Source organism: Mesorhizobium sp. BE184 (assembly GCF_031457045.1).
Lineage (GTDB): Bacteria > Pseudomonadota > Alphaproteobacteria > Rhizobiales > Rhizobiaceae > Mesorhizobium.
The window spans coordinates 1,575,761-1,661,335 of record NZ_JAVDVU010000001.1 but is presented as its reverse complement, the minus strand read 5'-3'; the positions used below and the strand labels follow the sequence as shown (position 1 = coordinate 1,661,335).

Genomic DNA, 85,575 nt, shown 5'->3' with positions numbered 1-85,575 from the left:
GCAGAACGAATGGACCAATCCGAATTAAAATTGGGGGGTCAAATTTGGATGCCGGTTACCCCAAAAACGGGGTCAAAATTGCACGCCGAAACACAGAATACGGCTCGCTCAGTGAGCAGGAGCCCAGCCTGGAGGAACAGGCCGCCGCTGCCGCGCTGGAGCAGGCCGCCAAGCCCGAGCCGAAGCAGATCGCCAACGATGCTGTAGCTCGCTGGAACCGGGGACTCCCGCCCCGGACACAAGAGGAGGTGGAGGCGCTCTACGCCTACTATCGTGGCGAGACGCGCGACGCCGCGCCTCGCACACTGTATGTGCGCCGGGACGTGGTGAACGCTGCCGAGATCGCCGCTTGGGCTAGAAAACAGGGCATTCCCGATCTGGTCGACGATCTGCACGTAACCATCGTCTACAGCCGTGCGCCGCTGGACTGGATCAAGGCTGGCAATGCAAGCGAATGGGGCAATGAGAACGGCGGCAAGCTCACCATTCCGCCGGGCGGGCCGCGCGTCGTCGAGCCGCTGGGCAATATGACCGCCGTTCTGATGTTCGCCTCGTCACAGCTTTGCTGGCGGCACGAGGAGATCGTCAAGGCAGGGGCCAGCCACGATTTCGAGGACTACCAGCCTCATATTTCGCTCACCAAGGCGGCGATCGATCTGGGGAGCATCGAGCCGTACCGCGGCAAGATCGTGCTAGGTGCCGAGATTTTCGAGGAAGTTATGCCGTAGCTGGCAGGACATAGATGCGGTGAACGCCATCTGTCGTTGACAGTTGAAAGCCCAACATTTTGAACCACTTCGGAGTGCGAGGGTCTTCAGAAAAGCTGTTGGATGTGATTTCAAGGCCGCCGCGCTCGCTCTGGAACTGTCTGACGTATCTCCGGAGAAACCTGACGTAACGAACGTCGAAATACTCCTCGACGGCGACAAACGAGGTGTCCATCACCCCATCACTGTCGTCCCAACCCAACACGGCGAGAGCCCGCTCACCTTCCCTAAACGCGACAACTTGCTGACGATTCAGCAGACCGAGGAAATACTTTCTCGCTTCGGCAACTGACGATCCCGCATTGCGATACTCGACTTTCATCCGCTTTGCCGGTCGTTCAAATAGCTTTGTCAGGTCGTACCGACTGGCCTGTTTAGCTTCCATGGCGGTCTCCAATCCAAGGCACACGATAATGCAATTTACCGACGCTGTAACCGTCGCGGGGAAGCCGCGCCGGACCGCCGACGGCTACCTGGTCGCCGAGGCGCGCGCCGTGCGCACCGGCATCCAGCTTTACGCCGGGTCCGAGGTCGGCAAGCCGGAAATGCCGGTGGTGCGCGTCTATCGCGGTGCGGATCAGGTGTTCGCGCAGGACAGCCTGCAGTCTTTCAGCCATGCCCCGATCACCATCGATCATCCCGATGTGGCGGTCGATGCGTCGAACTGGTCGACGCTCGCGGTCGGCGAAGTCAGCACGGCCGCCAAGAAGGACGGCGAGTGGGTCATGCTTCCGCTGATCCTGAAGGATGCCAGGGCCATCAATGCGGTTGAGAGCGGCAAGCGGGAACTGTCGGCAGGCTATGAGTGCTCGCTGGACTGGACCCCTGGCAAGACCGCAGACGGCCAGCCCTTCGATGCCCAGCAGCTCGGCATCAAGATCAATCACCTCGCCCTCGTCGACAAGGCCCGGGCAGGTTCCAAGGCTCGCATCGGTGACGATGTCGGGAAGTGGGGCGCGAGCCCTGTCACACTCCAGACAGCAGATGAAAGGATACCAGAAATGGATCTGCGCAAAGTGCTGGTCGATGGGCTCCAGGTCGAAACGACCGATGCTGGCGCCACGGCCATTTCCAAGCTGCTCGGCGATCTTGCATCGTCCGCAGCGAAGCTCACCGACGCCGAGACCAAGCATCAGGCCGCTCTCGCTGCCAAGGATGCCGACCTCGCCAAGAAGGACGCCGAGATCGACGGCCTCAAGGCCAAGGCCTTGTCCGATGCCGACCTCGACAAGAAGGTCACGGCCCGCGCCGATCTGATCGGCAAGGCCAAGGCAGTCGCCAAGGACATCAAGACCGATGGCCTCAGCGATGCCGCGATCCGCAAGGCCGCCGTCACTGCGGCCCTCGGCGATGCCGCTGTGGCCGACAAGGCCGACGCCTATATCGACGCCCGCTTCGACATCCTCGTCGAGGACGCGGCGAAGAAGGCCGGCGGCGCTGATCCGTTCCGCACCATCGTGCAGGGCGGTCTCCAGACCAACGACGCGACCAGTCAGGCTGATCAGGCCTGGACCCAGAGCGTCACCGACCTCAACGCCTGGCGCAAGGAGGCCTAAGCCATGCCGATGACCTTTTCCCAGTCCATTGCCGCCTATGCTCTTGGCCGTCGCGCCAACATGGAGGAATGGAACGCGATCACCCGGACGAACTCCGGCGCGACCGCGATCCCGTTCGGCGTTCCTGTTGTCCCTGGCTCTGGCGCGCATACCTGCGTCATCCTGACGGCGACGGCGCAGAACATCCTCGGCATCTCCGAGGCCAGCCAGGTGCAGGCGCATGTCGGCGACAACCACGCCCAGTATGAGAACGTCCCGATCTGCACCATGGGCGTGATCGGGGTGCTGCTCGGCGCCGACGTCACCGAAGGCGCTCAGGCGCGCTTCAACCTCTCCAACGGCACATGGACCAGCGCGGCGCAGTCCGCAACGGTCGCAACCATCCCCGGCGCCCAGTTCGCCGAGGCCGGTTCGAGCGGATCGATCGGCGTCGTCCGTTACGTCCGCCCTGTGCCGTCCCTCTCGGTCGCCTCGTAAGGAGCCCCGCACAATGAACAACCTTCTCAACGACGCGCAGGCTCTGGCGTTCATCCAGGCGCAGGCGTTCAAGGTCAACCAGCAGGTATACGAGGCCCGGTTCCCGGACTGGGACTTCGGCCGGCTGGTCTTCGTCGACACCACCGGGCCGACGTGGTCGCCGGGTGTCCTGACCTACACGTCCGACCTGACCGGCGCAGCCAAGTGGCAGTCCGGTTATTCGAAGGATATTCCCCTGGCCGACGTTGGCCAGGCCATGCAGACGAGCACGTTCCATCTGGCGGCCATCGGCTACCAGTACAACATCGAGGAGGTGAACACGGCCTATCAGGTCGGCGCACCGCTCTCGGCCCGCCGTGCTCGCGCTGCCAAGCTCGCCTACACCAAGTTCATGTGGGACCTGACCATCCAGGGCTCCACTGAAAAGGGCAAGGCCGGCCTGATCAACAATGCCGGCGTCACTCCGGTTGCGGCGACCAATGACGGCACCGGTTCGGCCCGCCACTGGATCGCCAATGACGGCACGGTCACCAAGACGGCCACGCAGATCCTGCGCGACGTGAACCAGGCGCTCACCGCCATCAATGTGGCGACGAACACCCTGGAATACGCCGACACGATCCTGCTGCCGATGGAGGCCTTCAACCTGATCGCATCGACGCCGTTCAACTCGCTCGGCAACGACACGATCCTGTCCTGGCTGCTGAAGACCAACGTCTACACGCTGAGCACGGGCCGGCAGCTGACCATCCGCGCCGTTCCGTTCCTGCGCACCGCTTCGACGCAGACCGTCGTCGGCGGCGGCCGCATGGTCGCGTACAAGAACGACCAGAACTACGTGAAGCTCGACCTTCCGATGCCTCACCAGTTCCTGCCGGTCTATCAGGACGGCCCGCTCAACTGGCAGGTTCCCGGCATCTTCCGCACCGGCGGCCTCGACTACCAGACGCTGGCCACGTTCTACTACCTCGACGGCATCCTGCCGGCTCCGTAATCGGCCCCCAAGGGCAAACCCCGCCCGGCACTTTGTCGGGCGGGACATCTATTCAATCGGAGCAAGACCCCATGGCTCACCGCCTTAAGAACCTGTCCAGCATCCCCTACGATGTCTCGACGCTGAAAGGGCCTGCGATCCTGCCTGCGAACGGCGAGATCACGGTCGAGTTGAGCGCGTTCGAGGTCGAGGTCATGCACCACTCTCCGGACATCGAGATTACGGTTGTCGAGCCAGCCAACAAGCAGGCAAAGGGCAAATAAGCCATGGCCGGCTATGGCGACGATCAGGGCCTGACGGACTGGCTGGCAGCCAACGGCTACAGCCTACCCGATGGCGCCCCCGCTGCTGCCGTGCTCCGCCAGCGCGGCTCCGTCTACATTGACGGTACTTATGGCTATCGGTTTCCCGGTTCGCCCACCGGGGGACTGGATCAGGACCGGGCATGGCCGCGCACAGGGGCGACGATTTACGGCTCTACGCTGGCCGATACCCTCGTTCCCCAGCGTGTAATCGACGCCAGCTACATGGCCGCCTACATCGAGGCGACGAAGCCCGGGTCGCTGGCAATCGTCACTGATCCGGCCAAGCGCGTGAAGCGGCAAAAGGTCGAAGGCATCGAGCGCGAGTTCTTCGAACCGGGCGGCGGCAGTGTGTTCGCCCCGGATAGTCCGGTTTCGACCATCATTGAGGGGCTGCTCGCCCCGTTGATCGGGCCAGCGTTCCTTGAGCCCGCAATCGCGGTGGTGTGATGGGCTTCTACGACGAGATGGCGGACATGGTGCAGGAAGTCCTTGCGCCAGAGGAGGACGACGGCCTTGGGCAGGGCGTTGTATCGCTCAAGCGCGTCACCACGACGCCGGGGGCCGAGGAATGGGACCCGCCGATCGAGACGGTGACCACCTATCCGCTGTCAGCCGCAGTCAAGCGCCTTCACCAGCGCTACGAGAACGGCGTGCTGATCGTTGAGACCGGCGACATGGTGACGTTCGCCGTCCCGGTCGTGAAGCCAGCGCTCACGGACAAGATCGTCATCGACGGGGTCGAGCGTGTAATTTCAAACCTGACGCCAGTACCTCCGGCCGGAACGGTCGTGGCCTGGAAGGTGTGGTGCGCGAGTTAACCGCCGGGGCGGCTATCTGCGGAGCGGCCACCGCAGCGCGAGCCATCGGCAGCCGTGTCAGAGTCGTGTTGGCAATTGCCGGCGAATGAAAGTGAACTACCGAGCGTTGCAGCCAAAAGAATTAGCGCAAACAAAGCTTTCATTATTTCCTCCCAAGCCAATTGCGGGACACTGACAGAGATTCAACTTGGAGTCGAGTCATGCTTAGACGGCTCAGTTCTCGAGAACGCTTCGGCATCCTTGTCCAGCAGTTCGAACCAATACTTCGCATTGCATTCCTCGACGCGATCGACGACATCACGTCGAACATCGTCCTGCGGCGTGTTGTAGAGCGCCTGGAGCGCTTCGACATCAACGGCGCCATCAAGGCGATGCATCTGGACGAAGCCGCGTTCCGGCCGCTGGATGAGGCCATAAGAGCCGCTTTCAACGGCGGCGGTGTCGCTGCGGTCGAAGGCATGCCCACGCTGCGTGACCCATTCGGCCACACCATCGTTGTCCGGTGGGACATGCGCAACCTGGCCGCCGAGGAATGGCTTCGGCTGCACTCGTCGACGCTGATCACCGGCATCGTGCAGGATCAGGAGACGGCCATCAGGACGGCTCTGGAAGCGGGCCTCGCCCGAGGCGACAACCCGACCCGTACGGCGCTCGATGTCGTTGGCAGGGTCAACCGCGTCACAGGAACGCGTGAGGGTGGCGTCATCGGTCTGACGGCACAACAGGCCGGCTACGTCGATAACGCGCGTCGGGAGCTATCCTCTGGCGATCCTGCGGCCATGCGGAACTATCTCGACCGTGGCCGGCGCGACAAGCGGTTCGACAGGACCGTTGCGAAGGCGATCAGGGAAGGAAAGCCGCTGCCGGCGGACATGGTAGCCAGGATCACATCACGCTACGCCGACGGCCTGCTCAAGCTCCGAGCCGACACGATCTCGCTGCATGAGACATTCGCGGCCCTTGGCGAATCGAGAGACATCGCGTTTCGCGATCAGATCACGAAGGGCAATGTCCGGGCCGACACCGTGACGAAGACGTGGAGGCATACGGCGCAGGAACGGCCCCGACTCCAGCACGTCGCTATGGCAGGACAGGTGGTCAGGTTCGATCAGCCTTTCATGGCGCCGGATGGAACTGCGATACCGTATCCGCATGCACCGGGCGTGCCGGCGCGGCATACGCTGGGTTGCAAGTGTTTCTGCGAATACAAGATCGATTTCGCCGCAACGCTGGTGCAGTGATGGCATCGTTCGCCGCAACCGTGGGCAACTGGTGCCAGAAGGTGCCAAACGCGCTTGAGGTCGTGTTCAAGGAAGCGGCGCAGGAACTGGTCAGCCAGCTCGGCCAGCTCGCGCCCGTCGACACAGGCTTCCTCCGCGCCTCGCTCATGGCCTCGACTACCGCGATGCCGCAGCTGACCCGCGCCAATCCGGGCGTATCGGTGCCGGCAGACCTTGGCGACATCGTTCTGGTCATCAACGGTGCCGACCTCGGCGATACGATCTATCTCGGCTACACGGCGAATTACGCGGCTTTTGTGGCGTACGGGGCGCAAGGGCGAGCGCCTAGACCATGGGTAACGCTTGCCGCCCAACGGTGGCCGATGATTGTTGATGAAGTCGCCGCCCGAGTAAAACAGCGATTGGGCTTGTAAGTACCTGAAAGGGAAGTAGAATGTGCGGGCAGATTTGGTGCTGGTAACACCGCGTCGGCCCTAACCAAAGCCCGAACGTAGGAGGTTCGAGTGGCTGACAAATCCGTATGCAAGATCGAAGGTTGTGGCAAGGGTGGCAGGATCACTCGCGGCCTGTGCAGTTCTCACTATCATCGTCTCTGTCGGCATGGTGATCCGTTGGCAGGCCGGACGCCGAAAGGCGACGTGCTCGCTTGGATCGAGGCTGTAGCACTCCCTTATCAAGGTGAGGATTGCCTTCCTTGGCCCTTCTTTCGGCGGGAAGACGGGCGGGCCGGCATCAACATGGGAATTGGGGAGAGTTCGCTCGCCCATCACCACATATGCGAGATGGCTAACGGGCCTGCGCTGTCGCCAGATCATATTGCCTGCCATCGTTGCGGCAACGGTCACGAAGCGTGCGTCAATCCGGGGCATCTGTATTGGGGCACGAACGCCGACAATAGTGCGGACATGGTGGTTCACGGTCGGTCCACGCGAGGCGAAAAGCAGCCAACGTCCAGGCTGACCGAGGATGATGTCCGGGCCATTCGCAAGCTGGCGGGGAGCATGGTCCAGCGCGAAATCGCCGAGAAGTTCGGCGTCCACATCATGACAGTCAACGATATCCTGCACCGCCGGCACTGGGCATGGCTCGAATAGGAACTGCGGATGCCATCTATCGAAACATCGATCTGGCTGGCCCTCAAAGCCCGCGTGCAGGCTCTTGTGCTGTCGCCTGTGCTGCCGGTTGCGTGGCCGAATGAGAGCTTCACCAAACCGACAGGCGGGTATCTGAGGGTCGCGCACGTTCCGAATCTGAACCGCCGCCTGTTTCTGGCCGGATCAGATCCCCATCAACGCCTCGGGCTTCTGCAGGTTGACGTGTTCGCCAAGAAAAACCAGCCCGTAGCTGTGGCGGTTGAGATCGCTGGTCAGGTGGCAGCCTGGTTCCCGGCCGATCTTCACATGCCCTACGGCGATGTGCTGGTCCGCGTAACCGCCGCGCCAACCGTCGCCCAGCCCATGGATGACGATACGCATTTGCTGGTGCCGGTCACCGTGCCGGTGGAGTGCTTCGCCTAACCGCCCTTCGGCAAGGCATCCCAAAACCTGAAAGGAGATAGGCCATGCCTATCAAAGTCTCGCCTGTGGCGGGGTGCCTGTTCTATATCGGCTCGGCCCCTGTCGACCTTCCCGATACCGATGTGACCGAAGCATCGTTCGCGTCCGTGACATGGGTTCCCGTCGGCAACTATCAGACCATGGGCAATTCCGGCGATGGCGCCGAGAACATCGCCACGAATCTGATCAATCGCCGCCGCACCATCAATCTGAAGGGCACGCGGCAGGCTCCGACCCGTTCGGATAACTTTGCCCTCAATCTCAGCGATCCCGGCCAGCTCGCCATGATCGCGGCGGAGCAGTCCGACTACAACTACCCGTTCCGCATCGATCTCAACGACGCCCCGGTGCCGAAGTCTTCGGCGGCCACAGTCACCATTGCCGCGCCCGGTGTCGTGTCATGGACGGCTCACGGCCTGCTCGCCGGCACCCCGGTGAAGTTCTCGACCACTGGCGCCTTGCCGACCGGCATCACCGCTGGCACGACATACTACGTTGCCGCAACTGGTCTCACCGCTAATTCCTTCTCTGTTGCGGCGACCCCCGGCGGCACGGCCATCACCACGTCCGGCACGCAGTCGGGCACACACACAGCGACCACGGTGCCGACCCCGTCGAAGCGCATGTTCATGGGCATGGTCACCTCTGCTGAGGAAGGCAATGGCGATGCCAATACGGTTCAGATGCTGAACTGCAGCATCATGCCGAACACGAATTATGCCCGCGTCGCGGCGCTGGGTTGAGGAGGGAAAGCATGAGCAAAGCACAACTTGGCGCGGGCAATGTCGATATCGAACTCGACGGCGAAACGGTCACGCTCCGGCCATCCCTCAAGGCGGCTCAGGGCATCTCCCGCATGAGCGGCGGCATCGTGGCCGCGGTCGAGGCGCTGACCAAGTTCGATCTCGACATGCTCACCGGCGTGATCGCGCTCGGTCTTGGTAAGGAGCCGAAGGACGTGGCGGAGGCTGTCTGGTCCACCGGCGCTTCCGCGTTGGCGCCGAAGGCCATCGAGTTCTGCACCATCATTGCCAATGGTGGCCGTCCGACGACCGGAGGATCGGGAGAGGCAAACCCTCCGAAGAACGGATAAGCCTCGTCGAGTTCTATGACGAGATGGCGATGATTGCCTTGGGTTGGATAGGCTGGACCGAGGAACAGGCGCTGCGCACCGACGTGAATGCCATCCAGATCGCCTACGAGGGCTGCTGTGACAAGTATCGCGCTGTCTTCGGGAGCGCAGAGCCGGCAGCCGACACGGTTGTCTCAAGCCAGCCTATGACCGCCGAACTGTTCGACGCGATGTTTTGAAGCGGTATCAGATGGCGACGTTCAGTATCGGTATTCCAGGAAGTACAGGCAAATGGTCAACTCGACTGATGATGTTAGCCTCCAGCGCTTCAGCCGGTGTCACGATGCGCGCTCGATCGAACAGCTTTCGCTGCTCGAACGTTTCAGCATTCCATTTGGTACGGCTACTGAAAATGCTCACATACTCGGCACGGCCTGTAATCATTGTGCCCGTCCGCTCGGCTATCTGAGCTTCATCAAGAGTCTCCTGACCGAAGGTCCATGAAAATCCATGGAACATAAAGCTCGACTCTGGGGAAGCTGTCCTCTTTGAGCCGCCAATAAAGATGACGTTTGCGATCGAATGTACCGAGCCGATATTGTGGGTATGGATTTGATACGGCAGGCTCTGCATGAGATTGTAGATTGCAAAGCCCTCGGTGAGATTTCCGCCAGTACTGCTCATCAATAAAGTAAGGTCTGTGACCCCATCATTGGCCAGCCCGCAAAGGACGTTTCTGAGAGATTGCGTCCATGGATGCGCAATCGGCCCAACGAAGCACAGCGCGGCACGTTTTCCGGTGCCATTCTGCGAATGAACTTCCGTCATGATCTTCCCCCTAACCCCACAATATCATCGCGCGGGCGAGGGGAGTTGTCGAGGCTACTTGAAGGGGTCGATGGGCTTCGGATCAGTTCGTCAGATTGAGCTTGCGACTGTCTGCCAAGCATTGCTCATAAAGCGCCTTCAGATTGTCAGTCGATGCGGACGGGACGCGCCGCTTGCAGTCCGCGATGACCGCTTCATCGGCAGCCTTCCTGGCAGCATCTCTCTCCATGGCCGCCGTCTCTGATGCAGCAGCCTTCGCAGCCTGCACTCGCATCGATTCTTGGTACTCGCCCCAAAAATAGTAGCCGCCCGCCGCAATGATCACGACGCAGGCGGCAGCAATCAACACCTTAAACGACGTTTCCAATGAATCTGCCTCCACCAAGGCCGGCGAAGCTATCTCACGTTCAACACAAAGGCAAAGAGCATGACGGTCGCCGAACTTGGAATTCGGGTCACATCTGACGCCGATCGAGCTACTCTCGAGCTTAACAGCCTGACCGCGGCGAGCGGTAAAGCAGAAGCTGCAGCGAAAGCGCTTTCCGGAAAGACGACCGAGGCCGCGAATGCTGCGAAGTCGTTGACGGCCAGCGCGCAAGCAGAAGCTGCGGCGCTGACACGCGCGGGGAATGCAGCGCGTCAGGCAGCCAACGCCAACGAGCAATTCACTCGGTCGCTACAGAATACGAAGTTCGCGACCGCAAACGTCGCTGCACAGCTCAATGACATCGGCGTACAGTTAGCCTCTGGCACCTCGCCCTTCTTGGTAGCAATCCAGCAGGGAACACAGTTGAACCAGGTGTTTGGGCAATCTGGTGCGCGAGGAGCCATCACGGCACTTGGGGGAGCCTTCCTGTCACTCCTAAACCCCGTGTCACTGGCGACAATTGCAATCATTGGAGCCGGTGGCGCGGCAATCCAATACTTCACGTCACTCATCTCTGACGGCGAAAAGTCGGCAGAGGAACTTAAGCGGCAGGCATCTCTCGTCAAAGACATCGCTGATCGTTGGGGCGAGGCGGTTCCAGCGATCAAGGCTTATGTCGATGAATTGAACCGGGCGCGTGACGCCGCCGATCTCATCGAAGGTGGTGAACTCGTCGCGGGCGCTCGCTACGATGCAATCCGGCAACAAGTTCAAGATCTGAACGTCTCGGTGGCCGATATGGTCACCACTTTGTCTGGCTTTGGCGACCAAGCTGTTGCGGATACCGCTCGGCTTCAGGATGCATTCGCCAATCTTCAGGCGAAGGTCGCGGATAACACCGCCACGGCAGAAGATGCCCGCGCGGTGCAGCAGGCCCTTAATGACGTAATGGCGAAGTACGGTCTTCCGGCTGCTGACAGTCTGGCCGGCGCGTTTGGGGGGCTGGCAGAGAAATTGATGGGTGTGAGCGCTGCTGCTCAGCAGGCGCGCGCAGATGTCGCCGCGCTTCTCGCTGCCCAGAAGCTTGGCCGGCTTGGAACAATCCCTCCAGTCTATTCTTCTGGTGGCAAATTCATCAATGAGGATGAACTTCAGACTGTCCGCGCGAACGCGACCAAATCGCAATTTTTGATCGAACAGGAAAGGGCGGCTCGGTCAGCCGGTCGAGCACTGCGAGAGGCGGCGGCAAATGCGATTGACCCTTGGGAGGACCTCCGCAAGGTCAGCGATGGCGTCAAGGAGGAAATGCGCAACCTCCAGCGTCAGGCCAAGATGACGGCCGATGCCTGGAATAGGTTCGGCGAAGGCGGTGTCGATATCCTGACAGGTCTCGCCACTGGCACCATGTCCTGGAAAGATGCCTTGCAGCAGGCCATTCCACTCGTTGAGCAACTGATCATGAACCTGATCAAAGCGCAGCAGATTGGCGGAGGATCGGGCGGCGGAGGCTGGTTGAGCTGGCTGTTCGGCGCCGGCGGCGGGCTGAACGTCTTCCCGGGCGGCGGCGGCGTCAACAGCACCGGCGGTCTCTACGCCAACGGTGGCGCTTTCGACCGCGGCAACGTCATCCCCTTCGCGCGCGGTGGCATTGTGTCCCGCCCGACGATGTTCCCGATGGCAAATGGCGCCGGCCTCATGGGTGAGGCGGGGCCGGAGGGTATCCTTCCGCTTCGTCGCAACAGTCAGGGCCAACTCGGCGTCATGGCGGGTGGTGGTGCCGCAAACCAGAACGTCGCATCACCCATGCAGTTCACCTATGCCCCGTCTTACAACGTCACTGGCACGACCGAAGACATCGACAGGCTGAGGCAGCAGATGGCCAAGGATCGCCATGAGTTCGAAGCCAAGACCGTTGCGGCGGTGCGCAAAGCCCAAAAGACACGGGCGCTGTAATGGCGCTCGCATCACCGCGTACCGATGTGCTGGCCGTCGGGTTCAGCGATCAGACATTCCGGCTTCAGGAGCGCCAGGAATTTAGCCGTACTGGGAACGGCCGCACTTACGGCAAGTCATTCGGCTCCGCGCTGTGGACGGCGACTTGGCAGACCGGCCCGATGCTCAACACCGATCTCCTCGACTACGAGGCTGTGCTCAACTCGCTGGATGGCGTGATCGGTACATTCTACGCTTATGATCTTCGCAGGCCCTATCCGCGTGCCTATCCGACTGGCGCCTTCACCGACAGCGGCCAGATCAATTCGCTTGGCACAAATGGCAAGTCGTTGTCGCTCAAGCTTTTGGCCGCCGGCTTCGTGCTGTCACGGGGAGACTATCTGGCTTTCGACTATGGGGCAGGGCCATCGCGGGCTCTCCATCAGGTAATGGAGACGGTCACGGCGAACGGTTCCGGTTTGACGTCCGAGTTCGAAGTCCGTCCCTATATCCGCCCCGGCGCGACGGTGAGCACTCCTGTTGTGCTCAAGAAGCCTCCCGCGCTCTTCTGCCTACAGCCGGACAGCATCCAACAATCGATTGTGGACGGCATGCACGGATCGATCTCCTTTAGCGCGATGCAGGTGATCTGACATGGCCCGTTCTGTCTCCGCCTCGACCCTCGCCCTGCTGCAACAGCGCGCGCTTGTCGCCCGCGATTTCCTCTGGATTGTCGCCCGCGATCGCGACACTGGTGCTCCGGTCACGGATGGCATGTGGTCCGATGTTGGCACCATCACGGCATCCGTGATCGATCCAGACACCGGCATGGAAAGCAGCCGGACTTGGCAGGGATCGGGGACCCTGGTCGCCATCAGCGATATTCCGCTCGTCTCCAACCTGACGGTGCAGAACGTCACCATCCAGCTCAGCCAGGTCGATGATCGCGTTGCCGAGCTGGTTCGGCTGTACGACTGCAAGCAGGCGCGCGTCGAAATCTACCGCGGCCTGTTCGATCCCGAGACCCGGTTGATGACGGCGCCGGCCGTGTGTCGGTTCGTCGGCTTTGTCGATCAGATCGAGATTTCGACACCGAAGGAGGGTGACGAAGGAGCGGTGACGATGACCTGCGCCAGCCATACGCAGGAAATGACGCGGGCCAATCCTGATACTCGCTCCGACGCCAGTCAGCGCAAGCGCAACCCCGTCGATACGTTCTATGCCGATACGGCGACGGTCTCGGATTGGGAAGTCTTCTGGGGCAGCCAGAAGGGCAAGATGCCTACACAGCCGAAGAAGAAGAAATTCCTCGGCATCTTTTGATGATCATCCGCAACGCCGACGACCGCGACCGCTTCAAAGTGGTGGCGCTGCTGCGCGAAAGCCACGCCGCTGCCGGCTTCACCTTCCCGTTTCAAGCGGCCGTCGCCGAGCGATTGTTCAAGCAACATCTCGGTGACGCAAACGCCTGTTGCCTCGTGCTCGGCGACTTGCCGTCAGGCCTCCTGATGGCCCGCACCTTCGACCATCCCTTCGGCGCTGGTCGCTGGGCCAAGGAAACCGTCTGGTACGTCGCACCGGGATCGCGCGGACGCGGAACCCTGGCCATGCTCGACGCCTATGAGACATGGGCGCGTGAACAGGGCTGCGTCACGATCGGCATGGCATCGCTCGCCACGAACGATGTGAGCAGGATCTACGAGAGGCGCGGCTATGCCGCTGCCGAAACACATTTCGTCAAGGCGCTGTAGCGCCAATCACCGGGACAAGTCATGGCCATTTTCACCGCGATTGCCGGGGCGTTCTCGGCGATCTCGACCTTTATCGGCAGTTTGGGAGCGATCCGATCGTTCCTGCTGAAGACGGCAGTGAGCATCGGGCTCAACCTGCTCGCCCAGGCCGTTGCCGGTAAGCCAAAAGACCCGTCCTTTGCCATCAACGGTAAAATCCAGGGCGGCGGCGATGTCCCTCGCTCTTTTATCATCGGCCGCTATGCGACAGCCGGTTCGCTTGTCTGGGTCAACTCCTGGGGAAAGGACAACGATACTGAAAATGCCTTTCTGAGCTACGTCATTGCCCTCAGCGACCTTCCGGTCTCGAAAGTCGATGAGCTTTGGGTCAACGGCGAGAAGGTATCGCTGCGCATGGCGGACTACGTCCAGTCAGCCGGGGACAACAATCTTCTCGGCCTGTTGGCGCTGGCGCAGTTCAATCTCGACGCCGGCCTCAATCCCGACGATGCCGAACCACCTGCGGATGTCGTCATTCCTCCGGGATTTCCGTCCGAGCTGCAAGGCTTGCTCGGCCAATACGTGCTGCCGGCAAGCACTCCGGAGATTGCCAGCGATCTTGCCAACCGGATCACGCTTCTGGGTGGCATTCCGATCTTCGGTAACACCTCGACGAGCGATTGGGGTTTTGCAGTTCCTGAATACAAAAAGGACAACCACGACCATCTGTGGGTGAAGTTCTACGATGGCACCCAGACGGCGGCCGATCCCTTTCTGGTCAACACTGCGAGCAACAATACACGGCAATGGGACGCCAACCGCATCGGTGCCGGCGTCGCCTATGCCATCATCACCGTGCGCAACAAGAAGAACATGTTCTCCGGCTTTCCGGAGTTCAAGTTCGTCGTATCGGGAACGAAATTCTACGACCCGTCGAAGGACAGTTCGGTCGGCGGCTCCGGTCCGCAGCGCTATGACACGCCGGCGACCTGGGGCGGTGATGGCGATCTTCTGCCGGCGGTGCAAGCCTACAACCTCATGCGGGGCATCAACTTCGGCGGGCAATGGTTCTATGGCGTCCAGAACATGTCAGGGGCTCGGCTACCGGTCGCCAACTGGATCACCCAGATCGAGAAGTGCCGGGCGCCGATCTCCAGCGCCGGCGGCACCGAGCCGACCTATCGCTGTTCCGGCGAAATCCAGATCGACGCGCCGCTGGCCAATGCACTGGAAGCCATCAACACCACCTGCCAGGGCCGGATAGCCGAAGTCGGCGGCGTCTATTCGATGTTTCTTGGCGCGCCCGATGCGCCCGAGTTCTCATTCACCGACGACGATATCCTGTCCACCGAGGAGCAGAGCTTCACGCCGTTCTTCGGTCTGGCTGACACCATCAACGGCATCTCGGCCACCTATCCGTCCCCGAAAGAAAACTGGAACGTCACCACCGCGCCACCGATCTACCGCACCGATCTTGAGGTGCTGGCCGGCAATCGTCGGCTCATGGCCGATGTCGAACTGAACTTCGTTCCGTATCCGGAGCAGGTCCAGCGGCTGATGACTTCGGCGCTGCTCGAAGGGCAACGGGCGCGGCGTCACACGCTGTCGCTTCCGCCGGCGTTTTGGCCTTATGCGGTGCCGGGCGTTATCTGCTCGTGGACATCGGCCCGCAACGGCTATGTGACGAAGCTGTTCCGTATTGATGGATCAATCGACAAGAGCAATCTCGATGTCATCATCGACATCACCGAGGTCGATCCCGCCGACTTCGATTGGGACAGCGGCACACAGTACCAGCAGCCTTCGGATGGCGTGGTCGGCCGGATCGTCCCGCCGCCGCAGGCGATCGTCGACTGGTTCGCCGGTCCTGATGTGGTCACCGACAACACAGGTGGCGCTCGACGGCCCGCAATCCGCCTGACATGGGACAACTCCGAGGGCCGCATTCAGGATGTGGATGGCATCGAGTTCGAGGTCCGATTGGCTTCGACGTTGGAGACCGTCTACGGCGGCCGTACCGACCAGCCCGAAGCGGGATCGTTGCTGATCTCGCAGGGACTGCTCTCTCTGACCGACTACGGCGTGCGTGGCCGCTACATCCCAAGCGTCGATGCCCATTGGGATGCGCTGTGGTCGAACTGGTTGCCGGTGACGACCTTTGACATCCGGCTTGGCGGCTTCGATCTCTACCCGATCGATCTGAGCCAGCTTCAGCAGGGTCTGTACGATCGCATTCGTTCCCTGCAGTTCGAGACAGAGGACATACGCGCCCGGCTGGAGCAGATCGCCGTTGCCGGCGCGGATATCGCGACGCGCGCCGCGGTTCAGGACTCGGTTGTCGTTACCGGCCAGCGCGCCAATGCCAGGGCGTTCACTGCCCTAGATGCGGCGGTCGAAGAGCTTGGCGATCAGGTCGAGGCCACGGCGACCGCTGTCACGGGCGTTCAGGCAGGGCTCACCGCGCTTGACGGCGAGGTCGATGCGCAGGGCGGCGCGATTGGCGTTCTGCAGACCACCGTCACGCAGCACGGCGATGACATTCAGGCGAACAGCGACGCGATCACGCAGGTCAGCAGCGACCTGAGTGATCAGGCATCGGGCATCGCAGCAAACGCATCCGCCATCTCAGGCCTGACGACGCAGGTCAGCACCATCGACGGCGAGGTCGAGGCTCTCTCCGAGAGTGTCGATCTGGTCGATGCCAAGGTGGGAGATGTGTCGGCCGACGGCCTGTGGAAGATGACGGCGCAGGCCGGCACCGGAGACGTTGGAGCTGAACTGATCGCGGCGGTCCGCGCCAGCAGCGGAGACGCCTTCGTGACATCGGCCACCATGTGGCAGGTCGGCTTCGTCGGCGGCGACCCCGGCGAGCCGTTCTCTCGCTTCGTCGTCAACGCCGACCAGTTCTTCGTCATGAACGGGCTGGACATCGCCGCCCTGTTCTCGGAGGGCACAACCTACATCAACAATGCCCGCATCCGCGACCTGACTGCCGAGAACATCACCGCGTCGAAGCTCAACGCCGACGAGGTTCTACAGGGCGGATCGCTGCTGACCTCTATCATGGCGTTCAGCGCTGTGACCGACTACGACAGTGATGTTCTTCCTCCGACCGTCTACAGCGGTGTTGCATTCTGGGACGGGGCTGCGAACGGATCGACGCCCGGAACATGGCACACCGTCGCGTCCATAACCTGCACGAACGTCAATCCTAATCCTGTCTTCCTCAACTTCGAATTAGGCTTCGACAATAGTTCTGTCGTGAGTGGAAATATGTCACTTGCTCGCCGCGACAGTCGCGGCCTGACAATACTGTGGAGCCTGCCGTTCTTCGACAGCAACAACGATCCCATAGACCCCGCGCGAAGCGGCAGTCAGTTCTATCTCGACGCAGACGTTCTGCAGGAGACGTACACCTACGAGGTCGTCACTCGTGGGCGTCTGCCTGTTGTAGGCGTACCTTCCGCAACTCTGGATGCGAGGCTGTCCGGCCTCTGGTGGAAGCGGTAACTCAAGGAACCCCTCATGCCCAATAACTACACGACCGGCACGGTCTCCGTGTCGAATGGCAGCGCCGTGGTCGCAGGAACTGGCACCGGCTGGGCCGTGGCGCTGGTCGCTGGCGGCATGTTCTCCTGCGGAGGCATCGCGGTGCCGATTGCATCGGTCGAAAGCGACACGTCGATGACGCTGGCCTATCCATGGCCCGCCCCGAACGGCGCTGGCCTCGCCTATGCCATTGCCCGCGAAACTTCCGAGGCGGTGCGCGCGGCTTGGACCAATGACCGTCTCGCTCAAATCCTCAACAAGCTTTCCCTTTCAGCCATCCATCCGGACGGGGCGGGAACGTTGGCCGAGCGCAACGCGCTGAACCCTGTTCCGGCGACGGGCTATCTGTGGCTGCGGGTCGAACCCGGCCAGCCGCTCGAAATCTACAAGAAATCGGCGTCAGGCTGGGATGGACCGTTTGCTTTGTCGGGCGCCAGCGGGAGTGCCGGATCACCGGGCACCCCCGGGATCTCGGCCGGCCTGCCGTACACGTTCTCCTCCTCCGTCACGATTGGCGATCCCGGAGTCGGGAAGATCAGGTTCAACAGTGCGACGCCGTCCGCTGTCACAGCCATCATGCTCGACGATCAGTCATCCACTGCTGGATTTCCGTTTGTCGCTGGCTTCGTCAACAGCTGGGCCAGAGGTATCCTCACCGTTGTGAAGGTGGGTTCTCCCCAGGTCTTTGCCATCTACGACACCATAGGAGTCATCGACGCGGCAGGCTTCACTCAGTTGGATGTCACTCACCAGGCATCGGCCGGAGCATTCCTGGAGGGCGACCCTGTCCAGGCGCAGTGGTCAATGGTGGACGCCGCCGCCCTCGCGACAAAAGCCGCTGTCGCCAACGTGCAGGTATTCAACTCCAACGGTACATGGACCAAGCCTGCGGGTGCGAAGACCGTGGACGTCATCGTCTGGGGTGCCGGCGGCGGCGGTGGTGGCGGACCAAAGGTCGCTGCTGCGACGCCAAGTTCTGGCGGGGCCGGTGGTGGTGGCGGCAGTCGAGGTTTCGAGACCTATCTCGCCTCCGCCCTACCTGCCACTGTTGCGTGTTCGATTGGCGCTGGCGGCGCTGGTGGTGCTGGTGCGACTGTTCTTGGCGACGGCGGCAATGGTGCTGCCGGCGGCAACACATTCTTCGGCCCAAGTGTCTCATCCTATGTTGCCGCCTACAGCGGTGGCGGCGGGGGTGGCGGCGGCTCCGGACGTGGCTCGGGCGGCGGCGGTGGCGCTGGGCGAACGCAGCCTGGTGGCTCGGCCTCCGGCTCGACGGCTGGCACCCCCGGCATCGCAGGCGGCATCGCCGGCTCGACAGTAGGTACAGCTGCACCGCAAATCAACGACAATGGCGGCGCTGGTGGTGGCGCTGGCGCATCGAACGGAAGCATCGGCAATGGTGGTTCGGCTGTTGCCGGCAATGGTGGTGGTGCGGGCGGTGGCTTCAACACAGCGAACGCGGGCGTGGCTGGCGGTGCGTCCATCGCCGGGTATTCGACCGGCTTCCAGAACAACACGAACACGGGCGGCGCTGCCAATGGTGGGAACGGCGGCGCGGGCGGTGGTGGTGGTTCATATGCGGCTGGCAACGGCGGTAATGGCGGCGCTGGCACCTATCCTGGTCAGGGCGGCGGCGGCGGTGGTGCATCGCAGGCGGGAATTGGCGGCAACGGCGGTAACGGCAATTCCGGCCTGATCATAGTCATCACTTACTTCTGAGGAACAACCATGCGCTATGCAATCGTGACGGCCGGCATCGTCGACAACATCGTTGAATGGGACGGCGGCGACGGCTGGTCGCCGCCGGAAGGATCGGAAGCGGTCGAGGCGGTCGGTCCAGTGTCCATCGGCTGGACGTATGACGGCGAGGCGTTCACGCCGGCGGCCGCGCCGGTCTTGCCTGCGCCGGACAGCGTGTCGGCCCGACAGTTCAAGCTGCAACTCCTCTCGGCCGGCCTGCTCGCCAGCGTGGAAGCCTGGATCGGCTCGCAAGGGCAGGCCGTCCAGATCGCCTACGACAACAGCGGCTTCTTCGTTCGCAGCGAACCGATGATGCAATCAGGGTTCGCCGCGCTCGGCTTCACCGATCAACAGATCGATGACTTCTTCCGGGCGGCGGTTGCTCTCTGATCCCAACCAATTAGCGGGAATTCACTACCCCTCCGGCAATTAGCGTTTCGCCGTCTCCATCATCAGGGAAATGCAGGCATCCGTTGTGCAAGCTAAACCCGGCCATCGCCTGTACACCATTCACACTCAAACCATTAGCGGAGATACCCAAGACCGTGTGCCGGCCTTTGATTACGCCTTTCTGAATGCTCGGGCCACGATCACTGAACGTCATCTCTACGACCGAGGTAAATTGCTCCGACCAGATCCGTAGTGTCCGTCCTTCATATCGATAATCCCAGACGCCGGTTGCTATAACCATCTCTCCGCGGACGATCTTCAGAACAATGCCGGCCCCCGGCTCGAAGAGCTCCATACTCAAGAGGAGAGCGCGACCTTCTTTTGAGAAAAACAACACCGGGCGGCCGCCAATCGATATCGCAACGCCAACTCCGTCAGTTTCGAATTCGTAGGTGAAGCCCATTTCGCCTAATAAGATCACACCCTCGCAACCTGAATAGCGCCCGGCAATCGCACCGCTGGTAAAACCTGCTCGTAAATTATGCGGAGAGGTCGAATATTCCTTAATCACAGCTTCCGTGATCTGTCCTCTCGTTACCTGGTCATGATGAGTTCCACATAGCAGAACTAGGTTTTCAACCTCATGGCGTCTGACAGATTCAAAGGGCTGAACATGATGATATTGGAAGATAGGACTTCCGCATATTATGCAGCCGAAACGACACTTCTGCCGAACGGCACGTTGAGTATCCTGCGGGATGTAGCGCTCTCCCATTCCGCCCCAATCACGAATTCTGTCGCCGCGTCTTAGGCAGCGAAGCAACCCTCAGAACAGCCACCAAATCGCCGCGCCGAGCGAAGCAACCACCAGCGACAGCAGGATGACGAGCGCAACCGTCGTTCGCCATGTCGCCGACGGCCCGCCGTAGTCGGGTGATTTATCATATCCGCCCATAGGGGCAGTTCAACACAAGGTGGTCGTTCGGTCTACACCCGGGACCTACGCCACCCTGCAGAGCGAGCTTCGGCTTCGGAACAGAACCAGCGTTCGCCGAACTCCGGGCGGATGATCGTGCGGCTGTAATATTCCTGTCCCGGCACATGATAGATGCGCTCGCCGCTCTCGATCGAGACATTGCCTTTGATATTGCAGTTCAACCGCAAGAGCTTTGCCGGCGATGGCGCAGCGTGGATTACGTCATCAGCGAAATAGCCAGCGCCACCGGCCGAAGCCAGCGCTAGCGCAATCAGAAGTCGCACTGACCTCAGCGATCTCATTCCGAGATCATAACCGGCACTGATCAACTGCCGGTTTCCGCAAACCCAACAATTTGACCGAAAGGAACTGCCATGTCGTCCATCGTGACGGCGGCCTTGCTGCGCAAGATCAGCAAGGGCACGCCGAATGCTGCCAACATGAACTCCGTCATCGTCGCTCTTAATCGGTTAGGGGATGCGGCCGGCCTCAACCTGCCGCACCGTGCCGCGCAGTTCCTGGCCCAGCTCATGCACGAGAGCGGCGCGTTCAAGTACGACCGCGAGCTTGCGTCGGGCGCTGCCTATGAGGGGCGGAAGGACCTCGGCAACACGAAGAAGGGCGACGGCGTCCGCTACAAGGGGCGTGGTCCGATCCAACTTACCGGCCGCAGGAATTACCGTGCCTTCACTGTATGGGCGCGCAAGCGGGATGCGTCGGCGCCGAACTTCGAAGCCATGCCGGAAGCGGTCAACACCGATCCGTGGGAGGGCGCTTCGGCGATCTGGTATTGGGATGTCGGCAACCCGACCGGCAGGTCGCTGAACGTCTATGCCGACCAGAACAACATCGAGATGATCACCCGCAAGGTGAATGGCGGGCTGAACGGCTATGATGACCGGCTAAACTATTACGACCGCTCGGCACTCGCGATGCTCGGCTATCCCGTCAACGCTTACAGGGCGTTCCAAACCGACGCCAAGAAAAAGGGCTGGTACGACGGCGAGATCGACAATGACCCCGGCCCGAAGACACGGGCCGCCCTGCATCTCGCCTTGGTGGCACTCACCAAGCCAGCGGAGCAGCCCAAGAAGGTTGCCGCGGCGCCTGTCGTCGAGACGAAGGAAGTCGAGGTCGAAAAAAAGGTGCCGGTGGAAGTGCCGGTGCCGGTCAAGACAAACGATCTCGACAAGCCCTGGTACAAAGACTTGCTCGGACAGAAGGAACTCGTCAGCACCGTTGCCATTCCGGGTGTCTCGGCTCTTGCCGGCGTCCCATGGCAGACGGTCGGAATCATCGGCGCGCTCTGCCTCATCGCTGCCTGCTCATACTATCTCATCCGTCGCCGTGATGCCGCCAAGCAGGAGGCCAATGTGCAGGCTGTCCATGCCGACGCCGCCGAAGTGAAGGCGGCGATGTGATGTTGGGCTGGCTCCTCGACCCCATTCCGACATGGGCGCTTGTCGTCGCCGGCATCGTCATCCTGCTCGCCGCATGGCGTCTGCTTGGCCTGCGCGGGTTGCTGGCGGCCCTCGGCGCGCTGGTGACGCTTGGTGCCTATAGGGCGGGCCGGACAGCGGGCGCCGGCGACGCACTCGCCAAGCAACAGAAAGCCAACGAAAAGGCGGTGAAGGACTATGAGCGGATCGATGCCGAAACTGATCGCATGTCTGATGATGATCTCGACGCTTCCAATGCTCCCTGGGTGCGCAAGCCCCGCCGGTGACGTCTGGTGCCTGACCAACAGCCCGGAGCGTCCGACGGTGGTCGAGTACGCTGCGAAGGATCGTGAGGCCAAGGAACGGATGCGGACGCACAACGCCTATGGGGCGCGTCATTGCGGATGGACGCCATGATCATCCTGCGCATTGCCAGCGGGATTTCGGACCACTTCCCGCAACGCGTGTCGGAATGGATCATGACGGCCGCCATCCTCGGCTGGTCGAGCGTACTGGCGGGCGACACGAACACCTTCGCCACATCGAAATCCTTCGTGGTGCTCGCCAGCTATTTCAGCGAGCCAAATTGGTCGCTGATCTGCTTCATCGTCGGCATGACCAGGCTGGCGGCTTTGGTTGTCAATGGCACCTTCCGGCAGTTCGCCTACTCGCCGCATCTGCGCGGCGCGGCATCGTTCATCGCGTGCGTGTTCTGGGGCCAGATAGCACTCGGCGTCTGTCTGGCATGGTGGGGCGGTGGTTCCGGGACAGGGGTGGTTGCCTACTGCACCTTCATGGCCATCGAAATGTGGAACCTCTTTCGGGCGTGGGCAGATGTCGGCGCGGCGCGCAAGGGACGGTGATGTTTGGCATTCCTATCGAACAATTCGTTCCCGTCGCCAGCTTCCTCGGCATGGCTCTCCTCGGGGCTCTCGCCGCCTTCGGCATGAAGTGGGGTCAGCGAACGCCAACATCCACCGAGAAGACCATCGAGATTGCCGGTGCGCTCGTCGATAATGGCGCGGTGCGCGAGCTGGCGGCGGCGCTTGTCGCCCATACCGCCATGTTGGCCGCCCAGCGTGTCGACTACGAGAAAGAGCGCCAGGCGCAATATCGCATGGCAGAAACCGCGACACTGTTCATGAAGACGATCGAGGGGCTGACGGACGAGATCGTCGAACTGCGCCGCACGGTCGGGGATGTCTCAAACCAGATCGCGCGAATGAAGTAAGTTGGCTCCGGCAGGACGGGCCTTCGATGCCGTCGGAACAAATTGTCTTGTATAAGGTTCATAGAGGCCGCAGCAATTCCAGCGGCGTGAATGTTGCACGAGCCCGTCCGGTGTCCCTCCGCCGGACGGGCTCTCTTATCTGTGGGAACGTTGCGGAGCCTTGTGCGTTCAATCGGCGGCGTTGATTTTGGCGCCGCAAATGGAGGGAACTATGGGTCTCGGCACAATCTTAATCATCCTGTTGGTGCTCGCTCTGCTTGGCGGCTTCAGCGGCCTCGGCGGCGGGCCATTCTATGGCACAGGATACTACGGTGGCGGTGGTCTTGGTCTGGTGCTGGTTATCGTAATTATTTTAGTGGTCTTGGGTCGCATCTGACCCGTTGAACCTCAATGAACAATTGATGTGTCCGCTCCGGTTCGCCGGGGCGGGCTTTTCTTCGTACTCGCTGTTGCATAATGTACTCAGCCGAAGGGGCTGCGTACCATGCCAGTATCCAAAATATTGAGCGAGGCCGGAGTATTTTCCGCATCCGAAGTTGCGCTGATTGCCCGCGTCTTCGACGCGCTCCACTTGCACAATAGCACCGATCTAGACCGCGAAGAGCATGCTTCCCGCATCATCGCCGACTATCAGTCTGGCATTACGGATGAAGCTGAACTTGTCAGGCGAGCGAAAGATCGCAGCGGCCGGTAAACTCTTGGAACAAGCGCTCTCCTCCAAGGTTCATCCCTATCAGAGGAGGAACATGACGGACGTAGTGCAGCGCCGGGACCCATATGCGGCGCTCATCAGCACGCTTGCCGTGGAGACGGGTGTCAGCGAAGCGGAAATTCGTTCGATCATTTCAGTGGTGGGCATGGACCGCGCGTCAATTATTCGCGAAGCCCGCATCATCAAGCGCAAATCTGATGGATGAAAGATCGCCGTTGGCGCCGGAACCGCGATCCTAATGCCTTCACAAACTGGAATGATTGCCGCGCGCGTGGCTCCGCTTACGCCGCCTTCGACTTGCCCTTGGCCTTCTTGTCAGGCGCATCGATACCTTCTTCCTTGAGGCTCTTCTTTAGCGTCTCGAACAGGTTGACGACATTCTGCTTGGGTGCCGCAGGTGCCTTGGTGGGCACCTTCTTGCCCTTGCGCTTGGCGTCGATCATCTCGGCCAGAGCTTCCTCGTATTTGTCTTCGAAATGCGACGGATCGAACTTGGTCAGCTTCTTGTCGATGAGCAGGCCAGCGATTTCCATCAGATCCTTGTCTTGTTTGCCGGTCGGGATGCCGTCGAACACCGATTTCTCGGCGACCATGGTGTTATTGTTGCGCAGCCAGGTCAGCAGCATGCCCTTGCCGTAGGGCTGGATGACAACCTCGTGGCCGTGCTGGTACATGACCACGCAGGACCTTGCGGCCATGCCGGTCTTTGCCATGGCGTCGCGCAGCACTGCAAAGGATTCCGCCGCGGCGCGATCGGCAGGGATCATGTAATAGGGCTTTTCCAGATAGCGGCTGTCGATCTCCTTGATCGGAACGAATTCGTCAACGTCGAGCGTATGGTCGGAGGTCAGCTTTAACGCCTTGATCTGCTCGGGCTCGATTTCGATAAAGTCGCCCTTGTCGGCTTCATATCCCTTGACCTGCTCCTCCGTCGGCACCTCGTCATTGGTCTCTTCATCGACATAGACGCTGCGGACCTTGTTGCCGGTCTTGCGGTTGAGGATGGAAAAGCGGATTTTTTCGGCTTCGCTGACGACGCCGATGATTTTAACCCCACAGGTGACCGACCCGATCCTGAGAAAGCCCTTCCAGGCTGCGCGCGGTGCTGAGGCCATGATCGTTGCTCCTTCTGAGCGAACGAACGGCCAATCACGAGAATCGTTCCGGATCGAAAACGCACTCGGCCTGCTCCGTATTTACGCGGAGCAGGCCGATATCGATGCGTTGATGCTGCCTTATTCGGTGTGTTCTGGCATGTCCTTGAGCTGGTCTTTCGTCCAGGTCGTCACGGCATGAACATCGCCGTCCTCGTCGCGCATGAAATCGAGCTCGCTGGCCGCAACGGCAACAGGCTTTGCGCCGATACCGAGGAAGCCGCCCACATCGATGACGACCTGGCTGCCATGAACATGGTCAACCGAGCCGACTTTTTCGTCGTCCGGCCCGTAGATGGTCGCGCCTTCGAGGAGGTCTGGAGTCAGCTCAGCCGGCGTAAGGCGTACATGGTTGGTGTGGTCCATCGTGATCTCCTCTTGGGTTGGATATGCCCAACCCACGGACTTGCGGTCTGTTCCGAGGAAAACGTCACGAACGCAAAAAGTGATCGCTCCGTACTGTCACAATGGGTTCGAAAACAGCTCGACCGGCTGGATGAAGTGCGGCGCATCGTTGCGCTGCTTGTTCTTCACCGATGCATTCACGTCACGGCTAACTTGGTGGAACTGGAGATCGTTGTCGATGTCGTGGGCGAGGATGTCGGGCAAGTCCGCCACCGGCGTCTGGGGGGTCAGCCAGGCGTCATAGTAGGCCGGGTCAAGTATGACCGGCTGGCGATCGTGCAACTGCTTCATGGTGGCGCCGGCCGGCTCTGTGATGATCGTGCAACTGGTGACATCAAGCTTATCATTGTGCGCCCACAGGCCGGCGAATGAGAACGGCGCGTGGCCGGGCTGGAAGATATGCCAGGGATCACGGCCCTTGTCGGCCGGGCTGATCGTCCATTCGTAGAAGCCGTCGGCGGGGATCAGGCAACGTTTCGACTTGAACGCATCCTTGAACGCGCCGGAGGTAGCGACGGTCTCGATGCGAGCGTTGAACATCGCCGCCTTCGGCATCTCCTTCGCCCACCACGGGACCAGCCACCATCGGCCTTCACGGAGCTTGTGATTTCCGTCATCGCCTGCCGTGATGAAATCAACGTTCTGCGTCGGTGCGATGTTGTAGCGGGCCTCGGTGTTGCGTCCAGCACCCTCGGCCGTCGCCATCAGCCGGTAAAGCCGGTGGATTTCAGACCAAGACAGATATCGGGTGAAGCGTCCGCACATGGCGCGATCCTACAGGCTGGCGCTGCCGACGCAATATCAGTGGTATCACTCACCTGCCTTCGCCATCGCGTAAGCGTTGCGCTTCTCGGCCCGGTCGAGCGACGAACCCTTGATCGCATCGAACCAGGCATCCTCGACGCGTTTGGCTGCACGGCGCGGCGAGCGCTCATGGCCGCTGCAGGGTCCGGCGCGTGAGATGTCGTAGCCGTCGGCGACCATGGACCACAACCATTGGCCTTGGCTCGGACCGGCGTCGTGGCGATAGATGCGACCGACCGCGCCTTTGTAGACCGACGAGAATGCCGAATAGTCAGCTTCGTTCTCCTCCCAGGTCTGCTGCCATTTCAGGGACAGATTGATCGTTTCTTCGACGAAAGCTTCGCCGGGCTCCGCATGTGCATGCGCTGCCATGACGTTCTCCAATGGATGTCTGTTGCCGTTGTGCCTGTAGTGAACGAAATGAGAACAAAAGAGTCAAGACGATCTTGACGAAATAGGAAAGCAGTCCTTTTTGTAGGGCATGCCAGAACCCTATTGGCCGAAGCGGAAAGGCCCGCCATACCGTTTATCCAACGCCGCGAAATCCAATCGCCTGGCGTCCATCCGCTGCACCTACTGCAAGCGGCAACGCTTCTATTTCATCGCCGATCTGATCACCGCCTTCGGTGACGTTGAGTGCGACGATCTGGTTCGGGTTGCCAAGCTCCGATGCCGTAGATGCGACGGCAAGGGCTCCCTTGACTTCCATGTCGGCGGTCCGCTCAGGGATGCCGACAAGGCGTGGCTACGAAAAATCGACTACGTGGAAGACATCCGGCGCATCCATTGGAAAGACGTGCAGGGCGTCTGACCCGCAACCGTTGCAGTTCTTGATGAGCACCAAATCGGAACGCTATCGCCCGCACCTTAAAGCGGCAAAGTCCCGCACCCAAAAATTTAAGGTGTTAAATCAGATAGTTAAAAGCGCCAATTTGGCGAATGGTGCGGTCGAGAGGACTCGAACCTCCACGGGTTGCCCCACAGCGACCTCAACGCTGCGCGTCTACCAATTCCGCCACGACCGCACGTGGTAGGGCCGAACAAGCCGGCTCGCGGCGTGTAGCAAATCGTTTCCGGCGAAACAAGTGCGCATTCGGCAATATTCGCCGGCCTTCGGAAAGATTGGGCGCGAACTGTCGGCGGGCCGTCTCCATAGAAAAAGCCGATTTGCAGGCGCAGTTGCGCAAGCGCCGGGGCAGGGCGCATTTCGTTTGATATTCCCGTACTTTGCGCGCTAGACCTGACAACGATCCTGGCGAGGATTCCGGCAGCGGGAGAAGCCGATGGAAAGCCCTGACGAACACAAGACAGAGCGTCCCGCCGCCGAGGGTGCGAATGCGGACATCTATGGCGAGGACGGCGTCATCCGCGCGTCCTATCTCGCCCATATCGGCGCGGCGATCGCCGATCGCGACACGCTGACGCTGAAGCAGGATGTCGGCGACCTCCATCAGTCGGAACTGGGCGACCTGCTGGAAGCGCTGCTGCCGGAGCAGCGGCGTGCGCTGGTCGGCCTGCTGGGATCGGACTTCGACTTTTCGTCGCTGACGGAGGTCGATGAAGCGATCCGCATGGACATCGTCGACAATCTGCCGAACGCGCAGATCGCGCAGGCGGTGCAGGAGCTGGATTCCGACGACGCGGTCTACATTCTGGAAGACCTCGACCAGGAAGACCAGGACGAAATCCTGTCGCAACTGCCGTTCACCGAACGGATCCGGCTGCGGCGTTCGCTCGATTATCTGGAAGAGACGGCCGGGCGGCGCATGCAGACGGAGTTTGTCGCCGTGCCGCCGTTCTGGACCATCGGGCAGACGATCGACTACATGCGCGATGACAAGAACCTTCCCGACCGGTTCAGCCAGATTTTCGTCATAGACCCGACCTTCAAGCTGCTCGGCGCCATCGATCTCGACCAGATTCTGCGCACCAGGCGCGCGGTGAAGGTCGAAGAGGTCATGCATGAGACGCGTCACGCCATTCCGGCGACGATGGACCAGGAAGAGGCGGCGCGCGAATTCGAGCAATACGACCTTCTGTCCGCCGCCGTGGTCGACGAGAACGAGCGGCTGGTCGGCGTGCTGACCATCGACGACGTGGTCGACGTGATCCAGCAGGAAGCCGAGGAGGATCTGCTGCGCATGGGCGGCGTCGGCGACGAAGAATTGTCGGATTCTGTGCTCTCGACCTCGCGTTCGCGGGTGCCGTGGCTGCTGGTCAACCTCGTGACGGCCTTTCTCGCGGCGTCGGTCATCGGTCTGTTCGACAACACCATCCAGCACATTGTCGCGCTGGCGGTGCTGATGCCGATCGTGGCCGGGATGGGCGGCAATGCCGGCTCGCAGACGATGACCGTGACGGTGCGGGCGCTGGCGACCAGGGATCTCGACATCTACAATTCCTGGCGGGTCATCCGGCGCGAAGTCGGCGTCGGCTTCATCAACGGCGCCATTTTCGCGGTGCTGATCGGCATAGTGGCAGGGCTGTGGTTCCAGGATTACAATCTGGGCGGCATCATCGCCGCGGCGATGATCATCAACATGTTCGCCGCCGCCCTTGCCGGCATCCTCATTCCCTTGACGCTCGACCGTTTCGATATCGATCCGGCGGTGGCCTCCGCCGTGTTCGTGACGACGGTGACCGATGTCGTCGGCTTCTTCGCATTCCTCGGCCTGGCGACCTGGTGGTTCGGCGTTTCGTGATTTTCGGGTGAGCCGAAATAAACGCCGGCAGTTAGCGCAAATGGACCGAATTGACTTTTACGTAAATGCCGTGTCAAAGCTTTGCGTTCGGTGAGAGCACGAATATTTCAACCGTGCGGGGAAACGATGCGCGAATATTACTCGATCACGGAACTCACGCGTGAGTTCGACATCTCGACGCGCACGCTGCGTTTCTACGAAGACGAAGGCCTGGTCCAGCCGGTGCGGCGCGGGCGCACGCGGCTGTTCCGTCCGTCGGACCGGCATCTCATCCGGCAAATCCTGCGCGGCAAGCGGATCGGTTTCTCGATCAACGAGATACGCGAAATCATCCAGATGTATCGGGAGCCGCCCGGCGAGGTCGGCCAGCTCAAGCTGATGATCAAGCGCATCGAGGAAAAGCGCGAAAATCTGCGGCAAAAGCGCCGCGATCTGGAAGAGACGCTGGCCGAACTCGACCAGGCGGAAGAATCCTGCGTGGAGCGGTTGGCGGAGCTTGGCGTCAACACCTGAGGACGTGCGGGGCTTGGCGTGGCGCTGCCTTAGCACCCTTCATTCGACCTCGCCTTCGCTCCGCTTGGCTCGGCCACCTTCTCCCATAAGGAAAGGAAGGGGCGGCGGGCGGAATGCTTCCGCCCTCAAATCCAGCGCCGAACCCGTTTGGCGTAATCGCGGTAGCGCTTGCCGAATTTCGCCGCCAGCAGCTTTTCTTCTTTTGCGATGGCCAGCCTGCCGGTGGTGAAAGCGGCGACAAAGGCCAACGCGATCATCCACAGATTGCCGGCGATCAGCCCGACGCCGATCAGCAGCAGCGTGTTGCCGAGATAGATCGGATTGCGGCTGACGGCAAAGGCCCCGCCCGTCACCAGATGCTCGGGCGCTGCGTTGGGATTGACGGGGGTTTTTGCTTTCATCAGGGTGCGTATGCCGCTGATCCACAGCGCTGCGACGGCGAAAAGCAGCAGCCAGCCGAAACCGAACAGGATCGAGCCGAGCAGATAGTCGCCGGAAAAATCGCGCAGCCATGGGGCCGGATAGAACATGCCGAGCAGGATGCCCGCCGCAAGGGCGATGAGATAGATCAGCGGTGGCCAGGGGATACGAGCCGGTCGCGGTTCGGCTGAAATCATTGCAACTTCTCCCCGATCTCGTCGCTGTCGGTGGTGGCTGTGCAGGTAGCCGCCAGGTCGCCGATATGCGTCTGGAACTCGGCCGTCTGGTCGCCGTTGAACAGGCGGTCCAGGCTGCCTTCGCCCTCGATCGCTTCCAGCATGCAGCCACAATAGCGGGCGCAGAATTGCGTGTCTCGTGTTTCCGCACAGGCGGCCTGGCACGATTTCTGGAAACCGACCTGCGGCGTGTCCTGATGCGGCGGCATGATCTGCGCGAACAGCCAGACGCAGGCGATCAGGACAGGCTGGTGGATGAGGTAGAAGGCGAGGCTGTGCTGGCCGGCCAATGCCAGCAGCCCGCTCACGCGATCACCGCCTTGGAAGCGCCTCAGCCAATCGAAGAAACCGAGGCCTGCCGCGACTTTGGCGGCGCCGAGGCCGATCAGCACGGCGCCGAACCACGGGAAAAGCGGTACGAAATCGTTCGACCGCGGCTTGACGGTCGAAAGCCCCGTCCACCAGAGCCAGGGATGATCGAAAGCGGGCGACCGCAGGTAGAGCGGGGCGACAATGACGGCGGCGGCCACCGCCAGTGTCAGCAAGCCGGGCAGCCGCACGAAAGCAAGGCCAAGCAGGCTGGCCAGCGCGATCTGGTGCAGGATACCGAAGAAGATGAAGCTGCCGGGCGTCGCGAACCACGTCACCGCCGAAATGGCGAGCGCGGCGACCGCCACCATGGCGAGACGCTTCCAGAAGCCCTGCCAGCGAATCTGTCGCCCATGCGCGAGGAACAGGCTGACGCCGACGAGGAACAGGAAGCTCGAGGCGATACAGCGCGCATAGATCTTCCAGCCGCCAAAGGCGGTCAGGCCTGGGTCGGCATAGCCGAAGAATTCGAGGTCCCAGGTGAAGTGGTAGCTCGCCATGGCAAGCAGCGCCAATCCGCGCGCCACGTCGATGGCGACGATGCGGCCGCCCTGGCTTCGATGCTGATCTGTATTTGCCACGCTCATAGGGTCCGGGAATCCATTCTGGACGATGACTAACACGAGTGGGGACGGTTCGCAGCGCTTCGTTTGCACTGCGCAGGGCCGCTTGCAGGGTGCAAATAGCGCCGGTCATTGGACCAGCGCTGGGAAGCGTTTGGTCGGCTTCGCTTTTCGATGGAAGCATGTCGGTTTCCTGCTACCGACTCGGGTGCCGGCAACGTCAATTTACCGGTAAGATTCTGGCGCGGAGACGTCATGTCCACCCATGTCCGCCACCCGATCTGGCTTCCGGCCGTTCGTCCGGCGGGCGCGCGCACCTTCGCGTCGCTCTATGCGCTGGAATCCTGCGCCCGCGCGCTGATTTCCAGCGTCATCCCGATCCAGGCCTACGACCTTCTGCACAGCGAACAGAAGGTGTCGATCCTCTACACCGTCGTCTCGCTGCTGGGCCTTTCGGCGACACTGTTCATGCCGACATTTATCCGCCGCTTCGCGCGCCGCTGGGTCTATACGGCCGGTGCCTGCCTGCTGGCGATCGGGTCGCTGTCGATGGCGGTGAATATCCTGCCAGGCCAGTTGTTCGGCATGCTGTGCCGCGTCATGGGTGCGAGCGCGCTGTCGATCACGCTCAACCTCTACATCATGGACCATATCCGCAAGACCGATCTGATGCAGGCCGAATCGCTGCGCATGGCGCTGTCGACCTTCGCCTGGACCTGCGGCCCGACGCTCGGCATCGTCCTCTATACCCACTACGGCATCTTCGCCGCGCATGGTGTCGTCGCCATCTTCTCGATGCTGCTTCTGGCGCTGTTCTGGTTCTACCGGATGAGCGACAACACCATGATCGCCGCCGGCAGGAGCCGGCCGGTCAACCCGCTTGCCAATATCGGCCGCTTCATCGCCCAGCCGAGGCTGCGGCTGGCCTGGGTCGTCGCGTTCGGGCGCTCGTGCTTCTGGACGACGTTCTTCGTCTACGGGCCGCTTTTGATGGTCGTCACCGGGCAGGGCAAGCTCGCCGGAGGCCTGCTGGTTTCGGCCGGCAACGCGCTTTTGTTCCTGGCGATCTTCTGGGGGCGGGCGGGCAAGCGTTTCGGCGCGCGGCGCATCATTTCGCTGTCTTTCCTGGGTATGGCGATCCTGTTGTACCTCGCCGGCGCGGTCGGCCAGGCCGCACCGCTCGTCACCGGCGCGTTGCTTCTGGGCGGCGCGGTGTTCACCGTCGCCATCGACGCCGTCGGCTCGACAGTGTTCCTGCGGGCGGTGCGTTCCTATGAACGGCCTCAGATGGCGGCCGTCTACCGGACCTATCTCGACTTTTCCGAACTGACGCCGCCGCTGGTCTATTCGGTGTTGCTGGCGTTTTTCGGCCTCGGCTCGGTGTTCGCCGCGCTCGGTTGCCTGATGCTGCTCTGCGCGGCGATTGCGTGGCGGCACCTGCCGAAATCCCTGTAGGCCGCATGAAGGCCGCCGTAATTTGGTTTGCCGCGCCGTGCGTTTCTCCGTATAGTCTGCGTGTCGTCGGTTTCCGCAAGGAACCGAGAGGGAATACGGTAAAGGCGCGAGCCCCAAGCCGTGGCTGCCCCCGCAACTGTGTGCGGTAGTCCTCTCCGAAAACCACTGGGGTCACACCCGGGAAGGCGGAGGAGGGCGCTGATCCGCAAGCCAGGAGACCTGCCGGCGACACGAAAATGGCTCAACAACCCCTCGGGTGGAGGGGGAAAGGACAATGAAATGACGACGGCTTCGGCTTCTCTCGGCGCATCGGTTTCGGCGCAATCCCGTTACATGCAGCTCGCTATGGCTGCCCTTCTCGGCGTGTTCATTCTCGGCTTTGTCGGCTTCTCGCATATCGAGGCCGTGCACAATGCCGCGCATGACAACCGCCACTCCATGGCTTTTCCCTGCCACTGACGGGAAACTGACATCATGACATTGTTTCGTAACGTCGTCTTCGTCGCGGCGATCGCCGGGCTTGTGGCCGGAATCGCGCTCGCCTGCATGCAGGCCTATGCAACCGTTCCGCTGATTCTCCAGGCGGAAGTCTATGAAACCGCCGGTGGCGGACACGACCACGGCGCCGCCAGCGCCGAGACTGCAGCGCCCGCTGCACCGGCCACGCAGCAAGCTGTGCCGGCTGAGGAAGAGGAGGGCTGGGCGCCAGCCGATGGGGCCGAACGCTTCCTCTACAACGTGCTGGCGAACGTCGTCACCGGCATCGGTTTCGCGCTCGTGCTGGTTGCCATATCGGAATTCGCAGGCGGCATCGCAAGCTGGCGTCAGGGCGTGTTCTGGGGTCTCGCCGGATTCGGCGTGTTCACGCTGGCGCCCGGTCTCGGCTTGCCGCCCGAACTTCCGGCGATGCCGGCGGCCGACCTCGACGCCCGCCAGGTCTGGTGGGTGGCGACGGCGGTCGCGACGGGCGCAGGCCTGTGGCTGATCGCGTTCCGCAAGTCGCTACCGCTGACCTTGCTTGCGGTGGCGCTGATCGTGGCGCCGCATATCGTCGGCGCGCCGCAGCCCGACAGTTTCGAATCGCCGATACCGGAAGGGCTGCACCACCAGTTCGTGGTCGCCGTGACGGTGACGAACCTGGTGTTCTGGCTGCTTTTGGGAGCGGTTGTCGGCGGTCTTCGCGGCTGGTTCTCCGGCGAGGCGGCGAGATTGCGCGACAGCTTTGCCTGACGGCACGAGCCTGACCTTCGTGCTTGGCGGTGCGCGCTCCGGCAAGAGCGCGCACGCCGAACAACTGGTGACGGCCTGCGCCGCGCCCTGGACCTACATTGCGACGGCGCAAGCCTATGACGGGGAGATGCGCGAACGCATCGCCATGCATCGCGCGCGGCGATGCGAGGGCTGGGAGACGGTGGATGCGCCGCTCGATCTCGTGGAAGCGATCAATGCGATTCCAGACGGCCGTCCTGTGCTGATCGACTGCCTGACCCTGTGGCTGACCAATCATATGCTGGCAGAACACGACCTCACAGCCGAATGCCGGCGGCTGACGGATGTGCTGTCGCGTCCGCGCGGGCCGTGGGCGGTGGTGTCGAACGAGGTCGGTCTGGGCATCGTGCCCGACAATGCGCTGGCACGGCGTTTTCGGGACGAGGCCGGCCGGCTGAACCAGCAGATCGCGGCCGTGGCCGGCACCGTCGTTATGATGGTGGCCGGGCTGCCGCTGAAGGTGAAATGACATGGCCAACGACGCCGATACCGAAAAGCACCGCGCCAAGATGGCCAAGCGCAAGGCGGTGCAGGACGCCGAGGTCGCATCGAAAACCATCGAGAAGGGACTGCTCATCGTCAACACCGGGCCAGGCAAGGGCAAGACCACCGCCGCGTTCGGGCTGGCGCTGCGGATGCTGGGCTATGGACGGCGCGTCGGCGTCGTGCAGTTCATCAAGGGCGCCTGGCATACCGGTGAGAAGGATGCCTTCGCCGCTTTCGGCGACCGGGTCGTGTGGCATACGATGGGCGAGGGGTTTACCTGGGAGACGCAGGATAAAGAGCGCGACGTGGCGGCTGCGCAGGCGGCATGGGCCAAGGCGCTGGACCTGATCGCCGATCCATCGATCAGTCTCGTGGTGCTCGACGAGCTCAACATTGCGTTGCGCTACGATTATCTCGATGTGGATGCGGTGGTTTCGGCGTTGAATGCGAGGCGCGAAGGCCTGCACGTGGTCGTCACTGGCCGCAATGCCAAGCCGGCGCTTGTCGAGGCGGCTGATCTGGTGACTGAGATGGGCGCGACCAAGCACCATTTCGCCGCCGGCGTGAAAGCGCAGCAGGGGATCGAGTTCTAGGCGCGATTTGGATGTTGGGGCGAGCCTCGAAGGACGCACTGGATCATAGAAGGACGGGTATCGAATAGAGCACCCCAAACAGCCCGATCAGCAGCGTATCCGCTACCCAATAGAGCCGCAGCGCGCGGCGGATATCGCTGCTCTTCACTTCGGCCCGCCCGCCTTCGCCCATATAGCTCCCCTCGACCAGTACGCCGCCATAGCTGCGCGGGCCGGCCAGTGCGAGGCCGAGGGCGCCGGCCATGGCGGCTTCCGGCCAGCCGGCATTGGGCGAGCGGTGATGCCGCGCGTCCCGCCACATGGCGCGCCAGGCGGCGGCCGGATCGGCATCCCGGACGAGAAAGGAAGCGGCGACGATCAGCAGGCCGGTCAGGCGCGAGGCGGGCAGGTTGACGAGGTCGTCAAAGCGCGCCGCCGCCCAGCCAAAAGCTTGATGGCGGGGCGTGCGATGGCCGATCATGGAATCCGCCGTGTTCGCCGCCTTGTAGCCAACCCCTCCGGCGAGGCCGCCGACGCCGAGCCAGAAGGCGGGCGCGACGATGCCGTCGGAGAAGTTCTCGGCGAGGCTTTCGATGGCGGCGCGACCGACGGCGGATTCATCGAGCTTTTCCGGATCGCGGCCGACGATCATCGACACGGCCTTGCGCCCCTCAGGCAGTCCGCCGCTGTCCAGCGCATCGGCGACGGCCTTGACGTGCTGGGCGAGGCTGCGCTGCGACAGCAGCGAACTGCCGAGCAGGGCGACGGCGATGAAGCCGAACGGAATTTTCAGGAGCAAGGCCTCGATGCCGTAGGCGATTGACGCCGGCAGGAGCACAATGACGAGGAGGGCGGCGATGCCCCAGATGCGGCGCGCCGGGTCGGTGTCGGTGGCGCGGTTGAGCGTGCGGTCGAGACAGGCTATCAGCCTGCCGAGCCATGTCACCGGATGGCCGATGGCATTGAACAGCGGCGCGGGATAGCCTGCGAGCCGTTCGGCGATCAGCGAGAGAAGGGCAATCAGGATCGACATGGATCTGGGCGACGGAGCGATGGACGGAGAGGCGATGGCGGCGGTCGACCACGGCGGAAGCCTGGGCCGGGCGCGGGCGCTTTTCCCGCACGCCCCCGAACCGTTCGTCGATCTCTCGACCGGGATCAATCCGCACTCCTATCCGCTTTTCGACCTGCCCGCCACAGCCTTGTCGCGGCTGCCTGAACCGGCCAGGCTCCGCACGTTGCTGGAGGCTGCGGCTGCCGCTTACGGAGCGCCATCGGCCGATCATGTCGTCGCGGCGCCCGGTACGCAGATATTGCTGCCGCGCATCGCCCGTCTGTTGAAGCCGGGCAGGGCGCTTGTGCTCGGGCCAACCTATGCCGAACATGCACGGGCGGCCGCACTGGCCGGACATGAAGTGTCCGAGGTCGGCGATCTGAATGCTTTGGCGCAGGCCGATCTGGCAATCGTGGTCAATCCGAACAATCCGGACGGGCGCATCGTTACGCGCGCGGATCTGCTGGCGCTGGCGCAAAAGCTGCGCGCCAAAGACGGGCTGCTGGTCGTGGACGAGGCCTTCATGGATGTCGGGCCGCGCGCCGAAAGCCTTGCCGGTGACGTTACGCGCGGCGGCATCGTCGTCCTGCGCTCCTTCGGCAAGTTCTTCGGGCTTGCCGGCGTCAGGCTGGGTTTTGCACTGGCGGACATGGCGACGGCAAAGCGGCTGGCGGCTGAGCTGGGACCGTGGGCGGTCTCGGGGCCGGCGCTGGAATATGGCATTTGTGCATTGCAGGACGCAGGCTGGCGGGACGAGATGCGCAGCCGGCTCGCGGCAGATGCGGCAAGGATTGATGCGCTGCTTGGCCGCTTCGGCGTACCCGTTGCCGGTGGCACGGCGCTGTTTCGCTACATCGAATTTTCGGGCGTGGCCGGCCTGTTCGCCGCGCTTGGCCGGCAGGGTATCCTGCTGCGGCACTTCGCCGAAAGGCCGCATGTGCTGCGCATCGGCCTGCCGGGCTGTCAGGACGATTGGCAGAGACTGGAATCGGCGCTTGCCGGATGGGCAGTGCGGCGCGACGATGGACCGCCGCAGGAGAGTGAACCATGATCTATGTCTGCCCGCTGTCGAGGGTCGAGGAGACCGTCAACAAGACCGGCGCCGAAAGGCTGCTGTCGCTGCTGGCGGCGGGAACCGAAATGACCCGCCCTGCGGCGATCATGGCCGGCAACCATCTGCATCTGGCGATGCACGACATCGCCGAGGCGCAGGAAGGCATGACGCTGCCGGGCGAGAAGCACGTGCGCGAACTGCTGGACTTCGCCCAGGACTGGAATCGCGCGCGGCCGCTGGTGGTGCATTGCTATGCCGGCATCAGCCGCTCTACGGCATCGGCCTTCATCATCGCGGCAGCACTTTCCCCGAAGCGGGACGAGCAGGAACTGGCGCTGGCGCTGCGGTCGCTTTCCCCCTCCGCGACGCCCAATCCCCGGCTGGTTGCGATCGCCGACGGACTGTTGGGACGGCGTGGCCGCATGGTTCGCGCCATCGAGGGGATCGGCCGCGGGGCAGACGCGTTCGAGGGCGTGCCGTTCGGGCTGAGGGTGGATGTTTGAGGGGCTTCCCTTCTCCCACAAGGGGAGAAGGGAGAAGCCGTCACGAAAGCCAATCCTCCAGCCGCGCCTTGCGGACGTCCTTGAGCAGAGCAATGAAACCGTCGGCCTGATGTTTGGCGGTCAGCCGTCCCTTTTCCGCCGTCGCGATCGAGGCGTCGCCGACCACGCCATGCGGGTTGAGGTCGGTGGCGATCCAGGCGAAGGCATGCGTGCCGGTGTGGCGCAGCAGGCCGAATTCCTGCTCCGCGCGGGCGACATTCGAAACGAAATTCCCAGCCTTCGACATGTCGACCAGGTCGGGACGGAAATGCAGCATCAGCGAGGTCTCGACATCGCCGCCGTGAATGCCGTGGCGATCCTCCAGATCGGTATACATGCCGGCGGGGCGGCCAAACCGCTGCCAGCTCGTCTTCACCGCCAGCATGTTGAAGGCGACGCGCAACTCACGCGTGACGATGCCCATGATCTCCTCATTGCCGCCATGCGAATTGACGAAGACGATCTTTCTCACCCCGGCGCGGGCGACGCTGGCGCCAAGCTCGGCCCAGCCCTGGATCGCAGCCAGCGGTGAAAGCGTCAGCGTGCCGGGGGCGTGGACGTGCTCGTTGGACTTGCCCACCGACTGGATCGGCAGGATGCGGATGTCGAGATCGGCGGGGATGAGCGGGATCACCGTTTCCAGCATGCCCAGCATGATCGTGGCGTCGGTCGACACCGGCAGATGCGGGCCATGCTGCTCGATCGCGGCGACCGGCAGCACGGCGATGGTCTTCTCGGGGTCGATGGCGGAATATTCGGTCGTGCGGTAGTCGCCCCACCAGACACGTCGGGTCGAATTTGTCATCGATCGTCTCCCGCCGCGATCACTTCGATCTCGACCTTGAATTCGGGCCGCGTGAAGCCGGAAACGATCATCAGCGTCGAGGCCGGGGCGGGGTCGGCGAACAGCCGGTCGCGCACATCCATATAGGGCCGCATATGGGCGCGGTCCGTGACATAGGCGTTGATGCGCACGATGTCCTTCAAGCCGAGGCCGGCCTCGCCGAGGATGGCGGCGATGTTGGCGAAGCAGAGTTCGGCCTGCTTGCCTGCGTCTTCCGGTACGGTGTCATCGGCGCCGATGCCGAGCTGGCCCGAGGTGAGGACGAGGCGCTTTCCCGCCGGAACCTCAACGCCGTGGCTGTAGCGCGCGAAGGGCGGCTTGATCGATTTCGGCTGAAGGAATTTGAACATGAGCGCTCCATTTCGACGGGCAAACTAGGCCGCCCTTTTCACCTCCACAAGACCGTGAGTGGAGAGCGCGCGGCTTTGTGGACAGCGGACAAAAAAATTAGCAGGATGCCTTCCATCGAGGCCAGCGTCATCCGATACTGCCGATGAAAACGCGGCGATACGGTCCGATGGCCGATGGCATATGTCTTGCTTCATCAAAATTGAAGTCGGACCGGCGGTGTGTCGGAACAAGAGGGGTGATTTCCATGTACGGTAAAGTGATGCTGCCGGCTGTGTTCGTTGCCATGGCCGTCGGGATGGCGACTGCGCAAGCCAACGAAAAGGTTATTTTCGGCACCAACTGGCTCGCCCAGGCGGAGCATGGCGGCTACTACCAGGCCGTGGTTGACGGCACCTATGCCGCCTGTGGCCTCGACGTGACCATCCAGCAGGGCGGCCCGCAGGTGGCGGGACGGCCGCTGCTGCTGGCCGGCAAGATCGATTTCTACATGGGCGGCAACATGCAGCAGGCGTTCGACGCGGTGGCGCAGGATATTCCGCTGCGCGTCGTCGCCGCCTCCTTCCAGAAAGAGCCGCAGGTGATGATGTCGCATCCCGGCGAAGGGCTCGACAAATGGGAGGACCTCAAGAACGCCGACCAGTACATCGTCGGCGACGAGGGCGCGCAGAGCTTCCTTCTGTGGATGGCGACGGAATACGGCTTCGACGTCTCCAAGCGCGTGCCCTACACCTTCAATGCCGCTCCCTTCATCGCCAACAAGAAGTCGATCCAGCAGGGTTACGTCACCTCGGAGCCGTTCGCGGTGCAGAAGGAGGGTGGCTTCATGCCGAACCAGTTCCTGCTCGCCGACTATGGCTACAGCACCTATTCGACGACGATCGAAGCGATGCAGGAAACGATCGACAAGCGTCCGGAGGTGGTGCAGTGCTTCGTCGATGGCTCGGCGAAGGGGTGGTACAACTATCTCTATGGCGACAACGCCGCCGCCAACGCCGCGATCAAGAAAGACAATCCCGACATCACCGACGAGCAGATCGCCTTCACGATCGCGCAGCTTAAGAAATTCGGCATCGTCGATTCCGGCGACACCGAAAAGCTCGGCATCGGCGCCATGACCGATGCGCGCATGCAGGATTTCTACGACAAGATGGTCAAGGCCAAGGTGATCCCGGCCGGCATCGACATCAAAAAATCCTACACGCTGAACTTCGTCAACAAGGGCGTCGGGCTCGACCTGAAGAAGTGAGCCAGTCCGAAGGCATGTCTGGCGATAGCGGTGTACCAGCGGCGGACGACAGGGCGCCGCTGCTTTTCCTGCGTGATGTGAGCAAGACGTTCTCCACCGGGACGGTAGCGCTGCGCGGCGTCGACATGACGATCCGCGACGGCGATTTCCTCAGCCTTCTGGGACCCTCCGGCTGCGGCAAGTCAACGGCGCTCAGGCTGATCGCCGGCCTCTCGACGCCGACTTCCGGCCAGATCGAATGGCCGGGTGCCTCCAGCCGCTCCGACATAGGCTTCGTCTTCCAGGAGCCGACGCTGATGCCTTGGGCGAGCGTGTTCGACAATGTCTGGTTGCCGCTGCGCTTGCGGGGCATCGCGCGCGCGCAGGCGCAGCCGGCGGTGATGGAAATGCTCGAGCGGGTGCACCTCGCCGGTTTCGCCGACGCGGTGCCGCGCGAACTTTCTGGCGGCATGAAGATGCGCGTTTCCATTGCCCGCGCCATGGTGACGAAGCCGCGCCTGCTGCTGATGGACGAGCCCTTCGCGGCGCTGGATGAAATTACCCGCTTCCAGCTCAATAACGATTTGCTGGACCTGTGGCAGGACCAGCGCTTTACCGTGGTGTTCGTGACGCACAGCGTTTTCGAAAGCGTGTTCCTGTCCAACCGGATCGTCACCATGGCGGCGCGACCGGGCAGGGTAGCCGATGAGATGGCGGTGAGTGCGCCCTATCCGCGCGACGAGGCGTTCCGCACTTCGGTGGATTATGCCGCGCTGTGCCGGCAGGCATCGACGGCGCTGGAAGCGGCCATGGGCACGAATGCGGAGCCGCGGCATGTCCATGCTTGAGCCGAGCCGTCCCGTGCTGGACCCGGAAGAAGCACGGCGGGTGCGCCAGCAGCGGCTGGAGCGCATCGGCCGCTGGGTGCTGCCGCTGGCGATCATGATCCTTGCCATCTGGCTGTGGGACCGCATCTGCGTCTGGAACGAAATCCCCAAATACATCCTGCCGCGGCCGGGGCTCGTGCTGCAAACCCTGCATGACGATGCCGGCCTGCTGTTTTCGTCGCTTCTCGTGACGCTGAAGATCACCTTTCTCAGCCTGGCGCTGGCGGTCGTCGGCGGTGTCGGGCTGGCGGTGCTGTTCGCGCAGTCGAAATGGGTGGAGATGTCGTTCTTTCCCTTCGCCATCGTGCTGCAGGTGACGCCGATCGTGGCGATCTTCCCGCTCATCAATATCTATGTCGACAACCAGACGACGAAGCTTCTGCTTTGCGCCTGGATCGTCGCATTCTTCCCGATCCTGTCCAACACGACGCTCGGCCTGAACTCGGTGGACCGCAATCTGCTCGACCTTTTCCGGCTGAACGGCGCCACGCGCTGGCAGCAATTGCGGCTGCTGCGCCTGCCTGCCGCCATGCCGTATTTTCTCGGCGGGCTGAAGATCGCCGGGGGATTGTCGCTGATTGGCGCGGTGGTGGCGGAATTCGTCGCCGGCGCCAGCGGGCAGTCGTCGGGGCTGGCGTCGCGCATCATCGAGGCGGGCTACCGGCTGAATGCGCCGCGGCTGTTCGCGGCGCTGATCCTGATCTCGCTCGCCGGCATCGTCATCTTCCTCGCGCTGTCGCTGGTGTCCAACCTCGTCCTGCGCCGCTGGCACGAAAGCGCGATGGTGCAGGAGCGGTGAAGGTGAGACTCGCAATAGCTCCCTCATCCGGCCCTTCGGGCCACCTTCGCCCCACCGGGGAGAAGAGTAAGGCGGCGATGGCAGCGTCCTCCGCTCCCCGGCGAGGAGAGGGTGGCGAGCACAGCGAGCCGGGTGAGGGGGGCGCCGGTTGAGCTGGTTTCCCACATCCGAATCCTACACGCTGAAAAATGCACGCCTGCACGCGTCGCTGACGGCCGGGCTGCGAGCCACCTATGACGCGGACGGCTTTGCGTTGGTGGATGTGACGGTGTTTGACGGGAAGATTGCGCGAATCGAAGCCGCGCGGCCGGCTGCCGCTGCCGAGGGCGCTATCGATCTGGCTGGCCGCATCGTGCTGCCTTGCTTCGTCGATTGCCACACGCATATCGACAAGGGGCACATCTGGGGCCGCAAACCCAACCCCGACGGGACGTTCGCAGGCGCGCTCATTGCCGCCGATGCCGACCGGTCGGCGCGGTGGAGCGCCGAAGACGTGGCGCGGCGGATGGATTTCTCGCTGCGGGCTGCCTATGCGCATGGCACCAGGGCTCTGCGCACGCACCTCGACAGCATCTCACCGCAGGATGAGATTTCCTGGCCGGTGTTCGAGGCAATGCGGGAGAAATGGCGCGGGCGCATTGAATTGCAGGCCGCGTGCCTCACCGGCATAGAGGCAGTGAGGGACAAGGCCCGGTTCGAGAAGCTGGCCGGACGGGTGGCCAAGGCTGGCGGCGTTCTGGGCGCGGTCGCCTATATGGTGCCGGACCTCGAAAAATTGCTGGATCAGATGTTCACCCTGGCGAACCGGCATGGGCTCGATCTCGATTTCCATGCCGATGAGACGGGCGATGCATCGTCGGTTTCGCTGAAGAAGATCGCCGAGGCGGCGCTGTGGAGCGGCTTCGAGGGCAAGGTGCTCGTCGGCCACTGCTGTTCGCTGGCGCGCCAGCCCGATCTCGAGGTGCTCGATACGCTGGACAAGGTGGCCAAGGCCGGCATCGGCATCGTGTCGCTGCCGCTATGCAATCTCTATCTGCAGGACCGGCGCGTGGACGGCACGACGCCACGCTGGCGCGGGGTGACGTTGCTGCATGAGATGAAGGCGAGGGATATTCCAGTCGCCGTTGCCTCCGACAACACGCGCGATCCATTCTATGCCTATGGCGATCTCGACATGCTGGAGGTCTACCGCATGGCGACCCGCATCCTGCATCTCGACCATCCCGTCGGCGACTGGCCGAGGGCGGTGACAGCGACGCCGGCCGAGATCATGGGTCTCAAGGGTATTGGCACGCTTACGTCCGGCGGTCCTGCCGATTTCATCGTGTTCCGGGGGCGCAGCTGGACCGAAGTCCTGTCACGGCCCGAGGCCGACAGGATCGTGGTGCGCGACGGCCGCGCCATCGAACGCATCTTGCCGGACTATGCCGAACTCGACGATCTGATGGTGTGACGATGGATGTTGCGGCGCTCAAGCGCGATCTGGAAGGGCTGAAGATCGAGGACAACGAAAAGCTGGTCCTGCAGAAGAGCCGCGACTTCTACTGGTACAGCCCGGTTCTCAAGCAGCAGCTCGACGGCGTGACGGCCGATCTGGTGGTGACGCCGAAGGACGAGGCCGAACTGATCCGTACGCTTGCCACCTGCCACAAGCATGGCGTCGCGGTGACGCCGCGCGGCGCCGGCACCGGCAATTACGGGCAGGCGATGCCGCTGTCGGGTGGCGTGGTGCTCAATCTGGCCGAGATGAACGCCATCGGCGGGATATCGACCGGCCGCGTCGTCTGCGGGCCGGGTGCGATCCTTGCCGACATCGACCGGGCCACACGCACACATTCGATGCAGGAACTGCGGATGCATCCGTCGACCTACAACACTGCTTCCATCGGCGGCTTCATCGCCGGCGGCTCGGGCGGCGTCGGGTCGATCAATTTCGGCGGGCTGCGTGACTTCGGCAACATCTTGCGGCTGCGGGTCGCCACCATGGAAGCCGAACCGCGCGTGCTGGAGCTGACCGGCGAGGACCTGCACAAGGTCACGCATGCCTATGGCACCAACGGCATCATCACCGAGGTGGAGATGCCGCTGGCCGCCTCATATGACTGGGTGGATGTGATTGTCGGCTTCGACAGCTTCATGGGCGCAGCCGGCTACGGCAATGCGCTCGCCTGCCAGGACGGCATCCTGACCAAGCTGATCACGCCCATCGCCGCGCCGGTGCCGCAGCTTTACTTCAAGCGCCATCAAAAGTTCCTGGCGGAAGGCCAGAGCGTCTGCCTGGTGATGGTGGCGCCGCACTCGCTGGACGCCTTCCACGCCTTCACGCGCAGGGCGGGCGGCGCCGTCTTGTACGATGCGGCGGCGGCTTCGGAGGAAGACAGGAAAGGACTGCCGCCGACCTACGAACTGGCATGGAACCACACGACATTGCGGGCGCTGCGCATCGATCCGTCGATCACCTATCTGCAATCGCTCTACCCGTTCCCCAACCAGCTGGCGTTGGTGGAAAAGATGGACGGCATGTTCCCCGGCGAGGTTTTTTCGCACCTCGAATTTGTCCGGCTCGACGGCAACATCACCTGCTTCGGCCTGCCGCTGGTGAAATTCACCAGCGAGGCGCGGCTGGACGAGATCGTCCGCATCTTCGAGGACAATGGCTGCCCGATCTTCAATCCGCACCGCTACACGCTGGAGGAAGGCGGCATGAAGCAGACCGACGCGGTGCAACTCGCCTTCAAGCGGGAGGCCGACCCGCAAGGGCTGCTCAATCCCGGCAAGATGATTGCCTGGGACAATCCAGACTACGATTACCGCAGCGGCCGGACTTTCCTGTTCAAGGGGCTGGAGCAGGCCGGATGAAGGTCCTCGTCATCTACTGCCATCCGGTGGAGGACTCATTTTGCGCCGCGCTGCGCGATGTGGCGGTGGAGGCGATCGAGGCCAAGGGCTGCGAGGCAAGGGTCATCGATCTCTATGCCGAGAATTTCGATCCGGTAATGCGGGCCGAGGAACGGCGCAGGTATAACGAGCAGGCGCCCGGCGATCCGGCGCTGCGGCCGCATATCGAACTGGTGCAATGGGCCGAGGCGCTGGTCTTCATCTACCCGACCTGGTGGTACGGTCTGCCGGCGATGCTGAAGGGCTGGCTCGACCGGGTGTGGGCAAAGGATGTCGCCTTCACCTTCAACGGCACGCGCCAGTCGATCGAGCCGCTGATGGGGCAGGTCGAGAAGATCGCCATCGTCACCACCTGCGGCGCGCCCTGGTGGTGGAGTATCATCGTCGGTCAGCCGGGGCGAAAGACCATCCTGCGCGGCATCCGGGCGCTGTGCGGCTGGCGCTGCAAGACGCTCTATCTGGCGCACTACATGATGGATTCGGCGACGCCGGAAAGCCGCGCGGCCTTTCTCAAGAAGGTGCGGCGGCGGCTGGAGCGCTTTTGAGTGAAGCCTACGGGCCAAGCGAACGTATTTGTGCGGCGGACAAAACAAAACGACAAGTAAAAGCATTTCGCCGGCAAGATTTGCTTGCGGTTGCCTCGGCATTGAGGCAAAGGCTGGCCAAGCTGGTGAATAGGGGACGCCGGCTGCACTCCGCGCAAAGGGAATGCGATGCTGGCGACCGAACATGACACCCCTGGGCCCGACGATGTTTCCGCGGTGGACGCCGCGATCGTTTCGCGCCGGTCGGTTCGCTCCTTTCTGCCGACGCCGGTGGATGACGCGACGATTCGAGAAATCCTGGAAGTGGCGGCGCGCGCGCCTTCGGGCACCAACATGCAGCCATGGCGGGTCTATGTGACCAAGGGCGCGGTGAAGGACCGTATCGCCGACGCTATCCTGAATTCCGGCATCCGCGCCGAAAAGGTGGCATGGGACGAGTACAAGTATTATCCGGACCAGTTTTTCGAGCCCTATCTCAGCCGCCGCCGCGCCAATGGCTTCGGCCTCTATGGCGTGCTCGGCATCGGCCGCCGCGACGTCGACAAGATGCGCGCCCAGCACGACCGCAACTTCATCTTCTTCGATGCGCCCGTGGGCATGATCTTCACCATCGACCGCCGCCTGAACCAGGGGTCTTGGATCGACTACGGCATGTTCCTGCAGAATATCATGATCGCGGCGCGGGCGAGGGGCCTGGACACCTGCCCGCAGGCGGCATTCGCGCCCTATCACCGCCAGATCAGGCCGGTGCTGAACATCAGCGACGAGGAAGTCGTCGTCTGCGGCATGGCGCTTGGCTACGAGGATACGTCCAAACCCGAAGCCACCTTCAGGACCGACCGCGCGCCGGTGGACGAATGGGTGACGTTCGCGGAATGAGGCAGTAGGCAGTAGGCAGTAGGCAGACCTTGTCCTTGCGCTCTCTTCTGTGTTGACAGATGCAACTTCGATTGCCGATTGCCGATTGCCGATTGCCGATTGCCGATTGCCGATTGCCGATTGCCGATCCTTTTACTGCACCTCGTAACCTACCTCCGCGCTGGCGTGGCATAGCGCCTTCCAGAACGACCGCGCGAAGGAGCGAAAGACGCAGATATCGAACCGGTCGGCGCCGGTGCGCTGGATCTGGGCGAAGATGTCGTGATGCGACGTCGAGCGCCCGGCGCCGAGCGGAAAGGCCGGCAGCGCGAAATCGATGGCGAAGAACTTCGCCAGCACCCATTCCGCTTTCGGCCCCTCGATGCGGATAATGGTGCGGCCGTGCGAAAGGTCTGTCACCGCACCCATCGCCGGTGGAATGGCATTCACCAGCGCGGCAACCAGGCCCTCGCTTTCAACCGTGACGATGAATTTTCCCGGCGCAATGCCGAAGGCATGCTGATCCGAGGCGACCACGCCGCCGCCCGGTCCATCGGGCATATTCAGGCCGGTCACCGCGCGGATGGCGGCGGCGGCATTCTGTTCCTCGCCCGGCCAGGCGGTGACCTGGACAATGGAGCCGGGGCGGATTTCGGACAGGGCAACCTCGACGCCATCCTCGAAACGGCCATGCGAGCCGGATCGGTAGACCGGCTCCAGCGGCGACAGGCGTTCAACTCCAATTCGGCTAGCCATGCATGCGCGTCCCTTCGGGATCGAAGAAGTGGTGGCTGACGATCTCGACCGGGCCGAAGCGTTTGCGCAGCGGATCCGAGACGAAGGCGCGCTTGCCGTGACGCGCCTTGCCGCCTTCCAGCAGGGCCAGCGCGATGTACTTGCCGAGCGACGGCGAATAGCAGCAGGCGGTGAGGTGGCCGATCGAGCCGTGCGGGTTCCCCTCGTCCAGTTCCTCGACAATGTGCGCGCCGCCGCTCAGTGGGCGATTGTCCAGGGCAACGATACCCACAAGCTGCAGACGGTCGCTGGCGATCAGGCCTTCGCGGTCCATCATCGCCGAGCCGATGAAAGGCTTCTTCTTCGACAGCATCCAGCCGAGATGGAGATCGCGCGCCGTGGTGCGGCCGTCGATCTCGGCGCCGGTGACATGGCCTTTTTCGATGCGCATCGTGCCGAGCGCCTCCAGTCCATAAGGCACGAGGCCATACGGCTTGCCGGCCTGCATCAGCGCTTCCCAGACATGCGTTCCCCAGTCGGCGCCACAATAGACCTCGAAGGCCATTTCGCCGGAGAAGGACAGGCGGCAGATCATCACCGGCACGCCGTCGATCTCGCCATGGACGATGCCCATGAAGGGCAGGGCGGTATCGTCGACCGGGGTGCCGGTGACGACGCTTTGCAGGATTTTTCGCGCGTTCGGCCCACCGATGGCCGCGCCCGCCCACTGGTCGGTTACCGAGGTGACGGCCACCTTCAGGTCCGGCCAGATCACATCGAGAAAATACTCCAGATGCTGCATCACCTTGCCGGCGTTGGCGGTGGTGGTGGTCATGAGGAAATCGCGCTCGCCGAGCCGCCAGGTGGTGCCGTCGTCGAAAGCGATGCCGTCCTCGCGCAGCATCAGGCCGTAGCGCGCCTTGCCGACGGGCAGGGTGGAGAACATGTTGGTGTAGACGCGGTCGAGGAATTCCGCCGCGTCCGGACCCTGCACGGCGATCTTGCCCAGCGTCGAGACATCGACGATGCCGGCGCTGCCGCGCGTTGCCCTTGTCTCGCGCACATACGCCTGCTCGATGGTCTCGCCGGGGTCGCCGTAGATTTGCGGGCGGTGCCAAAGCCCGGCCGAATACATGGTCGCGCCATGTTCGACATGCCAGTCATGCATCGGTGTCAGCCGCTCAGGCCTGAGGTCGCCGAAGCGTTCGGCAGCCAGCGAGCCCAGCGAGACGCCGGCAAAAGGCGGGCGGAAGCGGGTGGTGCCGACCTCGGGGATCGATTTGCCGAGCGCCGCCGCCATGATGGCGAGGCCGGGCACGTTCGACGTCTTGCCCTGGTCGGTCGCCATGCCGAGCGTGGTGTAGCGCTTGAGGTGCTCGACCGAGACAAAGCCCTCGCGGTGGGCGAGGCGCACGTCATCAGCGGTCACGTCGTGCTGGAAGTCGACGAAGCTCTTGCCATCGGCGCGGATTTCCAGAACCGGCGCGGGTTTCGGGTCTCCCGCAACCGTCACCACCGCCGGTGGCTCGAAGCGCTGGCCGCCGCCGCCGGACACGGCCATGCCGGCGGCGACACCCTGCGCGATCGATTCAGCGGTCGAAAATGCGCCGTTGAAGGCGCCGGCGCCGGTCCATTTCTGCGTCGGTTGCGGCGGCAGGAATGCCTGCAATCCGTCATCCCATTCCGGTCTGGCACCCGCCTGGCTGGCCAGATGGATCGCGGGTGACCAGCCACCCGAAACGAGCAGGCCGTCGGCGTGGATGTTGCGCGCTTCGCCGGACGCTGTGCCGGTCGCAGCCTGGAAAGGCTGGACGGTGACGCCGGACAACGCCTTGCCGCCCTCGGTGGCGACGACCGCATGGCCAGTCAGCAGTTCCGCTTCGAGCTCGTTGGCGATGGCGCGCATGTCAGCGGAAACGTCCGCCCGCACATCGACGATGAGGACTGTGCGTGCGCCGGCGGTCTTCAGCGCCAGCGCCGCGCCGTAAGCGGTGTCGTTGTTGGTAAAGACGGCGACCTTGTCGCCGGGCAGCACGCCGAATTCATTGGCGTAGCGTTTGGCGGCGCTCGCCAGCATAACGCCCGGCCTGTCATTGCCTGGAAACACCAGCGGCCGTTCCAGCGCGCCGGTGGCGAGCACCACCGAGCCGGCGCGGATCGTCCACTGCCGGTGGCGCGGCTCGTCGGTGGCGAACCGTTCCTTGTGATCGCCGACGCGTTCGAGCGCGACGAGCGAATTGCCGTCGTAGTAGCCCCATACGGTGGTGCGCGGCAGCAGCCGGACGCTGTCGAATTCCTGCAGATCGCGAATGGCCTCGGCCGCCCAGTCGGCCGCCGGCACTCCGCCGATCGTCTCAACGGACCAGTTGGCCGAGCCGCCCAGAACGGGGTCAAGTTCGGCCAGGATGACGCGCTTGCCGGCCTCGGCGGCAGTCCTTGCCGCCATCAGCCCGGCAGGGCCGGAGCCGACGACGAGCACGTCGCAGAACGCGTTCATGTTCTCGTAGCGCGCGGTGTCCGGCGCCTTTCCTGCGCGGCCGAGCCCGGCTGCGCGGCGGATGAAATGCTCGCAGAACATCCAGAAGCGCGTGCCTTGCAGCGGGCCGATCACGGGACCCATGAAGGTCTTGTAGTAGAAGCCGGCCGAGATCAGCTTGCCGGCAAGCTGGTTGAGCGCGCCGATATCCCAGCTCAGCGACGGAAAGCGGTTCTGGCTTTCGGCGACCAGCCCGTCATGGATTTCGACCATGGTCGCGGGAACGTTCGGCTCCCGGACATCGCCGCGCAACACGGTGACGAGCGCGTTCGGCTCATCGACGCCGGCGGTCAGCACACCGCGCGGACGATGGTATTTGAACGAGCGTCCGAACAGCGAAACGCCGCTCGCCAGCAGGGCCGATGCCAGCGTGTCGCCGGGATGGCCGGTATAGGACGCGCCGTCGAAGGTGAAGCGAATGGTGCGGAAGCGGTCGATGCGCCCGCCGGTCTCGGTGCGGCGGGAAGTCATGGCCGGGCTCCGCGCCGGCCTGCCGGCTTGACGGGGCTCGGTTTCGTCGCGGGGCGAACCGGCTGGACAGCGGAAATTTCATGCGTCAGCGTGTTGCGCACAACCTGGATGTGGGTGCGGCAGCCGCCGGAATGCTGCCAGATCTCGTTGTGGTCGCCGGCAGGGTTCAGCCGGTCGTAGACATAGTCGTTCCAGGCATCGAGGTCCTGTGAATTGGGCGCGGGGCGCTGACGGTTGCCATCGCCCTGATAGGTGAATTCGGACACGTCGCGCGCGCCGCAATAGGGGCAGGTGATCAGCATCTTGTCATCTTTTGTTTGACCATGATCTTGTCCGAAACCGGTCTCCACTTTTCGGGGTCATGGTCTAATGCAACCGCGGGGTTGCCCCCTGGCCTTTTTCGTCGATCAGCATGCCGCGGTGGAAGCGGTCGAGCGTGAAGGCGGCGTTGAGTTCGTGCGGTTCGTCGCGGGCGATGGTGTGGGCGAAGCAGAAGCCGGAGGCCGGCGTCGCCTTGAAGCCGCCGTAGCACCAGCCGCAATTCAGGTACATGCCGGGCAGGGGGCCGGTTGTGATGATGGGCGAACCGTCCATCGACATGTCGCAGACGCCGCCCCAGGAGCGCAGCAGCCGCACGCCGGCGAGGCTCGGGAAAAGCGCCAGCATCTCGGCCATGACTTCCTGCACGATCGGCAGGTTGCCGCGCTGCGCGTAGCTGTTGTAGCCGTCGATGTCGCCGCCATAGACCAGCCCGCCCTTGTCGGACTGGGAGACGTAGAAGTGGCCCATGCCGAAGGTGACGACGGTATCCAGCACCGGCTTCAGCGATTCCGTCACGAAGGCCTGCAGAACATGGCTTTCGATCGGCAGCCGGTCGATGCCCGCAAGCTGCATGACGCGGCCGGTGGAGCCGGCCACCGCCACCGCGACCTTCTTCGCGCGTATCTCGCCGCGCGAGGTCGTGACGCCGGTTATACGGTCGCCATCGCGCAGGAATCCGGTCACTTCGCAGTTCTCGACGATATCGACGCCCCGCCTGTCCGCGCCACGCGCATAGCCCCAGGCGACCGCATCGTGCCGGGCGGTGCCGGCGCGCGGCTGCATCAGCCCACCATGGATGGGAAAGCGTGCGGCCTTGGACGTATCCATGACCGGGATCAGCCGGGAAATCTCAGCCACCGACAGCAGTTCGGCATCGACGCCCTGATGGCGCATGGAATTGCCGCGTCGGGCATAGTCGTCCAACTGCGCCGGCGAATGGGCGAGGTTGAGGACGCCGCGCTGCGAGAACATCACATTGTAGTTTAGGTCGTGGGACAGGTTCTCCCACAGTTTCATCGAATGCTCGTAGAAGCGCGTATTGGGTGGCAGGAGATAGTTCGAGCGTACCGCCGTGGTGTTGCGGCCGACATTGCCGGAGCCGAGATAGCCCTTCTCCAGCACCGCGACATTGGTGACGCCATGCTCCTTGGCAAGATAGTAGGCGGTGGAAAGCCCGTGTCCGCCGCCGCCGATGACGATGACGTCATAGGCGGCCTTGGGCTCCGGCTTGCGCCATGCCGGTTTCCAGTCCTTGTTGCCCGTCAGCGCGTTCTTGAGCAGCGCGAGGGCCGAATATTCCGCCATGCCGATGATTTTCCGTTGCGTGCCGAAGCAGACTATAGAGCAGGCCGCACCGTCAAAGCCAATATTGCGCCACCGCCTTTCGAAAGGCCGACCTCATATTCGGTTGCGTGACGCGGCTTGCCCGGCCGGACGAGCCTCTCTATCAATGGCGCAATTTTTCGGCATCCAGTCTGCTCGCGAGTCGCCCGTTTATGTTTCTGCGATGGATTCGCATTCTAATCGTTCTTCTACTGGCAGCGGCACCTTTGGTGGTTGCCGGGCCGGGCACCGGCGTGGCGCAGGGCGTCCAGCAGCAGGCGCCGACCGGGCTTGTCGCGGACCAGCAGGCCGTCCTGCAGGCGCTGACCAAGAAAACCGACGGTTTCGAGACGCAGATTCGGGACAAGGCGGAGGATGACGGCGCGCTTGTCGAGATCCGTCTTCAACTCGAAGACTTGTCGCGCCAGGCGCTCAAGAGCGCGCTTGCTTTCCGTCCGCGGCTTTCGGAAATCAACGGCCGGCTCGAGCAACTGGGCAATCCGCCGCCTGAGGACGAGGCGGCAGAGGCGGACATCGTCACCGATGAACGGAACGCGCTTAAATCCGAAAAGGCGCAGATCAACGTCGTTCTCGCCAATGCGGAAAGCCTGTCGCTGCGAATCAACGGGCTGATCGAAAAGATCGGCACATTGCGAAGCGAGCTGTTCCGCAATTTGCTGACGAAGCGCTATGTGCTGACCGACGCGCTGAGCGGCGAGGTGATCTCCGACGCCGGCAAGGAAGCGGACAGCTTCTTCAACGCCGTCTCTTCGTGGCTTTCATTTGCCCTGAAATTCAAGTTCCAGGCGATGCTGGTGGCGACGTTGCTGGCGCTGACGGCCGCGGCCGTACTGATGATCGGCGGGCGGCGGCTGTTCGGCCGGCTTTTCGTGGCCGATCCGAACGTGAGCGAGCCTTCCTATCTGGGGCGCCTTTCCGTGGCGTTCTGGTCGACGCTGCTGCCGACCGCGGCGCTTGCGGTGTTCTTCGTCGCAACTTTCTTCTTCTTCGATTACTACGGTGTGCTGCGCGGCGATATCGGCATTTTCCTGCGCACTTTCATGGCGGTGACCGCCATCATCTTCTGCGTCAACCGGCTGGCCAACGCGGCGCTTTCGCCCGGCCTGCCGAACTGGCGGCTGATACCGGTCGAATCCGCGCCGGCGCGCTGGCTGGTGCATCTGGCGACGGCGATGGCGGTGGTCATCGGCATCAACAATTTCCTGGCCGTCGTCAACGACCAGATGGGATCGCCGCTTTCGCTCACTATTGCCCGCAGCTTCATCGCGACAATCATCGTCGGCGTGCTGCTTATCCTGATGGGGTCGGTCCGCCCGTTTCGCTCGCATACAGGCGACTGGCGGCCGTGGCCGAGATGGCTTCGCTATTGCGCCTATGCGCTGGGGCTGTTCACCATCGGTGCGGCGCTGTTCGGCTATATCGGCTTGGCACTCTTCGTCTCCTTGCAGGTGGTGGTTACCGGCACGATCCTGGTCACCGCCTATATCGGCTTCCTGTCGGCGCGCGCCATCGGCGCGGAAGGCGGTTTCGGTTCCTCATCCGCCGGCGCCTGGCTGGGACAAAAGTCGAACCTTGACGAAACGACGCTGGATCAGTTCGGGCTGGCTGTCAGCATCGGCATCAACCTTCTGATCGTGCTGGTGTTCCTGCCGCTCATCCTGTTCATGTGGGGCTTCCAGTTCGGCGATATCCAGGCCTGGGGCTACAAGCTGGCGACCGGGCTGACGATCGGCTCGGTCACCATTTCGATCACCGGTATCTTGACCGGCATCGTCGTCTTCGTCATCGGCTATTTCGTCACGCGCTGGTTCCAGGGCTGGCTCGACGATTCCGTCATGGCGCGGGGCCGTGTCGATACCGGCGTGCGCAATTCCATCCGGCTGATCGTCGGCTATGCCGGCGTCGCCGTCGCCGGGCTGGTCGGCATCTCGGCCGCAGGCATCGATCTTTCGAACCTCGCACTGGTCGCCGGCGCGCTCTCCCTCGGCATCGGTTTCGGCCTGCAGAATGTCGTGTCCAATTTCGTTTCGGGCCTGATCCTTCTGGCCGAACGGCCATTCAAGGTCGGCGACTGGATCGTCGCCGGCGACGTCAGCGGCACCGTCAAGAAAATCAGCGTGCGCGCAACCGAGATCGAGACGTTCCAGCGCCAGTCGGTGATCCTGCCGAACTCGAACCTTATCAATGGGGCGGTCGGGAACTGGACGCATCGCAACAAGCTGGGACGCGTCGAGATCAAGGTCGGCGTGGCCTATGGCAGCGACATCAAGCGTGCGCACGAAGTGCTGCTGGAGATCGCGCGGGGTCATCCGCTGGTGCTTAAGAACCCCGAGCCGTTCGTGCAGTTCGTCAATTTCGGCACCGCGGCGCTGGAATTCGAGATTCGCGTCTTCCTCGCCGATATCCTGAACGGCAGCATCGTGCAGAACGACATCCGTTTCGCCATCATCGATGCGTTTGCCAAGGAAAACATCGAGATACCCTCGACACCGCGCGCGACGGTCGAGAAACATGCGCCCTGGCCGACCGACGACGACAAGATCGAAGCCGATTTCGCCGAAGAAACGCGCATCAAGGCAGAGGCGACAGAGGAATACGAGAAAAAGCGGCCGAAGCGGCCGCGCAAGCCGGACCCCAACTGACGCCGCTGTCCACCCCTGCCAAAACCAATTGCGGCATGAATGGGGCATTCAGTTGCGGTTCACATTGCTTCCTCTATAGACTGGTCGGCAAGAGCGGGAATGCCTTGCTCAGTGCAACAGAGGCGGTGGAAACACCGAGATCGCAATGTGGAAGTCCCTCATCGCTGCCGTCGCCTTTCTCGCAGCGGCTGGCTCCGCTTTCGGCGCCAGCGCCGTGAACCGGGATTCGGAAACGCGCACCCTGATCGTCACGGAAGGCGGTTCGAAAAGCGAACTCAACCTGGCAGGCGGGGAAACCGTGCAATTCTGCTCGGGCGGCTGCTTCGTGACGCTGCCCAATGGCGACCTTGAAGCCTTGACCGGCTCCGAAACGATCGAGATTTCCGGCGGCGTCGCCAAGATCAAGTAACCGGACAGTGAAGGCCGGGCCAGTCCCGGCCTTTTCCCTTTTCCTCGTCTTTTAGCGATTCAATTGACCGCAGCTTAACGATGACGCGGGAAATAGCCGGTCCGACGGCTGTTCAGACCCCTCGCTTTAACGTTCCGTAGCCTGTTCACAGCTATGTCCGATGTGCCGGAAACGGCGCTGGGGCAGAACTGGGGCAATCAGGGCAATGGATGCGCGCTCAGACAAGAACGCAGTACCTTTGGCCGTCGATCTCGACGGCACCCTGATCGCGACCGATCTTCTGTGGGAAGGCGTCTTCGCGCTGCTCAAGAAGAATCCGCTTTATCTTTTTCTGATTCCGTTTTGGCTTTCCGGCGGGCCGGCTCGCCTGAAGCAGGAAATCGCGGCGCGGGTCGACATCGATCCCGCCTCGCTGCCATACCGGCAGCCCTTGCTTGAGCGTTTGCGGGCCGAACATGCCGAAGGCCGCAAGATCGTGCTGGCCACCGGCACGCCGCGCAAATTCGCCGAGGCTATTGCCTTGCATCTCGGCATTTTCGACCGGGTGCTGGCGACGGACGGCAAGGAAAATCTGACTTCGGGCAAGAAGCGTGCATCGCTGGTCGCCGCCTATGGCGATGGCGGGTTCGACTATGCCGGCAACAGCAGGCACGATCTCAAGGTATTCGACGCGGCGCGGCGCGCCATCGTCGTCGCGCCGGACCGTTCGGCCGCCCGATGGCAGGCGAAGCACGGCGGCGACAGCATGCCAGGGCCCAAACCAACGCTGCGCACCGTTTTGAAGATGCTGCGTGTGCATCAGTGGCTGAAGAACACACTGATCGCGGTGCCTCTGGTTCTGTCGCACGAATATTTCAACGTCGCGCTGATCAAGGACTGCGCGCTCGCCTTCGTATCGTTTTCAGCGGTCGCGTCGGCCATCTATATCGTCAACGACTTCTTCGACCTGGCGCTCGACCGCCAGCATGCCACCAAGCGCAACCGCCCGTTCGCAAGCGGTATGCTGTCGATTCCGTTCGGCCTGGCCTCGATCGCCGTGCTGTTGGCGGTGGGTATCGGCACGGCGCTGTTCCTGCCGGTCGAATTCCTGATCGTGCTCGCCGGCTACATGGTGGCCACGACGGCCTATTCGCTGGCGGTCAAGCGGATGCTGCTGCTGGACGTGCTGACGCTGGCCGGCCTCTATACGATGCGCATCCTGGCGGGCACCGCTGCGACCGGCATCGACGTCTCGTTTTGGCTGCTGGCTTTTTCGGCCTTCTTCTTCCTGTCTCTGGCGCTGGTGAAGCGCTATGTCGAGTTGCGCTCGACCATGCTGTCGGCAGGCCAGCGCATCGCCGGGCGCGGCTACCGCACCGAAGACCAGGAGATCGTGGCACAGGCCGGCATGGCTTCGGCCTTTTCCTCGGCGCTGGTTCTGGCGCTCTACATCGACAGCAATGAAGTGCGCGAATTGTACAGCCATCCCTGGGTGGTCTGGCCGGTTGCGCCTATCGTGCTTTATCTGGCGATGCGCGTCTGGATCCTGGCGCGGCGCGATGAACTGCAGGACGATCCGGTTGTGTTCATCATGCGCGACTGGCGCAGCCAGATCGTCATCCTGATGGGCGCGCTGCTGCTCGTCGTGGGGGCGTGGCTGGCATGAGCGCTCCGTACCAGAGTTTCGGCATGGTCACGCCTCCCGCGTCGCGCTTCATGCCCGCGTCAGAGGCGATTGCGCAGCTGAAAGCCGGTGGCGTGCCTTCGGGCGCGCTGCTCGCCTATGGCAATGGCCGCTCCTATGGCGATTCGTGCCAGAACCATGGCGGCGCCGTCGTCGACATGCGCTCGCTCAACCGCCTGCTGAAGTTCGACCCCGAAACCGGACTGGTGGAAGCCGATGCCGGCGTCATGCTGTCCGACGTCATCGCCCACGCGGCGCCGTTCGGTTTCTTCCCGGCGGTCGTGCCGGGCACCCAGTTCGTCACGCTCGGCGGCGCGGTCGCCAATGACGTGCATGGCAAGAACCATCACCGGCGCGGCACGTTCGGCTGCCATGTCGAGGCGCTGACGCTGCTGCGTTCCGATGGCCGTTCCTACAAATGTTCGCCTTCCGACAATCCGCGCCTGTTCTGGGCGACCATCGGCGGCATGGGGCTGACCGGCCTGATCCTGTCGGTCTCGATGCGGCTGATGCGGGTGCCTTCGCTCGACATCATCGAGAAGGCCGTGCCTTTCGCCGGGCTCGACGGCTATTTCGACCTGGCGCCGGCGGCCGACGAAGCCAACGAGTATGCGGTTGCCTGGATCGACCAGCTCGCCGGTGGCCGCAAGGCCGGGCGCGGTATCCTGTTTACGGGCAATCATGCCGAACACGGCCAGCGCGTCGCCTCGCAGGGCGGAAGCCGGCTTTCCGTGCCGTTCCAGCCGCCGCTGACGGTCCTCAACCGGCCGTTCCTGAAAGTTTTCAATGCGGCATACCGCTGGCGCAAGGGCCGGGCGGAAAACCACCAGACGGGCTATCAGGGCTTCTTCTTCCCGCTCGACGGGGTGCGCGACTGGAACAGGCTCTACGGTCCCAAAGGCCTGTTCCAGCACCAGAGCGTGCTGCCCGAGGACGCCGCGCGCGAAACCGTGCGCGAATTGCTTGCCGCCGCCCGCAAGGCCGGGCAGGGATCGTTCCTGACCGTCCTGAAGCGGTTCGGCGCCATGCGCTCACCGGCGCTGCTGTCGTTCCCGCGCCCCGGCTATACGCTGACGCTGGACTTCCCCAATCGCGGCGCAGCGACGCTGCGGCTGCTGGCCGAACTCGACCGCATCACGGTGGACGCCGGCGGCGCGGTCAATCCCTACAAGGATGCGCGCATGAGCGCCGAGACGTTCGAGGCGTCGTTCCCGGAATGGCAGCGGCTGGAAACGATGCGCGACCCCGCCTTCCTGTCGGATTTCTGGATGCGGACGGCCTTGCAGCTGGCAGCGCGACGGGCTGTCCCGGCGCAGGCGGCGGAATAGGCAATGAATCAACAGATGAAGCGAAGACCATGAAATACATAGTGTTCATACTTTTTACGGTGATGACCAACGCGGCGGCGCAGCTCATGCTCAAGCAGGGCATGATGTCGCTCGGGCCGATCTCCTTCGAGGGCGTCAATCCCGTTCTGAAGCTGTTGCAAATCGTATTCAGCCCATGGGTGTTCCTCGGCCTCTGCACTTTCGTCATCTCGATGGCGTCGCATCTCTACGTGCTGTCGAAGGTCGAGCTCTCCTTCGCCTATCCGTTCCTCAGTCTTGCCTATGTGGCGGTGGCGTTGTTCGCCTATTTCGTCTTCCGCGAGGACATGAACGCCTGGCGCATCGCCGGTATCGCCGCGATCTGCCTCGGCACCGCGCTGATCGCCCAGGGCGGCAGCGGCCACGAGCAGGAAACGGCTTCCCTTTCGCCCGAAAAGATTAGCGAGATCGTTCGATGAGACACATCATTTTCGGCGGCGACGGATTTGTCGGCCGCCACCTTGCTCCGAAACTCGTCGCCGATGGCCAGGACGTTATCGTCGCCGACATCGTCAAAAGCGACCTGTCGCATTACCGGTCGGTGAAGCATGTCCATTGCGACGTGACGGATGCCGCCTCGGTCGCCGCCGTCGGGATCAAGGCCGACGACATGGTCTACAACCTGTCGGCCAAGATGCTGTCGCCGATCCAGGTTCGGGCCAAGCGGCACGATTTCTTCTTCCCGGTGAACTATCACGGCACGGTCAACATCATTGAGGCGATGGACAAGGCCGGCGCGCCGAAGCTGGTCCATTTCACCACCGATATGATCTATGGCCATACCGTCACCTATCCGATGACGGAGGAGCATCCTGTTTCGCCGCTCGGCGAATACGGCCTGTCGAAGTGGCGGACCGAGGAACTGGCGGCGGACTGGCGCCAGCGCGGCATGTCGATCTCACTGTTTCGGCCGCGCCTCATCATCGGTCCCGGACGGCTCGGCATCCTCGAGAAGCTGTTCAAGCTGATCGACTGGAACCTGCCGGTGCCGATGATCGGTTCGGGCAAGAACCCGTACCAGTTCATTTCCGTATTCGACTGCGCCGAAGCCTGCCGCGCGGCCTGGAAGGCCGGCGTGCCGAACGAGGCCTACAATCTGGGTTCGCTCAACCCGCCGCCGGTGCGCAAGCTGCTCGGCGACCTGATCAAGCACGCCGGATCGAAATCGATCCTGGTGCCGACGCCGGGCTGGGCGGTCAAGCGCACGCTCGATCTGCTCGACTGGATGAACATGCCGATCATGGATCCGGAGCAGTATCTCATCGCCGACGAGGAATGCGTGCTCGACGTTTCCAAGGCAAAGCGCCAGCTCGGCTGGGCGCCTCAATATCGCGACGAGGACATGCTGATCGCCGCCTACAAGGAATACCGCGCCAAGAAGGACGGCCACGCCGTCGCAACCAGCCATGTACCCGCCGAGTAAGGCTTGAGGAGAATAGAATGACTGTCATGACCAAGCCTGAACAGACCGCTGCCCGCGCCGTGATCGACGCACCGGCGCTGTCGCCCGCCACCGTCAAAAAGCCGGATCTGATCAGCGTCGAGCAGGCGAAGGCGCTCGATGTCGCGCGCATCACCGACCTGTTCAAGGACCACCTCAATCCCGGCCAGATCCACTTCATGAAGCTGCTCGGCTTCCACAAGGTGAAGATCGAGCGGGCGGAAGGCATGTTCTATATCGACCAGAACGGCCGCAAGATCCTCGACTTCTTCGGCGGCTTCGGCTCGCTGGCCTTCGGCCACAACCATCCGCGCATCCTCGACGCGCGCATCAAGTTCCAGGAGGAGAAGCGACAGGAGATCGCCATCGCCTTCATGTCGCAATATGCGGCGGCGCTGGCGCACAACATCGCCGCCTGTTCGCCCGGCGACCTCGATATGGTGTTCCTCGGCTCCTCCGGCTCCGAAGCGATGGAAGCGGCGGTGAAGGTCGCGGAACGCGCCGCCGGCCCGAAGCGGCCGAAAATCGTCTATGCGGAGAATTCCTTCCACGGCAAGACCAAGGGCGTTCTGGGCATCACCGATGGGCAGCTCTACCGCGCCGACTTCAAGATGGCGGACAACACCGTGCGCATTCCCTTCGGCGACATCGACGCCGTGGAGCGCCTGTTCAGGAACGACCCGGAGATTGGCGTCATCGTTCTGGAAACAATCCAGGGCGGCGGTGGCATCATCCAGGCGCCGGCGGAATACTGGCAGAAGCTGCGGGCGCTGTGCGACAAGCACGGCGTCCTCTGGGTGGCCGACGAAGTGCAGTGCGGCTACGGCCGTTCCGGCCGCTTCTATGCCTTCGAGCATTATGGCGTCGTGCCGGACGTGACGGCGCTGGCAAAGTCGCTGGGCGCCGGCAAGGCGGCAGTGGGCGCGATGATCGCCAAGCGCGACATCTACATGAAAGCCTACGGCACGCCGAAGACGGCGATGATCCACGCCATGGCGACATTCGGCGGCATGGGCGAGGCCTGCGTCACGGCGATCGAGGGCATCAATTTGCTCTACGACGAAGGCCTCATCGACAATTCGGCGGCGACCGGCGACTATCTACTGACCCGCCTGCAGGCGCTGAAGGACAAGCACCCCAAGATCATCAAGGACGTGCGCGGCAAGGGCCTGATGGTCGGGCTGGAATTCCATGACTTCTCGCAGACGCTGCCAATGGTGCTGCGTCCGATCGTGAGCGTCCTGGACGACAAGCTGAAGGGCTCGCTGTCGGGCTTCGTCGGCGCGCTTTTGCTGCGCGACTACGACGTGCTGGTGGCCTTCACCGAGTATAACCGCAACGTTATCCGGCTGGAGCCTCCGCTGATCTGCGGCCGCGAGCATGTCGACCGCTTTATCGAGGCGCTGGACAGCCTGCTTTCGCGCGGTATCGTTGCCATCGTCAAGGATTTCGTCAAGAGCCAGGTGCGCTGAGCTGGAGACGCGGCGGGTGTAAAAACCCGCCGAACCTGGAGACGAAAAAGCCGGGCAACTGCCCGGCTTTTTCTTTGTCGGTTGTCGGCTTATTGCGCGGCCGGGCCGAGTCCCAGCGCTGCTGCATATTTCGGATGCACGAAGGCATCGTAGCAATCGTCGAGCTTTATGCGAAGATGATCCGCCAGCGGCTTTTCATACAGTTTGTAGAGCTCGGCGTTCGATGTCGTCGGCGGGCAGGTGGGGTAGAGCACGATGTCGGTATCGGCGACGGCGCGGTCTTCCTGCGAGCCGGGCGGCGGCACTGCCCGCGTCGGGTCGGCGCCGATGGCGATGTGCCGGGGCGCCAGCCGGTCCATCAGATAAGGGAACGGGTTGACGAAGTTCAGCGACATCATCGTCTCGAAACGGACCCCTTTCGCCGCTTCCAGCGCGCGAATGGAGTCTACCGCGCGGCTGGTCGTCGCCAGATAGATGACCTGGAAATCAAAATCCGAATAGAAGATCGGGGTCGGCAGTTCGCCCGTGGCGACGAGATCGTCATAGAGGTGCCGGTGCTGCGGATAAAAGCGCAGCATCCGGTCGACGCGCTCCGCGACGGCCTCGCGCATGGAGACGTCGCCCAGCGTGCCGAGGTTCGAATGATCGAGCGCAACGTTTTTGACCGTGCCGATATAGGTTCGGGCGGCGCGCTCCAGGACCTTGACCATGGGCGGGAGCGCGATCGCCGCGGCGAGGGTGAAAACGGTGACGAACAGTTTCGGCCTGGGCAACAGGGCCGGCGTGTGGAGCAGGATGCCGAGGACGACGGGCCAGAAGAAGATGAAGGCCTGGCTGCCGGTGTTCTGGGTTTCGAACAGGATGCCTGAGGCGATCATGGCGATCAGCCAGAATGGCCCGCGGTTGATGGCGACGGCCAGTTCGCCGGCGTTGCGATTGCGCCAGCCGGAAGCAAACTGACGTGTCAGCGCTGCCCTGTCCGACCACATCAGCACCAGCGCCAGGATACCGGCCGGGGCGATGATGCCAAAGCCGTTCGATGCCGCCTGGAAGAAGCGTGGCCCGATGGTTTCGCTGTTGAGGCTGATGAGGATGGCGATGTCGATGATGTAGCGGCTCACCATGCCGGTCGGGATTTCCACCAGCGCCAGCATGGCCAGGAAGATGCCGGCCGAGACAAGCGCATGGCGCAGCGGCAGCCGGCCGGCCAGCAGCGCGAAGGCGGCGATCAGTCCGCCAGCGACGAAGCCGGTAATCTTGAGGAAGAACAGCGCCGCCATGGTGGCAATGACGATGGCGGTTAGAAGCTTGCGCTGCTGTACGAACACCAGCGCCGCGACCAGCACGTAGATGAGCTGCGAGGCGTGGCGATTGTAGATGCCAAATCCATCGGACCCGGGAAAGGGATAGAATTCCCGCGTGTTGAACGGCAGCAGCGCAAAGATCAGGAACGGCACCAGCAGGCCGAACGCCGTCAGCCGCGAGCGGCGATCGACGTCCCACAGGATCAGCGCCATCAAAGGCACCGTCACCGGCAGCAGCGACCAATGCGCGATCAGTGTCGGATGCGCGTTCGGGAACACCGCCAGAAAGCCGGAGAACAGATAGTAGCCGAGCGGGCCGACGGGTGTGAAGAAGTCGGTGACCGGAACCTGCCCGGAGGCGATCCGGTTGGCGGCATCGTAGTAGACGAACACGTCCCAGTACATGGAGCCGATGGGAAGGACGAGCGGTATCGCCGACAGGACCGCGACGACAAGCACGGCCAAGGCAAGCACCACCAGCGGCGAGGCGAAGCCCGCGCGCGCCAAGAACGAGGTCCGCATCCCGCTGCCATTCGCAGCCGTGTTCATGTCCCGCTCCGTTGCCCTTGCACATCCGGCCTGTTGCGTGCCGGTATTATCCAGCGGCCGGTAAACCCGGAAATTCTCCTAACAGATCGTTGAGACGAAAACGTTAATGGCGGCGGGTAACGTTTCATTAAGGTTGACGCGCAAGGCGGCCTTTCGCGCGGCAAGTCGCGCGCCGTTTCCGCCATGTCGCAAACAGGCCGAAAGCGCGATTGCCGCCCGGACTAATGTCCGGCAGGATCGGGCCAAGCGGTGCGCCGCTGGTGGACGCAAAAATCGCTTTGGGGTGAGGCATGGCAGAGTTTCCGAAACAGGCGAAGGTCGTCATCATCGGGCTCGGTGGCATTGTTGGCGCCTCGGTCGCCCACCATCTGATCGAGCGCGGCTGGGACGGCATCGTTGGCATCGACAAGTCGGGTATTCCAACCGATATCGGCTCGACGGCGCACGCTTCCGATTTTTGCTACACGACCAGCCACGATTTCCTCTCCTGCTGGACGACGCTCTATTCCATCGATTTCTACGACAAGATGGGCCACTACGCCCGTGTCGGCGGCCTCGAGGTGGCGCGCGTCGGCGATGATGACCGCATGGCCGAGATCAAGCGCAAGATCGCTTCAGCCAAGGCATTCGGCACACGCGCGCGGCTGATCGAACCGGCCGAGATCAAGGAAAAGTTCCCGCTGATCGAGGAGCATCTGGTGCAGGGCGGACTGTGGGACCCGGATGCCGGCCTCGTCATCCCGCGCTCGCAGACAGTGGCCGGCAAGCTGGTCGACCAGGGCGTCTCGGCTGGCAAGCTACAGGCCTTCGCCAACACCTCGGCGACATCGCTGGTGATCGAGCACGGCCGCATCAAGGGCGTGGTGACCGGCCGCGGCACGATCATGGCCGACCATGTCGTGGTCTGCACCGGCATCTGGGGCCGGCTGACGGCGGCGCTGGCCGGCGAGGATCTGCCGGTCATGCCGATCGACCACCCGCTGACCTTCTTCGGTCCGTACACCGAGTTTGCCGGCACGGGGAAGGAAATCGGCTGGCCGCTCATGCGCGACCAGGGCAACTCGGCCTATATGCGCGACACCGGCGACCCGAAGACAGCCGAAGGCGGCCAGATCGAATGGGGCTACTACGAGGAGACCAATCCGCGCCTTTGCCATCCGCGCGACCTGCTGGAGAAGGAGCAGGCGCGGCTTTCGCCGTCGCAGCGCGATCTCGACATGGAACAGATCATCGCGCCGCTGGAGCGCGCCATGGAATTGACGCCGATCCTCGGCGAGCTCGGCTACAATGAGAGCCATTCGTTCAACGGCCTCTTGCAGGTGACGACCGATGGCGGGCCTTCCATGGGCGAGAGCCAGAAGGTGAGGGGGCTCTGGTACGCCGTCGGCATCTGGGTCAAGGACGGCCCCGGCATGGGCAAGCTGATCGCCGACTGGATGACGGATGGGCGCACCGCGATCGACCATCACCAGATCGACTATGCGCGCTTCTATCCGCATCAGATGGAAGAACAGTTCATCTGGGACCGCTGCACCGAGACGGCGATGAAGGTCTACAATCCGGCGGTGCATCCGCGCGAGCCGTTCTCGAAGGGGCGGGGTGTCCGCCGTTCGCCGTTCTACGAACGTGAGAAGGCGCTTGGCGCCTATTTCATGGAACTGGGCGGCTGGGAACGCGCCCACGGTTATGCCGCCAACGAGCACCTGCTGGAGAAATACGGCGACCGCGTGCCGGTTCGCGAGAACGAATGGGACAACCGCCATTTCTGGCGCGTCTCCAATGCCGAGCATCTGGCGATGAGCGAGGACTGCGGCATCGTCAACCTGTCGCATTTCTCGATGTACGACATCGAGGGACCTGACCATGTGGCGCTGATGGAGTGGCTGTGCGCGGCCAGGATCGGCGGCGACGCCAATATCGGCAAGGGCATCTACACGCACTTCCTCGACGAGCAGGGCATGGTGCGGGCCGACTTCACCGCCATCCGCATGGCCGACCGCATCCGCATGATCGACGGCGCCGACGCCGGGCCGCGCGACTTTCACTATATGCGGCGGGTGGCCGAGGACAAAGGCTTCGACGTCACCATCGCCGACGTGACGGAGATATACGTCACCATCGGCATCTGGGGACCGAATGCGCGCACGACGCTGCAGAAGGTCGTCGAGGACCCCGATGGGCTGACGCTTGAGAATTTCCCTTTCGCTGCGATCAAGCCGTTGCGGATCGGCGGCAAGGATGTAACCGCCTTCCGCATCTCCTATGTCGGCGAGCAGGGCTGGGAACTGCACATGCGCTACGAGGACGGCTTGGCTGTCTGGGACGCGCTGCGCGCGACGGGCGTGATGGCCTTTGGCGTCGAGACCTACGCCAACACCCGCCGCATGGAAAAGAGCCTGCGGCTGCAGAACGCCGATTTGCTGACCGAGTACAATCTGTTGGAGGCCGATCTCGCGCGGCCGAAGGTCAAGGAAGCGGATTTTTGCGGCAAGGCGAAGCATCTGGAATACCGCGCCCGCGAGCATCAGCCGGCGGTGCTGTGTACGCTGGTCATGACAGACAATGTCGATTCCGCCGGCGTGGCCCGCTATCCTGTCGGCACCATGCCGGTGATGGACCGCGAGAAGGGCGAGACGCTGGTGGATGAACTCGGCCGCCGCTCGTTCACCACCTCGGTCGCCTACGGCCCGACGATCGGCAAAAACATCGCGCTCGCCTATCTGCCATGGGCGTATGCCCAAGAAGGCCGCAAGCTGCAGGTCGAATATTTCGGCGAGATTTTCCCGGTCGAAGTGGCCGCCGTCGGCTACAAGCCGCTCTACGATCCGGAGAATGCGAAGCCGCGGAGCTGAGGGCACAGCCACGAGGCGGTGCCACTCGCCAAATCGTGATGGGATGACTTCGCAGCCTCAGCCTTGACAGGCTTCCCCCGGCGGCAAATCAGCGTACTCTTCCGTCATGTCTCGTCTGCTTCGGTCAGGGCGGGTTCTTGTGGGCAGCGCTCTCGTTGCGCTGTCGTTCTTTGCTGCGGCTCCCCTCCAGGCTGCCGAACCCGTCGATGTCCAGCTTGTGCTCGCCGTCGACGTGTCTCTTTCCATGTCGCCGACCGAGCTTGAGATTCAGCGGCGCGGTTATGCCGCGGCGTTGACCCATGACACAGTTTTGCAGGCGATAGCCGATGGCGCCTACGGCAAGATCGCGGTGACGTATGTCGAATGGGCCGGCTCGGCGACGCAGCATGTCATCGTTCCGTGGACCGTGGTGGCCAACAAGGCCGATGCGGAGCGTGTCGTGCAGCAGCTCAGTTCCGGGCCGCCGAACAGCGCCCGGCGCACATCGATTTCCGGCGCTCTCGACTTTGGCGGCGATCTGTTCGCGGAAAGCAATTTCGAGGCCGTCAAGCGCGTCATCGACATTTCCGGCGACGGACCCAACAACCAGGGCGCGCCGGTCGACGTCGTCCGCGACGAACTGGTGAAGCAGGGCATCACCATAAATGGGCTGCCGCTGATGACGCGCGGCGGCTTCACCAGCATCTACGATGTCACCGATCTCGACCGCTACTATACCGACTGCGTCATTGGCGGCCCCGGCGCCTTCATGATCCCGGTCAACGACTGGACGCAGTTTCCCGAAGCCATACGCCGCAAGCTGGTGCTGGAACTGGCAGGTCCGGCATCGCCGCACTGGGCGCGGGAGGAAGCGGCGCATCCGCCGGTGCTGCTGGCGCAACAGAAGCCCGCGTCAGACTGTCTGGCCGGGGAAAAATTGTGGCGTAACCGGATCTGGATGTATGACGACACCGACAGGTAGACGTTGCTCGTACGAAATGCCGGATGCCGATCCTGCAATGGCACTGGCTGCCGCTGCTGTTCAGGCGGCGAGCAGATGCTTGCGGTCGACCCGCTCCTGCTGGGGCGAGCGGGCATAGAGCTCCCGGTAGCATTTGGAAAAATGCGACGCCGAGACGAAGCCGCAGGCGACCGCTACTTCCACCACTGGCATGGACGACTGGATCAATAGGTGGCGGGCGCGGTCCAGCCTTATTTCCAGATAGTAGCGGGCCGGCGAGCGACCCATCTCGGTGCGGAACAGCCGTTCGATCTGCCGGCGCGAAAGATCGACATGGTCGGCGATTTCGACCAGCGACAGCGGCTCGGACAGGTTCGATTCCATCAACTCGATGATGGTGAGGACCTTGGAGTTCTGGACGCCGAGCCGCGCGCGTAGCGGCAGCCGCTGGCGGTCGCTCTGGCTACGGACGCGGTCGGTCAGCACCTGTTCGCAGACGCGGTTGACCAGGCTTTCATCGAAATCGTCGCCGATCAGCTTGAGCATCATGTCGAGCGCGGCGGTGCCGCCGGCGCAGGTGTAGATGTTCTGATCGACCTCGAACAGGTCGGCGAAGACATTGGCCTTGGGAAAGGCTTCCTGGAAGCCGGGCAGGTTTTCCCAGTGGATGGCGCAGCGCTTGTTCGAAAGCAGCCCCGCGGCGGCGAGCACGTAGGCTCCCGTACATAGGCCGCCAATGGCGACGCCGCGGTTGTATTCCTCCCGCAGCCAGGCGAAGGCGGTCTTGTTCTGATATTTCTCGACGTCGATGCCGCTGCAGACGATGGCCATGGAGGGTCTGTCCGGCCCGGCCATCTTCCTGCGCTCATCCTCAAGGGAGGTGGTGACGGCGCACTCCACGCCGTTGGAGGCGCGCACCGGCCTGCCGTCCAGACTGGCGAGACGCCATGTATACGCATCGTAGCCGAGGATACGGTTCGCCAGCCGCAGCGGGTCGAGCGCCGCAGCAAAGGCTACCATGGTGAAATCGGGAATGAGAAAGAAGACAAACGATCGCTTGATCGGATGTTTGACGGCGTTCACGGGAAACCTCTCGCAGCCATGACGCGAACAGAATGTCGCTAACAGCAAAGGCATCAGGAAAAGCCTTTGCTGTCAATTGGCTAGGACGCTACACCGCAACAATATTTGCGACACGGGTCGCAAATGGGCAAGGGCGGATTCGTGCTGGTTTACACGGGTCTACAGAGCCGCGCGGTCCCATCGTGGAAGCGGTCGACCTCAATTGCGAGCAGAGAAGGGCTATAAGGCGAACGCGATCTAAGCGAGGACGCCAAGCCGGGCGGCCGTCATCGCGCCGGTCTGGCCGGGCATGGTGCGGGACAGGCGCTGACGCTCCAGCGCGGTGGTGAGGTTGGTTTCGCGGCGGGCGAAGAGACGGGCGAACAGCTTCATTTCAAACTCCATCGGGTTGCTCAGCGGGTCGCCTTCGCGTGGTGGAGTGGGGCAGCTCGTTGCGGCGCGGATATAGGCCTGTCCGCAGGGAAACCTGATCGCAAAAGCGAAGCGCTCGATATGAAAAGCGACATCGGATGGTGGAAAGGCTCAAAAACGAAAGAAGGCCTGCCTTTTTGAAGAGGCAGGCCTTCAAACCGGCGTACAGTCGATCATTTTGCGCCAGCCCAGGTGCCAGCTCCGTGGTCGCGGACGCGAACGTCCCTGACCGGCGGCCAGCCGATATCCTTTTGTACTTCCGCCGGTAGCGAACCGATTGCGCGTTCGGTCCGGTAGCGGGCGCGAGCGGCGCTGAAGTCGGAAACGATACGGCCGATGGTCGAAAGAATAAACATGACTTTCTCCTTCCTCGTTTGGCCCCAAGAGCCTCTGGGCCTTGATGACAGTGTTGACTATGCGCGCCGGTTGATGTTCAATCAAACGAAATGAAATGATGTTTTGTATCAGAAAAATTGAAAGGCACTGGCGATGAACGCCCCGCTCAATCACCCGTTGCCCTTGCTGGATCTCGACGTGCTGCGCACCTTCGTGGCGATTGCCGAAACCGGCAGTTTCACTGTTGCTTCGACATCGGTGTTCCGCACGCCCTCGGCGGTGTCGATGCAGATCAAGAAGCTGGAAGACATCCTTGGACGCGCCGTGTTCCTCCGCGACGCGCGCTCGGTGTCGCTGACGACCGACGGCGAGATGCTCCTCGGCTATGCGCGCCGGCTGCTGGCGATCAACCGCGAGGCGGTTTCGAAGTTCATCGTTCCCGACATTGTCGGCGTCGTCAGGCTGGGCTCGCCGGACGATTATGGCGAGCGCGTGCTGCCGCATGTGCTGAAGCGCTTTGCCCAGTCGCATCCTTCGATCGCGGTGGACGTGACCATCGACCAGTCGATCAATCTGCGCCGCCGCATGGACGACCGGACGCTGGACATCACGCTCCTGACCAATTCCACCGGCGCCGCCAACGGCGCCGAGACGCTGCTGACGGAGCCGATCGTCTGGGCCGGCTCCAAGGGCGGCTGCGCCCATATGCGCGAGCCGCTGCCGGTTTCGGTCTGGGAGGAGGGGTGCTCATGGCGCGCCGGCGCGCTCGATGCGCTCGGACGTCAGGGCCGCAACTTCCGCGTCGCCTATATGAGCGCGCACACGGCCGGCCAGCGCGCGGCGATCCTCTCCGATCTCGCCGTCGCGCCGCTGCCGAAGTCGTTCATCACCAACGACATGGTGGAACTCGGCCTGCCGGATGGGATGCCGACGATCGGCAACTACATCCTCGCCATGCTGGTGACGCCGGACGCCAGCGCGCCGGTGCAGGCGGTCGCGGACCATATCCGCGCGACCTTCGAGAGTTTCAAGGAAACGGGCAAGTTCTAGACGGATTCGTATGAGCAGAGCTGAAGTGTTGGCAGATTTGGTGGCTTTTTCAAAGCCGGCCGAAATTCTGGACTCTTTAGTTCGCAGCTTGCCGTGGGACGCGGAGCGGCCAGAGATAACGCTCACGGCCGATCATGTTCGCAACGTACTCAACCGCTTCTGCGCCGGAGAGCTTGTTTCGGCCGACGTCGGAATCTAGGCCGACTTGATCGAACTGCGTGAGGATATAGAGCCCCAAGCCGATCATGAAGAGGCGATACTTCACGCAATATTCGTGCTCGCAACGCCCTCGATAAATGGTGCCTTGGATGACGCGCTCGCGGTGGAGTTGATAGGATCGTTATCGGCTTGAAGGGAGCGGGCTGTTTTCAAGAAAGCCACGATGCTGTTCCTTGCTTGCCGCGCTTCCGGCATCCGGATCAGCGGCCAGACATGGAACATGCCCTCGCCATAGACGAGTTCCACCTCGACGCCGGCATCGCGCGCCTTGTCGACGAAGATCAGATTGTCGGGCGTCAGCATGTCGTGCGAACCCGTCAGCAGAAGCGTTCTCGGCAGCACCGAAAGATCGCCATAGATCGGACTGATGTGCCAGTCGGTCGGCTCCATCCCGGCGCTGTAGAGGCGGATCGCCTCCTGTCCGCCGGGAATGCCGAGCCATGGATCGGCAAGCTCGGCCTCAATGGTGGCGGGATTGGTTAGCGACACGTCGAGGCCGGGCGAGATCAGCACATGGCTGCCCGGCACGGGCAGGCCTTCCTCGGCCATCATCATGGTCAGCACGACGGCCATGTTGCCGCCGGCGGAATCGCCCATGAAGACGATATCCCGAGGGTCCGCTTCATTCAGCATGGAACGGTAGACGTCGCCGACCATGCCGAACATGTCGTGGAAGTCGTGCTCAGGCGCGATGGGATAAATCGGCACCGTGAAACCGTAGCCCAGCCGGTCCGCCAGATCGGCAATCAACGCCCAATGATAAGACGTGATTTCAAAGACATAGGCGCCGCCGTGCAGGTAGAGAATCCGCTTCGTCGAGCCGGCGCGTGGCGGAATTTCATAAACGGGGAAGCCGTGGACATCGCGGGTCTCGATGCCATGGCGTGCCATCATCCATACCGGCGGCTGGTGGCTCTGGCGCTTGCGCGCCTGGGCGATCCAGCGCTGCATGTTCTCGGGGGTGGCGAATGCCTTCTTGCGGCTGTGGCGCAGGACGAAGGCGACGATGCGGCTTTTCAGACTTGGCATGGGATGAAACGAGAAATTCCGACAGCGAGGCCTCCCTCACTGCGAAAGATCGTTCGTTAGCCGGATATGTCAATGTTGACGCAGCGTCACCGCGCGGCTTTGTGACCGGATTGCCGCAGGCAGGTCGTCAAGTCGACCGCTGCTCGATCAGGACGAGCTGAAAGGGTTTGAAGGCCGCGTGCTGCGGGGTCCAGACATCGCCGTCGCGGTTGAACCAGTTGCACAGATACATGCCCGAGGCCGCCGTATCGTTTACCGTCATGTTCGGGCCGCCAGACTTCAGACGAACGACATCGCCGGATTTGAATGTCTCGCTCATACCTTCCTCCCAAGGTTGAAACGGTCATGCTATCCAACGATGGAGGGGCGGACAAGCATTTGCGCAACCTCCGACATGGCGCGCGAAATCAGCCGCGTCCGCGCCGCGCCGCGCGTTCCTCGCGCGACCGGCGGCGGGGTCCGCCGTCGCCGCCGGGGTTCGGCTCCGACATCTGTCTTGGCGGCAGCTTGACCTGCTCGGACAGTTTCGGGAACGGGTCGACCTTGTTGGGTAGCGCCATGGCGTCGATGAACAATTGCTGGAAATGCGGCTCGAGCGCCGTCTCGATTTTCTCGATGCGGGCCACTTCCTTTTCGATCTCGCGGCGATGGTCGCGGTTGAGCAGCGCCATCAGCGCGCCGGTGCCGGCAGCATTGCCCACCGCCTTGACCTCGGCGAGGTCGCAATCCGGGATCAGGCCGAGCACCATGGCGTATTTCGGATCGATGAAGGAGCCGAAGGCGCCGGCGAAGCGGATCGTGTCGACAGTCTCGACGCCCTGCTTTTCCATCAAAAGCTTGACACCGGCATAAAGCGCCGCCTTGGCGAGCTGGATGGCCCGGATATCATTCTGGGTGACGGTGATGCGCGGCTCGCCCTCGCGCCCTTCGCGCAGGAGGTAGCTCCAGGTGCGGCCATTCTGGACGATGCGCGGCGAGCGCGCCGCGAGTGCGCCGTCAACAACCCCATCCTCGGAGATGATGCCGGCAAGGTACATCTCGGCCACCACTTCGATAATGGCCGAGCCGCAGATGCCGGTCACGCCTGTCGTCCAGGATTCATCCTCGAAGCCGGGCTCATCCGACCATTTGTCGACACCGATGATGCGGTATTTCGGCTCCAGCGTGTCCGGATCGATGCGCACGCGCTCGATGGCGCCCGGCGCGGCGCGCTGCCCGGAGGAAATCTCCGCGCCCTCGAAAGCCGGCCCGGTGGGCGAAGAAGCAGCCACGACCCGCTGGCGGTTGCCGAGCACGATCTCGGCATTGGTGCCGACATCTACCAGCAGCATCATGCGGTCCTGCCGATAGGGGCCTTCTGACAGGGTGGCGCCGGCGGCGTCGGCACCGACATGGCCAGCGATGCAGGGCAGCATGTAGAGCCGGGCGCCTTGCGCGACCTCGATCCCGATCTCGTGCGCCCAGAACTGCAGTGCGCCGGAAACGGCCAGCGCGAATGGCGCCTGGCCAAGTTCCGTCGGGTCGATGCCGAGGAACAGGTGGTGCATGATCGGGTTGCCGACGAACACGCAGTCGAAAATATCGTGTCGGTCGACGCCACCTTCGGCGCAGACCTTGCCGATCAGTGTGTTGACGGCCTCGCGCACCGCCTTGGTCATGGCTTCGCGCCCGTCCGGATTCATCATCACGTAGGAGACCCGGCTCATCAGATCCTCGCCGAAGCGGATCTGCGGGTTCGACGTGCCGGACGAGGCGATGACGCGGCCCGAGAGCAGCGACACCAGATGCATGGCGATGGTGGTGGAGCCGATGTCGCAGGCGATGCCGTAGGCTTCGTTCTTCAGGCCGGGATAGAGCGCGACGATAAAAGGCCGCGACGAATCCATGTCGCGGTGGATGGCGGCGGTGACGCCCCATTTGCCTTCGCTGACTTCCGGCTGGTCGGGGAGCGAGGTGCGCAGGATTTTCTGGACATTCGCAATAAGGTGCGGCGCGACCAGCAGGTCCTTCCAGCCCCATTCCTTTTCCAGCGCCAGTTTCAGGCGGTCGAGATCGCCGAGCGGCTTGTGCATGTCGGGCTGGTCGACCTCGACATAGCAGAGCTGCACGGCGGCGTTGCGCTCGATATGCCGGTCGGTGGCGGCCTTGCGCACGACCTGCGCGTTGATGACGGTGTCCTGCGGCACGTCGATGACGAGATCGCCCTGAATCGTTGCCGAGCAGGAGAGGCGGCGCCCCTCGGGCAGGCCGCGCACGCGCTCGTAGCGCTCTTCCTTGGGACCCTTGGGCGAGATGTGGTCGTTCGAGGAGGTGATCTTGTGCTTGGCGAAATTGCCTTCCTGCACCTCGATCTGGCAGCGGCCGCAGGTGGCGCGTCCGCCGCAGACCGACTCTACATAGACGCCGAGCGACCGCGCCGCATCCAGCACCGGCGTGCCAACCGGAAACCGCCCGCGCTTGCCGGACGGCATGAAAAGGACGAGGGGGTCGGCGGGGTTGGAATGGGCGTTCAATTCAGTGCGTCCTTCGAGGCTCGCTACGCTCGCACCTCAGGATGAGGGAGGTTTGAGCTATGCCGCTCTCGATTTTGTAATGCTGCACAACCTTGGATGAGCTGCAGCTACCATCCTCATCCTGAGGTGCGAGCAGAGCGAGCCTCGAAGGACGCACTACAGTCTTGCTACTGCATTGTCTGCAATTCAGTATCAAGCGGTGAGGATCATGGCGATGCATTTCGAAATGACGGTTTACATTCTTAGATGCGCGGACGGCTCCTACTATGTTGGGTCGACCAAACAGGAAGTTGAAGCCCGTATATGGGAACACAACAATCTGCCGCTCGACAGCTACACGGCACGTCGCCGCCCTGTCGAACTTGTATTCACGGAAAGCTATGAGCGCATCACGGACGCCATTTCCCGCGAGCGGCAAATCAAAGGATGGTCGCGGCGCAAGAAGGAAGCTCTTATTGCCTTGGCTTATGAGACCCTGCCGGAGCTTTCGCGCCGGAGTCATCTGATTTCTTGAGACTAAACGGTACGTCCTTCGAGGCTCGCACCTCAGGATGAGGGAAGCTGTGCCTGAACCTCCCTCATCCTGAGGTGCGAGCCCGCAGCAATCTGCCCAATATTGGTGCGATGTTTGGCGGGCGAGCCTCGAAGGACGCACCATAATTCACCCCCGGCCCATCCGTGCCTCGCGTCCGCCACGACGACGCCCGCCTGCCGCGCCTTCGCCCGGTGCGTTGACCGCCACCGGGGCAGGGGCATGCGCCTCGCCCGGCTTGTAGTCCTTGTAGGTCTTGATCCAGTTCATGCAGTCCTTGTCGGTGCCGTTCAGCACATTGGCGGCGCGCACGGCTTCCATCTCCTGCGGACGGACCGGGTTCATGATGGCGCTGGTCATGCCTGCGCCGATCACCATGGGGATGAAGCCGGCATTGATGCCGTGGCGGTGCGGCAGGCCGAAGGAGATGTTGGAGAGGCCGCAGGTGGTGTTGACCTTGAGTTCCTCGCGAAGGCGGCGCAGCAGCGCGAACACCTGGCGGCCGGCATCGCCCAGCGCGCCGATGGGCATGACCAGGGGATCGACCACCACGTCATGCGCCGGAATGCCGAAATCGGCGCAGCGCTCGACGATCTTTTTCGCCACCGCGAAGCGGACATCCGGGTCCATGGAGATGCCGGTCTCGTCGTTGGAGATGGCGACGACCGGCACGTTGTACTTCTTCACCAGCGGCAGGATTGCCTCAAGCTTTTCTTCCTCGCCGGTGACCGAATTGACCAGCGGGCGGCCCTTGGCGACTTTGAGCGCAGCCTCGATGGCGGCCGTGACGGAGGAGTCGATCGACAGCGGCAGGTCGACCAGGTTCTGGACGATCTCCAGCGTCTGCACCAGCAGCGCCGGTTCGGTTGCGTTGGGGTCGACGGCGGTGACGCCGGCGTTGACGTCGAGCATGGTGGCGCCCGCCGCGGCCTGCTCCAGCGCGTCCTTGATGACGGTCTCGAAATTACCGGCGACCATCTCGGCGGCCAGCTTCTTGCGGCCGGTCGGATTGATGCGCTCGCCGATGACGCAGAAGGGCTGGTCGAAGCCGATGACGATCTCGCGGCTGGCAGAGGCAACGATGGTGCGGGTCATGAAGGTCTCCGTCTAGGGATATAAAGATTTCTTTATATCGTTATCTGATCTGGATCAAGCCGTAGGGCCGTCAATGCGCTGTCTTCACCATGTCGACCTGGGTCTCGGTGATGTCGTCCTTCAGGATGCTTTCCAGCCGGTCCGCAACCATCCGGTCGTCGGCGCGGGCCTCGCGCTTCCACGGCTGGCGGCCCTTGAGGACGCCGGACTCATCGACGATCTCGGCGACATATTCCTCCTGCCGGTAGGCCATGACGTGGATGCCCGACACGCCGGGAATTTCCTTCACCTCGTCGATGATGTCGATGCAGAGCTGCTTGCCTTCCTTCTTCTGGTCCTGCGCGCCTTCCAGCCGCTTGATGATAGCGTCCGGGATGTGGATGCCCGGCACGTTGGAGCGAATCCATTTGGCCGTCTTGGCTGAAGCCAGCGGACCGACGCCGCACAGGACGAAGACCTTCTCGGTATAGCCGAGGTCGCGTACGCGCTGCATGTAGGTGCGGAACATCGGCACGTCGAAGCAGTACTGGCTCTGCACGAACTGCGCGCCGGCGGCGATCTTCTTGCCGAGGCGATGCGGGCGGAAATCATAGGGGGGGGCAAAGGGATTGATCGCCGCGCCGAGGAAAAGCTGCGGCGGGGTCGTCAGCTTGCGTCCGGACAGGAATTTTCCATTATCGCGCATGACGCGGATGGTCTCCAACAGCGACATGCAGTCTAGGTCGAAAACCGGTTTGGCGCCCGGCTGGTCGCCCGCCTGGACGCCGTCGCCGGTCAGGCACAGCATGTTGGCGACGCCCATGGCCGCGCCGCCCAGCACGTCGCCCTGGATGGCGATGCGGTTCCTGTCGCGGCAGGCGATCTGCATGATCGGTGCGTAGCCCATGCGGGTCAGCAGCGCGCAGATGCCGACCGATGACATGTGGCAGTTGGCGCCGGAAGCATCGACGGCGTTGATGGCGTCCACCCAGCCGTCGAAGATCTTAGCGCGGTTGTAGACGTCTTCAGGGTCGGCGCTGTCAGGTGGGTTGAGCTCGGTCGTCACCGCGAATTCGCCGCGGCGCAGTACGCGCTCCAGCCGGCCGCGCGAGGTGTGGCCGGGCAGGGGATCGAGCGGCAGGTGGATGCCCGCGGGGTTTTCGTCGGGTTGGGGTGCGCGAGGGGAGATCATACCGCACCCGCCTTGGCCGCTTCCTTCGCGGCAGCGGCCTGGGCGGTCACCCGCAGCCATGCGGAAGTTTCGCGCAGCGACTGGTCGACCGGCTTCTGTACATTCAGAATTGAATCACCGCGCTGCATGTTGCGCGAGCCTTCCCATGCCTTGACCCAGACGCACGGCATGTCGGGCTCGACTTCACAATTGCCGTTGGCGCGTACGCCGCCGCACGGTCCGTTGCGCAACTGCTTGGGACAGTTCATCGGGCAGGACATGCCCGTGGAGGAGAGAATGCACTGGCCGCACATCCGGCAGTCGAACATGAAGCCCTTGACGCGCTTCTCGATGAATTTGACCGGCCCTTCGACACGGCCATAGCCGATGCCCTTCCACAGGGGATGCAGCATCAGGAAGGCGTCGGCGAAGCGTGAATAGAACCATTCCAGCAGGCGCGAATGCCGAATTGACCATAACCGAACGGCAAAGGAACGCTGCACGCGCCGCTGCGGCGAGACGTCGGCGGGTTTATAGTCCGATTTCGGCGCCGTCTTCTTGACGACGCTGGCCTGGGTGACGCCCTCGGGCGCGGCCGGCGGCAGCGCCGCGTCCGTACCGGCCGGGCCTTTCGCCGTTGTGGATGCCGTTTCGGATTTCGGCCGGGTGCTATCCATTTTCCTTGCCGCCTGCCTTGGCAAGCGCGACCAGCCGCTCCTGCCCATATCGCGCGTCGAAATCGGCCGCCGCCTTGTCGGCCTCGGCTTCGAGGTCGTCGCCCACAGGAACCGGCTCGGCCTTGCGCCATTCCGCCAGATACGCATCGGTCTCGGCAGCGCCCGAGCGCATGGCCGCCATGTCGATCGCCTCGGTGAATCGCAGCGGCAACTCGCGCTTGGCGCTGGTCCGGCCTTTCCTGACGATGATCTGGGCGGGGATATCACGCCAGTAGACGACGATCAGATCGGCCATGAATGTTCAACTCCTGCTCGTTTGAAGCATTGCCGCAAGCAATGTGCGCCTGCTTCTCATGGCACGACGCGCGCGCATTCAAAAGCGACGCGGAAATGCGCCGCAAATTGACCGATCGACCGGAGACGGGAAAAGGAGGACGAGGGCCGCGGCCCTCAGCGCTTCAATTCCAGAATGTCGAGCTTGGATTCGTAGTACGGCGCCGGAAATTCGATGCGCCAGGCGTCGGCGCCGGTGCGGAAGGCGTAGCCGACCTGATCGGCCTCGGGGCCGCTGCCGTAGCGCTTTGCCGCGTCGCCGGCGATGAATCCGCTGCCGAGATAGATCGAGCGCTTCTCGCCATCGTCGTAGAAGCGGCCCTTGGTGCGTTGCGAGCCGGTCAGCTTCTCCAGCATCCAGCCGGAGCCGTCGTCGGTGACCTTGCACTTGAACCAGTCGTAGACGACCAGCGCGCCGATGCCGCCGGCCTTGATGGTGCGGCATTGCCAGTTGCCCGTCAGGTCCTTGTCGGAGAAGGCGACGAGCGGCCGGGCCAGAACCTCGTCGAGGATTTTGACTTCGGCGGCGCTGCCGGCCCTGGCTTCCTCAAGCGCCACCTTGCGCGTCTCGCCGTATTTTTCCAGCCGTGTCTTGTCGGCAGGTGTCATGATGTTCTGCACCTCGCCATCGGCAAGGGCCGGTCCGGCGACAAAAGCAGAAACGATAGCGAGAGCAAGGGCAGTCCGGCGCATGAGGTTCTCCGATTCCGTTTCGGAAGACTTTACAGGCTTTCAAGCCGAAATCACGGCACCGCGCTTGCAGGTGGCGCCGCGGCTTTTACGAGGCCTTGCGTGAGGTCGCCATATCCCGTGGCGCGGCGTTCGTAGACAAGGCCGAGCAGCTTTGCCGCCCGTTCGGCCACTTTATCCAGCTCGGGATCGTCTGTCTGAGCCAGATAGATCAGCTTCTCGTAATTGCCGAAATAGTCCGGGATCAGCTCCGGATGGCGGTCCAGCCCGAGCGGCTTCATGAAGAAGGCGTCGAACTGCCGGCACAGGAAATCGGTCATGTAGAAGGACATCATGTCGTCCTCAGCGACCTGGGCGTAGGCATTCATGCCCTGGTAAAAGGCGAAGCAGTGCGGGCCTTCCATACGTTCGACGCCGTGCTTCTCGCAGATGCGATCCAGCATGCCGCCGGTCCCGCAATCGGCGTAACCGACGAAGATGTTGCGATAACCTTCCGTCCTGGCGTCGGTGATCGCCTTGTCCATGGCCGGCGGAATGCGGTCGGGGTGGAAATGGAAGTCCGCCGGAAGGCAGGTAAGGTCGAGGTGATCGAGCGCGGCCTGTTCCTTCACAGCCAGCACTTCGCGCGCGATCATGCCGCAGGCGATGACCAGCAGACGGTCGCTCTTGTTCGCGTTGTCTTTTCGTGCCTCGACCATGGAACCAGTTCAGCCGGCTTTCGTTGGTCCCTTTCTAGTCATCAAGCGAGGGAGACCATCCATGAAACTGCTACGCATTGCCCCGATTGCAGCCGTCCTTTGCGCGCTGGCGCTGGCCGGTTGCGCCAACACCGTGCGCGGCGCTGGTCAGGATATCAAGAACACCGCCGATGCAGTGGACGACAGCGTAAGGTAGCCTGTCTTCCATAACTGGTGATATTAGGGCCGCGCCACAAGACGCGGCCTTTCCCTACTCAGGCGGATGCCCGCACATTGTGCTTGCGCTTGACCAGTTCCTTGGCCGTTTCCACCGCCACGGCCGCGTCGCGGCAATAGGCATCGGCGCCGACAGCCTTGCCGAATTCCTCGTTGAGCGGCGCGCCGCCGACCAGGACGATCAGATCGTCGCGGATGCCTTTTTCCTTGAGCGTGTCGATGACGACCTTCATGTAGGGCATGGTCGTGGTCAAAAGCGCCGACATGCCGACGATATCGGGCTGATGTTCCTCGATCGCGGCCAGATATTTCTCGACCGCATTGTTGATGCCGAGATCGATGACGTCGAAACCGGCGCCTTCCATCATCATGCCGACGAGGTTCTTGCCGATGTCGTGGATGTCGCCCTTCACGGTGCCGATCACCATCTTGCCCTGCTTCGGCGCACCGGTGGCGGCGAGAAGCGGGCGCAGGATGAACATGCCTGCCTTCATGGCGTTGGCGGACAGCAGCACCTCCGGCACGAACAGGATGCCGTCGCGGAAATCCTCGCCGACAATGCGCATCCCCTCGACCAGCGCTTCGGTCAGCACCTTGTAGGGCACCCAGCCGCGCTCGAGCAGGATGTTGGTGCCTTCCTCGATCTCCTCTTTCAGCCCGTCGTAGAGGTCGTCATGCATCTGCTGCACGAGTTCTTCGTCGGAAAGCTCGGACAGGATGATCTCGTCGTCGGACATGGTATCCAGCTCCAGATGGCCAGCGACTGCGGCCTGCTCGTATGTCGCTCCAATACGTATCGCGCGACGGGCGCCTCTCCATAGCCGATTTGCGACTTTGTGCAAAAGGAAAGCGACCGCAATCCGGCCCGGAGCTTACCGGTTTCCTTGTCGATTTTGCGACAGCGCTTGGCGCTGGCAAGCCGTTTCGAATAGGGTGCTTGGCTACGATCCGGCAAAAGCCGCTCACCGCGGCGCAAGTGGATTTCAGGAAGATACGTCATGAGCGAACACGCGGCAGTCGATCAGGAAGCGTCGAACGCGAGGCGGGGGCGCGGGGCCAGCGGCGGGGCGGCGGCGCGGCGTGCCGCGCGCACCGGCGGCGGGCCGGGAACGCAACTCACCTACATACGGCGCAAGATCAAGGCCTATGAGGTCCTCGACGAGGAGGGCCTGTCGATCATCGAGCGCAACACCGACACGGTTCTGGAAGAGATCGGCATCGAGTTTCGCGACGACGCGGAGGCGCTGGAGCTGTGGAAGCAGGCCGGCGCCGATGTCAAAGGCCAACGTGTGCATTTTCCCAAGGGACTTTGCCGTTCGCTGCTCAAGACCGCGCCGTCGCAATACATCCAGCACGCCCGCAACGGCGAGCGGTCCGTGCAGGTTGGCGGCAACGCCACCGTGTTCGCGCCGGTGTACGGCCCGCCCTTCGTGCGCGACCTCGACGGCAAGCGGCGCTACGCGACGATCGAGGATTTCCAGAACTTCGTGAAGCTGGCCTACATGGCGCCGTCACTCCACCATTCCGGCGGTACCGTTTGCGAGCCGGTCGATGTGCCGGTGAACAAGCGCCACCTCGACATGGTCTATGCGCACATCAAATATTCGGACAAGCCGTTCATGGGCTCGGTCACCGCGCCGGAACGCGCGGAAGACACGGTGGCGATGGCCAAGATCGTGTTCGGCGATGATTTCGTCGAAAACAACACGGTGCTGACGTCGCTCATCAACGCGAACTCGCCGATGGTGTTCGACGAGACCATGCTCGGCGCGCTAAAGGTCTATGCCCGTCACAACCAGGCCTGCATCGTCACGCCGTTCATTCTCGCCGGTGCGATGAGCCCGGTGACGGTGGCCGGCACGCTGACGCAGGTGCTGGCCGAGGTGCTGGCCGGCGCATCGTTCACGCAGTTGATCCGGCCCGGTGCGCCGGTGTTGTTCGGAACCTTCGCGTCATCCATATCGATGCAGTCGGGTGCGCCGACATTCGGCACGCCGGAGCCGTCGCTGGTTTCCTATGGCGCGGCGCAGCTCGCGCGGCGGCTCGGTCTGCCGTTCCGTACCGGCGGTTCGCTCTGCGCCTCCAAGGTGCCGGATGCGCAAGCCGCCTATGAAAGCGCCAACACGCTGAACTCGACCATCCTGGCCGGCACCAATTTCGTGCTGCACGCTGCCGGCTGGCTGGAGGGCGGCTTGGCCTCCTGCTATGAAAAATTCATGATGGATGTCGACCAGCTCGGCATGCAGCAGAAGTTCGCCGAGGGGGTCGATCTTTCCGAGAACGGCCAGGCGATGGACGCCATCCGGCAGGTTGGCCCGGGCAGCCATTATCTCGGCTGCGACCACACGCAGGCGAATTTCCAGACGGCGTTCTACCGCTCCAGCATCGCCGACAACAATTCCTACGAGCAGTGGCTGGCGGAAGGCGAAAAGACCGCGCCGCAGCGCGCCAACGACCTCGCCCGCCGCTGGCTGGAAAGCTACGAGGCGCCGGCGCTGGATGCCGGTATCGACGACGGGCTGAAGGATTTCATCGCCACCAAGAAGGAATCGATGCCCGACGCCTTCACTTGAAAGGAGCCCGAGTCAGGCGGGGCTAAAGTCGCCAAGCTGATCCACCGGGAAGTCTGGCGCAGCGCGTTTCGCGGCGACAACGGATGACGACGATCAACCACGCGCCGTGCGACGCCATCCGTGCTGAACTAGCTCGAAATGGCTTCATTCTGCGCGGCGGGTTTAACTTCGTTGCCGATGAGGCCGTTCCCGAGTGGCGGGACGGCAGGCCTGCCCGCTCGGTGCTGCTGGTCGGGCAGGCGGGCGCGGCGCCTTGGCCATACTTTCTCGCGTGGCGGCAGACGCAGCCAACGGACATCGCCGATCCGCTCGATACCTGGTCGCGGCAGGTGATCAGCAAGATCGCGGATCAGTTCGGCGCGCGCGCGGTCTCGCCCTCGGATCGACCCTATCTGCCATTCCAGCAATGGGCGATGCGGGCGGAAGGGCTGCGGCCGTCGCCGCTTGGTATCCTGATGCATCCGGAATACGGGCTTTGGCATGCCTATCGCGGGGCGCTGCTGTTCCAGGAGGAGATGGCGTTCGAAGCGGCTCCGAAACGGAATCATCTTTGCGACGCATGTATCGGAAAACCCTGCGTGAAATCCTGTCCGGTCGAGGCCTATTCCGCGGATGGCTTCGCTTACGAACGGTGCCTCGCGCATGTGCGCGGCGGGGCGGGCGGCGCCTGCCGGAGCCAAGGCTGCCTCGACCGCAACGCTTGTCCTTATGGCATCGAATATCGCTATCCTGCGTCCGTGCAGGCCTTCCACATGGCGGCTTTCGCCGGCTGAGCGTCAATTGGTGTTGTAGCGGTCGCCTTCGGGATTCGCTGGAGCGTCGGCGGTGCAGACCGTGGTGCCGTCGGTGGTCTTGCAACTCGAGGGCGCTGCCGGCATCGGCATGCCTGGAGCAACGGCGCTCGCCGCGGGCTGTGCCGGCTGCGACGGAAAAGGATACGCCGTGGCTGGAGGCGGGGCCGAAGTGACTGGCGCCGCCGCGTTGGCCGCCATCGGCATAGTGGTTATGGCCTGGGAGCTCGCCGCTCCGCCGGTCAGGCTCGGCGTGATTTCAGCCTGAGAAAGTCCGGACTGCTGGGTCGCTTCCGCCTTCTGATCGTCCTGCGAAACGCAGCCCGCCAGCACCAGTGCACCGGCAATCAGAAACATCCGGTAGGTCATCAACACTCTCTTAACCAATTTCGGGAGGTCGGCTTATGACATGGGCTTTCCCGGCCGGGCAACCGCGGCCGGGGTTGTCAACAGGCCCGTCACGCCGTTTTGATGTGCTTCGTTGTGGCCGCCGGCGCTATTTCCTATCACGGGCAGCGCAGTTCAAAGGATGCGGGAAGAAGCATGAAGCAGGATATCGAGATCAGGACGCCGGACGGCACCGCCAATGCGGCGATCTTCGGCGCAGGCGAAGGCTCAGGCAAGGCCGGCGTCATCCTCTACATGGACGCCTTCGGTCTGCGACCGGCGATGGACGAGATGGCCGAACGCCTCGAGCGCGAAGGCTATGTGGTTCTGGTGCCGGACCTGTTCTACCGCAACTGGCCCTACGGACCGTTCGACGCCGGCACGACCTTCTCGATCCCCGAACGCAAGAAGGCCTTGCTGGCGATCATGCGCGCCACCTCGTCGGATCAAGCCGATCAGGACGGCAAAGCCTTTCTCGACACACTGGCCAGCCATGGCGTCACCGGCCCGATCGGGGCGGTCGGCTATTGCATCGGTGGGGCGAGGGCGCTGACCGCCGCCGCGACCTATCCCGACCGGATCAAGGCGGCCGCCAGCTTCCACGCCGGCAATCTGGCCTCGGACAAGCCGGACAGCCCGCATCTGCGCGCCAGGGAGATGAAGGCGAAGGTCTATGTCGGCAGCGCCGCGGTCGACCACAGCTTTCCGCCGGACCAGGCAGGACGGCTGGCCGAAGCGCTGACGGCTGCCGAGGTCGACTACATCATGGAAAGCTACGTCGGCATGGGCCATGGCTGGGCCGTGCCGGACCATGCCGTGTTCGATGCAGAGGGAGCCGAACGCCACTGGAAGCGCCTGCTGGCGTTCTTCGCCGAGGCGCTGAAATAAGCGGCGTCCATGGCTCCGGGGTTGATCGGAGGGCAGGCTGAAGAAAAATCTTTCCATCGGGCCAAGGAATCGCCAATAGCCTTCGTCCAACGGGCAAATGATGGCGATGATGCTGGACAAGGATGGCGTTTCCGATAGCGATCTGGTCGGACTGGCCAGGACCGGCGATCGTGAAGCGTTCGGCATTCTGCTCGAACGACACTATGACTTCGTCTACCGCGTCGCCTATCGCTGGTGCGGCCGCAAGGCCGATGCCGAGGACATCGCCCAGGAAGTCTGCGTGCGGCTCGGCCGCGCCATCCGCGACTATCGCGGCGGCGGCGCATTCACGACGTGGCTTTACAGCATCACCCTGAACGCGGCGCGAGACATGATGCGCAAAGGCGCGCGCGACAGCGCCAAGACCAAGGCGTACGGCGTGCATGTGCTGACCGGCGGCGAGGCGAGCGACGAGCCGCAGGATCGTCTGGACGACCTCTGGGCGGCGGTGCGGCAACTGCCGGACAAGCAGCGCGACGCGGTGCTGCTCGTCTATGGCGAAGGCCTCGCCCATGCCGCCGTGGCCCAAGCGATGGCGATCTCGGAAACAACCGTGTCCTGGCACATCCATGAAGCGAAGAAACGGCTGAAGGTGCTGATGCGCGAACCTCTGGCCGGGGAAGAGTGACCATGGTCGACGAGAATGAACTGAACGACTTGGAACTGAACAGGCTGCGCCGCATTGCCGTCCCCGCTCCGGACGCCGACGCGAAGGCGCGCGCGCTGCAGGCGGCGATGGCCGCTTATGACGAGCCGAAAGAAAATCCGCAGGCCGCCCAAGGATCGATGGCCAAGCTTCGTCTCACCTCCCGAGCCACCCAACTCTGGAGGGAAATCATGCAGAAGAAGCTCATCGCGACGCCGGCCATCGCCAGCCTCATTGTCCTGCCGATCGCCGGCGTCACGGCGCTCTACCTGATGGATGGACAGACATTCAATCTCGGCGGTGACCGCAACGTCACCGAAACGCTGGCCGACAAGCCGGCGAAGGCGCCGGTCAGCGAAGCGGCCAAGGCGAAAAAAGCCGAGGCGGAAACCGAAAGCCGGGCGATGGAAATCGCCCCGGCATCGCCGCCCAAGCCGGACGCGATGGCGGGAGGGCAGGTGCAGCAGCAGGATGCGCTCGCACCCGGCGCGGCGGAGCCTGCGCCTGCGATCCAGAACGCTCCGGCCGGCGGCCATATGCGCGAAATGTTCACGACAAGGATGGCGGTGCAGCCGCTGCCGGCGCCTGCCGATGCCATCATGCCGCCGCGGCAGGAGAACCGTGACCGCATACAGGACTTCAAGACCAACCCGGTGCGTTCCGCGGCGGAAGATCCGGTCTCGACGTTCTCGATCGATGTCGACACCGCCTCCTATTCCTTTGTCCGCCGCTCGCTCAAGGAAGGCCTGCTGCCGCAGGCCGACACAGTGCGCGTCGAGGAGATGGTCAACTACTTCCCTTACGATTGGAAAGGCCCGGATTCGGCGGCGACGCCGTTCAACTCCACTGTCACCGTCATGCCGGCGCCCTGGAATGCCGCGCACAAGCTGATGCACGTCGCCATCAAGGGCTACGACGTGAAGCCCGCCGAGCAGCCCAAGGCCAATCTCGTCTTCCTGATCGACGTGTCCGGCTCGATGAACGAGCAGGACAAGCTGCCGCTGCTGCAGTCGGCGTTCCGGCTGCTGGTCAATAGGCTCGGCCCCGACGATACCGTCTCCATCGTCGCTTATGCGGGTGACGCCGGCACGGTGCTGGAGCCGACCAAGGCATCGGAAAAGGAAAAGATCCTGCGCGCCATCGATACGCTGAAGCCCGGCGGCTCGACGGCCGGCGAGGCAGGCATCCGCGAAGCCTACCGGCTGGCGGAGAAGTCCTTCGTCAAGGGCGGCGTAAACCGGGTGATGCTCGCCACCGACGGCGATTTCAATGTCGGCCAGAGCGACGACGACGAGTTGAAGCGGCTGATCGAGGAAGAGCGCAAGACCGGCGTCTTCCTGTCGGTGTTCGGTTTCGGGCGCGGCAATCTGAACGACCAGATGATGCAGACCATCGCCCAGAACGGCAACGGCACCGCCGCCTACATCGACACGCTGGCGGAAGCCGAGAAAGTGCTGGTGGAAGACGCGTCTTCGACGCTGTTCACCATCGCCGCCGACGTGAAAATCCAGGTCGAGTTCAACCCGGAGAAGGTCTCGGAATATCGCCTCGTCGGCTACGAGACCCGGGCGCTGAACCGCGAGGACTTCAACAACGACCGCGTCGATGCGGGAGAAATCGGTTCGGGCCATGCCGTCACCGCGATCTACGAGATCACGCCGAAGGGCGCGCCGCAGCAGATCGACGATCTGCGCTACGGCAAGCCTTCCACAGCCAGTGACGGCGCGGCAGGCGCGGGCGAGTATGCCTTCGTCAAGATCCGCTACAAGCTTCCCGGCGAAGACGCTTCCAAGCTGATAACGACGCCGGTGACGGCGGCCAACGAGGTGCCGTCCTTCGATGCCGCCGGCACGGACCAGCGTTTCTCCGTCGCGGTGGCCGCCTTTGGCCAAAAGCTGCGCAACGAGGACGCCACCGCCGGTTTCGGCTGGGACCGGATCAGCGAGATCGCCACGGCTGCGCGGGGCGCCGATCCGTTCGGATACAGGTCGGAGTTTCTCTCGCTGGTGCGTCTGGCCGCGGCGCTCGGCGACAAGCGTTAGCCCATCCGCTCTATCCTGTGGAAAAGGCCGGCAAGAGAAACCTTGCCGGCCTTTCCTTAAAGTTTTGCGGATTGGCAGCACGGCTTTGCAACCTGTCGGTGCTACAAACGGGTGGTCGGGACTTTTGAGGGATTAAAATTGCATATCGGCAGCAACATGGTTTGGGCGCCCGTCCGAACCGAAGAAGGATCGCGGGCAGCTCCGGCGGCCTCGCAATCTGGGACCAGCAGCGTGCGTCACGACGTCCGCACCGCGAAGAACGCGGCGCTGTCGGCACTCAACAACGAGCGTTTTCACGCGGCGCTGGAACTGCTCGCCAACAATCCGGCGGTTTCGGATACGGTTCTGCAATTGCAGTCCGACGGCGGCGCCAGCGCCGACCAAAAATCGGTGATTTCCGCTTATGGTGAAAACGGCGACTGATCCCGCTCTGGTGATCGGGAGCC

At 62.9% G+C, this 85,575-nt stretch carries 96 protein-coding genes, 1 tRNA gene, 1 pseudogene and 1 riboswitch; of the genes and pseudogenes, 61 read left to right on the top strand and 37 right to left on the bottom strand.

Annotated elements, in window-relative coordinates:
• Positions 1-728, top strand: a pseudogene (locus J2X35_RS08175) (hypothetical protein); the annotation flags it as partial.
• Here J2X35_RS08175 and J2X35_RS08170 read toward each other — a convergent pair.
• Positions 718-1,152, bottom strand: coding sequence for a hypothetical protein (locus J2X35_RS08170; RefSeq protein ID WP_310183650.1), 435 nt, complete (start codon positions 1,150-1,152; stop codon positions 718-720). The pseudogene J2X35_RS08175 and the gene J2X35_RS08170 overlap by 11 nt on opposite strands.
• Before the next feature lie 28 nt (positions 1,153-1,180).
• On the opposite strand from J2X35_RS08170, the gene J2X35_RS08165 reads away from it, so the two are divergent.
• From J2X35_RS08165 to J2X35_RS08105, 13 genes are all read left to right on the top strand, one after another.
• Positions 1,181-2,323, top strand: coding sequence for a DUF2213 domain-containing protein (locus J2X35_RS08165; RefSeq protein ID WP_310183647.1), 1,143 nt, complete (start codon positions 1,181-1,183; stop codon positions 2,321-2,323).
• A gap of 3 nt (positions 2,324-2,326) precedes the next feature.
• Positions 2,327-2,800, top strand: coding sequence for a hypothetical protein (locus J2X35_RS08160; protein WP_310183643.1), 474 nt, complete (start codon positions 2,327-2,329; stop codon positions 2,798-2,800).
• Between the two features lie 13 nt (positions 2,801-2,813).
• Positions 2,814-3,794, top strand: a complete 981-nt coding sequence (locus J2X35_RS08155; RefSeq protein WP_310183640.1) for a DUF2184 domain-containing protein — start codon at positions 2,814-2,816, stop codon at positions 3,792-3,794.
• A gap of 71 nt (positions 3,795-3,865) precedes the next feature.
• Positions 3,866-4,057, top strand: a complete 192-nt coding sequence (locus tag J2X35_RS08150; protein WP_310183638.1) for a hypothetical protein — start codon at positions 3,866-3,868, stop codon at positions 4,055-4,057.
• A gap of 3 nt (positions 4,058-4,060) precedes the next feature.
• On the top strand, positions 4,061-4,546 hold the full coding sequence (locus J2X35_RS08145; protein ID WP_310183636.1) for a DnaT-like ssDNA-binding protein: 486 nt from the start codon (positions 4,061-4,063) through the stop codon (positions 4,544-4,546).
• Positions 4,546-4,917 (top strand): hypothetical protein, encoded by a 372-nt coding sequence (locus tag J2X35_RS08140; RefSeq protein WP_310183634.1) that lies wholly within the window; start codon positions 4,546-4,548, stop codon positions 4,915-4,917. Before J2X35_RS08145 ends, J2X35_RS08140 begins: the two co-directional genes overlap by 1 nt.
• A 200-nt stretch (positions 4,918-5,117) precedes the next feature.
• The gene (locus J2X35_RS08135; protein ID WP_310183630.1) at positions 5,118-6,158 is read left to right on the top strand and encodes a head morphogenesis protein; all 1,041 of its coding nucleotides are present in this window, start codon (positions 5,118-5,120) and stop codon (positions 6,156-6,158) included.
• Positions 6,158-6,571 carry an HK97 gp10 family phage protein gene (locus tag J2X35_RS08130; protein WP_310183627.1) on the top strand — a complete coding sequence of 138 codons (414 nt, stop codon included), beginning with the start codon at positions 6,158-6,160 and terminating at the stop codon, positions 6,569-6,571. The genes J2X35_RS08135 and J2X35_RS08130 overlap by 1 nt, the downstream gene beginning before the upstream one ends.
• 90 nt (positions 6,572-6,661) lie before the next feature.
• The gene (locus J2X35_RS08125) at positions 6,662-7,252 is read left to right on the top strand and encodes an HNH endonuclease (protein WP_310183624.1); all 591 of its coding nucleotides are present in this window, start codon (positions 6,662-6,664) and stop codon (positions 7,250-7,252) included.
• A gap of 9 nt (positions 7,253-7,261) precedes the next feature.
• Complete coding sequence (locus tag J2X35_RS08120) at positions 7,262-7,675, top strand: DUF4128 domain-containing protein (RefSeq protein WP_310183621.1); 414 nt, start codon at positions 7,262-7,264, stop codon at positions 7,673-7,675.
• A gap of 44 nt (positions 7,676-7,719) precedes the next feature.
• Positions 7,720-8,457, top strand: a complete 738-nt coding sequence (locus J2X35_RS08115; RefSeq protein ID WP_310183618.1) for a hypothetical protein — start codon at positions 7,720-7,722, stop codon at positions 8,455-8,457.
• A gap of 11 nt (positions 8,458-8,468) precedes the next feature.
• Complete coding sequence (locus J2X35_RS08110) at positions 8,469-8,807, top strand: hypothetical protein (RefSeq protein WP_310183615.1); 339 nt, start codon at positions 8,469-8,471, stop codon at positions 8,805-8,807.
• Positions 8,808-8,830: 23 nt separating this feature from the next.
• Positions 8,831-9,025, top strand: coding sequence for a hypothetical protein (locus J2X35_RS08105; RefSeq protein ID WP_310183612.1), 195 nt, complete (start codon positions 8,831-8,833; stop codon positions 9,023-9,025).
• 7 nt (positions 9,026-9,032) lie between these two features.
• Here J2X35_RS08105 and J2X35_RS08100 read toward each other — a convergent pair whose 3' ends face one another.
• Positions 9,033-9,614, bottom strand: coding sequence for an ATP-dependent Clp protease proteolytic subunit (locus J2X35_RS08100; RefSeq protein ID WP_310183609.1), 582 nt, complete (start codon positions 9,612-9,614; stop codon positions 9,033-9,035).
• Positions 9,615-9,696: 82 nt separating this feature from the next.
• Positions 9,697-9,981 (bottom strand): hypothetical protein, encoded by a 285-nt coding sequence (locus J2X35_RS08095; RefSeq protein WP_310183606.1) that lies wholly within the window; start codon positions 9,979-9,981, stop codon positions 9,697-9,699.
• Between the two features lie 60 nt (positions 9,982-10,041).
• Here J2X35_RS08095 and J2X35_RS08090 point away from each other — a divergent pair, with 60 nt between their 5' ends.
• Genes J2X35_RS08090 through J2X35_RS08060 form a run of 7 tightly spaced genes read left to right on the top strand, consistent with a single transcriptional unit; the run spans position 10,042 to position 19,322 of the window.
• A complete protein-coding gene (locus tag J2X35_RS08090; RefSeq protein ID WP_310183603.1) occupies positions 10,042-11,934 on the top strand; it encodes a phage tail length tape measure family protein in 1,893 nt (630 codons plus the stop codon).
• On the top strand, positions 11,934-12,566 hold the full coding sequence (locus J2X35_RS08085) for a hypothetical protein (protein WP_310183600.1): 633 nt from the start codon (positions 11,934-11,936) through the stop codon (positions 12,564-12,566). Before J2X35_RS08090 ends, J2X35_RS08085 begins: the two co-directional genes overlap by 1 nt.
• Position 12,567: 1 nt before the next feature.
• Entirely contained in the window at positions 12,568-13,236 is a 669-nt protein-coding gene (locus tag J2X35_RS08080; RefSeq protein ID WP_310183598.1) for a hypothetical protein, read from the top strand.
• Entirely contained in the window at positions 13,236-13,664 is a 429-nt protein-coding gene (locus tag J2X35_RS08075) for a GNAT family N-acetyltransferase (RefSeq protein ID WP_310183596.1), read from the top strand. The genes J2X35_RS08080 and J2X35_RS08075 overlap by 1 nt, the downstream gene beginning before the upstream one ends.
• Positions 13,665-13,685: 21 nt before the next feature.
• Positions 13,686-17,153, top strand: coding sequence for a hypothetical protein (locus tag J2X35_RS08070; protein ID WP_310183593.1), 3,468 nt, complete (start codon positions 13,686-13,688; stop codon positions 17,151-17,153).
• A gap of 15 nt (positions 17,154-17,168) precedes the next feature.
• Complete coding sequence (locus tag J2X35_RS08065; protein WP_310183591.1) at positions 17,169-18,911, top strand: hypothetical protein; 1,743 nt, start codon at positions 17,169-17,171, stop codon at positions 18,909-18,911.
• Positions 18,912-18,920: 9 nt separating this feature from the next.
• Positions 18,921-19,322 carry a hypothetical protein gene (locus tag J2X35_RS08060; RefSeq protein ID WP_310183589.1) on the top strand — a complete coding sequence of 134 codons (402 nt, stop codon included), beginning with the start codon at positions 18,921-18,923 and terminating at the stop codon, positions 19,320-19,322.
• A 10-nt stretch (positions 19,323-19,332) separates the two neighbouring features.
• On the opposite strand, the gene J2X35_RS08055 is transcribed toward J2X35_RS08060, so the two are convergent.
• Genes J2X35_RS08055 through J2X35_RS08045 form a run of 3 tightly spaced genes read right to left on the bottom strand, consistent with a single transcriptional unit; the run spans position 19,333 to position 20,600 of the window.
• Entirely contained in the window at positions 19,333-20,097 is a 765-nt protein-coding gene (locus J2X35_RS08055; protein ID WP_310183585.1) for an HNH endonuclease signature motif containing protein, read from the bottom strand.
• A gap of 51 nt (positions 20,098-20,148) precedes the next feature.
• Complete coding sequence (locus tag J2X35_RS08050; protein WP_310183583.1) at positions 20,149-20,277, bottom strand: hypothetical protein; 129 nt, start codon at positions 20,275-20,277, stop codon at positions 20,149-20,151.
• Between the two features lie 32 nt (positions 20,278-20,309).
• Positions 20,310-20,600 carry a hypothetical protein gene (locus J2X35_RS08045; protein WP_310183580.1) on the bottom strand — a complete coding sequence of 97 codons (291 nt, stop codon included), beginning with the start codon at positions 20,598-20,600 and terminating at the stop codon, positions 20,310-20,312.
• A 72-nt stretch (positions 20,601-20,672) separates the two neighbouring features.
• Here J2X35_RS08045 and J2X35_RS08040 point away from each other — a divergent pair, with 72 nt between their 5' ends.
• The 6 genes from J2X35_RS08040 to J2X35_RS08015 all read left to right on the top strand — a co-directional run bounded on the left by J2X35_RS08040 (position 20,673) and on the right by J2X35_RS08015 (position 23,885).
• Complete coding sequence (locus J2X35_RS08040; protein ID WP_310183578.1) at positions 20,673-21,719, top strand: glycoside hydrolase family 19 protein; 1,047 nt, start codon at positions 20,673-20,675, stop codon at positions 21,717-21,719.
• The gene (locus J2X35_RS08035) at positions 21,719-22,024 is read left to right on the top strand and encodes a hypothetical protein (protein WP_310183575.1); all 306 of its coding nucleotides are present in this window, start codon (positions 21,719-21,721) and stop codon (positions 22,022-22,024) included. Before J2X35_RS08040 ends, J2X35_RS08035 begins: the two co-directional genes overlap by 1 nt.
• A gap of 126 nt (positions 22,025-22,150) precedes the next feature.
• Positions 22,151-22,600, top strand: coding sequence for a hypothetical protein (locus tag J2X35_RS08030; protein WP_310183573.1), 450 nt, complete (start codon positions 22,151-22,153; stop codon positions 22,598-22,600).
• Positions 22,600-22,968 (top strand): hypothetical protein, encoded by a 369-nt coding sequence (locus tag J2X35_RS08025; protein WP_310183570.1) that lies wholly within the window; start codon positions 22,600-22,602, stop codon positions 22,966-22,968. The genes J2X35_RS08030 and J2X35_RS08025 overlap by 1 nt, the downstream gene beginning before the upstream one ends.
• 211 nt (positions 22,969-23,179) lie before the next feature.
• Positions 23,180-23,344: a DUF3309 family protein gene (locus J2X35_RS08020; RefSeq protein WP_310183568.1), complete on the top strand. Its 165-nt coding sequence runs from the start codon at positions 23,180-23,182 to the stop codon at positions 23,342-23,344.
• 271 nt (positions 23,345-23,615) lie between these two features.
• Positions 23,616-23,885: a hypothetical protein gene (locus J2X35_RS08015; RefSeq protein WP_310183565.1), complete on the top strand. Its 270-nt coding sequence runs from the start codon at positions 23,616-23,618 to the stop codon at positions 23,883-23,885.
• Positions 23,886-23,961: 76 nt separating this feature from the next.
• Here J2X35_RS08015 and J2X35_RS08010 read toward each other — a convergent pair whose 3' ends face one another.
• The 6 genes from J2X35_RS08010 to J2X35_RS07985 form a co-directional block, all read right to left on the bottom strand.
• The gene (locus J2X35_RS08010; protein WP_310183563.1) at positions 23,962-24,795 is read right to left on the bottom strand and encodes a Ku protein; all 834 of its coding nucleotides are present in this window, start codon (positions 24,793-24,795) and stop codon (positions 23,962-23,964) included.
• A 120-nt stretch (positions 24,796-24,915) separates the two neighbouring features.
• Positions 24,916-25,200, bottom strand: a complete 285-nt coding sequence (locus J2X35_RS08005) for a hypothetical protein (RefSeq protein WP_056111064.1) — start codon at positions 25,198-25,200, stop codon at positions 24,916-24,918.
• Between the two features lie 96 nt (positions 25,201-25,296).
• A complete protein-coding gene (locus J2X35_RS08000; RefSeq protein WP_310183558.1) occupies positions 25,297-26,004 on the bottom strand; it encodes an SOS response-associated peptidase in 708 nt (235 codons plus the stop codon).
• 45 nt (positions 26,005-26,049) lie between these two features.
• A complete protein-coding gene (locus J2X35_RS07995; RefSeq protein ID WP_310183554.1) occupies positions 26,050-26,415 on the bottom strand; it encodes a hypothetical protein in 366 nt (121 codons plus the stop codon).
• Positions 26,416-26,569: 154 nt separating this feature from the next.
• The gene (locus tag J2X35_RS07990; RefSeq protein WP_310183553.1) at positions 26,570-26,752 is read right to left on the bottom strand and encodes a hypothetical protein; all 183 of its coding nucleotides are present in this window, start codon (positions 26,750-26,752) and stop codon (positions 26,570-26,572) included.
• Between the two features lie 231 nt (positions 26,753-26,983).
• Positions 26,984-27,068: transfer RNA gene (locus J2X35_RS07985), tRNA-Leu, on the bottom strand.
• A 258-nt stretch (positions 27,069-27,326) separates the two neighbouring features.
• Here J2X35_RS07985 and mgtE point away from each other — a divergent pair.
• Entirely contained in the window at positions 27,327-28,745 is a 1,419-nt protein-coding gene (mgtE, locus tag J2X35_RS07980; RefSeq protein WP_310183550.1) for a magnesium transporter, read from the top strand.
• A 126-nt stretch (positions 28,746-28,871) separates the two neighbouring features.
• Positions 28,872-29,258 carry a MerR family DNA-binding transcriptional regulator gene (locus J2X35_RS07975; protein ID WP_056110256.1) on the top strand — a complete coding sequence of 129 codons (387 nt, stop codon included), beginning with the start codon at positions 28,872-28,874 and terminating at the stop codon, positions 29,256-29,258.
• A 125-nt stretch (positions 29,259-29,383) separates the two neighbouring features.
• Here J2X35_RS07975 and J2X35_RS07970 read toward each other — a convergent pair whose 3' ends face one another.
• Positions 29,384-29,875 (bottom strand): isoprenylcysteine carboxylmethyltransferase family protein, encoded by a 492-nt coding sequence (locus J2X35_RS07970; RefSeq protein ID WP_310183548.1) that lies wholly within the window; start codon positions 29,873-29,875, stop codon positions 29,384-29,386.
• Entirely contained in the window at positions 29,872-30,870 is a 999-nt protein-coding gene (locus J2X35_RS07965) for a DUF1624 domain-containing protein (RefSeq protein ID WP_310183547.1), read from the bottom strand. The genes J2X35_RS07970 and J2X35_RS07965 overlap by 4 nt, the downstream gene beginning before the upstream one ends.
• 231 nt (positions 30,871-31,101) lie before the next feature.
• Here J2X35_RS07965 and J2X35_RS07960 point away from each other — a divergent pair, with 231 nt between their 5' ends.
• The 5 genes from J2X35_RS07960 (at position 31,102) to cobO (ending at position 34,649) form a co-directional block, all read left to right on the top strand.
• On the top strand, positions 31,102-32,301 hold the full coding sequence (locus J2X35_RS07960) for an MFS transporter (protein ID WP_310183545.1): 1,200 nt from the start codon (positions 31,102-31,104) through the stop codon (positions 32,299-32,301).
• Positions 32,302-32,351: 50 nt separating this feature from the next.
• Positions 32,352-32,543: riboswitch (cobalamin riboswitch) on the top strand.
• Between the two features lie 37 nt (positions 32,544-32,580).
• Positions 32,581-32,760 (top strand): CbtB-domain containing protein, encoded by a 180-nt coding sequence (locus tag J2X35_RS07955; protein WP_310183542.1) that lies wholly within the window; start codon positions 32,581-32,583, stop codon positions 32,758-32,760.
• A gap of 15 nt (positions 32,761-32,775) precedes the next feature.
• Complete coding sequence (locus tag J2X35_RS07950; protein WP_310183540.1) at positions 32,776-33,531, top strand: CbtA family protein; 756 nt, start codon at positions 32,776-32,778, stop codon at positions 33,529-33,531.
• Complete coding sequence (cobU, locus tag J2X35_RS07945; protein WP_310183538.1) at positions 33,524-34,039, top strand: bifunctional adenosylcobinamide kinase/adenosylcobinamide-phosphate guanylyltransferase; 516 nt, start codon at positions 33,524-33,526, stop codon at positions 34,037-34,039. Before J2X35_RS07950 ends, cobU begins: the two co-directional genes overlap by 8 nt.
• Position 34,040: 1 nt before the next feature.
• Positions 34,041-34,649: a cob(I)yrinic acid a,c-diamide adenosyltransferase gene (cobO, locus tag J2X35_RS07940; RefSeq protein ID WP_310183535.1), complete on the top strand. Its 609-nt coding sequence runs from the start codon at positions 34,041-34,043 to the stop codon at positions 34,647-34,649.
• 43 nt (positions 34,650-34,692) lie between these two features.
• Here the strand turns inward: cobO and cbiB are convergent, their stop codons facing one another.
• A complete protein-coding gene (cbiB, locus tag J2X35_RS07935) occupies positions 34,693-35,661 on the bottom strand; it encodes an adenosylcobinamide-phosphate synthase CbiB (protein ID WP_310183534.1) in 969 nt (322 codons plus the stop codon).
• On the opposite strand from cbiB, the gene cobD reads away from it, so the two are divergent.
• Together cobD and J2X35_RS07925 are read left to right on the top strand one after the other, a co-directional pair.
• Positions 35,660-36,733, top strand: a complete 1,074-nt coding sequence (cobD, locus tag J2X35_RS07930; protein WP_310183531.1) for a threonine-phosphate decarboxylase CobD — start codon at positions 35,660-35,662, stop codon at positions 36,731-36,733. The two genes, cbiB and cobD, sit on opposite strands and share 2 nt — an antisense overlap.
• Positions 36,730-37,239 (top strand): tyrosine phosphatase family protein, encoded by a 510-nt coding sequence (locus J2X35_RS07925; RefSeq protein ID WP_056110236.1) that lies wholly within the window; start codon positions 36,730-36,732, stop codon positions 37,237-37,239. Before cobD ends, J2X35_RS07925 begins: the two co-directional genes overlap by 4 nt.
• A 40-nt stretch (positions 37,240-37,279) precedes the next feature.
• Here J2X35_RS07925 and J2X35_RS07920 read toward each other — a convergent pair whose 3' ends face one another.
• Together J2X35_RS07920 and J2X35_RS07915 are read right to left on the bottom strand one after the other, a co-directional pair.
• Complete coding sequence (locus tag J2X35_RS07920) at positions 37,280-38,083, bottom strand: creatininase family protein (RefSeq protein ID WP_310183529.1); 804 nt, start codon at positions 38,081-38,083, stop codon at positions 37,280-37,282.
• The gene (locus tag J2X35_RS07915; protein WP_056110232.1) at positions 38,080-38,472 is read right to left on the bottom strand and encodes a RidA family protein; all 393 of its coding nucleotides are present in this window, start codon (positions 38,470-38,472) and stop codon (positions 38,080-38,082) included. The genes J2X35_RS07920 and J2X35_RS07915 overlap by 4 nt, the downstream gene beginning before the upstream one ends.
• 245 nt (positions 38,473-38,717) lie before the next feature.
• On the opposite strand from J2X35_RS07915, the gene J2X35_RS07910 reads away from it, so the two are divergent.
• The 7 genes from J2X35_RS07910 to J2X35_RS07880 all read left to right on the top strand — a co-directional run bounded on the left by J2X35_RS07910 (position 38,718) and on the right by J2X35_RS07880 (position 45,706).
• Positions 38,718-39,719, top strand: coding sequence for an ABC transporter substrate-binding protein (locus J2X35_RS07910; RefSeq protein WP_310183526.1), 1,002 nt, complete (start codon positions 38,718-38,720; stop codon positions 39,717-39,719).
• Between the two features lie 14 nt (positions 39,720-39,733).
• Positions 39,734-40,546, top strand: coding sequence for an ABC transporter ATP-binding protein (locus J2X35_RS07905; RefSeq protein WP_310183764.1), 813 nt, complete (start codon positions 39,734-39,736; stop codon positions 40,544-40,546).
• Complete coding sequence (locus J2X35_RS07900) at positions 40,539-41,384, top strand: ABC transporter permease (protein WP_405023198.1); 846 nt, start codon at positions 40,539-40,541, stop codon at positions 41,382-41,384. The genes J2X35_RS07905 and J2X35_RS07900 overlap by 8 nt, the downstream gene beginning before the upstream one ends.
• 148 nt (positions 41,385-41,532) lie before the next feature.
• Positions 41,533-42,837 (top strand): cytosine deaminase, encoded by a 1,305-nt coding sequence (locus J2X35_RS07895; RefSeq protein WP_310183522.1) that lies wholly within the window; start codon positions 41,533-41,535, stop codon positions 42,835-42,837.
• Positions 42,838-42,839: 2 nt separating this feature from the next.
• Positions 42,840-44,243, top strand: coding sequence for an FAD-binding oxidoreductase (locus tag J2X35_RS07890; RefSeq protein WP_056110224.1), 1,404 nt, complete (start codon positions 42,840-42,842; stop codon positions 44,241-44,243).
• The gene (locus tag J2X35_RS07885; RefSeq protein ID WP_310183519.1) at positions 44,240-44,827 is read left to right on the top strand and encodes an NAD(P)H-dependent oxidoreductase; all 588 of its coding nucleotides are present in this window, start codon (positions 44,240-44,242) and stop codon (positions 44,825-44,827) included. Before J2X35_RS07890 ends, J2X35_RS07885 begins: the two co-directional genes overlap by 4 nt.
• 168 nt (positions 44,828-44,995) lie before the next feature.
• The gene (locus J2X35_RS07880; RefSeq protein WP_310183517.1) at positions 44,996-45,706 is read left to right on the top strand and encodes a nitroreductase; all 711 of its coding nucleotides are present in this window, start codon (positions 44,996-44,998) and stop codon (positions 45,704-45,706) included.
• Positions 45,707-45,838: 132 nt separating this feature from the next.
• Here the strand turns inward: J2X35_RS07880 and J2X35_RS07875 are convergent, their stop codons facing one another.
• The 4 genes from J2X35_RS07875 to J2X35_RS07860 form a co-directional block, all read right to left on the bottom strand.
• A complete protein-coding gene (locus tag J2X35_RS07875) occupies positions 45,839-46,441 on the bottom strand; it encodes a sarcosine oxidase subunit gamma (RefSeq protein WP_310183515.1) in 603 nt (200 codons plus the stop codon).
• Positions 46,434-49,427, bottom strand: a complete 2,994-nt coding sequence (locus J2X35_RS07870) for a sarcosine oxidase subunit alpha family protein (RefSeq protein ID WP_310183514.1) — start codon at positions 49,425-49,427, stop codon at positions 46,434-46,436. Before J2X35_RS07870 ends, J2X35_RS07875 begins: the two co-directional genes overlap by 8 nt.
• Positions 49,424-49,729: a sarcosine oxidase subunit delta gene (locus J2X35_RS07865; protein ID WP_310183513.1), complete on the bottom strand. Its 306-nt coding sequence runs from the start codon at positions 49,727-49,729 to the stop codon at positions 49,424-49,426. The genes J2X35_RS07870 and J2X35_RS07865 overlap by 4 nt, the downstream gene beginning before the upstream one ends.
• A gap of 64 nt (positions 49,730-49,793) precedes the next feature.
• Positions 49,794-51,053 carry a sarcosine oxidase subunit beta family protein gene (locus tag J2X35_RS07860; RefSeq protein WP_310183512.1) on the bottom strand — a complete coding sequence of 420 codons (1,260 nt, stop codon included), beginning with the start codon at positions 51,051-51,053 and terminating at the stop codon, positions 49,794-49,796.
• 191 nt (positions 51,054-51,244) lie between these two features.
• Here J2X35_RS07860 and J2X35_RS07855 point away from each other — a divergent pair, with 191 nt between their 5' ends.
• The 7 genes from J2X35_RS07855 to J2X35_RS07825 all read left to right on the top strand — a co-directional run bounded on the left by J2X35_RS07855 (position 51,245) and on the right by J2X35_RS07825 (position 60,086).
• A complete protein-coding gene (locus J2X35_RS07855; RefSeq protein WP_310183511.1) occupies positions 51,245-53,734 on the top strand; it encodes a mechanosensitive ion channel family protein in 2,490 nt (829 codons plus the stop codon).
• Between the two features lie 145 nt (positions 53,735-53,879).
• Complete coding sequence (locus tag J2X35_RS07850; protein ID WP_056110211.1) at positions 53,880-54,143, top strand: hypothetical protein; 264 nt, start codon at positions 53,880-53,882, stop codon at positions 54,141-54,143.
• A gap of 205 nt (positions 54,144-54,348) precedes the next feature.
• Positions 54,349-55,788 (top strand): UbiA family prenyltransferase, encoded by a 1,440-nt coding sequence (locus tag J2X35_RS07845; RefSeq protein WP_310183509.1) that lies wholly within the window; start codon positions 54,349-54,351, stop codon positions 55,786-55,788.
• The gene (locus J2X35_RS07840; protein WP_310183508.1) at positions 55,785-57,134 is read left to right on the top strand and encodes an FAD-binding oxidoreductase; all 1,350 of its coding nucleotides are present in this window, start codon (positions 55,785-55,787) and stop codon (positions 57,132-57,134) included. Before J2X35_RS07845 ends, J2X35_RS07840 begins: the two co-directional genes overlap by 4 nt.
• Before the next feature lie 29 nt (positions 57,135-57,163).
• A complete protein-coding gene (locus tag J2X35_RS07835) occupies positions 57,164-57,592 on the top strand; it encodes an EamA family transporter (RefSeq protein ID WP_056110205.1) in 429 nt (142 codons plus the stop codon).
• Positions 57,589-58,596: an NAD(P)-dependent oxidoreductase gene (locus J2X35_RS07830; RefSeq protein WP_056110204.1), complete on the top strand. Its 1,008-nt coding sequence runs from the start codon at positions 57,589-57,591 to the stop codon at positions 58,594-58,596. Before J2X35_RS07835 ends, J2X35_RS07830 begins: the two co-directional genes overlap by 4 nt.
• 17 nt (positions 58,597-58,613) lie before the next feature.
• Positions 58,614-60,086 (top strand): aspartate aminotransferase family protein, encoded by a 1,473-nt coding sequence (locus tag J2X35_RS07825; protein WP_310183505.1) that lies wholly within the window; start codon positions 58,614-58,616, stop codon positions 60,084-60,086.
• Between the two features lie 89 nt (positions 60,087-60,175).
• Here J2X35_RS07825 and J2X35_RS07820 read toward each other — a convergent pair whose 3' ends face one another.
• Complete coding sequence (locus J2X35_RS07820; protein WP_310183504.1) at positions 60,176-61,939, bottom strand: hypothetical protein; 1,764 nt, start codon at positions 61,937-61,939, stop codon at positions 60,176-60,178.
• Between the two features lie 290 nt (positions 61,940-62,229).
• Here J2X35_RS07820 and J2X35_RS07815 point away from each other — a divergent pair, with 290 nt between their 5' ends.
• The gene (locus J2X35_RS07815; RefSeq protein ID WP_310183503.1) at positions 62,230-64,791 is read left to right on the top strand and encodes an FAD-dependent oxidoreductase; all 2,562 of its coding nucleotides are present in this window, start codon (positions 62,230-62,232) and stop codon (positions 64,789-64,791) included.
• A gap of 106 nt (positions 64,792-64,897) precedes the next feature.
• Entirely contained in the window at positions 64,898-65,752 is an 855-nt protein-coding gene (locus J2X35_RS07810; protein WP_310183502.1) for a DUF1194 domain-containing protein, read from the top strand.
• A gap of 60 nt (positions 65,753-65,812) precedes the next feature.
• Here J2X35_RS07810 and J2X35_RS07805 read toward each other — a convergent pair whose 3' ends face one another.
• The 3 genes from J2X35_RS07805 to J2X35_RS07795 form a co-directional block, all read right to left on the bottom strand.
• Positions 65,813-66,751 carry a GlxA family transcriptional regulator gene (locus tag J2X35_RS07805; protein ID WP_348271192.1) on the bottom strand — a complete coding sequence of 313 codons (939 nt, stop codon included), beginning with the start codon at positions 66,749-66,751 and terminating at the stop codon, positions 65,813-65,815.
• A 300-nt stretch (positions 66,752-67,051) separates the two neighbouring features.
• Positions 67,052-67,198 (bottom strand): hypothetical protein, encoded by a 147-nt coding sequence (locus J2X35_RS07800; protein ID WP_162246407.1) that lies wholly within the window; start codon positions 67,196-67,198, stop codon positions 67,052-67,054.
• 200 nt (positions 67,199-67,398) lie between these two features.
• On the bottom strand, positions 67,399-67,581 hold the full coding sequence (locus tag J2X35_RS07795) for a hypothetical protein (RefSeq protein WP_056115617.1): 183 nt from the start codon (positions 67,579-67,581) through the stop codon (positions 67,399-67,401).
• Positions 67,582-67,714: 133 nt separating this feature from the next.
• Here J2X35_RS07795 and J2X35_RS07790 point away from each other — a divergent pair, with 133 nt between their 5' ends.
• The gene (locus J2X35_RS07790; protein WP_056110193.1) at positions 67,715-68,611 is read left to right on the top strand and encodes a LysR substrate-binding domain-containing protein; all 897 of its coding nucleotides are present in this window, start codon (positions 67,715-67,717) and stop codon (positions 68,609-68,611) included.
• 76 nt (positions 68,612-68,687) lie between these two features.
• Here J2X35_RS07790 and J2X35_RS07785 read toward each other — a convergent pair whose 3' ends face one another.
• The 4 genes from J2X35_RS07785 to J2X35_RS07770 form a co-directional block, all read right to left on the bottom strand.
• Entirely contained in the window at positions 68,688-68,876 is a 189-nt protein-coding gene (locus J2X35_RS07785) for a hypothetical protein (protein ID WP_310183500.1), read from the bottom strand.
• Positions 68,873-69,859: an alpha/beta hydrolase gene (locus J2X35_RS07780; protein WP_310183498.1), complete on the bottom strand. Its 987-nt coding sequence runs from the start codon at positions 69,857-69,859 to the stop codon at positions 68,873-68,875. The genes J2X35_RS07785 and J2X35_RS07780 overlap by 4 nt, the downstream gene beginning before the upstream one ends.
• 127 nt (positions 69,860-69,986) lie before the next feature.
• The gene (locus J2X35_RS07775; RefSeq protein WP_310183497.1) at positions 69,987-70,178 is read right to left on the bottom strand and encodes a DUF2158 domain-containing protein; all 192 of its coding nucleotides are present in this window, start codon (positions 70,176-70,178) and stop codon (positions 69,987-69,989) included.
• Between the two features lie 88 nt (positions 70,179-70,266).
• Positions 70,267-72,330 (bottom strand): ASKHA domain-containing protein, encoded by a 2,064-nt coding sequence (locus J2X35_RS07770; RefSeq protein WP_310183763.1) that lies wholly within the window; start codon positions 72,328-72,330, stop codon positions 70,267-70,269.
• Positions 72,331-72,580: 250 nt separating this feature from the next.
• On the opposite strand from J2X35_RS07770, the gene J2X35_RS07765 reads away from it, so the two are divergent.
• Positions 72,581-72,886 carry a GIY-YIG nuclease family protein gene (locus J2X35_RS07765; RefSeq protein ID WP_310183496.1) on the top strand — a complete coding sequence of 102 codons (306 nt, stop codon included), beginning with the start codon at positions 72,581-72,583 and terminating at the stop codon, positions 72,884-72,886.
• Positions 72,887-73,033: 147 nt separating this feature from the next.
• Here the strand turns inward: J2X35_RS07765 and J2X35_RS07760 are convergent, their stop codons facing one another.
• The 6 genes from J2X35_RS07760 to J2X35_RS07735 form a co-directional block, all read right to left on the bottom strand.
• On the bottom strand, positions 73,034-73,999 hold the full coding sequence (locus tag J2X35_RS07760; protein WP_310183495.1) for a methyltetrahydrofolate cobalamin methyltransferase: 966 nt from the start codon (positions 73,997-73,999) through the stop codon (positions 73,034-73,036).
• Between the two features lie 70 nt (positions 74,000-74,069).
• A complete protein-coding gene (locus J2X35_RS07755; RefSeq protein ID WP_056110181.1) occupies positions 74,070-75,170 on the bottom strand; it encodes a methylenetetrahydrofolate reductase in 1,101 nt (366 codons plus the stop codon).
• A complete protein-coding gene (locus J2X35_RS07750; protein WP_244478729.1) occupies positions 75,167-75,826 on the bottom strand; it encodes a methylenetetrahydrofolate reductase C-terminal domain-containing protein in 660 nt (219 codons plus the stop codon). Before J2X35_RS07750 ends, J2X35_RS07755 begins: the two co-directional genes overlap by 4 nt.
• On the bottom strand, positions 75,819-76,121 hold the full coding sequence (locus tag J2X35_RS07745; protein ID WP_056110179.1) for a virulence factor: 303 nt from the start codon (positions 76,119-76,121) through the stop codon (positions 75,819-75,821). Before J2X35_RS07745 ends, J2X35_RS07750 begins: the two co-directional genes overlap by 8 nt.
• Before the next feature lie 155 nt (positions 76,122-76,276).
• On the bottom strand, positions 76,277-76,852 hold the full coding sequence (locus tag J2X35_RS07740; protein ID WP_056110171.1) for a DUF4893 domain-containing protein: 576 nt from the start codon (positions 76,850-76,852) through the stop codon (positions 76,277-76,279).
• Positions 76,853-76,902: 50 nt separating this feature from the next.
• On the bottom strand, positions 76,903-77,547 hold the full coding sequence (locus tag J2X35_RS07735) for a DUF1638 domain-containing protein (RefSeq protein ID WP_310183491.1): 645 nt from the start codon (positions 77,545-77,547) through the stop codon (positions 76,903-76,905).
• A gap of 61 nt (positions 77,548-77,608) precedes the next feature.
• Here J2X35_RS07735 and J2X35_RS07730 point away from each other — a divergent pair, with 61 nt between their 5' ends.
• On the top strand, positions 77,609-77,743 hold the full coding sequence (locus J2X35_RS07730) for an entericidin A/B family lipoprotein (protein ID WP_082542402.1): 135 nt from the start codon (positions 77,609-77,611) through the stop codon (positions 77,741-77,743).
• A 58-nt stretch (positions 77,744-77,801) separates the two neighbouring features.
• On the opposite strand, the gene J2X35_RS07725 is transcribed toward J2X35_RS07730, so the two are convergent.
• Positions 77,802-78,500, bottom strand: a complete 699-nt coding sequence (locus J2X35_RS07725) for a B12-binding domain-containing protein (RefSeq protein ID WP_056110167.1) — start codon at positions 78,498-78,500, stop codon at positions 77,802-77,804.
• 261 nt (positions 78,501-78,761) lie between these two features.
• Between J2X35_RS07725 and J2X35_RS07720 the strand changes: the two genes are divergently transcribed.
• Positions 78,762-80,336: a trimethylamine methyltransferase family protein gene (locus tag J2X35_RS07720; protein WP_310183488.1), complete on the top strand. Its 1,575-nt coding sequence runs from the start codon at positions 78,762-78,764 to the stop codon at positions 80,334-80,336.
• A gap of 83 nt (positions 80,337-80,419) precedes the next feature.
• Positions 80,420-81,109 carry a 4Fe-4S dicluster domain-containing protein gene (locus J2X35_RS07715; protein ID WP_310183487.1) on the top strand — a complete coding sequence of 230 codons (690 nt, stop codon included), beginning with the start codon at positions 80,420-80,422 and terminating at the stop codon, positions 81,107-81,109.
• Between the two features lie 3 nt (positions 81,110-81,112).
• On the opposite strand, the gene J2X35_RS07710 is transcribed toward J2X35_RS07715, so the two are convergent.
• The gene (locus J2X35_RS07710) at positions 81,113-81,496 is read right to left on the bottom strand and encodes a hypothetical protein (protein ID WP_310183486.1); all 384 of its coding nucleotides are present in this window, start codon (positions 81,494-81,496) and stop codon (positions 81,113-81,115) included.
• A 174-nt stretch (positions 81,497-81,670) separates the two neighbouring features.
• Between J2X35_RS07710 and J2X35_RS07705 the strand changes: the two genes are divergently transcribed.
• From J2X35_RS07705 to J2X35_RS07690, 4 genes are all read left to right on the top strand, one after another.
• Entirely contained in the window at positions 81,671-82,402 is a 732-nt protein-coding gene (locus tag J2X35_RS07705) for a dienelactone hydrolase family protein (protein ID WP_310183485.1), read from the top strand.
• Positions 82,403-82,502: 100 nt separating this feature from the next.
• The gene (locus tag J2X35_RS07700; RefSeq protein ID WP_310183483.1) at positions 82,503-83,069 is read left to right on the top strand and encodes an RNA polymerase sigma factor; all 567 of its coding nucleotides are present in this window, start codon (positions 82,503-82,505) and stop codon (positions 83,067-83,069) included.
• 2 nt (positions 83,070-83,071) lie between these two features.
• Positions 83,072-85,129 (top strand): VWA domain-containing protein, encoded by a 2,058-nt coding sequence (locus tag J2X35_RS07695; RefSeq protein WP_310183480.1) that lies wholly within the window; start codon positions 83,072-83,074, stop codon positions 85,127-85,129.
• A gap of 231 nt (positions 85,130-85,360) precedes the next feature.
• Positions 85,361-85,552 carry a hypothetical protein gene (locus tag J2X35_RS07690; RefSeq protein ID WP_156459803.1) on the top strand — a complete coding sequence of 64 codons (192 nt, stop codon included), beginning with the start codon at positions 85,361-85,363 and terminating at the stop codon, positions 85,550-85,552.
• Positions 85,553-85,575: the final 23 nt, after the last annotated feature.

Excerpts from the sequence above, each read along its gene's own strand:
- J2X35_RS08170 (WP_310183650.1), bottom strand. The coding sequence starts at position 1,152 with ATGGAAGCTAAACAGGCCAGTCGGTACGACCTGACAAAGCTATTTGAA.
- J2X35_RS08165 (WP_310183647.1), top strand. The coding sequence starts at position 1,181 with ATGCAATTTACCGACGCTGTAACCGTCGCGGGGAAGCCGCGCCGGACC.
- J2X35_RS08160 (WP_310183643.1), top strand. The coding sequence starts at position 2,327 with ATGCCGATGACCTTTTCCCAGTCCATTGCCGCCTATGCTCTTGGCCGT.
- J2X35_RS08155 (WP_310183640.1), top strand. The coding sequence starts at position 2,814 with ATGAACAACCTTCTCAACGACGCGCAGGCTCTGGCGTTCATCCAGGCG.
- J2X35_RS08150 (WP_310183638.1), top strand. The coding sequence starts at position 3,866 with ATGGCTCACCGCCTTAAGAACCTGTCCAGCATCCCCTACGATGTCTCG.
- J2X35_RS08145 (WP_310183636.1), top strand. The coding sequence starts at position 4,061 with ATGGCCGGCTATGGCGACGATCAGGGCCTGACGGACTGGCTGGCAGCC.
- J2X35_RS08140 (WP_310183634.1), top strand. The coding sequence starts at position 4,546 with ATGGGCTTCTACGACGAGATGGCGGACATGGTGCAGGAAGTCCTTGCG.
- J2X35_RS08135 (WP_310183630.1), top strand. The coding sequence starts at position 5,118 with ATGCTTAGACGGCTCAGTTCTCGAGAACGCTTCGGCATCCTTGTCCAG.
- J2X35_RS08130 (WP_310183627.1), top strand. The coding sequence starts at position 6,158 with ATGGCATCGTTCGCCGCAACCGTGGGCAACTGGTGCCAGAAGGTGCCA.
- J2X35_RS08120 (WP_310183621.1), top strand. The coding sequence starts at position 7,262 with ATGCCATCTATCGAAACATCGATCTGGCTGGCCCTCAAAGCCCGCGTG.
- J2X35_RS08115 (WP_310183618.1), top strand. The coding sequence starts at position 7,720 with ATGCCTATCAAAGTCTCGCCTGTGGCGGGGTGCCTGTTCTATATCGGC.
- J2X35_RS08110 (WP_310183615.1), top strand. The coding sequence starts at position 8,469 with ATGAGCAAAGCACAACTTGGCGCGGGCAATGTCGATATCGAACTCGAC.
- J2X35_RS08105 (WP_310183612.1), top strand. The coding sequence starts at position 8,831 with ATGGCGATGATTGCCTTGGGTTGGATAGGCTGGACCGAGGAACAGGCG.
- J2X35_RS08100 (WP_310183609.1), bottom strand. The coding sequence starts at position 9,614 with ATGACGGAAGTTCATTCGCAGAATGGCACCGGAAAACGTGCCGCGCTG.
- J2X35_RS08090 (WP_310183603.1), top strand. The coding sequence starts at position 10,042 with ATGACGGTCGCCGAACTTGGAATTCGGGTCACATCTGACGCCGATCGA.
- J2X35_RS08085 (WP_310183600.1), top strand. The coding sequence starts at position 11,934 with ATGGCGCTCGCATCACCGCGTACCGATGTGCTGGCCGTCGGGTTCAGC.
- J2X35_RS08080 (WP_310183598.1), top strand. The coding sequence starts at position 12,568 with ATGGCCCGTTCTGTCTCCGCCTCGACCCTCGCCCTGCTGCAACAGCGC.
- J2X35_RS08075 (WP_310183596.1), top strand. The coding sequence starts at position 13,236 with ATGATCATCCGCAACGCCGACGACCGCGACCGCTTCAAAGTGGTGGCG.
- J2X35_RS08070 (WP_310183593.1), top strand. The coding sequence starts at position 13,686 with ATGGCCATTTTCACCGCGATTGCCGGGGCGTTCTCGGCGATCTCGACC.
- J2X35_RS08065 (WP_310183591.1), top strand. The coding sequence starts at position 17,169 with ATGCCCAATAACTACACGACCGGCACGGTCTCCGTGTCGAATGGCAGC.
- J2X35_RS08060 (WP_310183589.1), top strand. The coding sequence starts at position 18,921 with ATGCGCTATGCAATCGTGACGGCCGGCATCGTCGACAACATCGTTGAA.
- J2X35_RS08055 (WP_310183585.1), bottom strand. The coding sequence starts at position 20,097 with ATGGGAGAGCGCTACATCCCGCAGGATACTCAACGTGCCGTTCGGCAG.
- J2X35_RS08050 (WP_310183583.1), bottom strand. The coding sequence starts at position 20,277 with ATGGGCGGATATGATAAATCACCCGACTACGGCGGGCCGTCGGCGACA.
- J2X35_RS08045 (WP_310183580.1), bottom strand. The coding sequence starts at position 20,600 with ATGAGATCGCTGAGGTCAGTGCGACTTCTGATTGCGCTAGCGCTGGCT.
- J2X35_RS08040 (WP_310183578.1), top strand. The coding sequence starts at position 20,673 with ATGTCGTCCATCGTGACGGCGGCCTTGCTGCGCAAGATCAGCAAGGGC.
- J2X35_RS08035 (WP_310183575.1), top strand. The coding sequence starts at position 21,719 with ATGTTGGGCTGGCTCCTCGACCCCATTCCGACATGGGCGCTTGTCGTC.
- J2X35_RS08030 (WP_310183573.1), top strand. The coding sequence starts at position 22,151 with ATGATCATCCTGCGCATTGCCAGCGGGATTTCGGACCACTTCCCGCAA.
- J2X35_RS08025 (WP_310183570.1), top strand. The coding sequence starts at position 22,600 with ATGTTTGGCATTCCTATCGAACAATTCGTTCCCGTCGCCAGCTTCCTC.
- J2X35_RS08020 (WP_310183568.1), top strand. The coding sequence starts at position 23,180 with ATGGGTCTCGGCACAATCTTAATCATCCTGTTGGTGCTCGCTCTGCTT.
- J2X35_RS08015 (WP_310183565.1), top strand. The coding sequence starts at position 23,616 with ATGAAGCTGAACTTGTCAGGCGAGCGAAAGATCGCAGCGGCCGGTAAA.
- J2X35_RS08010 (WP_310183563.1), bottom strand. The coding sequence starts at position 24,795 with ATGGCCTCAGCACCGCGCGCAGCCTGGAAGGGCTTTCTCAGGATCGGG.
- J2X35_RS08005 (WP_056111064.1), bottom strand. The coding sequence starts at position 25,200 with ATGGACCACACCAACCATGTACGCCTTACGCCGGCTGAGCTGACTCCA.
- J2X35_RS08000 (WP_310183558.1), bottom strand. The coding sequence starts at position 26,004 with ATGTGCGGACGCTTCACCCGATATCTGTCTTGGTCTGAAATCCACCGG.
- J2X35_RS07995 (WP_310183554.1), bottom strand. The coding sequence starts at position 26,415 with ATGGCAGCGCATGCACATGCGGAGCCCGGCGAAGCTTTCGTCGAAGAA.
- J2X35_RS07990 (WP_310183553.1), bottom strand. The coding sequence starts at position 26,752 with ATGGAAGTCAAGGGAGCCCTTGCCGTCGCATCTACGGCATCGGAGCTT.
- mgtE (WP_310183550.1), top strand. The coding sequence starts at position 27,327 with ATGGAAAGCCCTGACGAACACAAGACAGAGCGTCCCGCCGCCGAGGGT.
- J2X35_RS07975 (WP_056110256.1), top strand. The coding sequence starts at position 28,872 with ATGCGCGAATATTACTCGATCACGGAACTCACGCGTGAGTTCGACATC.
- J2X35_RS07970 (WP_310183548.1), bottom strand. The coding sequence starts at position 29,875 with ATGATTTCAGCCGAACCGCGACCGGCTCGTATCCCCTGGCCACCGCTG.
- J2X35_RS07965 (WP_310183547.1), bottom strand. The coding sequence starts at position 30,870 with ATGAGCGTGGCAAATACAGATCAGCATCGAAGCCAGGGCGGCCGCATC.
- J2X35_RS07960 (WP_310183545.1), top strand. The coding sequence starts at position 31,102 with ATGTCCACCCATGTCCGCCACCCGATCTGGCTTCCGGCCGTTCGTCCG.
- J2X35_RS07955 (WP_310183542.1), top strand. The coding sequence starts at position 32,581 with ATGACGACGGCTTCGGCTTCTCTCGGCGCATCGGTTTCGGCGCAATCC.
- J2X35_RS07950 (WP_310183540.1), top strand. The coding sequence starts at position 32,776 with ATGACATTGTTTCGTAACGTCGTCTTCGTCGCGGCGATCGCCGGGCTT.
- cobO (WP_310183535.1), top strand. The coding sequence starts at position 34,041 with ATGGCCAACGACGCCGATACCGAAAAGCACCGCGCCAAGATGGCCAAG.
- cobD (WP_310183531.1), top strand. The coding sequence starts at position 35,660 with ATGGATCTGGGCGACGGAGCGATGGACGGAGAGGCGATGGCGGCGGTC.
- cbiB (WP_310183534.1), bottom strand. The coding sequence starts at position 35,661 with ATGTCGATCCTGATTGCCCTTCTCTCGCTGATCGCCGAACGGCTCGCA.
- J2X35_RS07925 (WP_056110236.1), top strand. The coding sequence starts at position 36,730 with ATGATCTATGTCTGCCCGCTGTCGAGGGTCGAGGAGACCGTCAACAAG.
- J2X35_RS07920 (WP_310183529.1), bottom strand. The coding sequence starts at position 38,083 with ATGACAAATTCGACCCGACGTGTCTGGTGGGGCGACTACCGCACGACC.
- J2X35_RS07915 (WP_056110232.1), bottom strand. The coding sequence starts at position 38,472 with ATGTTCAAATTCCTTCAGCCGAAATCGATCAAGCCGCCCTTCGCGCGC.
- J2X35_RS07910 (WP_310183526.1), top strand. The coding sequence starts at position 38,718 with ATGTACGGTAAAGTGATGCTGCCGGCTGTGTTCGTTGCCATGGCCGTC.
- J2X35_RS07905 (WP_310183764.1), top strand. The coding sequence starts at position 39,734 with ATGTCTGGCGATAGCGGTGTACCAGCGGCGGACGACAGGGCGCCGCTG.
- J2X35_RS07900 (WP_405023198.1), top strand. The coding sequence starts at position 40,539 with ATGCTTGAGCCGAGCCGTCCCGTGCTGGACCCGGAAGAAGCACGGCGG.
- J2X35_RS07890 (WP_056110224.1), top strand. The coding sequence starts at position 42,840 with ATGGATGTTGCGGCGCTCAAGCGCGATCTGGAAGGGCTGAAGATCGAG.
- J2X35_RS07885 (WP_310183519.1), top strand. The coding sequence starts at position 44,240 with ATGAAGGTCCTCGTCATCTACTGCCATCCGGTGGAGGACTCATTTTGC.
- J2X35_RS07880 (WP_310183517.1), top strand. The coding sequence starts at position 44,996 with ATGCTGGCGACCGAACATGACACCCCTGGGCCCGACGATGTTTCCGCG.
- J2X35_RS07875 (WP_310183515.1), bottom strand. The coding sequence starts at position 46,441 with ATGGCTAGCCGAATTGGAGTTGAACGCCTGTCGCCGCTGGAGCCGGTC.
- J2X35_RS07870 (WP_310183514.1), bottom strand. The coding sequence starts at position 49,427 with ATGACTTCCCGCCGCACCGAGACCGGCGGGCGCATCGACCGCTTCCGC.
- J2X35_RS07865 (WP_310183513.1), bottom strand. The coding sequence starts at position 49,729 with ATGCTGATCACCTGCCCCTATTGCGGCGCGCGCGACGTGTCCGAATTC.
- J2X35_RS07860 (WP_310183512.1), bottom strand. The coding sequence starts at position 51,053 with ATGGCGGAATATTCGGCCCTCGCGCTGCTCAAGAACGCGCTGACGGGC.
- J2X35_RS07855 (WP_310183511.1), top strand. The coding sequence starts at position 51,245 with ATGTTTCTGCGATGGATTCGCATTCTAATCGTTCTTCTACTGGCAGCG.
- J2X35_RS07850 (WP_056110211.1), top strand. The coding sequence starts at position 53,880 with ATGTGGAAGTCCCTCATCGCTGCCGTCGCCTTTCTCGCAGCGGCTGGC.
- J2X35_RS07845 (WP_310183509.1), top strand. The coding sequence starts at position 54,349 with ATGGATGCGCGCTCAGACAAGAACGCAGTACCTTTGGCCGTCGATCTC.
- J2X35_RS07840 (WP_310183508.1), top strand. The coding sequence starts at position 55,785 with ATGAGCGCTCCGTACCAGAGTTTCGGCATGGTCACGCCTCCCGCGTCG.
- J2X35_RS07835 (WP_056110205.1), top strand. The coding sequence starts at position 57,164 with ATGAAATACATAGTGTTCATACTTTTTACGGTGATGACCAACGCGGCG.
- J2X35_RS07830 (WP_056110204.1), top strand. The coding sequence starts at position 57,589 with ATGAGACACATCATTTTCGGCGGCGACGGATTTGTCGGCCGCCACCTT.
- J2X35_RS07825 (WP_310183505.1), top strand. The coding sequence starts at position 58,614 with ATGACTGTCATGACCAAGCCTGAACAGACCGCTGCCCGCGCCGTGATC.
- J2X35_RS07820 (WP_310183504.1), bottom strand. The coding sequence starts at position 61,939 with ATGAACACGGCTGCGAATGGCAGCGGGATGCGGACCTCGTTCTTGGCG.
- J2X35_RS07815 (WP_310183503.1), top strand. The coding sequence starts at position 62,230 with ATGGCAGAGTTTCCGAAACAGGCGAAGGTCGTCATCATCGGGCTCGGT.
- J2X35_RS07810 (WP_310183502.1), top strand. The coding sequence starts at position 64,898 with ATGTCTCGTCTGCTTCGGTCAGGGCGGGTTCTTGTGGGCAGCGCTCTC.
- J2X35_RS07805 (WP_348271192.1), bottom strand. The coding sequence starts at position 66,751 with ATGGTAGCCTTTGCTGCGGCGCTCGACCCGCTGCGGCTGGCGAACCGT.
- J2X35_RS07800 (WP_162246407.1), bottom strand. The coding sequence starts at position 67,198 with ATGGAGTTTGAAATGAAGCTGTTCGCCCGTCTCTTCGCCCGCCGCGAA.
- J2X35_RS07795 (WP_056115617.1), bottom strand. The coding sequence starts at position 67,581 with ATGTTTATTCTTTCGACCATCGGCCGTATCGTTTCCGACTTCAGCGCC.
- J2X35_RS07790 (WP_056110193.1), top strand. The coding sequence starts at position 67,715 with ATGAACGCCCCGCTCAATCACCCGTTGCCCTTGCTGGATCTCGACGTG.
- J2X35_RS07780 (WP_310183498.1), bottom strand. The coding sequence starts at position 69,859 with ATGCCAAGTCTGAAAAGCCGCATCGTCGCCTTCGTCCTGCGCCACAGC.
- J2X35_RS07775 (WP_310183497.1), bottom strand. The coding sequence starts at position 70,178 with ATGAGCGAGACATTCAAATCCGGCGATGTCGTTCGTCTGAAGTCTGGC.
- J2X35_RS07770 (WP_310183763.1), bottom strand. The coding sequence starts at position 72,330 with ATGCCGTCCGGCAAGCGCGGGCGGTTTCCGGTTGGCACGCCGGTGCTG.
- J2X35_RS07765 (WP_310183496.1), top strand. The coding sequence starts at position 72,581 with ATGGCGATGCATTTCGAAATGACGGTTTACATTCTTAGATGCGCGGAC.
- J2X35_RS07760 (WP_310183495.1), bottom strand. The coding sequence starts at position 73,999 with ATGACCCGCACCATCGTTGCCTCTGCCAGCCGCGAGATCGTCATCGGC.
- J2X35_RS07755 (WP_056110181.1), bottom strand. The coding sequence starts at position 75,170 with ATGATCTCCCCTCGCGCACCCCAACCCGACGAAAACCCCGCGGGCATC.
- J2X35_RS07750 (WP_244478729.1), bottom strand. The coding sequence starts at position 75,826 with ATGGATAGCACCCGGCCGAAATCCGAAACGGCATCCACAACGGCGAAA.
- J2X35_RS07745 (WP_056110179.1), bottom strand. The coding sequence starts at position 76,121 with ATGGCCGATCTGATCGTCGTCTACTGGCGTGATATCCCCGCCCAGATC.
- J2X35_RS07740 (WP_056110171.1), bottom strand. The coding sequence starts at position 76,852 with ATGCGCCGGACTGCCCTTGCTCTCGCTATCGTTTCTGCTTTTGTCGCC.
- J2X35_RS07735 (WP_310183491.1), bottom strand. The coding sequence starts at position 77,547 with ATGGTCGAGGCACGAAAAGACAACGCGAACAAGAGCGACCGTCTGCTG.
- J2X35_RS07730 (WP_082542402.1), top strand. The coding sequence starts at position 77,609 with ATGAAACTGCTACGCATTGCCCCGATTGCAGCCGTCCTTTGCGCGCTG.
- J2X35_RS07725 (WP_056110167.1), bottom strand. The coding sequence starts at position 78,500 with ATGTCCGACGACGAGATCATCCTGTCCGAGCTTTCCGACGAAGAACTC.
- J2X35_RS07720 (WP_310183488.1), top strand. The coding sequence starts at position 78,762 with ATGAGCGAACACGCGGCAGTCGATCAGGAAGCGTCGAACGCGAGGCGG.
- J2X35_RS07715 (WP_310183487.1), top strand. The coding sequence starts at position 80,420 with ATGACGACGATCAACCACGCGCCGTGCGACGCCATCCGTGCTGAACTA.
- J2X35_RS07710 (WP_310183486.1), bottom strand. The coding sequence starts at position 81,496 with ATGACCTACCGGATGTTTCTGATTGCCGGTGCACTGGTGCTGGCGGGC.
- J2X35_RS07705 (WP_310183485.1), top strand. The coding sequence starts at position 81,671 with ATGAAGCAGGATATCGAGATCAGGACGCCGGACGGCACCGCCAATGCG.
- J2X35_RS07700 (WP_310183483.1), top strand. The coding sequence starts at position 82,503 with ATGGCGATGATGCTGGACAAGGATGGCGTTTCCGATAGCGATCTGGTC.
- J2X35_RS07695 (WP_310183480.1), top strand. The coding sequence starts at position 83,072 with ATGGTCGACGAGAATGAACTGAACGACTTGGAACTGAACAGGCTGCGC.